The following is a 115,343-nucleotide window of genomic DNA, read 5'->3' as shown; positions in this document are numbered from 1 at the left end:
CCAAGATCCAGTGCTCGCTGAGGTGAAGCTGATCGCTGAACCTTGGGATGTCGGCGAAGGCGGCTACCATGTGGGTAACTTTCCGCTGCTATGGTCCGAGTGGAACGGCAAGTACCGCGACACCGTGCGCGATTTTTGGCGCGGCGAAGAAAGTGGCTTAGCTGAATTTGCCTATCGGTTAACGGGCAGTTCTGACCTTTATCAGATCAATGGTCGGCGTCCCCACGCTAGCATCAACTTCGTGACCGCCCACGATGGTTTTACCCTCAATGATTTGGTTAGCTACAACGAAAAGCACAACAGGGCTAATGGCGAAGATAACCGAGACGGCGATAGCCATAGTCGCTCTTGGAACTGCGGCGCGGAAGGGGAAACAGATGATCCAGCGATAATTGAGCTGCGGAAACAGCAGAGGCGAAATTTTTTAGCCACGCTACTTCTGTCTCAAGGAGTGCCCATGCTCGTCAGCGGTGATGAGATGGGTCGCACTCAGGGGGGCAACAACAATGCCTACTGTCAAGACAACGAGATCTCTTGGATTGACTGGAATCTGCCAGAAGAAAACGAGGCGCTTTTAGACTTCACGCGCCAGTTGATTGATCTGCGCCGCCGCCACCCAATTTTTCGCCGTCGCAAGTGGTTTCAGGGGCGGGCCATTCACGGGTCTGAGGTCCGCGATATTGTCTGGTTTGATGTAGACGGCAGCGAAATGACAGAGGAGCAGTGGCAGGACGGATTTATTAAAGCGATCGCAATTCTCTTAAACGGCGAAGAGATTGCCACCATGGGCGAGCGCGGCGAACGGATCATTGACGACAGTTTTCTGATGTTTTTCAACGCCCACCACGAAACGTTAGAGTTCAATCTGCATCCTGACCTGCAGGCGTGGGAATGGTCTATTTTGATCAACACCACGAAGCCCCGATTTGTCCAGCGAGGGAAGCGCTATCTTGAAGATCAGCCGCTTGCGGTGGCAGCTCGCTCAGTCATGGTGCTGAAACGACTCGGCAAGCTCTCAGCAGAAGAAGAAGACTAATACTAGGCACTCACTATCAATCATCACGTCAGTCAGAACTGCTCAAGTGATAAGAGAATAAAGAATAGATTGATCGATGCAGACGTTTTATCATGGTGGTCAAAGTTTTTGAGGGAAGCAAACGATGGCATCGACTTCTGCCCTCTTCACTTGAGGGCAAAGGGCGATCAACCCCAATTCTTTGTCTGAGGGAAAAACTTGGTTTACCTGAGCTGTTAGGCTCAGGTTAGGGAAGAGTGTCTATCATCTATTTCCCAAAGCTGTCGCGTAGCACGGAGCGTAATGCAGAATAGTTTCTTTGAGCAGTCTTTAGATAAAGCCAATATCAACAGGCGTATTCGTGAGCTGGAGCAGGCAAAGATTGGCCTCTATAGTATTGGCCTTTATCCAGGATCACTGGTGTACAACGCAGTCATGCAGGCTGGCGGTTCATCTTTGCTGCTAGCACCTCGTCCAGGGCGAGAACTGATGGGTGCATTTTCTAAAGAAGCCATCCAAGGCATGGACCGAGATTATGTGGTGAGCATGCATAATCTTGCACACACAAAAAAGAACGACGAGTGGGTTGCCAATACGCTAGAAGATTTGATTTTAGAGTGTGACCTCGTCATTTTGAGCGCCAACAGTAATTACATTGAGCAAGATCTAGAGGAAGCCTGTCGGTTGAGAAAGAAGCTGGGTCGCAAGACGGTTGTCTTAGCCTGCCTTGCCGGATCCTTCAGTCACGATGCGGTGCTGAACGATGCCTATGTACTGTGCGAAAAACAGCCTAATTTAGCCTTCTTCACAGGTTTTCATCGCCATGGCGCTCTACGTGCTCCCGTAGATAGCTTCACAGCTAATTTTTGTCACCCTAATGCTCTAACGGCCTTACTGGGGGCGCGAATGCTCGATAAGCTCTCCCCTAATATCCAGGTTTCACCCGGTGTTCACAATATTGAGGCCCAGTATATTAAAGCGGCAAAAAACATGGCCTCAATCTTCGCTGGGTTTGGCTATGAATACCATCGGGAGAACCCTGGCATTCTGCCAACTTTACTTACGCTACTGCTAGATCAGTGCCTGGATCAAGCAGCCACCGTTTCTATGTCTCGCCGAGATCGAAATGCACTCTACAACAACCAGCCCATTGAACTAACAGAGTTAGGCTATGGTGTACCTCGCATTGAGGCCACACTCAACTCGGGAGGCAACATGGAAAAGGTGCGCGACCATACATTCTCCCAGCTCACGGCAATGGTGGCAGATGTGCGGGGCAGCATGATGCTGCCGGTGACGGGACAACCCACACGAAATTTCCAGGCAGGTCAAGTGCTGGCTAAATTTATGCGATCGCAGCAGCGGTGTCCCTTCAATGTCGAAGAATTTGAGCGGTGGTGTGAGAACTCCGGTCTCAATACAGGCGGGCTAGAGGGCCTCAAGGCCTTGAGATACTGGTCTCAAATCACAACCAAATACAAGATCCAGGTCCACGACTCATCAATGATCAATCTGTTATACACCGCCCTCTTTGGCAACGACCAAGAAAAGCAGTTTGCCTATGAAGTAATGACGGCCAGTCGTGAACTTTCTAGCTATTGCCAAGAGTCTGTTCGCCCTACCCACAGCCGCAAATATGCAGGAGCACTGAATAATCTTGATCAACCAGAAGCACTGAGTTTACTCACCAATGCGGTCATTGCGGATAATGCTAGAAGGGCCATCCATGACGTATACGTGATTGAAGATAGTGACGTACAGGCTGATGATCCAGCCCATGTACAAGCGATGAGCAGCATTGAGAGTGGGTGGTAAACACAGCCCCACCAATAAAGACAGGGTAACTTAAGAACTCAGCAAGACCCGCTTCATTTCTGGAAACTGTTCAAGCACTATTCCTGTTCCTAGTGCAACGCAGTCTAGAGGGTCTGGGGCAACCTGAGCCACAAGCCCCACCTCTCGACTTAAATAAAGGTCGATTCCCTTGAGTAAAGCCCCGCCCCCCGTCAATATCATGCCGCGCTCTAGGATATCAGCGGCAAGCTCTGGCGGGGTTTTCTCTAAGACCTGCTTGATGCTGGTGGCGATAGTGGCAATAGAAGCAGATACATATTCTCGTACTTCTCCACCCCGTAAATTAAACCACCGGGGTAAACCTGAGCGCAGATCAAGCCCTCTAATTTCCATCTCTTGCTGATCTGAGACGGAGTTAGGATAGACCGCAGCAAGCTGATGTTTAATGGATCTTGCCATCAATTTGCCAATCAAAAGACTGTGATCTTGCTTCACCCTTTGCATGATGGTGCGATCAAGTAGATCACCCCCAATCGGAATAGACCGACTAACGGCAACTCCTAAATAGCTTAGAACTGCAATCTCTGTGGTGCCACCACCAATATCAATGACCAGGTTACCGACAGGGGTGGTAATCGGCAAACCAGCACCAATGGCCGCTGCCATTGGCTCTTCGATCAGGTAGGCCTCTCGTGCGCCAATTTGACCGGCAATATCAAACAAGGCACGCCGTTCAACACTGCTGGCCCCCATCGGCATACTAATGACAACGCGGGGGGGCAAGAGAGATCGCCCGTTGAGTGCCTCTCTGACCACATGCTCTAGCAGAAGTTGTGCCACTTTAGGCTGGGTAATTACCCCGTCCTGCAGAGGATGAACAACTTCAATTTCTGCAGGCGTTCGACCGATCATGGCTTCGGCTTGACTGCCAACCCCGAGAAGCTCTTGAGTGTTCGGATCTCGTGTTAGCACTGACGGCTCTCTCAGCACAATTCCTCGATTCGAAAGATAGACGAGGGTATTCGCTGTGCCTAGATCAATACCAATGTCTGAGGAAAAACGGTTGAACAAACCCAAGTTAAGTGCTCCTACGGACGAGAAAGATCAGGATAGGCGTTCGCAACCGGCTGTTTGAAAAGGCCGTAGTATGGAGAGAACTGAGAATCCTATCGATCTTGGGCAGCATTATCTGAGAGCAACAGACAGATAGGCTATAGAGGCTTCAGAGGTGCGACTTTAACCTCCAGCAAAGGATTATAGTTCAATATTGGGCACGAGCGTGAATAGAGCAACGCTGAGCCATCCTTACAGACCTGCACGATTATTTTTTTTCGTAGTTTAAAAATCGCTGCCGCTGCCGTAAGAAAGCAAAATTTCTTTGCTCTGCAGGTCTCTCATGCTGCCATAGGAGCATGCAATAATAAGCATATGACCTGAGCAATTGCAGTGATAAATACCTGTATCGCAGACAATGCCTAAAAGACATCTTGATTGAGAGCAAGTCTGGCAGTAGTTTTGACTTGCTCTCAATCAACATCGATGAGTGTGTGATTGTCTTCATGCAATGCTTAAATTGTCTTTTTCAAGGGGGAAATCATGACGCAGTATGACGAACAGAACCATGACACATCGAACAATCAGGAGCAGCAAAGCCTTGCGCAGATGAATCATGATCAAAATGAAAATGTCATGACTGTACAAGGTATAAGTGATGCACCGCCAGATCTGCATAATTTAGAGAAGATTAGAGAGATCTTGTTTGGTAGCCAGGTTCGTACTCATGATCAACGATTTGCTCGCCTAGAGGAGCGTCTAGAGCAAGAATGTAATACTTTACGCAGCGATGTTAATCGGCGTCTTGACGCTCTAGAAAGCTACATTCAACAGGAAGTGGGTTCTTTGAGTGAGCAAATCAAAGAGACAAAGCAAATTCAGGCTAATAACGCCGAAAGACTTGAGCAAGCACAGCTCTCAGCAACGAAAGCACTGGAGCAAAAGCTCAGTCAGCTTGATGAGAGAACAACTGAGAGTGAGCGCAGCCTGCGGAAGCAATTGTTGGAGCAAAGCAATCAGCTAAGTGCTGACAGCATTCAAAAGTACAATGAGCTGCTCACAATTGTAGAAAGAGAAGTTGCAATTCTGCATACAGTGGATAAAACGGATCGAGCAAACCTAGCATCGTTCTTTGGTGAAATGTCGGTACGCCTCCAGGCTGACTAACCGCCCACTCACACGGAACGCTTGAGACTTCTTCATGCACGATCTGTCATCCGAGAACAATCCATCCTCCCAGCACAATCAAGATAAGCCGGATAAGCATCTTGATGAGTCTGGAGAGAGTCTTGATGAGTTGCGATCGCTTCTCTTAGGACCAGAACTGCAGGCTCGGATCATGAATCTCAAGCTGCGTCCAGAAGATATCAGCCGCGCCTTGCCAGAGGCAATCATTCTGAGTGCTGAAGACCAGGGGAAATTAACCACTGCCGCCGTTCCCACCGTTGAAGATGCCATTCGAAATTCCGTCAATCAAGATCATAATATTCTGTCCGAAGCGCTATTCCCCGTCATTGGTCCAGCAACGCGTAAAGCTGTTTCCGCCGCTCTGCAGAACTTAACGCAATCTCTAAATGAAGGACTAGAGCATAGTCTGTCTCTCCAAAGCTTTCAATGGCGTATCGAAGCCGCACGAACCGGTAAATCTTTCGCCGAGATTGTGCTGCTGCGCACCCTCCTCTATCAAGTGGAGCAGGTCCTGCTTATTCATAAAGATACCGGCCTTCTGCTGCAGCAGCTTGTCGCTGACACAGTGATTGCCCAGGATGCAGACCTCGTCTCAGCTATGTTGACCGCTATTCAAGACTTTATTAAAGACTCCTTTCGTGTTGAGGGGGGAGATTCTCTCGAGACCCTCCAATTCGGCGAACTCACCGTCTGGATTGAGGAAGGTCCCCAAGCGCTGATGGCCTGCGTCATTCGGGGAACAGCCCCCCAAGACATTCGGGGATTATTTCAGGATGTCCTAGAAAAGATTCATCTTGTTTGCAGCCAAGACCTCAAGCAATTTCAGGGAGACGACACCGCCTTTGCCCAAAGCCAGCCCTATCTACAAGAGTGTCTACAGGCTCAATTTAAACCCAAGCGACGCTCTCTTTCCCCGCTAGCTTGGCTCTTCCTTGGCCTAATTCTGCTGGGCATAGGCTGGCAGCTCTTTGGCGTCTATCAACGCCGCAAAGTGATGGGTAACTATGTAGCAACTCTGCAGCAGCGACCGGGGCTGGTTATCGTAGACAGCAAGCTGAAAAACCGCAAGATTTTGATTTCAGGCATGCGCGACCCTCTAGCCGTCGATCCGCTCTCCCTCGCAGAACCCAACAAGATAAACCCGCAAAAAGTCAAAACAACCTGGGAGCCATACCTTTCTTTTCATCCAGAGCTAGTAAAAGCCAGAGCCGAGCAGCGCCTCCAGCCTCCTGCGACAGTATCCCTCTCCGTTGATGGGCAGAATACGCTGATAGCAGCAGGCACCGCAAAGCAAGACTGGATCGCGCAGCTACAGAAACAAGCTCTACAGATTCCTGGCGTCATGCAGATCAGCACAGAACAGCTCAAGCCTGCTGAACGGCAAACTCTTAATCGCCTACAAAAGCAAATTGAAGGACGCAATATTTTGTTCGACGAAGGGCGATCGCAACCCCTGCCTACCAGCGAATCTGTATTTCAACAGCTTGCCCAGGATGTGGAAGCCGCGACACAGCTCGCAACCGCCCTCAACCTCAAGCTTATCCTCTCCATCGAAGGGCGAGCTGATAGGGTAGGAACAGAGCGTGAGAACTTCTTAATCAGTCAGGCACGAGCCAATGCAATTCGAGAGCGTCTCATGCGTCGTCAAATCAGCCCATCGATTTTGAAGATAAAGCCCCTTGGAGCTGCTCAAGGTCCTCAAACACAAGAGCAGGGTCTGTCAGAACGCCGAGTTTCGTTTAAGGTAACTTTGGAATAACTTTGATTCATATATGCTGCAAAAGAAGATTTGCATGATTGGTGCCTTCGCGACAGGGAAAACAAGCTTGGTCTCACGGTTTGTTAGAGGTATTTACTCTGACAAATATCAAACAACCGTGGGCGTCAAGATTGACAAGAAAACCATGCAAATTGGAGAGCAAACGGTCAATTTGATCCTGTGGGATATTCATGGGGAAGATGAATTTCAAGAGATCAGGATGTCTTATCTCAGAGGTTCATCAGGCTATATCCTTGTTGTTGATGGGACACGTAGTGAAACCTTAGATAAAGCGATCTCTCTTCAAGCTGAAATAAAGAAAGAGATTGGTGATGTACCGATTATGATGATGTTGAATAAGTCTGATTTGACCAGCGAATGGGAACTCGATGAGCAAACCATTGAACAGCTTTCTAAAGACAGTCAGTGGACTGTGATCAAAAGCAGCGCGAAAGCAGGGCTTGGGGTTGAAGAATGCTTTCACAGTTTAGCCACCCAAATGGTTAACCGTTAGTATAGTGACCCTTCCCTCACCACTCGCTCAACATATCTGTGACTACATTGCAGAACAATATTTGCCTGCCTACCTCAGAGTTGATGCAAACGGCACCATCTTAGAACTTGGTGGGCAGCTTGAACATTACGAGTTACAGACGTTACAGCGAGGAGATACTGCCCACAATAGCCTTGACGTCTTAACCGGCCTCATTCCTTTAGAAAATGACCCTATTTTTTTACCCCTGGTAAAGGATCAGCAGGGACGCTCAATGGACATTCATATTGTTCCTGCAACTGACAGCGACTGGATCTTACTTCTGGACGGCAGTGAGGCAGAAGAGCAGCAGCTAGAACTGCAGCAGCAGGGAAATTATCTGGCCCTTAAGACTCAACAACAGAAACGGCATCTTTCGTCTCTTTTTCAGAGCCGCCCCTCTTCGCTCAACGCCGATGATTCTCATTTCTCTGCTCTCGTCGATGTTGCGATTCTCAACATCACAATCACCCCATTAATGGATGCTGAGGCAGCAGCCCCCATGACCGTCATTCAGGCCATTGAGACATATTTTGCGGCAGTAACGACAACCGTTGTTGATCGTTCGGGGGTTGTTACTGCCCAGATGGGACGTACGATTTTAGCAATCTTTGGTTTAGTACCCGTGCCGCTATCTCCTGCCCAACAGGCTGTTGAAGCAGGTCGAGAGATTTTGAGCGCAGGATCTGAACCAATCCCCTCCCCAACAAACAAACCACTATCTAAGTTAGACATAAGTTTTGAGGCCGGGGCCATGGTGACATCGGGGAAATCAGCTTTAGGTCTGTTGCGCGCCAGTCCTTACCAAAGTATGGGATTGATCAGTCCTCAAATGCCTGAAATTATTGGCTTGACAGGCCATATTCGCCCCAGAGAACTGATGATCGACGCCCAAACCTTTAGCCACTTGACCCGCGATCAAGATACCTTTACCCAATCAGAGCTATCTTTCAAGGATTCTAGTTCAATGACAATATACTTCTGTCGTCCTTAGGTATGAGTCATCCCATTACTTCGGAACTACTAGCAGCCCTTGGCATCGCAACCTATGAGAAGGTGACAGATCGGAACTTCAAGAGTGTAGGTCAAATGCCAGCTTGGCTTGCGGATGTCAAGCCAGAATTATTAAATGGCCAGCCTAGCACTTGTCTATCTGAAGTTTTTCCATTTCTAGAGTATTTCTTAACCGACGTTGAGACTCAATGGCCTCATGCAGCTCAGCAGATTGCAAAATCAGGGCTGTGGTCAGAGCAAACTCAAGCAGGTGAGACACTATATCTGGAAGCGTCAATCTTAGCGGTGGGTACGAAGCAACTGCTCTTAATTGCAGCCCAAGAAGCTAGCGCTAACGAAAAGGGAGCTCTTATTCAGAAAGCGAGGGAGAATTCGCTCAGTTATTCATCAGACCGGAGGCAGAACAGCCAAGAGCTTGTTAACAGCACTTTTTACGATGCCTTAACAGGGTTACCCAATCAAACATATCTTTCTCTACAGCTCACGCAAGCTTTTGAGATCTGTCGGCAGGATAAAGCTGGCCAGTCAGCAATTCTCATGATTTCCATTGATCAGTTTAATCTGCTGGCGAGCAGTTTAGGGCACGTCGCTAGCGAGCAGCTACTTGTCCAGTTTGCTTGGCGCATCAAAGAATATTTGATTCCAGAGACTGTACTGGCGCGCTGTGACAGCAATGAGTTCGCTCTTTTGTTCCCCTATGTGGTCAGCTTTGAGCAGGTCACTCATCTGTCTAATCGGATTTTAACAGTACTGAAATCTCCGTTTACTTTCAACAATCAAGAGGTTGTTATCTCAGCCAACATGGGTTTGGCGCGTAGCCGTGAGGAGTATAAGCAGGCTCAAGATCTTTGGCGTGATGCTCACACAGCAATGGAGCAAGCAAAAACTTTGGGTGGTGCACAACTGGTCATATTTGAACCATTCATGCACCACCAAGCCGTGAGGCAGTTTCAACTTGAGAATGATCTGTACCAGGCCGTAGGCGATCAGGACCTCCAGATCCATTACCAGCCAATTCTGACCATTAAAGGTGAAGTAATCGAAGGTTTTGAGGCTTTCGTCCGTTGGTTCCATCCACAGCGCGGCTCCATTGCCCCTTTAAAATTTCTACCGGTCGCAGAGTCCATTGGGCTTATGAGTGCCATTGACCTCTGGCTGATGCGTGAAGCCTGTTTTCGCATTCAGCAGTGGTGTAAGGTGACGCACGCTTTTCTAACGGTGAGCGTCAACGTATCAGCGGTCCAGTTCAAACAGCCGCATTTAGCACAGCAAATTTCTCAAGTTCTCAAAGAAACGAATATCAAGCCCCAACACCTGCAGTTGGAGTTCCATGAGCAGGTCTTGCTCAAGCATCTCACTCGTTCTCGCCTTGTTCTAGAACAGCTGAGAGCGCTAGGGGTTCAGCTATGCGTCGATGACTTTAGCGGTAGCTATGCAGCGATGAATGCGTTACAGCAGCTACCACTCAATACGTTGAAGTTGGCGCCATCCTGTCTTACTTCTTTGATGCACAGTCAGCCACAATATCAGACTGCTGTAGGTCTGATTATCCAACTAGCCCATGAGCTAAAGATCAAGGTCAGTGCAAAGGGTGTAGAAAACAATCAGCAACTGCAGGCGTTGGCAAAGGTGGGCTGTAATGACGCCCAAGGCTATTTCCTTGCTGGTCCTTTAAACGGCACTCGGGCCGCTCAATTGCTCAGTCAACAGCAACAATTCACTAACAACACAACATAATGACCAAAGCGGTGAAATGGAGTGAGCTGGTATGAGTGCACTTTATTCAAAGACACTATTGTTGCTTCTTGGCGAGCCTCTACGTGCTGAGTTCTCGTTATCACATCGAGTCTGTGAGTACCCCGAACGAGATGACCGGTCACGCCTGCAGAAGACTGAACGGAGAAATCTAGCCTGAGATAACCGTTGAGAAATTTTGAGCACAGCCTCAGATTTTGGCACCCTACGAGACCACACAATTTTTCAGATTTTGCCCTCAACCAGACCATCGAGGCTGCACCAACCACGTCAACATTAAATAGACCAAGGAAATCACCAAACTAGCTGGCACCACAGCCACAGCAAACCAAGGCACCAGCGTAGCTGTCGCAAAAACATCCCCCATATTGACGCCAAAGACCCAGCAATCATTCACGCCTTGTTGGCCAATCTGACACTCACCTAACTCAGCCAGACGCGCCACATAAAAGTAGCCGAGGAGACTGGGTGCCACTGGAAGAAACCAGATGCTCAATATTCCCAAAAATGGACGGGCGCATCCTCGCAAGCGATGGTGAATAACACTCAAGCTCACGATGACAACGACCAGCCACAACACTGGGAAAAAACCAAACAGCGGGAAATCCCAAGTGATATTTAGCAGTCCTTCAATGGCCCAGCCAATGTCTAGCCCCGCAACAGAACAGTGAGCCTCTCCCGTCACCTCACATCCCGTCGCCATCCCCACCCAAGTGAGTAAGAATGCCATCAGCGGTGGCCAAATAAACAGAAGCAGAAACAGTAGAACAGGGCCAGCGCGTTTGCCCATCCTACGAAGAGCGAGACTCGGCCACCAGCGGCTTTGTCTCTGTACAGGTAATTTCGGGCTGAAGCGACTGCTCAACCCTCGGCTGTCCGACAGAATAGGTCACAGCGTAGCTGCGGGCCAACAGCCACAGCCACAGCGTGGGTACTCGATTCTCAACCCAGGGCTGCACTCGCCGTACGAACTGCGGAAACCAGGTACGCAAGAGAGTATTCAATAGGCTAGCAACAGTAAAGCTCCAGTAGCTGCCCATCCAGCGCAGAAAGTCACGGGCACCCACAACTGACCAAATCCAGAACAGCAGGATCGGGTTCATCCAGGCAGCTTTGAGGGCCATTTTATTGAGCGGTAGCCAACCAAACCGATCTTTGATAAAGGCCTCGGCCTGAGGTTGTGATTCCTGGGCCAGTATTTCAAAAAACGTGTTGAGCATTGAGTTAATTCGTGCGGGTGGCAGATGTCTACCAGTCGGCACCATCATGCCTCGCGAGAATAACCAGGTGACGGCGATGTTGCTCTGATAGGCGCGAATCTGCTCTAGGTGTTTGGCCTGCCAGAGATCGTGACGGAGAGCAGTGTTCAGTAGGTCCGTCAGGCGCGGCAAATTACGAACTAGGGATCCAAATCCGGTAAAGATCAAGGGGGACTGTAGAGAGGCAGAGTCGCCGATGGCGACGAGGCGGTCGAAGGCAATGTTGCGATCGCGACTATCGCCACTAAAATGACCGGGAATATATCCAAAAGTTGGCTTAATCCAGGTGAGGTCGTCCAGATCACAGCGACGATACTCCGGCAAAATTGTGAAAAAATCCTCAAACATCTCCAGCAGTGACCCTGGATTATCAGGATGTACCTGATGATAGTGGAATAAATAAATCGTCAGCTCATCATTCGCGGCCGGGAAGAGTTCCCAGATGAGCTGACGCCCACGCGAAATATCGCCATGACTGTTCAGAACATCGCCATATTCAGAGTCCCAGACTTCTTGATTGAGTCCCTTGAGAACAGCCCCCACCGTCGGACACACGCTATCAAAAGAGCGACCACCATTAAGCTGCCACGCAATTGGGGAAGCCGTACCCATCGCATCCACGAGGAATCGCCCCGTCACCTGCTTCTCTTGGCCAGTCTGCAGTTCAGTTACTGTACAGGTCACACCCTTGGGCGTCACATCAGCCCGCGTGAACTCGGTTTGATCCCAAATCTCACCGCCCGCTTTGCGGAGCTTTTCACCACACAGGCGGAGTAACTTCTCAGAATCGAGGGCAATATTGAGTACCGTTGGCGTTGTCAACACCGAAGACTTCAAGTGATCAGGATTATTGCCATCAAAAAACTTATGGAACCCGTCACGATACTCACGGGCAATCAAGCTTTCAAACTCAGCCTGCGTAAACAACCCTAAATCTAAAAGACTCTGAAACTCATTGCGAGAAATATTCCACTCTCGATTCATACGACCAAAGGGCAATCGCTCAATCAGCAAAACACGGTACCCTAAACGCGCCATCACGGCAGCATGAACAACGCCTAAAGCGCCGCCCAAATAAATCAGATCATAGGCAGGTGCATCAGGAAATTCCGCAGCCGTTCGATGCGAGAACACAATCTGGCGAGGCGTCTGGGGCTGGCGCACTCCCTCTTTCCAGCGCTGCTCCCACCAATAGGCGCGGGTGAGGTCATACTCCCCATTCGGCATCCGCTGAAAATACTTGACGGTTTCAGGGTAATCCGTTGCCAACGCCTCAAAGATAGAAGTCTGCTCTCTATCAAAGGTTGGCAGTTCTGGATATCGATACGGGAAGTCTGCCCGCAGCTCTTTTTCAAGCTGCTTAAGCAGTCGCATCTCCTGCTTCACAGGCTGCTGACTCCAGCGAAAAACCTTGAGATAAGTGGTGCGCTGCAGGGACCAAGCCACAATAGCTAACTCTCCAGAGCCATCAAGGTCTCGAATCCGACAGCCTGCAGAAGTTGAAATTTTCAGTCCGGCTGGCTCAAAAGACTGCTGCAGCCAAGTCTTCACGGCAGCAGTATCTGGGGTCGGAATTTCGAGATAGGAGAGTTCTTTCATACCCAAGATGGGAAAGGAGTAGAGGACTAGTCGCGAGCTTAACAGTCGTTAAGAATGGCATCTGTTGTTAAGCTGATAACTATTTAAACAAATGTTACAAACAATTGTGGCAAAAATTGGGACAGTTGTGTCCGCTACAATCAAAAAATTGTTGATGGACTGCCTTCGCCAATGGAAGCCTTAGATCTTAAACGCGAGATCGCGACACTCTCTGATCGCCTGGGTAAAACCCAGGACTATCTTTGACCTACCTGCCCTGAATGCTCAAATTGCTGATCTAGAACAGCTTGCAGCCCAGCCTGATTTTTGGGATGACCAAGATAGCGCTCAGAAAACACTCCAGAATCTCAATGATCTCAAGGCTAGTATTGACCAGCTCCAGCAGTGGCAGGACACTTTAGAAGATTCCAGAGCTGTTTTAGAGCTCCTGGAACTGGAAACGGATCAGGCACTCCTTGACGAGGCCGAGTCTGATCTGACAACACTCGGCCAACAGCTCGACCAGTGGGAGCTACAGCGTCTGTTAGCCGGTCCTTACGATCAGAATGGGGCTATTCTCACCCTCAATGCTGGCGCAGGTGGGACGGATGCCCAAGACTGGGCTGAGATGCTGCTACGCATGTATACTCGCTGGGCTGAGCGCCAAGGCTACAAGGTGCAGCTCGCAGAGATCTCTGAGGGAGACGAGGCCGGCCTCAAATCTGCCACGCTAGAGATTAGCGGTCGCTACGCCTACGGCTATCTAAAATCGGAGAAGGGAACCCATCGATTAGTCCGCATTTCGCCCTTTAACGCCAACGGCAAACGCCAGACAAGCTTTGCTGGGGTCGAGATTATGCCCCAGATTGATGAAAAGGTACAGGTAGATCTCCCCGATAAAGATCTAGAGATTACCACTTCGCTTTCTGGCGGCAAGGGAGGACAAAACGTCAACAAGGTGGAGACGGCGGTGAGGATTGTTCATCTACCAACAGGCTTGGCGGTGCGGTGTACGCAGGAGCGATCGCAACTCCAGAACAAAGAGAAAGCCCTCGCGTTGCTCAAAGCCAAACTATTGATCATTGCCCAAGAACAAAAGGCCCAAGAGATCGCCGACATTCGCGGAGACATGGTGGAAGCGGCTTGGGGCAGCCAAATTCGCAACTATGTCTTTCATCCTTACCAAATGGTCAAAGATTTGCGCACGAATGAAGAAACGACCGCCGTTGAGAACGTCATGGATGGTGCTCTAGACCCCTTTATCGAAGCCTACCTCCGGCAGGAGACCCAGATGACCGCAGAGTAATAATTGCCTTGCAGTCGTCATTTTTTGACGTCAGGGTTTCACCTTAAAGCGAGGTGGCAATCTCAGCCAGCAGGGTGAATTTTGAGATTTCACTGCTTTCATGAGGTTTGTTGTACCCAGTTCAACGCAAGACTTCTCAGAGCCTGATTACGGTCTCAACTTTTGATGAGGACTACCGTTCTTCAAAAGTTAAATATACGCTCAAGGGCATAAGTTGACGTTTAATATCTACAGCGTATAAAGCGTCCTCTATTTTCTTTGGTATTTAAATTTTCCCCTAACTAAGCCTCTAGGGCACAATCTCAACGACAGTGCCGACTTGTACAACGTTGTATATTTCATCAATATCCTTATTCTTCAGCGAAGGACAGCCCCAGGTCCAGTTCTGCCGAGCATCAATCCAGGCATCGTTGCCTTCTGGTACACCGTGAATACCAACCTCACCGCCAATCGTAGCGGACAAATCTAACTTGCCTGATCGCTTGGCCGCTAGATGCTTACGCCATGAGGTTTTGTTGGGATAGTCGAGCCACAGAAACTTCGACCAACTCTCGTGGGGATACAGATCGCGGATCCGAAAGATACCCTCAGGGGTTTTGCGATCGCCCTCTCTCAGCTTGTCCCCCGTCGGCGCTGACCCCAACACAATCGGATAGGACTTGATGGGCTGGCGATCGTCGTAGATAGTCAGTCGATATTTGGCCTTTTCAATCAGCACCGAAATATTCTGTTTATTGGGAGTATCTGTCCCGAGCAAACTTGTAAGAGCTGCATCGCCGTTCAAAAGTCCTTTCTCTGCCGGTAGCTTATGCATTGCCTCTGCAGACAGACAGCCATCGAAACACAATACACTGGGGAGAGCCGAAACGGGCGTCACGTAGCCCAAGCGACTCAATACCCCATACAATCCGGCTGCTCCCGATAGGATCAGTACCCCCACCACAATCTTCCGCTGTGCCATCTGCAACCTCCACTACCACCATTGTCGCCATTGCTACCGCTATCGTTCCCCAGCAGGGCAGTATTGGGGTCGTGCGGTTGTCGGGGCCGGAGGCAGTTGCGATCGCAACCCACCTCTTCCACGCCCCTGGTCACCAAAAATGGGAGAGCCACCACATCCTCTACGGGCACATCCAAGACTCTGAGGGGCAAATCATCGATGAAGCCCTTCTGCTATTGATGCTGGCACCTCGCTCCTACACCCGCGAAGATGTGGTTGAGTTCCACTGTCACGGCGGCATCATTGCTGTGCAGCAAGTTTTGCAGGCCTGCATTCAAGCCGGAGCAAAGTTAGCACAACCAGGAGAATTTACTCTCCGAGCCTTCTTGAATGGCCGTCTTGATCTGACCCAAGCGGAAAGCATTGCTGATCTCGTTGGCGCACAGTCACCACAAGCGGCCCAGACCGCTTTAGCCGGACTACAGGGAAAATTAGCGCAGCCGATTCGTCAGTTGCGGCAGTCCTGCTTAGATGTGCTGGCTGAAATCGAGGCCCGCATTGATTTTGAAGATGATTTGCCACCCCTTGATGAGGCACAGGTACAGGCAGAACTGAGGCAGATTGCCACCGAACTGAAGCGCATTTTAGGCACTGCCGACCAGGGAGAGCTACTGCGGTCAGGGTTAAAAGTGGCGATTGTCGGTCGTCCCAACGTGGGTAAATCGAGTTTGCTCAATGCCTGGAGTCGGAGCGATCGCGCTATTGTCACTGAGCTGCCGGGGACCACGCGAGATGTGGTGGAGTCGCAATTGGTGGTCGGGGGCATTCCGGTGCAGGTTTTGGATACTGCTGGAATTCGGGAGACTTTGGACCCAGTGGAGCAGATTGGGGTGTTGCGATCGCAAACTGCAGCCCAAAGCGCCGACCTAATTTTACTCACGATGGATGCTGAATCCGGCTGGACCGAGGCCGATCAGCAGCTCTACGAAACCGTCCAAGATCGCCCGCTCGTGTTGGTGATCAATAAAGTCGATCTTGCCGATGCCGATCAGGTTCACTATCCGGCAGCTATTACCCAAGTTGTAACCACAGTGGCCGCCCAGCAACAAGGGATTGAAGATTTAGAGCAGGCTATTCTCGCTATTACTCAAGCCGGTTTGCAGGCGGCGGATCTAGATGTTGCCATCAATCAGCGGCAGGCGGCAGCGCTGACTGAGGCGAAGGGATCTTTGGAGTTTGTGTTGGTTGCGATCGCAGATCAGCTCCCCCTCGACTTCTGGACGATTGATCTACGTGGAGCTATTCATGCTTTGGGCGAAATCACAGGGGAGGAAGCCACCGAATCAGTTTTGGAGCGTATTTTTAGCCGCTTCTGTATTGGAAAGTAAGAGAAAAAGTCTGAATCACTAACCTGTTATTTAGAGGATTATGGAGACGTAGAATATCTTGGCGGTGATTGCTCCAATCCTGCTCTTACCGATGCATGACTTATTGATTTTCATCTCAAGAGAGCTAATTTTTAGACTGCTTGCTTTCAGAATACTGAGTTAACAAGCATTGATGGGTTGGGTGGTGAAACGCCTGATAACGCCCGACAGGAGAATATAGACCGGAGGTTTGCCTGATAGGGCCCTTGGATAACTCATGAGTTTTCTGCTGAGATACCTGTCTAGACTTGCTCACGAGCAATCGATTTTTCATTTGCATCTCGGCAAATTTCTGGAAAACAGATCTTTGTGTACAACTGCTATGCTTGTGACGGCTTGGCTTTAGAGGTACAGAAGCTATCAGTCAAGTTCGTGATAGGAGGCGATTTGCCTCCTAAACATAGTTAGCCATAAAACTAAGGAATTCTATTGCTTAAATTACAAGAACGAAGCTGGAATTGGGCAATAGCTCATGCTTTAGAATTTGGAGATACAGACGTATTTCCAGCACCTTTTGAATATCAAGCAATTTCTTATGATTGGGATAATGTACTCGACAAGCTCAAAGATATAAATGTATTAGAATGGTGTACACGTCCAGCACGTACTCTATTATCTCCAAAAGCGAAATATGGATTTCGTGTAATTACACAGCTTGATCCATTAGATTTTTTGGTTTATTCTGCACTAATTTATGAAATTGCAGATGACTTGGAAGATCGACGCATATCATCCCAGGACGAAAGAGTGTTTTCCTATCGGGTGGCGACAACGAGAGAAGGTCAGCTTTTTGAGCCAGATATTGGATATAGACAATTTCTGGAAAAGTGTCGCTCAAAACTCTTATCTAATGGAGATACTGGTGTCGTTGCGACCACTGACATATCAGATTTCTACTCTCGTATTTACCATCATCGACTCGAAAATGGATTACGTGCTGCGACCACAAAATCAAATCATGTTAAAGGGCTAATGAGCCTAATGTCCGGTTGGAATGGAACGGAAACTTTCGGTATTCCAGTTGGTAGTGCCCCATCAAGAATATTGGCAGAGACAGCTCTTTCCGACGTTGACGAAGCGCTCTTAGCCAATGGCGTTGATTTTATTCGATTCAACGATGACTATCGAATATTTGCCTCTAGTGAGACGTTGGCGTATCAACAAATAGCATTTTTAGCTGAAACATTATTTCGAAATCATGGCCTTTCTCTCCAGCCCAACAAAACAGCTATACTTCCTGCACTGGATTTTCGCCAACAATTCTTAGCTACTCCGTTAGATAGAGAGATGGATTCGCTTCATGAGCGTTTTCAAAACTTGATAGAAGAATTGGGACTAGAAAATCCTTATGAAGAGATTGAATATGATGATCTAACATTAGAACAGAAAGAAATTGTTGATGCCCTCAATCTTGTAGAACTTTTTCAAGAAGAGGCTGATTCTGAAGTGCCCGATTTACCTGTAATCAAATTTTGTCTTAGACGTTTAGGGCAGCTAGGAGATGACGGTATAATTGAAGACATTTTTGACAATTTAGAATCTTTAATCCCCGCTTTTGTCGATATAATTTCATACTTTACTAACTTGAGATTTCTAAATGTTGATGAAAGATCAATGCTGGGTTCAAGAATATTGGATTTACTTGAAGATTCAATAGTAAGTGAGCTAGCTTACCATCGTATGTGGATCATGCAGGTTTTCACGAGTTCTCGTGAGTGGGATAATGAAGATCAGTTTGTCAATATCTACAATCGAGAACGTGATCAGGCATGTAAGCGCAAACTGATCCTAGCAATCGGTCGATCTCAGCAAAGACATTGGTTTCAATCGCAGTGGCGGACTCTTTTTGAACACCCCCACTGGCAACGTAGAGCGGTCCTCGCAGCTGCAAGCTGTATGCCCTCGGATGCAAGAAAGCATTGGTATAGATCGATTGAGCCGCAATTAGATGTGCTTGAGTTGGCTGTTTCTCGTTGGGCCAAAAACAACCCTTTTTCTCAATAAAAATTGCTTATTATCCTAAATTCAGATTTTATTTTATTATCTAACCAAACAATGCAGCGGGACGTTCGAATCCCCCTGCTAGTTGAGCACTTTAGATTAGTGCTCACGCCCCTGATGGTTGGCCGTTATTTACGAACCTAAACTGAAGTCGTCCTCTCGTTGGGCCCTAATACCAATTACCCAGGGAAATGACCTAAATGAAAGCTCAGAATCCTTATGGGCTGGTCGATCTTAAAAATGAAACAGTTCATATCTGTAGAGAATTGGTATAACAAGCCAGTGCAGAGAAGGCTCGAAACATTCTACTGTCTATGCTGTTAAAAATTAATACTCGCACCCCAGACTAGCCACTGTCAGGTCTTGCGAGAGCTGCACTTGCTACTATGGTCATAGTTATACAGTGGCCGTAGCCATGATTTTTGATATTGAAATTGAGCAAGAAGAAGATGGGCGCTGGATTGCAGAGATCCCAGAACTATCTGGGGTAATGCTTTATGGTCAAACTCCAGAGGAAGCTAGAGCTAAAGTCCAAGCCTTGGCCTTGCGTGTGCTTGCCGAACGCATTGAGAGTGGTGAGACTCAGCCTGAATTGGTAAGCGTTACGTTTAATGCTGCATGAGCCAGTGGGGAAGCACTAAATCCAAACGAGTTTTGGCAGCACTGCTCAAAATTGGCTGGACCGTTAAACGCCAATCTGGTTCTCACCGTATTCTTGCCCGTGACGACTGGCCGGATTTTGTCTTTGCCTTCCATGACAGAGAAGAAATTGGCCCTCGTGTGCTGTCACGTATTTCTAAAAAAACTGGACTTGAGCCTAGTGATATATAAGTTGATAGGTACAAAGCATCATCTAACTCGCAAGTGCACCTGATGTTCAAGTCATACACTTATCGCTTGCATTTTTCAATCTAAACACCGGCGAATGAATTTACTACACACAATAGATAATTCCGCAGCCAAGTGAATGCGTTGCTTAGCCTCATTGCTACACTCACAATACTACTCACTTCAATTTTCCAGTCATGCTGCCCATCTCCAAACACGTATCCATCCCTAGCTCTGAAATTGAGCTACAGGCCATTCGGTCTCAAGGTGCAGGTGGGCAAAACGTAAATAAGGTAGCAACAGCGATTCATCTACGCTTTGACATCCAAGCCTCGTCACTCCCCCACTTTTATAAAGAGAGCTTGCTGAAGCTGAACGATCAGCGGATTTCTAAAGATGGGATTATCGTTATCAAATCGCAGCAGCATCGTAGTCAAGAGCAGAATCGAGAAGCAGCCCTAAATCGTCTCCAGACCTTGGTCAAGAGCGTCGCCATCCCCCGCAAAAAACGCAGACCGACAAAGCCTACAAAAGGATCTCAAAAAAGACGAATGGAGAGCAAAACTAAACGTGGGCGGCTAAAAGCGCTAAGAGGGAAAGTTGACTACTGACGGCTCCAAAGACCGAGCGCGGCAATAGCAGACACAGAACGCCCCCATCAAATAAGCACTGGCTCCAGGGTCAGGACCAGCGACTCCTGAGCCATAACGCTATTGGGAAAAGCTTGCTGGACCTTTTGACTGATGTCATCCAAAAAGTTATCATCATGCGTCGGATCATGATGAAACAGGATGAGCTGTTTAGCGTTGACAGCCTTTGCGATCTTGACCGCCTCTTGCCAGGTTGAATGTCCCCAGCCGATTTTATCGTTGCCAGGTTCGTGATACTCCTCATCCGTATAGGTGCAGTCGTAGATCAGAATATCTGCTTGATCTGCCAACTTTAGAACATTGGGATCGATCTGTCCTGAGTGATGCTCTGTATCAGTCAAGTAGCTGACCGTCAGCCCCTGCCAGTCAATCCGATACCCAACAGATTCCCCCGGATGGTTGAGCGATGCATTACTAATGGTGACTTCATCAATCTCTCGTGACTCTCCCACCGCTAGATTATGAAACTTAAGGTTCCCGGCCATCACCTGCAGCGGCACCGGAAAATTAGGGTGCAGCATTTGGGCGGTCAAGCGCTTCTCAATGGTCTGATGGTTGGGGCCTAAAGTCCCATAAATATGAAAACAGTTGCCCTTAATAAAAGCCGGGCTAAAAAACGGAAAGCCTTGAATATGATCCCAGTGGGTATGGGTAAAAAACAGATGGGCTTCAATAGGCATTTGCTCAAGTAGGCTTTCTCCCAAAACCCGTAGCCCTGTACCGCCATCAAAAATAAACCGAGAGCCACCGACCTGGATTTCGACACAGGGAGTGTTGCCGCCATAGCGGACAGTATGAGGCCCTGGGCATGGGATGCTCCCGCGTACCCCCCAAAACCGAACTGTCATTTGCTGGTGCATACTTTGGGCTAAGCGAACACTGGAATTGATAGCAACTTTCCTAATGCCATCATACAGAATGGTTGCGGGGATCGTGTTGTTTGACTATTTGGAAGATGCGATAGTCGAAGACCGATATCAGCTCATCGCAAGCACAAGAACAGCCACCCATCATTAACAGATATTAATCGGTCTGCACCAACCGAAAAGATTAACGCCCATAAATAGCCCCTGTCCGACCTCTCCCCGCTCAAAAGATGACGCGTCGCTTGTCCTTTAATTACGTTGTTATTCGCTGGAAAATATTCTGCACTAAACTAGCCTTAACGGATTGAGATAGAACAGATGCCACGAGTCCTTGACTACACAAAGATCAACTGGGAAGAAGAATTTTCTTTTGATGCGCCCTTAAATGATATTGAAGGGGTGATCACAGGCGATGGTCCCTTAGATGCTGGCGATGAAGTTGTCTTGTGTCTGCGCTGTCGAGTAGATGAAGTCGAACGCTATGCTGACGACCCAGATCGTTGGCGAGCCAGTTTAGCTTTATTGAAGCCAGTTTCTATCGATACGTTGTCAGAAACACCCCAACTGCAGTTGCTAAAGCAGCTAACGTCAAGGCTATCGGCACCCCTAAGACAATCAGAACTCTATAGTCTCTTTGAGCGCTTCGTGACGGCGGATACCGTGACTCAGATTGCGAATCGGGCGCGATTTGACGCCTTATTAGAGCAAGAGTGGCTCAGAGGTCAGCGAGACAAAAATTCCCTCTCAGTGATCTTATTTCAGGTTCATGGACTGATGCTTAATGAAGTTGGCGAAGGAGATGAAGAGACGGATACCTGCCTGCGCCAAATTGCGGCCATTATTAAGTCCAAGGCGAGACGTTCTGCCGACCTCGTAGCTCGCTATCAAGACAACACCTTTGCACTCTTGCTTCCCAATACACCCCAGGCTGCAGCAGCCCAGCTTGCAGGCACCATTCAGAAAAAGGTGCTGGAAAATTTAGCGAAGAGTGATGCAATATCCCATCGCAACCTAACGCTGAACGCAGGGATTGCTGGAACAACGCCCACCTCAGAGTCTTCTTGGACGACGTTGACTGAAGCGGCTGAACAATCACTCCAGTCACAAAGATAGTCGGTGCAGAGCACCACAACACTACAGCCCATTCCTTAACACCTAGCTGATGAAAACTTACGATCGCTTTATACCTATTGCTCTGGGCCAGTTCACAAAGGTGGCTGTGATGGCTGCGGTGCTGCTAACCACAGCCGCCTGTACGGAGAAGCTCGCCCAAACCGATGCAGAGCAGTCTCAAACTGAAGCGCAAGGGCAAAGTACGGGTGAATTACAAACCGGTAAGGTGTTCCTCTGGTCTATTGAGTCTCCTCAAAATACGCTGTATTTACTTGGGTCCGTTCACCTGCTGCAGGAGAAAGACTATCCGCTACCTGCGGCCCTGGAAACGGCCTATCAAGACGCAGAAAGGTTGGTTTTTGAGGTCGATCTCAACGAGGCCCAGTCACCGGAAGTCCAGCAGCTGATGCTTAAGAAAGCGACTCTGAGCAATGGTGAAACGCTGCAGACAGTGCTGAGTCCTGAAACCTATCAACTTGCTGAGCAAAAGGCTGCAGAGGCGGGTTTGCCCATTCAGGCAATGGCGCAGTTTGAACCCTGGTTTTTCTCGCTTTCTCTACTCGCGACAAAGCTGAATCAGCTTGGGTTCCAGGCCCAATATGGCGTTGACCGTCACTACTATGATCGGGCAGTAAAGGATGGGAAAGAGATTTCAGCACTGGAGACAATTGCAGATCAGATTAGCGTATTTGATGCTCTCAACCCATCCAACCAGGATGACTATGTGCAGCAGACGCTTTTGGAACTCGATACGCTGGGTAATTCCATTACCGATATAGTGCAGGCCTGGAAGGTGGGTGATTTAGCCACAATCGAAGATCTGCTCTTCGAGAGTTTTGAGCAATACCCCGAGATGCGAACAAAGCTTTTTGATGATCGCAATCAGAACTGGCTGCAAACACTGGTGCCGCTGCTCGAGAAAGAAGAGGATTATCTTGTTGTCGTCGGGGCAGGACATTTGGTGGGAGACAACAACGTTCTCCAGCTCTTAGAGGATAAAGGGTATAGTGCAGATCAGTTGTGACGGTTAACGGATGGCATCTCCCCCAACGCGACGGCGCGCGAGCTGGCCGATTGAGCAATTGCCGGGTCTTGATAAACCAGATCTGACAGCTCTCAAGCAGCACGGTATTTCCAGTACGGGTGATTTGCTGGCTGCAGCTCGCTCAACACCTAAACAACAGCTTGCGGCAACGCTCCAGGTTCACCCCCAACGGTTAGCGAAGTGGGTTGTTCTGGCTGAACTCGCTCAGGTTCCAGGTGTTGGGATGCAGTATTGTGGCTTGCTGCTGCATGCGGGCGTTAGCTCCTGTGCGCAGCTCGCACAGATGCCAGCCTCTAGGCTCCATAAAAATTTGCTGCGCTTGCAGGTGGCTCTTCTACAGAAAAGAGAGCTATGTCCGACGGTGGGAGAGGTAACACAGTGGATCCAGCAGGCCCGATTAATCCAGCGGTGATGCCATCAACGTTTGTTCCCGGCGTTGAATCGCCTCAAGACCGTTCAGAATCAGCTCTGTGGTTTGCTTTTATGGGACGCGAGCTACTGCTGCAAACGCAGGGTGAGTCCGTTGTTTTGCCCACTGGTTCAGCATTACCAGAGTTAACGCCGGTTCGCACTCAGTTTTTAGGAGAACTGGACGGACGGCCCTGCTACTCTGCTGAACTAGCGCTTGAAGGTAAGCTACCTGAGGGGATGAAGGTGGAGGGGCTACGGCGACTTTATGGGGTGTTGAGCGATGAAGCGTTTGCGATCGCAGGCAGAGCCTACCAAATCATAGAATGGGACCGCACCCATCAGTACTGCGGCCACTGCGCAACGCCAACAACTCAACAACCCCACGAACGCACTAAACGCTGCCCCAAGTGCAGTCTAGTCTTCTATCCTCGGCTGTCTCCGGCGGTGATTATGCTGATTGCTCGGGGTCCGGCCTTACTGTTAGCCCGTGCCCATCGATTCCCTGCCGGTCGTTACAGCATTCTGGCGGGCTTTGTTGAACCCGGTGAGTCGCTGGAGGAAACGGTGATTCGAGAAGTACGAGAAGAAGTCGGCATTGAGATCAAGGATATTCGCTACTTTGGGTCGCAGCCTTGGCCGTTCCCGAACTCTCTCATGATTGGATTTACGGCCACCTACGTCAGCGGTGAAATTACGCCGGAACCCGCCGAGATCGCGGACGCGGCTTGGTTCACAAAGCGCAATCTACCGGATATCCCGTCTAAGGCCAGTATTGCGCGGCGAATGATCGACTGGTTTGTCTCTCTTGATCTGTGATTTTGAGGGCGGTGAAGGTCAGGTGAAAGGGTGCTGCAGGGCACACTAACAATAAATTCCTGATCACAAGATGTTTTTAACGCTGTATAAAGTATTGCAAGCAGGCTGCTGCGGTACAGTCGCGTATCTGATTCTATCGGGCTGCACGGCCAAACCGCCCTATGAAGATGTGCCCTACACCCCCAGCGGCAAGGTCAATTTTGACTCCCTCAACTCCGGCAATCAACCGGTGACCACCGCCTCTCCCAGCCCTGCTCTTACGAAACAGCAGTCTGCACCTCAATCTAATGCACCCGGCTCTACAGCCATCGGAACGGCGGCTGACGGCTCTGATGCGGCCCCTTCACCTCCACCTCAGGCGGATGCAGCCAGTGAACCTAAAAGTAAGTGTACAGGCGAGCAGGAGAGCCTTTTGACACTCAATACAGAGTCCTATGAAGTGACCGTTTGCGATGATAACGGTAGCTATCGGTATCACGGCACCTATCTGCCTTCTGGCTCTGAGGCCGAGCTACCCGCTTTACTGTCGGATAGCGGCTACTACATTAAAGAAAATGGCTATGAGTATTGGGTCACGCCAAAATCAATCGCAATTTATCAGGGTAAAGAGCTTCTCCAAGAAGAGTTTGCACGGTAAGGGGCACGCAAGGTTAGATGTAGCATCTATGTATATAGGGGCGTATACATAGATGGGTCGGAAGCGTGAGAAAGATTGCGATCGCTGCTGCAAATCCGCGAACACCCTTTATCGTGTGCAGTTCGATGAGTCAGGGCAGTGGCAGTTTGTTTGCGATCTCTGCTGGTCAATTGTGCGGCAGAACAACCCGCACTACGTCTATGGCGGCACCTGGAAAGCTCACAAAAAATGAGAGATTATATACAAAGTTCAATATAGAACCCATTTGAGATCTTAAGCAGAGTCTGCAAGCCTCTTAATCATTAGCCTGACGAAGCAAAGGTTGATTTTGGTTGTCGCATTCGACAAGGTTCACTCAAAGTTCTTCGTGAGACTTTTGCATCTGTCCATCCAAGCATTGGAGCGCTCAATCACCCACCGAGCGATAGCCAGAACAAAGCCATATTTCCCTTGCGCGACCTTCTCCTGTTTAGACGGTTTTGTTGAAAGCTCAAACTTGATTTTCGTCATGATCTGGGGATAAATTTTATCTAACGCCGCTGTCAAATGGTCAATGTGATAGCCATGATCTAGCAAAATAGTGATCTTCGGGATGTTAACGGGTTTTGACTTGAAATAGTCGATATTGAGTGCCAGCATCTCAATCAATCCTGCATCATCCGAGATATTCGCCGCAGTGCAGTGCGTAAAGAAAGGAAAGCAAAGGGTATCAACGGCTAGATGTCTTTTAATGCCATTGGTGGCTTTGTAAAAACAAAAGCCTTTCGAGGTCACACTGGCATTACAGGTATTTTTCACCGCTTGGGAATCAATGATGATTAACCTCGTCCATTTGGGCTTTTTTTAACCTGTTGGCGAACGTGTCGATGTAAAACATTCATCAGCGTCTCCAACACCCCTGCGGCTCGCCACTGCTTGTAGTGCCAGTAGACCGCTGAGTATGGGGGAAGGTCTTTGGGGAGGTCAGCCCAGTTACAACCATTTTTGAGTTGATAGAGTATCCCATCAAAGAGCTCTCGCTTTGTCCAGTGGGAAGAGCGCGTCTGTTTCTTGGCAGGTAAGAGCTGGAGTAACAGCGGTTCAACGATTTCCCATTCTTTGTCGGTGAGGCTGCTCGAATACGTCATGGTGTATTGGTTGGACAGTTTTGAGTACCTTGAACCAAATACAAAAAGATATCAAATGGGTTCTATAAGTGTTGCTTTAAGACTTGGCTATCGCTTGCTCTGGAGGATGCAGTTTTCAGCATCAATTTCTGGCAACTAGGGTTGCTATCACTGGGTGCTTAGTTTCAGTATTGAAGAAAGGCTGTTAAAGAATCTTGACAAAAACAAAAGACCACAACTTTGCATATTAGGATACTCAATGCTTCAAGTCTTTCTAACGAGAATTCAATGTTTTTTATTTCTCTGTCAAATGCAAAATATCCCCTATTTTATCCTGCATCAAAGCAATAGATAATGATTGAATTCTGCAGATTCCGCTGAACTCTTACTATATATCCATTTCTGCTAATGCCGTATTTGCTTCTCCTGGAGTAAAGTTTGTATAAGTTTACGTTTTATTTGCGTAAAGGAATCTTTACTCTCTGACAGTTAGACAGCAGAGCTGTAGATAGTTAATAAAATTCCCGAAGAATGTATTGTAAAGGAATAAAGAGGCAGACTTTTTATAGACTCTTGTTTCTTGCTGAATTTTTGTTGGTGCTGAGAGGTTAAGACATGAAAATTATTAGATTGTATTCTATTGTTTTAGTACTGGCTTTCTTCTCTTTTGTCTTCTTATTTAAAGCTGAGCATAGTTTCTCTCACAGTGGTGATACTAACGAATATGGATGCCATTATGATTCATATGGAATTGAGCATTGCCATTGATTTTAAGGTTTTATAAATGCATTCTAATGAATGCATTTATAGGATTAAGTTTTCGTTTTGCATATGGTCTAAGTTAGAGTATTTGTTATGAATTTACTTAAAGAAAAAGTCTCTAACCCCAAGAAAAAAAGAACTTTATTTACTAAAAAATTTCTTCGGAATTTTAACCATTTTGCTTCTGGTTTTGCGGCTATCTCAACAGCTGCAGTTGCGATCTTAGGACTTTACAATGCATTTATATCGCATGAAATATCAGAGAGAATGGATATTATTGAAAGTAGGTTTAGAACTACAGAGGTTGTGACAGATTTAATTGAATCTCTTCGTAATGATAGTACAGAGAGAGATATTGCGCTTTTAGCGCTTGATAATAGTTTGGCCGCGTTTGGACTTGGTGGAGAGATCCCAGACAATAATTATTATAGCCATTTTCAGAATCTTTTGTTGAACTATGATATTACAGGAAGAATAATAAATAGAACAGGAAGAGCGATCAGGAAGACAAGTAAAAATGAGATAAATAACTTCCTAAATAGTGATAACTTTGATAAAAATGATAATGTTCTATATCGTTATAATTTTGAGCAAAGATTGATCGAAATTCACTCATTTATTGAAGATGCTGACTTGGTGGTTGAAGTTCATGAAAGAACTGCAAAATACCTTGACAAGCTACTTAATCATCTTCGAAATAACAATAAAGATGAACTGGATTCAGTTTTAGCATATTTAGGTGAATCCGAAGATTTTAAATTTTCTGATGAAAGCTACGAATTAATACATAATAACTTCTTGTACTTGTTGTTGATAAGTTTACTTAATCCGGATAGTAAAAGCCAGGGTGATGATCAAGATTCTGACTTAAAGAATGAACTAGCTAGGCAAACAATTGTCGCTACTTTCAAGAAGAAAGTGTTTTTGATTTTTTATCATGATGATGAGCTTGCGTCTTCAAGTACATTTAAATATTTAAGCGAAAAATTAAATGATAAATTTTACAAGCATTTGCATCGCTACTTTACTAAAGGGGAAGGCGCGGATTTGAGCTTCAAGAATGATTTATTGATTCCGAAAGTGGGTTTCAAAGGCTCTAATGGTAGTTCTTGCGAGAATCTAATTCGTCTTTATACAAATAGTAAAGATAAAGAATATGCAAAGAAAGTCATTGATGAATTGGAAGACTCAATGGGAAATTATATAGAGGAGGTAGAGCAAAAGACTAATATAGAAAATGATATCTCAACAGAATTTAGAGTTGATGAGAATATAAGTGTTGAAAGTGGAGAGGAAGGAGGGCATGAATATTTTCAGGTAGAAGTGTGGCTGACAAATACTGATAAAAATGATTGTCAAGCTGTCTAAAAATAGATTTTAGTTGTTGCTATACGCACCTGCCCTCGTAACACGATAAGTAAGTAGTTCTAGAATAAAGCTACAAAGCTTAGTTCGTACTATTTGTTTTTCTGTCAACTCGATTTAAGTTGGATGACGTAGCGGATCGATGATTGGCCAGACGCAAGAATAGAAAGTCATTGTGGGCGGATCTATGGCACAAGAGCTTGTCTCTTAGGGTGGGAAAATAATTTTGCTCAGACCAGGCTTAAAGCTTTCATTGGCAAGGGTTTCACAGAATTCTCTTGCCTGCGGAATGTAGGCAAAAACAAAGACTAAGCTTAGTTTCGTTAATGTGCCTGGAATGCTCCTCGATCCTTGCACTCCTCAGCTAATTACTGATTTGCTGCCGCGCTTAGTTTAAGCTGGCTTAGCAGAAAATAAGTGGTGCATGTAAAACTCTTCAGCATTTGTACAGCATTGCATTTGCAAAAGTATACTATGTGCAAAGGTTATAGAACCTATTTGGCATCTAATGCTGTAGTTACAAGCTCTATAGCTGCGTTGTTTGCATGATGTAGATGGTAGGATACATGCATTTTTTTATTTCGTAGTCCTTTATGATTGCAGGGCTATCTAAAACGGGACGCCTGAAGCCCTTGAACGTTAAGAAAAGATCTCAAATGGGTTCTATACAGCCTTCGCTAGTTTTATCCCTCAGCTTCTAGCATTACTCGCTGGGCATCAGGAAAAGCAAGCAACGTTCGAGGTGGTGGGAAAAGGCCCATGTAGCCTCCGGCGCGTCTCGTCGCCTCCCAGTCAGTTGTGTAGGCATCCAGAATGAAACTGTATTTCGTGAAATCAAAATCAATACTGGCTAAGTCTCGAAAGAATTGTGCTTGCGCTTCCGTAATTTCGAAACCACCAACTATTGGTTCATCTAACGGCAAGTTCCACAGCTTCTGCAAATCCCGTAGTTCAACTTGAGGTAGGTTAAACTCCCCCACTAATTCGTCAGTCTCATTTGAGAAATATTCGATGCAGCGAGCTAGCCAGTCAGGTTCGGTCAACGTATAAGTACCTATCGATTAAAGTTTTAGAGCAAATTTGATAAGCTTTTGGTGCCTATTGCAATAGCAGCCTATTACCTTGCTGGCCAAGTGAGAATAAAGGCTGATTAGGATACTGTCGTCTAGCTGTCAGTTGGTTTACAGTTCACCTAAAGACAGGGTTGCGTCCCCCAAGTGATCTGGGTTGGATCTTCAGCGCAATCGAACTTCTGTATGGTGCCATCTGTCATTTTCCCGAAAGTTTCGGACCAGTCGGATTTATTAAATCCAAAAACGACGGATCCTGCTGTATTGCATTGCGCGAACAGAGCCGTCGAAAGACTTTTCATCAAGACCGGAGAATTCATGAGATTTTCTCCTCCTTCCTTTTCGAGAGTGAAGTAGACAGAGTGAGTTGCGTATACAGGCCGACCGGGTTCAGAATCTGAATATTTGTCCGTACCCGCTTCTACAAGATTGAGAGTTGAGACCTCTAGAAGCCTTTTCTCAGTCGCTTCTATCTGCAGCACACACTGCTGACTCACGGCTTGATGGATCTCTGCTGCTCTCGCAGAAATATTGAAAGGAAGCAACATCGAAACTAATAGCAATGATGTGAGGTGATTTTTATGCATTTTTTTCGATGGAACCTTTTTGCCTGTTAGGAAATAGCCTATCACTCTGCTTCTCCGATGAGGGTAAAGGCCGCCCAATCTAGGGGGTTAGGATACTTCTGTTTTGTGGTTAACATCGCCTGTCGCAGAGCTTGGGCTTTATCAGCACCCCGCTGCAGCTCTTGATAGAACGTCGTCATTAGCAGTGCAGTAGATTCGTCGGGCACCTTCCATAGCGACACCACTACACTGGGCACGCCTGATGAGAGGAAAGAGCGAGATAGGCCAATCACCCCGTCCCCGGTGATTCTGCCTCCTCCAGTGTCGCAGGCACTCAGCACCACCAAGTCTGCAGTTAGCTCCATTTCACCAATGTCGCTGGCCGTTAAGAAACCATCCGTAGCTTCCCCTGTGTTGTCAGGAGCTAGTGCGATCGCACCCGGTATCTCTAAATTTTGTACATCGTTTGAACCTTGTATATTGTCCAGCAAACCGTGGGTGGCGAAGTGAATCAGGCGGGCCTTCGGCATCTGCTGAGCGATCTTAGTCTTTGTGGCTTGGGAGCCTGTGATCGCTTGAGTGTTGAGCATTTTTGCAATTGCGATCGCTTCTTTCTCTGCTCCAGGTAAAGGCAAAAGCGGCGCTGACTGACCGGCTAAACGAGGCATCGTCGGATTGCCCACAATTAGTGCCTCTCCCCCAGCGGTGAGCCGCTGCTGTTGCTGACGCGTCAGCGTCAGGACCTGAATTGAGGGAGCCGTAACCACAGTATGCTGTTGTAATAGAGCCTGCCCTTGGCGATCTTGAAACGCTGCGAAAGGAGCCAGAAATAGTTCTCCCTCGGGGATGAAAATAACACGCTCCTCGGGATCTGTCGGCAGATACTGCGCAACAGGCGCAATCAAAAGCCGGTGCAGCTCTTGCAGTGATTTTTGTGACTGATCAGACTGTCCTTTAGAGGTTGGTACCACCGCGATCTGTCCGCGTCCGCGAGCGCCAATTGCTGTGCGACTATTGCGGATCAACTTCTCTAAAGACCCACTGAGGCGATCCACCCGTACGAGATGGATAGCACCCGTGGGCTGAACCACCCAGATAAAAATCTGTCCGTCCACAATCGAATATTCGACGAGCGTTGCCTGCTGATCTTGGGCAACCTGCTGAATTTGTTTGATCGTTAGAGGCTCGACGGGTTGCTGACGCTTGGCAACCTTCGCTGAACGCGACGCCAGGAGTTCGACAAACGCTCTGGCTCGGCCTCGTTCTGAAATCTCTAAGGCAGCTTTCGGCTGATCTCGGGCAATTAGCGTTTGCTGCAAAGCATCAAACGTACTGACGATCGAATCCCGCTGCGTGACCCGATCCTGATCGCTGAGTCCGGGCTGTAGGCTGTCCCACAGATCAGCAGCTTCCCGGAGCATTGGCTCTGCTTGAGCATACCGCTTTTGTTGGTAATGAATGTCTCCGATCAGACTCAGCGTTCGAGCGGTATCAGACCGATTGTCCAGTGACCGAGACAGCGCTAGCTTCTGCTGAAAGCTTTCTATTGCTTGCGGATATCGTTTCTGGCCGAGATGCAGAAGGCCGATGCTAGTTAGCGTTAAACTCTCTTGGGGGCGATCGCCTGCCCTCCGATACAGCCCTAAAGCCTGCTGATAGGTCTGTAGAGCCTGACTCGGCTGCCCTTGCTCCGCATATTCTGCTCCCAGCGTTGACAACGCGAGTGCCTTTAAATCGTTGTTGCCAGTGGGTTGAACCATTCTCAGAAGATTTTGGCCGGTGCTGCTACCGGAGGATTGCTGCCCCACCTCTGATGGATTGTGCCCGAGTTGTTCTGCGGTCTGCGTTAGGGCCTGTTGATATAGCTGAAGCGCTTGCCTGTATAAATCTAGAGATTTGTCATTCTGGCCTAGGCGAGCATAGACGTTCCCGAGGCTAGAGTAAATGGCTGTGCTGGCCAGAGGGTCCTGCAGAGGCTGCGAGAGCTTTAAAGCCTGATTGAGATAAGTGAGCGCTTGCGGGTACTGATCAATCTGATTATGGGCGTCCCCTAGCTGCTGCAGAAGGTTGACCATCTGCTTTCGATCAGAAAACGAGAGACTATTCGACTTGAGAACCACTGTATAGGGACTCAGTCTGCCCTCAAGGGTTTTAATTGCTTGTGAGTACTGACCCAGTTTCGCTTGTGCGGCACCGAGCCTAGCAAGAACCTGAGACATCTTGACCTGAAGCGGATAGCGATCTCGTTGGGGAGACGACTGCCCCAATTTGCGATAGTTGACCAGGACCTGTTCGTAAGTCTTGATGGCTTCGGGGTATCGTCCCAGTCGTTTTAGGGTCTGCCCGACTGTGGACAAACTGTTGTTGGTGTAGATCGGTTCACCTGTGGTTTGAAAAATCGCTTGGGCCTGTTGCTCGTATTGAAGCTGCTGAACAAACTGACCTCGAATCTGGTGATAAATGCCGAGAGTCGAAAGGGCATCGGCTTCTCGAACCCGATAGTTGAGGTCTCGAAAAAGTGCGATCGCTTGCTCAAACTGCTCTAAGCCCTGCTGTCCTTCCAGAAGAGCGTTGAGACCCATGTGATAAATTGTCTGGGCCTCCAGCGTACGGTTCCCGCTGCGTTGGCTGTCAGCTAACACTTGAGCAAGCGTCTGCTGGGCCATTTTCAGAGAGGGGACCGCCTGGGTTCGCTGGCCTTGAAGCACGTACGTGCCGCCAATGGCACCCTTCAGACGACCCACTTCAAATTGATTGCCCATCCGTCGATGTAGGGCGAGGGATTGCTTAAAAAACCGATTGGCCTGGGGATACTGCTCTAGATTGCGATGAACGCGACCGAGATCGTTGAGAGTCTCGGCTAATCCCTGACGGATTCGTTGAGTGGGCCGTTTTTCTCGCTGCAGAATTGTGAGCGCCTGCTGCAAGATCTCTAAAGCTTTTTGATTGTGTTCAAGGTCGAGATAGGCATCCCCGACCTCAGTGAGCGCCTCTGCTTTACCCAACGGATCTGAGAGGGTTTCGTAGATCGCCAATGCCTGCAGTGCTGTCTCTAACGCCTGCGATTCTTGTAAAAGGCCACTGTGAATTTTTGCAGTCTTAATCAGCGTTTGGGCTTTCTCGGCTTGATTGCGCAGTTGAAGAGAAGCCTGTTCGTAGGCGGTTAATGCTTTGAAAAGCTGGCCCTTCTGCAAGTGGAGATCGCCCTCTTCTAACAACAAATCAACAGATTGGATCTCCTGAGCCTGCGCGGCCGGAAGAACGAAAGTAACATCTGGGCACAGCAACAAACCGGATGCAACAAACATTGAGACAGCCGTTTGAGAGACTTTATCCATAATGCAGATCGCTTGCGTTCCTCATCCGTGAATGATCTCGCCTCTCTCCCAGTATATTTTTTTAGAGCTGCCGCAGGGGACTGCTTTGAGCAGAGATCAATCCTCTCTGCCCCATGTTGAATCTAAATATTGTTGGAAACTGTCGTAATCGCAACAGTGGTCCATGGGAGTCGAGAGTAGGCTTAAGTCAATTGAAACGTACGCTGCATGTTGATTTCGTCGCATGTGATAGGTACTGATTTGCAGCCCTGATATTAGAATTCTATGCAACTTCAAGAAAAAATACCGGTCAATATTTATCGCCCCAAAGAGCCTCTGAGCAGCAAGTGTATTGCAAACGAGGAGCTAGTGCAGGCGGGTGGAGAAGGTACAGTCCGTCACCTGACGTTTGATCTGTCAGGCAGTGATTTCCATTATCTAGAGGGCCAAAGCTTAGGCATTATCCCTGAAGGTACTGATGAAAAAGGTCGTCCCCATAAGCTAAGACTCTACTCCATTGCCTCGACGCGACATGGCGATCTGGGCAATGATCAAACCGTCTCGCTCTGTGTTCGTCAACTGGAATACAAGCATCCTGAAACTAATGAGCAGGTTTACGGCACTTGTTCGAGCTACTTGCGATCGCTCCAACCTGGCGATGAAGTTAAGATCACGGGTCCGGTCGGCAAAGAGATGCTGCTGCCTGACGATCCCGAAGCCAATATCATTATGATTGCCACTGGCACTGGGATTGCGCCTTTCCGGGCTTACCTATGGCGGCTCTTTAAGGAACAACATCCTGACTATCAATTTAAGGGCACGGCATGGCTGTTCTTCGGTGTGCCGTATACCGCCAATATTTTATACAAGGAACAGCTTGAAGAGCTGCAAGAAACCTTCCCGGAGCAGTTTAAACTGACCTACGCCCTCAGCCGAGAACAGCAGAACCCTGACGGCGGCAAGATGTATATTCAGCATCGAATTGCGGAACAGGCCGATACGCTCTGGGACCTCATCCAACGAGAGAACACCCACACCTATATTTGTGGCCTTAAGGGTATGGAAGGTGGCATTGACGATGGCATGTCTGTGGCAGCTCAAAAGCATAACGTGGACTGGATCGAGTACCGAAAAGCCTTGAAAAAGTCAGGGCGCTGGCATGTAGAGACCTATTAATGGGGTCGGTTTCGGCCCTCCTGAATCCGACGCTGCTGCTGCGAGATCTGCAGCGCATTAATCGACTTGTGCAGCAGATCTCAGGCTGCCTGGAACCGGAACCCATTGCCGCTCAGATTACCAAAGCGCTTGTTGAGAACTTTAACTGTATTTTTGCTCGCATCTGGCTCGTGGAATCAGACCGAAGCAGCTTACGACTTGTTGCTTCTGCGGGCTTATACACGCACCTTGATGGCTCCTTTGCGAAGGTACCGATGGGGGCATACAAGGTTGGGAAGATCGCCCAAAACTGTGTGCCCTTTCTCAGTAATCATTTGGCGGACGAGGCTTGGGTTAAAGATCGAGACTGGGCGATCGCAAATAAAATTCAAGGCTTTGCGGGTTATCCACTCATGACGGAGCGAGGCGCTATTGGCGTTCTGGCAACCTTTAGTCAAGAGACGCTAGCGCCCGAGTTTCTAGAAGTGCTGCAGGTGTTGTGTATGACAACGACCATTGCTATTGATGCCGCGTTGCAAAGCCAGCAGATCCAGCAAGAGGTGCAGCGCCAACCGCCTCGGCCTCCATTATCGGATCAACTCGCTGCCATTTTGACCTCTACACGACTGGTGCTTGTCGGCACAGAGCAATCCCTGTCGGCTTCTATCGTTCATCTTTACCTTCAGACGGCGGAACGCCTAGCGCAACTGCACTGCGAATATTGTCGGTTGACCTATGAAGAGCAAGCGATTTCGCTAGAGGCAATCATTGAACTGCCCACCGACCCAGCGCCGTCAATTAAGAAGATGGAAAGGGTTGATTTTGGTGAACTCCAGTTCCTCGCTGATCGCTTAGGCGGAGTCCTAGACGCTCAAACAGGTGTGCAGGAACGGATGCTGCAGTTCTCCCTCAGGTTGCCCTATGCCGGTAGTCAGAAAGGAGAAGGGGATCAGGACAGCCCCATGCCGTCGGAACGTGAACAAGAAATTATGGTGTTGTTGGCCCAGGGCTATCGCGATCGCAACATTGCCCAACACCTCCACATCAGCGAAAGCACAGTCAAGTTTCACGTCAACAACAGCTTGGTTAAGCTTGATGCTAAAAATCGCTATCAGGGTGTTTATCAGGCGACGTTGAAGGGCTGGATTTAAGGAAGCTGATCGGGGTCTATATTTTGCGATCGCAAATAATCTTCTAACTGCTTTCTCTTCTCTCGTTCTTGGTCTGCTCGCAGCCGTTCTTGGTCAGCCCGTTGCCGTTCTTGATCAGCCCGCTGCTGTTCCTGATCTGCTCGCAGCCGTTCTTGGTCAGCCCGCTGTTGCTCAGCATCCTCAGGCAGAGGAACTAATGCTCCATCTTTGGTAAACCAACGGAGCTGTTGTTCATAAATACCCAGTGCTAGCCCCAATTGCTCACTCTGCAGTTTGCCATCAGCGGGTTCAATCTCAATATAGGTGCCCCCCATCAGACGAAACCCTGCGAACTCCATTGTTTGGGGATGAAACCAGTAGTATTCTGGGACGCGCCACACATCTTGATACAGCTCTTTCTTTTTACCGCGATCAACAGTTGCAGTGGAGTCAGACAGGAGTTCAATCACGACGTTGGGGTACTTGCCGCCTTCTTCCCAGATCGCCCAACTGCGGCGGTCTTTTTTCTCTGCGCCCAATACGACAAAAACATCGGGACCACGAAAGTCCCGTGACTTGAGCTGCTGTTCGTTGTAGTAGACCGTGAGATTACCAGAAATATAGAAGTCAGGACGGTCGCGCCACCAATATTTCAACAGTCGGAGCAACAGGTCAATCTGGTCACGGTGAAAGTCAGTTTCCAAAGGCGGCTCATCGCTATATAAGTTTTTGGGGAGCTGCTGAAGGGAATCAGTAACGTCCTCGCATACAGCTTGAGATGGATTGGCATCAAGGCGAACCACTGCAGGACTCTCCGGCAAAACTCCTCTTAGTCTAGCGTAGGAGGTTCAACAGACTTCTGGCATGAATCATTGTCCTGGATGTTCACTCCAGCTGATCCGTTGTGACGATGCGCGATTGCCGAAGGCAGGCCCTGAGGCATCGCAACTTCTCTCCACCAAGCTAGGCAGAATAGGCTGCGATGGCCTCAATCGTATCAGTTGCTACAAAGACCAATCCCCCAGCCATGAATACTAAGCTTCAGCAGCAGTCGTTACGACTCAATTCATTTGGCTCTACCGAAGAGGAATGGAGGGGTAACCGATGAACCTATTTGAAAGGCGCTCTACAGCACCACCTGTAGAGCATATTCAACAGATCAAACGGTGGGTCAACGACCTGCTAAGTCTCGGTGACGATGTGCCGATCTCTATTAGTCAACTACGCTGTCATGAACCGGACTGCCCTCCAGCGGAAACCGTCATTTCCGTGATGACCCAACCCACCCAGACTTATAAAATCCATCAGTCAGCAGCAGAGGTCGATTATGACGCTGTTGCTGCAGCTCTCCCATCGTCTGCACAGTAAGCGGCCCTTTTGTTCGTTCCTTTTCAACCTCTCAGGATTTAGTTTTCTATGGTTAGTTCAGCCGTTCCCGTTACCGTACTGACGGGCTATCTAGGTGCCGGAAAGACGACGCTTCTCAATCGAATTCTGACCCACGAGCATGGCAAGAAAGTAGCTGTGATCGTCAATGAGTTTGGTGAAGTGGGCATTGATAATCAGCTTGTGATCGATGCTGATGAAGAAATCTTTGAAATGAATAATGGCTGTATCTGCTGCACGGTACGAGGAGACCTAATTCGGATTATCGGCAACCTCATGCGCCGCCGCGATCAGTTTGACCACCTCGTGATTGAGACCACTGGACTCGCCGATCCAGCTCCCGTCATCCAGACGTTCTTTGTGGATGAAGAGATTCAAGCCCAGCTTGATTTAGATGCAGTCGTCACGGTGGTAGATGCTCAGCATGTTGAAGCGCACTGGGATAGCGAAGAGGTGCAGGAGCAAATCGCCTTCGCGGATGTAATTTTACTCAATAAGACCGATCTGGTTGAACCAGATAAGCTGAAGGAACTCGAACAAAAAATGCGGGCCATGAATGCACTGGTCAAAATTCACCATACGCAGCACTGCGAGATTGGCATGGATTCAGTTTTAGGAGTGAAGGCCTTTGACCTGAAGCGGGCGCTAGAGATTGACCCAGAGTTTTTGGGCGAGGATGCTCATGAGCATGATGATTCTGTGTATTCTCGCTCCATTGTAGAAGCGGGGGCGGTAAATCTAGATAAGCTCAATACTTGGATGACGAATCTGTTAGAAACCCACGGTCCCAATATCTTTCGGATGAAGGGGATTCTCAACGTGGAGAACGAGGAGCAGCGGTTTGTATTTCAAGGCGTCCACATGATCTTTGATGGTGCTCCCGATCGCAATTGGAAACCAACAGAAACACGCAAGAATGAGATGGTGTTTATTGGCCGAGACTTGGATGAAATGAACCTCCAGGATTCGTTTAAAGCTTGTTTGGTGTGAGTGCATTGATCACGTTTAGAAAGCAAGCCCAAGACCAGTTATCTGATTATGTGCGAGGGGTTATCTGGTCGAGCAACGGCAAATATCTAGCAGCCATCTCAGCGGCAGGGGAAGCCGTGCTGTGGAAAGAGGCCGAAAGTCCGCAGAGAGTTAGGCTGGATTTGCTGACGGCAGGTGACTTTTCCTGTGACTGCCTTGGGTTCTCGGCGAACAGCCAGTTTCTTGCAGTGGGGGGACAGGCGGGCAAGGTATGGGTGTGGGATGTTTTGCAGGATGTTCCGAAGCTTGTACTTGAGCAGGTTTATCCGTCGGTTTGGATTGATCACTTAGCTTGGCATCCGGTGGAGGAGAGGGTTGCGATCGCAACCCATCGCCAGGTCCAAATCTGGGATCTGCAGCACCAAAAGCAAACGGCTACGCTGGAGTTTGAGTCCTCGTCGGTATTGGATTTAGCTTGGCATCCGGCTGGGGAATATTTGGCTGTGAGCGGTCACGGTGGCGTCAAGATTTGGGATCTACAGACACCAGAGATGCCGCTGCTGTTGTTTGAGGTACCGGGGGCGAGTCTAACCTGTCGATGGTCAGCGGATGGTCAGTATTTAGCGTCGGGCAATCTGGATCGCACGCTTTCGGTGTTGGCGTGGGAGAAGCCACCACCTTGGTTGATGCAGGGGTTTCCGGGCAAAGTGAGTCACATTACTTGGGCTGACGGTGCGGCTCTGTTAGCTGCGGCCTGTGTGGATGGGATTACCGTTTGGCGGCGTGAGGGCGGCAACTGGAATAGTCATGTGCTAACGGAGCATCAGGGTTTTGTGAATGCGATCGCATTTCAGCCACAGACTCAGCTTTTAGCGTCTGGGGGAGAGGATCAGCGGGTTTTACTTTGGAAGGGGGCTAAGAAGGTGAATCAAACGCTTAAGGGGTTGAGTGCCGGAGTGGCCTGTCTTGCGTGGCATCCTTTGGGGCATTATTTAGTGGGTGGCGGAATGGATGGACAGTTGATGATTTGGTGTATGGACACACCATCAAAAGGTTTTGGATAATGGCAAAACTGATCGGTGTGATGCCACCTTGAAAAATTAAAACGTGGGTTGATGATCTTCTTGACGAAAAGGGAGAGTGTTAGTGAATCGTCAAATGAACCTATCTGAGCTGACAACCCAGCAAATTACTGATTTACTTTGGATGTTGAAAGGGACTCCTCAAGCTCAAATATTATATGAGGAATTCTCAGGTCGCCCTTCCAAGCCCTGTATTGCACCCGATGATCCTGATTGGGATACAGAGATTACAGCGAGTTTGAAGGCTGAATTCGACAGCCCGCATTATCTGCAAGATATCAGGGAATCTAACGAGAGCGAAAGCCAACAGAGAAAGGTATAACGATGACAATAGCTGGTGCGAGCAAGGGCTAAAAATAAAAAGAAGTAGTAGAAGTGTTCGCCGAGTACCCGTATGTATTGTGTTGTTAGGCTTGTTGACGCTGGGCAACTTGTATCAAAAGACGTAACGCTTCATTGACCGATGCCTCCGTTGGGAAAGCCTGAGCCACATCTGGCTCTAATACAACTATATTTGTCTCAGACTGGCAGCGGTCAGCATACTTGCCTCTTACACCTCCTGACATCTGAGCAAAGTTGTACTCGGGACGTAAATCATTCTCTAGCTCATTCTCAGTCGTCTTCTTCATAGAATCTTTGCTCATTACGGGTTGCCCTCCGGGCACTAATGATACGTATACGATTCGCCCGCTCTGTGTGAGCTATCACCAGTAACTGACCGTAGCGGGATAAGCCGATCATAACGTAGCGACTTTCTCCAGTGGAGTGGTCTTGGTCAGGGTAAGTCATCGACAGTGTGTCTTGGAAGACAGTTGAGGCTTCCCGAAATGAAACACCATGCTTCTGAAAATTAATTATCGCTTTTTGAGGATCCCACTCAAACTGCATCTTCTAGCGCTGCTCTCAGCTCAATCAAGATACACGAAAATTGGATAAGTCTAACGGATCAACCATCAGGGGCATGAGCATAAAGTTAAAGCGTCCAGTATGTTGGGTAAAGAGAAAACTCTGCGCGATTATCAATCAAGTCTCTGTAAAATACGAAAGTTGCTTATGCTTTTCCAGAATTGAGATGCGGTTTTGGAGCGAGATCGGTTTTCCCGGATATGTCAGTTTTCAGTGGGAGCATATATCATTCACTTCAGACGGTAATGTTCCCGATAACTTTAATCGATCGCCAGATTGGATCATTGAAATTCTGTCCCTTGAACAGCGACCCAATCAAGTGTTAGACAATATTCTTTATTGCCTGGAGAATAGTAGTCGCGTTGGTTGGTTTATCGATTCAGATGATCTCAATATTTTGTTTTTACACCTACATTCCGCAGGTTAGTGAATTCTTGTAAGCCTTTCCCAGTAAAGGCTTTGAGCCTTAGCCCGAAATTCAAGAATACCTCCCTCAGAGCGTTGAGAGACAGGTGGCCGATTAACCTGTATTGCTTTTCCGAATCTGGCTTCTAGAGAGTCTGTGATCTGTTTTTTCAGGTGATGCAACCTGGATTGATAGAACAGAGCCGATTTTTGACAGGCCCTGTAACCCTTCTCTAATATTGCTTCTAGAAAAGTGTACTACCTGCGGAATGTAGGTTTACAGCCTCAGCAACAGCCAGCATTATGTCGTGGTGATCGAGTTATTCCCGTTCTTCCGAGTCTAGAACTGACTCTTACGGCTAGCTCAATCTTTAGTTGGTTGAAAATGGGCTAACGATGGCGATGAGCGGCAGGGGACAGGCGGAAGACTGATGACTCACTCGAAAACCTACGCTGTCCCCTGTCCGCTCGATTGCGGGGTTAAGCCAAGTCCGGCAGTCACCGTTCAGGACCTGGTCCCAATCTTTCTATTTGCCGATCCAAAACGTACACCAGTTCCGGATCTCTAGGGTCAAGGTTGTGAATGATACCGCTTGGCGCGAAACCATAACGCTCAAGTAGCCGCTGCATCGGCACATTTGACTGGTTGGTGGACGTGAACACCTTTGGGGTCTTGCAGCGATCGGCCAGGGCTTCGACGAGAGCGCTGCCCACACCGAGACGACGTTCAGGAGAAGCCACGTAGATCATGGAAATAAACCCGTTGTCGAAAAATGTGTATTCCAGAACGCCGTATGCGATGACTTGTCCGTTGCGTTCCGCAACCAGGCAGAGTTCCGAACCGAGTATGCGATCAACAAAGTTAATCCGTTGTGAATCGGATTGAGCGATCTGATCGAAAGCGATAATGGTATCGCGGTCGTCTGTCGTTGCGTCGCGGAGCTGTATTGCCATCGAAAGCTGCCTAACGGCCACCCCATCGGGAGCGCGAGAGTTAATTTAAAACGTTGAACAGTAAGGTGTTTCGAGCGTCCCGCTGCATTGGCTGGTTGGACCCGCAGGAGAACACCGGAAAAAATTTATACCATAGTAATTGCATAAAAAAGGTTACATCACCCTCAGCAATTATTTTGAATGAAGACAATTAAACTATATTTTCTCTACTAGCTTTTGGCGTTTTTCTTCGTATTCCCCCTCAGTCAATAGACCTAACTCATACACCTCGTGAAGTTTCTGTAATAGATTAAGAGATTGCACAGACTGCTTAGTCTCTTTTTTCTTTGATGAAAGTTCTTTTTTCTGCGATTTTAAACACTTTAAATCAGCTTTGAGTTGACTAATTTGAGACTTAATATCTTTTGCTATCGCTTGTGCAATCCGTTTGCCTTCTTTAATCTGTGCTCTCTTGCTTGCGACATCTCGGGCAATTCCAGCGTTGATTGATGCAGCAGTTCTCCTGCTTGCAGCTCTATATTTAGAACCTAGTATCGCACCTCCAAGACCTCGACCCATCGATTGAGTTTCAGCTCTTGCTTCTGTTGCCGATTGCGAAAGAGCAGCATTTGCTTCAACCCACTCTTGTACTTCCTCCTTAGCTTTTTCAAGCCTTAACGTTAAGTGAGATATCTGAGATTCAGTGGCAGAAATATTCTGCTCAATGGCACTTACCGATTGCTCTTTAGTTAAATCAAGCATGACTAGGATCAAGATCTATCATTTTTAGTAGGATTCCCTCAACAAAGACAAAACGAGCATGCCGGAACTCGAAGTCTAACTATGCTTAGGAGGCAAACTTCCTCCTAACACAAATTTGCCAAGGAGCCTGCTTCTCTCCACAAGCCAGCCAGCTCTACACTAGCACCTCTCCCTACGGATCGGCAGTACGGAAATTTGCCGACACGGAAACTCAACCTATATCTCCTGAAAGCTATGCTTGAAAAGCATTAAAGACGCTTTTCTTTTGCCTTTCCCTAGAGTGTTATCAGGCAAATTAAGACGTCCAAGGGAACATCAAGCGAGCTCACGAATTGCCCTCAAAGTCCTTTCAATTTCTTCCGAAGTGTTATAAATCCCAAGCGACACCCGAGCATAGGATGTCGCATAGGGAGTTGTACTAGCAATAATATTCTGCTCTCTCAAACCATCGACAACCTGTTGTGGAGACGACCCATCTACATCAAAACAAACAATAGCCGCTGAAACATCCTGATCAACTGGCGTATAGAGCGTCACATGCTCCATTTTCGCCAACCCCTTTTTCATCTGTTCGCTGAACCGATGCAGCCGCTTCCTAACGCGCTTCTGTCCAATCTGCTCATGAAACGCAAACGCCTGAACCATCGCCCACTGGTGCTCAAACGGCTTGAACCCACCCGGCGTCATCCATCCACCCCAACCCGCACCTCTACTAAACGTCGGAATCGTCGGCGTCACCGCCTTCTGAGATCTCGGATTGCCCCAAATGAAGCCCGACCCTCGGGGCGCAAACATCCACTTGTGGGTTCCCGCCACAAAAAAGTCGCAATCGATCTCACTCAAATCGCATTCCTCCACCCCCAGACCATGCACACCATCCACAAAAAACAAAACGCGATCCTCCTCGTCTCGATTGGCATTGACCGCCTTCAACCGTTCACTGATTTGTGCAATCGGAACCTTAAGGCCCGTATTAGAATGCACCCAGGTTGCCGTCACCAGTCGGGTGTTGGGCCGAATCGCCCCCACCAACGTCTCCACCATTTCATCCTCAGAGACGTTTTGGATATCTTGATAGAGCGGAATCTCTCGTACTGCGGCCCCAGTGCGATCAGCTTTATAGCGCAGCGAGGCATGGGTCGAGTAGTAATCAAACTCAGTCGTCAGCATTTCCTGATCAGGACGAATCGCCAGCCCGTTAATGACCAGTCCAGTCCCCATCGTCGTGCTGTCAGTTAACGCAATTTCATCCGGTTGAACACCAAGATAGTTGGCCGCACTCTGCCGCACCTCAGCCTCTAGATTTCGCCTGTGGTCGGAAAGGTAGTGGGTTGGATTATTGTCCAGACCCGTGCGATGGGATTCAATCGCAGCTTGAACATTGGCCGGGTTAGAGGCGATCAGTAATCCAGCCAAATGAATGTAGTCTGGATCAAGGTTAAAGAAATCGCGGACCTGGTCCCAATCCTTCAAATTTTCTAGCGCTACCTCTTTCTCTGCCTGTGAAGGCTGAGCGAGTGTCTGATTAGCTGTAATGGTAGAGGCGGCGGATCCTAACCCTGCAGCAATGAGGAAATTTCGCCGATTCCAGATCATGGTCGGTATCCTTAAGGGCTAGCGTTAACCTGAGCTGATGTGTTTGAGTTTCAGCCAGCCAAATATTTCCTCTGCTGTAAGCTGCAACGTCACGCCACCGAGCACCGGAATCTGCTGAGTACCCCGATAAATTTCTAACTCCTGACCAGGTGTTAATACCAACACAGAATAATCATCGGGATCAATCAACCAACCAAGCTGACCACCATGACGGAGGCAATACAGCAGATTATCGATCACCCGATTCGCATTTTGATCCGGTGAAAGCACCTCTATGGCCCAATCTGGAGCCTGAGTAAAGTTATCTTCCGGTTCACCCAAATCATTGAGGTCAAATTGGTCTAAAGATACTACGACAATATCCGGGACAACGGAGCGATCTCCAAATGTGCAACGTAGCTCAGGCAGAGCCAGATAGTTCTCTCCTGCGCTATCTAACTTAGTCAGCAGTCGCTTTTGCAGCAGCGAATGTCGAACCTTGGGCATCGGTTTCTGAATTGCCTCCCCTGCAACATATTCCCATGTCGGAGACTGTTCCAGGTCTGGAAGCCCAAGAAAGTCATCTAGCGTCAGGTGTTGAGGAGCGACAAAGGTCATTACGGTGCACGCAATCTGTCTCTATAGCAAGAGAGGTATTTGTTAGGACATCTTCTCGGCTGAAACCCGTATGGGTTAGAGGCCCACTGTCTTAACCAGCCGCTCGACTGCTATACGCACAGCATAGTCTAGATCAATGTTGGTGGCTGGAGTAAGTCGTCTGTGCAATACAGATTTTCAACGTACAGCAATGGCTGGCAAGCGAATGATAAAGCTTGTTCCCACTCCTAAGGTGCTTTCAAAGGCAACAGTGCCGTTCAATAGCACAACAAATTGCTTTACGATACTCAACCCTAGTCCTGTGCCAGGAATGTTGCTGACGTTTTTACCGCGATGGAAGGGTTCAAAGAGAAGAGACTGATCCGCGTCGGGAATGCCGAGTCCGTGATCGGTGATGTGAAACGTGATTGCCTGTGGCTCTTGAACCAGCTTCAGTTCAATCTGTCCCCCCTGCGGCGAGTAGCGAATCGCATTGTGCAAAATATTGACTAAGACCGATCGCAACAGTTGTTCATCGACCCCCATCTCTAAATGGGTGCGATCGCAAACCCATACCAACTCATGCTTAGGTGCAGTCAACTGCAGCTCTTTGAGCAACGCCTGACAAAACTGAACAATATCAAGGGTGGCGGGTCTAATCGCTAACTGGTCCGCTTCAATTTTCCCAATCACCAAGATGTCGTCAATCATCGCCGTCATCCGATCTGTATTGGCGACAATCGCCTGCAGATACTCTCGCTTCTGATCTTCAGAGAGCTGCTGCTCATAGCGCTCCATTGATGAAACAGAGAGGGCAATGTTATTAAGCGGGTTGCGGAACTCGTGACAGACCATCGAGACAAAACGCGATCGCAACTCACTCAACTCCTGAAGCTGCTGATTAGCCTGTATCAACTCCGCTGTCCGCTCCTGCACCTTCAGCTCTAGCGCCTCATTGGTTTGCTGCAGAATTGCCTCAGCCCACTTGCGTTTCGAGATATCCCGAAACGTGACAACAGCTCCCACAAGCTGCCCTTGTTCATCACGCATGGGCGTACTCAGATATTCCACTGGGAAAGCCGTTCCATCCTGACGCCAAAACACTTCATCAGTGACGCGGTGAACTGCGCCATCCTTGAATGCGGCATAGATCGGGCAAGTCTCACGAGGATAGTGGCGTCCGTCAGCATGGGAGTGATGCAACACCTGGTGCATGGACTTGCCAATCAAATCGCTCACGGCTGTACCAATCATCTCAGCAGCAGCGGGATTGACGAAGGTAGCATTTCCGTCGAGATCTAGGCCATAGATACCCTCACCCACAGAATTGAGAATCAGCTCATTCTGTCGCCGCAGCGTTTCTAGCACTTTTGCCGTGGGTTGACCCGTCGTCAAACTGTTATCCATTACACCAAAGCGCCCCTCATAAAACGGTTAACTGACGGTTATAGCCTTCGGAAAAATCGCAAAGCTCGCACAGTCCGGCCATCAGTTCTATCAAAGCTTGAGCAATGTCCCAAACAGTTCTCATTATTGAGGATGAAGCCCAAACCCGCAGCGTGTTTCTGAGCAGTTTATCCTTTGAGGGCTTTGGTGCTGTGGGGGCAAGCTGTGGGTCCGAAGGGGTTGAGTTGGCGCAAACACACCATCCCGATTTAGTGGTGTGCGACATTATGATGCCAGATATGGATGGCTATCAGGTGCTTTCAACGCTGCGTCAGGGGTCTGATACGGCGAGCATTCCTTTTATTTTTTTGACGGCGAAGGCGACAATGCCCGATCTGCGGGTGGGAATGAATTTGGGAGCCGATGATTATTTGACGAAGCCCTGTACGGTGGGGGTGTTTATTGATGCGATCGCAACCCGCCTTCAGCGCCACTCCGATCTACATCCGCCATCAGACGAGACTGAACCACCAACCAGCATTTTCCCAGACTGTCCGCAACTCAGCTCTGTGTTCCAATTCATAGAAGCACATTACCAACAGCCCATTCAGCTCCGAGATATCGCGGATGTGGTGGGCTACTCTCCGGCCTATCTCACGAGCCTCGTCAATAGTCAGACGGGCCGCTCCGTTAAGCAATGGATTATTGAACGCCGCATGACCCAAGCCCGCGAACTGCTGTCCAAGACAAAAGAACCGATCAAAAAGGTGGCGGCAGATACAGGCTATACCGATGCAGGCTACTTCAATCGTCAATTTCGTCAGATCCATGGCGTCTCTCCTCAGGCTTGGCGGCAAGAGATCGATAGCTGTCAGCATGAATGACCAAAGTGAGTAGAGCCTGCTGCCTGAACCGAACCCTGAATGAGTGTTGATCCAGATTTAGACGGCAATACCTTTATGAGTATTCCCAGACAGATCAAAAGAAAATCCTATGCCTGCCATAGATCGTCCAATGTCCTGGGAGTAGAGTAGCTGGTAGCCTTTATTCAGAAGCAGAGTAGAAAAATTGCTTCTCTCTACAAAATCGTTAGCAAGTAGCAAAAGCAGTGAGTAGTTTTCTTCAGAATTTTAGCTTTACCTGAAAGAATGTTTTAGCTTTCAAGAGAATTAGACCTTCTGAAAGAAAGCTGTCTTTTAAATACTATTTGAATAGATATTTGGGCTGAAGTACATCAACATGACTGCAGTTCAATATTTCCTTGTATGGTTAGCTTTAAGTTACCTGAAGCGAGGGGCTGTAACTGTCTGTCACGAAGCATAACGCAGGCTTAGCACTTTTATGCAAGACCCTTAGCAATCTATGCACGCTGAGTTACAAAAAGAAATTCTTCCAAAGGAAAATATTTGGGGCTTTCTAGTTTTTGCCCGTATATCTTTCTGCTCTCTTCTGATTTTTGATATGCGTCAGGCCCGTATCAAATAATACAAAACGATCCTGAATCTTAAGGTCTAATTAATTCAAATATAGGAATATCCGTAACAGTTATGGCGGTAGCTTCATTTAACGGTCCCTCGCAGCAGTGGGATAACCTAACTTCCCAGCGCGGTAATCTCAGTGAACTGGAATTGCTCTGTGCAATCTGCGGCGGTTCTCACATGAGTCGAGATCATTGGCAGTACATGGAGACGCTGCCCAGTGATCCGGTCGATATGGTGGACGACCTGATCAAGATGGGGCTATACAAACCCGATAGTTTTGACCTTGCTGACACGCTCAGTCAAACGGAGTTGAGAAAGCAGCTTTTTCTAAAAACGGTTTCTAAGGGCGACCCAAAGCGAGAGCGCCTTGTTAATGATCTGATTAAGCTTGCCGGTGGCTTAGATCAGGCTTTTGCGGCTGCGTTTGGACCGCAAGCGGGTCGGTTCTTCAGCGATGCTCAACGCATTAGTAGCGTGACTCGGCGAGAGTTTCTCAGGAATGTTGCTGTGGGGGCAGCTTTGGTCTCACTGGCTAGCTGTACTCCTGGCGGTTCCGATGCGCCCACGGCCCCAGGTGATTCGGCAGACGTTCCAGAGAATCTAGAGAAGACAGATTTGAAGATTGGGTTTATCCCGATTACCTGCGCGACACCGATTATTATGTCGGAGCCGCTGGGATTCTATAAGAAGTATGGCCTCAATGCCGAAGTGGTGAAGATGCCCAGTTGGGGTGCGGTCAGAGACTCTGCGATCGCAGGTGAACTTGACGCTTACCACATGCTCGCCCCCATGCCGATTGCCATGACCTTGGGCTTAGGATCGGCCTCCTTTGGGGTAAAGCTTGCCAGTATTGAGAACATCAACGGTCAGGCAATCACTGTCGCCAACCGCCACAAGGGTAAAGTCAACGGCCCTGCTGACTTCAAGGGGTTTGTGATGGGGGTTCCGTTCCCCTATTCGATGCACAATCTGCTGCTGAGATACTACCTAGCGACGGGTGGTCTTGATCCCGACGTAGACGTCAAAATTCGTCCAGTACCGCCGCCGGATAGCATTGCCCAGATAGTGTCGGGAGATATTGATGCCTATCTGATGCCTGATCCATTTAATCAACGGGCAGTCTTCGAGGAAGTGGGTTTCATTCACAAGCTAACGAAGGATTTGTGGCCCAATCACCCTTGCTGCGCCTTTGCTGCCAGTGATCAGTGGATTGATGCGAACCCCAACACCTTCCGAGCCTTAAATAAGTCGATCATCGAAGCTGCCGGATATGCGAGCGATCCCGCAAACCGCCCCGAGATTGCCAAAGCGATCTCGGAGCGGGCTTTCCTCAACCAGCCAACTGAAGTGGTCGAGGCGGTGCTGACGGGCAATTTTGATGACGGCAACGGCAATAGGCTGGAAGTTCCGGACCGGATTGGGTTTGATCCCTATCCCTGGCAGAGTTTCGCCAACTGGATCTCATCGCAGCTTGTCCGCTGGGATCTGCAGGGAGACGGCAAGGCGAAGACAGCGATAGAAGGTAAATATGACGAGGTGGGTCAAGATATTTTCCTGACGGACCTTGCCCGCGAACTCGCGACCGAGCTAGGTCAATCGCCGCCGGAGGAAATCTATAAGACAGAAAAACTGGCCTTTGATGATTTTGATCCAGCCGACCCAAGCCAGTACATCCAGGATCAGATCGATAAGTATGGTGTATAGAAAATACGGCGTATAAGCAAGCACCACATTGTACATAGTTGCCGAGGTTCTCTATGGCCGCAAGCTCAAGTCTTTCTAGCTCATCTTCTTCTAAATCTTCTTTTCAGCTCAATGAGAATATAAAGGCGGCGCTCGTCTTTCTGTTATCGCTGGGACTGTTCCTGCTGTTCTGGGAGGTGGGAGCAAATGCCAAATGGTTTGCAAAGGGGATGCCCACTGCCTCTAAAACGATTGAGGAACTGTGGTGGTGGACGACCAATCCCTTCTTCGATAACGGTCCCAACGACTTGGGAATTGGCTGGAATTTGCTGATTAGCTTAAGGCGAGTTGCGATCGGTTATATCGCCGCCTCGTTGGTTGCGGTTCCTCTAGGCATTCTGATTGGCATGTCTAAAGTTGCCTTCAAAGCCTTCAATCCCTACGTTCAGCTCTTGAAGCCCATCTCTCCTCTGGCTTGGCTGCCCCTCGGTCTCTATATCTTCCGTGATTCAGAGAAGACGGGGGTGTTCATCATTATGATTAGCAGCATCTGGCCCACACTTGTTAATACCGCTTTTGGGGTTGCTAACGTCAGCGATGACTATCTCAACGTTTCTAAAACCTTAGGGGCATCCCGACTCCGCACAATTTTCAAGGTGATTATTCCAGCCGCACTGCCCAATATTATCTCTGGGCTACGCATCAGTATGGGGATTGCTTGGCTGGTGATTGTGGCGGCAGAAATGCTGCTGGGCACCGGCCTGGGCTACTTCATCTGGAATGAGTGGAATAACCTGTACATCCCTAACATTTTGGTCGCTATTTTCATCATCGGCATGGTGGGGCTGATTCTGGACCAAATCTTTGCCTATCTTGAAAAACTAGTCTCCTTTGGCCGGTCATGATCATGCACACTATTTCTGATCCCCAAGCGCCTGCGATGGAAGCCCCTACAGGCATTCAGTTGAGCCTCAGTCAGGTCTCCAAGGTCTTTCCCGGCAAACGGGGGATGTTCAATCGGCAGAGTTCGCCCGACTTTGTGGCGATTGATGAGGTGAGTCTCGATATTGAGCACAATACCTTTGTCACGATCATTGGCCCCTCAGGCTGCGGAAAATCGACGCTGCTCAACATCATCGGCGGGCTGAGTGAGGCGACGACCGGCACGGTGACAATGGATAACCAGCCCGTTACAGGGCCAGGGCCAGATCGGGGAATGGTCTTCCAGAACTATGCTCTGATGCCCTGGATGACGGTGGCTGGCAATATTGGGTTTGCGGTTGAAACAGTCTATCCGAAGCTGTCAAAGGCCCGCATTAAGCAAATTGTGAGCGAGAATATTGAACTCGTCGATCTGATAGGAGCCGAACGTAAATATCCCCATGAGCTGTCGGGTGGAATGCGGCAGCGGGTCGGGATTGCGCGGGCGCTAGCGATCAACCCTAAGGTGTTGCTGATGGATGAACCCTTTGGAGCACTGGATGCCCTGACGCGGGGCTACCTGCAGGAAGAGATTGAGCGCATTTGGGAGCAGCACCGCAAGACGGTGATCATGATTACCCACAGTATTGATGAGGCACTGTTGCTCTCGGACAAGATCGTGATGATGACCCGTGGCCCTGCCGCTAAGATTGCCCAGATTTTGGATGTGCCGTTCCCGAGACCGCGCGATCGCAACTCGGTCGAACATCATCCTGCCTACGATGGCCTGAGAACCGAAATGGAGGCCCACCTCTATCGAGAGACTCGCTATGTCGAGCAGTCTCGCATTCAGGCTAAAGACCGTTCCTCAAATACTGATACGTCAAAGGACGATTTACTATGACGACTGCCGAAATTACTGAAAAGCTCTTAGCGGCGAAGAAAGCAAAGGGTATTTCTTTTGAAGACCTAGAGAAGGTCGTCGGCTGCGATGAAACCTGGATTGCTTCAGTGATCTATCGTCAGGCCAGTGCCTCTGAAGAAGAAGCGGGCAAGATTGTGGAAACGTTGGGTTTACCACCTGAGATGGCAGAACCGCTGACGGTTCCCCCGATGAAGGGTGGGCTTGATCCTTTAATTCCCACCGATCCGTTAGTGTATCGGTTCTACGAAATTATGCAGGTCTATGGCGTTCCTGTAAAAGCCGTGATCCACGAGAAGTTTGGCGACGGAATTATGAGCGCGATTGATTTTTCGATTGAGGTTGATAAGGTGTCTGATCCAAAGGGAGATCGCGTCCAAGTCACCATGTGCGGCAAGTTTTTGCCCTATAAAAAGTGGTAGATCGCTGTTTGAGAATCTATGTATAGGTTCGCTGTATAAAATACATGGCGGCTCTGCATTCCCCCCCGGCCCCCCAATTCTGGGGGGAGGGTCGCAACATCTTAGAGCAAATTATTCGTGGATTCTCTCGTTCATCTAAACCGCTTGTGTAGGATTCAGTTCTGCATTGGTTCTCTGAATTAACGCTCTACGCTGCAAGCTGGGAAAGTCGTTCGGTGCCTTCAGGAGAGCGGGCGGTGAGTCTGCAAACGTTCTAAGCAAAGGTCCCAAATGCAGCATTCTACTTGAGCCGCAAAATGTATATATTCTCTCCCCCCAGAATTGAGGGGGCGGGGGGCCAAGATTTCAAAACGACAATCTATTCAATACTCCCAAGTCAATATCCCGATTACGCTAGGAAATGCTGATGCTGAATTTGCCATTCATCGTTTTCAATCAGACGAGGTCTAGATTTTCCCCATGGGTTCGTCCCCTAGGTGCGATCGCACTTGCTGGACTAGGACTGTTGACGCTGGCTCCTGCGGCCTTAGCCCACCATCCCCTCGGTGGACAGCTGCCGTCTAATTTCTTCGAGGGCTTTATGTCGGGTGTTGCTCACCCAGTGATTGGTTTGGACCACTTTGTGTTTGTGATCGCAGCCGGTCTATTAGCGGCCCTGAGTCGCCAAGGGATTATGATTCCCGTTGCTTTTGTGATTGCAGGTCTAGCGGGGACAGGGATTCATTTGCAAAGTCTGGACTTACCCGCTCCTGAGTTCTTTATTTCAGCATCAGTCCTGCTGTTTGGCGTGCTGTTGGCCCTGAGAAAGAGCCCAAACTGGAAGCTAGTGGCTGGGTTAGGTGCGATCGCAGGTATCTTCCACGGCTATGCCTACGGGGAAGCGATTGTGGGCGCTGACATGATGCCAATGGTGGCTTATCTGACGGGATTTACCGTGATTCAACTGGTGATCTCACTGGGCATGAGTGCCGTCGGTCGGGCAATTCTTAAACGTCATCAAATGCCCGAACTGCCGCTGCGGTTTGCCGGTTTTGCCATTTGTGGTGTCGGGGCGACGTTCCTCTCGTCTGCCCTTTTGGGATAGCGGTACCGATATCGGAGAACACCCATCAAGAGAGGAACCCCCTATGCAACAGTCAGAAGCCTTAACGATCAGCATTGGTGTCCTTGGCGGCGTTGATGTCTTTCTTACAGCCACCGTGATCCCTGTGCCCGTGTGGGTCACGTTTACGGCCTGGGCCTCATTCTTCATTGTGGGCGGCGGTGTCCAGGGGTTTATTAAATCGATTGCCTGCAATATCACCGGCATTATCATTGCGGCCCTGTCTCTCTTGGCGATTGACCTGATCGGAGAAAGTCCCCTGATTGCCGCCATTTGTGTGGGCATCGGTAGCGCAGCGATGGTGCAGGCTTCCAAGCTACCTTTTACCCACGGCATTACACCTGCAATTGTGTGGGGCTTTTCCCAGACGGTGGGGACTGTCGCCGTGACCGGGTTGGCTGTGACGGCAGCCCCCCCGAATAACCCCGTGATAATTGCGATCGCAGCGATGATTCTTGGCGCTATTTTTGGCTACCTATCAGAGGCGTGGGGCAAAGCGATGACCACCTCTCGCCAACCCACGTAGCCCTAAAGACATCCCAACAGCCGATGGACCGACACCTTAGAGAAAGTGAGAGATTTAACCGATGGTCATGATTCAAAAGATTCCGGTCACCATTCTCACCGGCTATCTAGGCGCAGGCAAAACCACGCTGCTCAATCGGATTCTGACCGAAGAGCACGATAAGAAGATTGCCGTGATTGTCAATGAGTTTGGCGAGGTGGGGATTGATCATCAACTGGTCCTCAATGCTGACGAAGAAATTTTAGAGATGAACAACGGCTGCATTTGCTGCACCGTTCGCGGCGATCTAATTCGCCTGATTAGTGACCTGATGACGAGATGCGATCGCTTTGATCACTTCGTGATTGAAACAACGGGACTGGCCGATCCCGCTCCCGTGATTCAGTCCTTCTTTGTGGATGAAGTGATGCTGCGGAAAACACAGCTAGATGCCGTGGTCACGGTCGTCGACGCTAAGCATATTGGCAAACATTGGGATAGCAGTGAAGCCCAGGAGCAGATCGCGTTTGCCGATGTGATTTTGCTCAATAAGACGGATCTGGTTTCCGCTGAGGCACTGGGAGAATTAGAGTCGAAGGTTAGGGGGATGAATGCGATCGCAACCCTTCAGCGCACCCAAAACTGCGATATTCCTTTAGATAGCATTCTGGGCGTGCAAGCCTTTGATCTCAAGAACGCCCTTAGTATTGACCCAGAGTTTCTAGACGAAGAGGCCCACGAACACGATGAATCGGTCTATTCCGTTGCGATCACAGAGATCGGGACCGTAGACAGCGACAAACTCAACCGCTGGCTTAATCAGCTTATCCAGGCCAAGGGGCAAGACATTTTCCGAATGAAAGGCATTCTCGACATCGATAATGCCGAGCGGCGATTTGTCTTTCAGGGCGTCCACATGACCTTAGATGGCAGGCCCGGTCAGCCCTGGAGATCGGGAGAAACTCGTAAAAACGAGCTGGTTTTTATTGGCAGGAATTTAGATGAAGCAGAACTCCGGGCAAGTTTTCAAGACTGCTTTGCTCAGACTTATGCCCACGTCTGAGCATTGAAGAGACACACAACTGATTCTTTTTCCTACCGTGTACATGCAGCTATTGATGGAATTTGTGCAACCCTGCATTGGCCCCCCCGGCCCCCCAATTCTGGGGGGAGAGCAGCGCACGTTTAGGGTCATCCATAAAATCCTGTCTCTAAGCTCTTTGCTCACAATCAGTAGAAACTTCATCTCCTCAAACGCAATGAAGGCTGAGAGATCACGACAGATACAAACACCCCCGAAGTCCACAAAGGCTAGCCCTGTAAAACGCAGATCCAAATTCAATATTCATTCCCCCCAGGGTTGGGGGGCTAGGGGGGCCAGTGCAAAACATCTCGCCATTTCCACATGAATCCATACACTCTTTGACTGAGAACAAGGCAGAACCATGAAACTACAGCACAATCTCGGCGGACTAGAAGGGCTAGACCCGATCACCCCCGAACTAGAGGTCTTCGTTGAACCCTGGGAGAAGCGCATCTTTGGCATTCACACCGCCATGATGGCCCTCAGTAACCATCTAAACTCCTCACGCCCCGACTACAAAATTGATCAAGTCCCGACCCAGTTCAAGAGTTTTTGGACCTGGGGCCATCTGCGTATGGGAGCTGAGGGAATACATCCCTTTGAATATTTTCGGCTGCGCTACTACGAAAAGTGGCTGGGCGGCATTTCTGGCTTTTTTGTGGAAGAGGGCTACATCACTCAAGAAGAACTCGATGCCCGCACGGCTGAAATTCTAGCAGACAGTGCTAAAGCAGAAGCCCCTTTACCCAGCGGCGGCGATGCCGCGATTGATACCCAAGTTGAGAAGTACCTGCGCGAAGGCGATTCACCGATGCGATCGCAACCCGCTCCCCCAAAATTCAGCGTCGGCGACAAAGTGCGGATCAAAAACGTTGCTCCCGGTGAACACAGTCGCCTGCCAGGGAATCTCAAAGGTCACACTGCCGAAGTGGTCAAAGTTTACGAAGGTGCCTTTACCTACTTTTTCCCAACCGCAGACGGGATTGGTACTCCCATGCCGGTCTATAGTCTGGTCTTCCATGCCGAAGACTTGTGGGACGAGTCCGTGACTGAACCCAATGTCGTTTACTACAACGACATCTTTGAAGCCTACGTCGAAGCCGCTTAAAGGAGAATCACATGCCCAGCAACTATCCAGAATTCAAGCATGGGGCTGACCGTGAAACTGTTAGCGCCGCCAAAGTGAAAGCCCTCGAATCTCTGCTGATTGAAAAAGGCATCATTACCGGCGAAACCGTCAATAATATTCTCGGCTACTTTGAAACCGAGATGGGACCATTCAACGGAGCCAAAATCGTCGCTAAAGCCTGGGTCGATCCAGAGTTCAAAGAACTCTTGCTCCAGGACTGCAATGCCGCCTGTGAAAGAATGGACTTCCCCGAGGGGATGTCAGGTGCGGAAGGCGAACACATGCGGATTGTCGAAAATACCCCCGAAGTCCACAACGTGATTGTCTGCACCCTCTGCTCCTGCTATCCCTGGCCAACGCTGGGACTGCCGCCCTACTGGTTTAAAGATCCGACGTTTCGAGCGCGGGTGGTGCGAGAACCCCGCGTGGTCTTATCTGAATTTGGCGTCCAGCTTGATGATTCAGTTCAGGTCAAGGTCTGGGACAGCAGCGCTCAGATTCGTTGGTGGGTTCTCCCCATGCGTCCAGCCGGGACCGAAGGCATGAGTGAAGAGCAGTTGACAGGCTTGCTAACGCCAGAGGCGATGATGGGTGTTGCCACAGTGAAGGCGGCTTAGGATGTTTACTAAGTTTGAGCATTTTGCGGCCACCAGTTTGATGGGGTCTCCCGAAGAGGCTCCACCCAGACAGGACGGGCATCTACATTTTGATCGCGATTGGGAGAAGATGGCGTTTGGAGTTGCGATCGCACTGTCTAAGCAAGGCCATTACGAATGGGAAGAATTCCGCCAGACCCTCATTGAAACCATCGGCGAATGGGAAGCTACCCACGATCTCGACGACCCCGAATGGGACTACTATCAATGCTGGGTCACAGCCCTAGAAAAGGTCGCCGTCAAGTCTGGCGTGCTCGAAGCTGGTGAACTCGAAGCACAGATGGCCCAGCTTTTGAACTGCAAAGATAGCTCCCCAGCCCCATGATGCAGTAGTCCTTTTTTCTCTTGACCCACGTTGTACCTGATTGCTTAAAAATGGAAACCAAGCCTCCTTTACCACCCTTCACTCTAGAAACGGCAAAAGTGAAGGTTCGCGCTGCCGAAAATGCCTGGAATAATCGTGATCCTGAAAAAGTCTCGATGGCTTACAGCAAAGATAGTTTCTGGCGCAATCGAGCCGAGATTTTCCAGGGACGAGAGGCGATTCGGGCCTTCTTGCAGCGCAAGTGGGAAAAGGAATTAGACTATCGCCTCGTAAAGGAACTATGGGCCTTTGGCGATAGCCGGATTGCGGTGCGTTTTCAGTATGAATGGCACGATGATGCGGGACAGTGGTATCGCGCCTACGGCAACGAAAACTGGGAGTTTGATGAAGCCGGTCTAATGCGGCGGCGGGAAGCGAGTATTAACGACCGCCCCATTAAGACAGAAGAGCGACGGTTTCACTGGCCGCTCGGTCCACGACCAGAGGATCATCCAGGGCTAATTGACTCTCCTGAATAGTCAAGTAGGTCGCGTTGTAAGTAAGCCAACACTATTCGCCATAGTGGGTCCACATCCGTAAAACTTTGACGACCTGCTCATTCTCTAAAACTTGGTAGACCAGTCGATGCTGAATATTAATCCGTCGAGAATAGACTGGCTCTGATGTTCCCTTAAGTTTTTCAAATGGAGGAGGAGATTGATAAGGATTCTCAGTCAGAATGTTGAGCAGTTTTTCAGCTTTCCCTTTCAAGTTCGCTGATGCAAGCTTTGAAGAGTCCTTCTGGGCCTGCCTTGCATATTTAAGCTTCCAACTCATGAAGTACTACCAAGGCAAATCATCGGAACATTCTTCAACGGGTTCCTGCAGTCCCGCTTCAATAGAATCCCAAACGCCTGGGATTGACTTTAGGTAGAGGGTTTCTTGCAAGGCTCTCCAATCTTCTTCACTGACCAAAATGGCATTCCCTCGCTTACCAGTAATCGTAATGGGTTCATGGGATTCATTCACTTGATCCACCAAGCCAAAAAGGGTTTGGCGAGCTTCCGTAATCGATACAATCGGAGAGTCTGACATACTGGCTTTCTTCAGCACCTTGAATGCGTACGGAATTTCGTACACTATTCTAGCTCAGATCAACAGGATGCTTTTATCCCCAATGTAGGGTGTGGAAAGTTGGACAGCGAGTAGGATGGAGCATAGATACTGAGCTTTCATGCTGGTAAAGCAATGGCACATCTCAAGCGGACCCGCGAAGACATCCTTCAATCTGTCATTAGTACCGTTCACCGTCAGGGATTGGTGGCAACAAGCTTAAGCGAACTATTCGAAGTGAGTGGAGCTTCAGCAGGCAGCTTTTACAACTACTTTCGGTCTAAGAATCATCTCGGCCATGCGCTGATTGATTTTGAATGGGAACTGCTCTCATCTGAAGTTTTAGAGCCTGCCTTAGCAAGTTCTCCAAACCCCATCGAGCAATTATTAGACATGCTCCATCGGCTGGAAATGAAGCAAATCCAGCAGCCCAACTGCGGCGGATGCCTACTCGGGAACTTAGTCGTAGATCTTGTAGAGCAAGATCCCGCTTTCCGAGAGCATCTGACCCGAATTTTTGAGCAGTGGGAACAGACGATCGCCCAAGCGCTCACCCAGGCTCAAGATCAGCTACAGCTTGATATAAACCCTCAACATCTAGCCGAACAAATCCTCTCTGCCACAGAAGGTGCAATGTTAATGGGACGACTCCATCAAGATGCAGACCGCATTCACCGTAACTTCGCTGGCGTTCGGCAACTGTTGAAGCAGGCGCTCTATAACTGACTTTGTACCGGTTTATACCTACACCAGGTTGCTATTGTGTTCAAATAGAATGAGTGTTCTATTTGATATGACTCATGTCTGAAGCCACGGCCATTGCATCGATTGATAAACAAGATTTAGATAATCTGATTGCCAAGAATAGCGAGGACCTAGAGGAGCAGAAGACGCTGACGGTGAGGACGGTTTGCGATCGCAAGATGCGCAGCCTCAACCATGCCCGAGACCTCGAACCGTTTGTGATTGACGAACCCCCCGGATTGCTGGGTGACAACACTGCCCACAACCCTTCTGAAATTGTTTTAGGCGCGTTTGGCTCCTGTCTTGTCGTCGGTATTCAAGCCAACGCCGCCGCCAAAGGAATTTCGCTCACAAAGCTGGAAGTCGAGTTGGTCGGCAAAATCAACATCAGCAGCACTTGGGGTACGGGAGAATTAGAAAAACCCCAGGTTGGCTTCAGTTCAGTGGAAGTCAAAGTAGATATCGATGGCGACGCTAGCCGCGAAGAATTAGATGCGCTAGTTCAGCATGCGAACGAATGGTCTCCAGTGTCTAATACGCTGAGCCGCCCGATGCCCATCTCTGTTGCTATGGCCTAAACAGAGATCTTCCTAGCTCCTCTTGATCAGTGGGGAAACGAGAATAAAGTTTTCCTTGAGAAAGGGAGAATCTAAGTCCTCAGCTTCCTCTCTGATCTTTGAATATGTCCCGCTGGGGTTATTGCTTCAACTTTGATTGTCATTGATTGTTTGTTTAAGACAGGAGTGCTCTGGTGCTGCAAGATATCGCTGTTAATCCTGACTCATCGGTGGATTCCAAGCCGGTTGAGTCTAGCACTTCTACATATCCCGCAGATCTCTTAGCGCCAGTAGATGCAATGGCCGTTAGCGAAGCTCCTCTTTCGGAGGCAGGCCGGTCGGAGACCATCGCAACTATCCAAAGCGTAGTAGAGCGTGACCTAAACCCAAAGGTCCAGGCTATTGACCTAGAGGGCGAATATCCCGACCAGATTATGCATAAGCTCGGTGCTTCTGGTGCTTTTCAACAAGCGGTTGCACCTGAATTCGGTGGCGAAGGCATTAGCCTCAAGGGTGCAATTCAATCTATTGAAGAAGTCTCAAAGGCTTGCCTATCTACAGGATTCATCGCTTGGTGTCAGGTCGCCTGCACTTGGTACCTGCAAAACACGCACAACCAAGCCCTAAAAGCAGAGCTACTGCCCAAGGTCGCCAGCGGCGAAGTTCTATCTGGGACGGGCCTCTCCAATCCAATGAAGTTTTTCGCGGGCATCGAAAAGATCGCGATCAAGGCAACCAAAGTCGAGGGCGGATACATCCTCAACGGCCAGCTTCCCTGGGTCTCTAATTTAGGGCCAGGGCATTATTTCGGAGTCGTCGCTCAACACGCCACGGATGACAGTTCTCTAATGGCAATTGTCTCCGATGAGATGGAAGGCGTTTCGCTGCGGAGATGTGGGCAGTTCATCGCCTTGGAAGGGACAGGAACGTTTGCCTGCGTCTTTCGTGATGCCTTTGTGCCTGAAAACTATCTGTTAGCAGACCCTTGCGAAAATTACATTGAGCAGATCCGTCCAGGCTTTATTTTGACTCAGGTAGGGATGGGCCTGGGCCTAGTAGCGGGCTGCATCCAGCTCATGCAGCGATATCAACGGCGGCTAGGTCATGTCAACTGCTTTCTAGATGATCAGCCCAGCGATCTAGAGGCGGAATTAACGGCAGCGCGGCAGCACGCCTATGGGTTAGGCGAAGAGCTAGATCAGCTAGATGGTCCAATCTCAAAATCATTAATGCGGGACGTAGTGCAAGCCAGACTGACGGCGGGTGAGATGTCGGTGAAGGCAGCCAATGCAGCAATGCTCCATGCGGGTGCGCGAGCCTATGTACATGGCAGTCCTGAAGAGCGTCGGTTGCGAGAAGCTTACTTTGTTGCGATCGTGACGCCTGCAATTAAACAGTTGAAGAAAATGCTTTATGCCTTAACTAAAGAAGGTTGAGCGCTATCTTTTTTAAAGAGTAGGAGAAATCGTTTCCTGACGAGAACGCTACCTTCGAGCCGTGCCCCCGTTCGCGGCATTCTCGCCTGTCTGCAGCATGAGCATCCGCTTACCTCTCAAGAATAATCAGGCGGTAGAAATAGTGCACCTTTGCAGAGCTTTGCCGTGCAATTTAGCATAGCCTGTTAACTTGCCGAGCGATGCATATACCCTGAGTTATTATGTGTACTGAGATTGTTTGCTACTGCCTTTGGCAGCAATAATAACGTTTGGTCATTGAGCCACTCAGCGCGACCATCAATGCTAAAGATTCCACCCCGAACAAAATCTGTTATCCGTTGCACAAACATAGGCTCCAGCCGATGCAGCTTGAGTATTACAGTTTTGCATTGCTTCAACGCTTGTATTGCTTGAATCGCCTCAATCCAGCCTTGGACTTCAACAATCACGATATGCGAATTGTAAGTGGTAGGTTTAGTCTCCCTCAGAATAGGAGTGTGAGAACGAGTAGAGTTTGTATTCACCTGAAGCGGCGTAGAACCCTGATGAGCGAAGGCCGAAGTACTGATGTTGAGCAAATGCTTTTGCTGCAGTGAAAGGTCACACTGTAGACGTACGTTAACAGGAATTTCAACTCCCTTTCGAACCGGTTGATAACTCAGTGGACTGGGAACGATGATCGGGTCCAAAGAAGCTGGAACATACTTTCTATCCAACCAAGCCACTGGTCCTTTGTGCAAACATGAAAAGATTTTGTCCAACGGGACAGAGTGCTGCTGCCCTGAGTAGTAATAGCAGATGAAATACGGAACGTTACGCCCGAATTCGTCCATCGCATCGTTATAGAACCAGCCAAACAAACAATCAGCCAATGTTGTCTGATATAAGTAAACGGCCCGATGTTCGGGAGGAGGAGGCTCTAATGAGTCCCAATGCCGGTCAACGATATGACAGTGAAAAAATTGTTGAATTTGTGTGGGAACTTGTTCACTCGCAAGAAGTTTAAATCCCTCTTGCTCAAAGCTGGTGTAAATCAGTTGTCCCAATAAGGGCAAGCCGGTCTCTTCCATAGGTCCTGACCCAAGCGAGAAATCCCAAACTACCAAGAGTGTAAAAGCTTTTTAAAGAAAAAACTATCTGCCAGAAAACTTTTTTGATATTTTCAGCCCCAGAACCTTCGGTGCAAGATGGGCAGACACAGCAGGCCACCATCTTTAGAATACTTGGGAGCATGACTGAAAACTAACTTTACAGGTCCATTGTAAATAGGTCTTTTGGCAACGCTGCATGACAGCCTCGCTTGGTATCGACAACCTGCGTAATCCCAAAATCTACCGCCACTGACATGAGTGAATAAGCTTCATCAGCACTAATCCCGCGCTTATTGACCAAAAAATCCAGCATTTCTTCTGCTGACTGCCGCATGGCGTGATTCAAATCCTCATCGAAACCGTGGGTAATCCAATAAGCATCTGTTTCTAGAATTGGATTGGAAATGGGGAAGTCATGAATCACAAAAATCTGCAAATAAGCATTCATAGAAGCCTCAATAGCGGTTCCAGAAAGCTCTGCATCGCCTTGGGCCATGTGAGGATCGCCAACGAAAAAGTTGGCTCCTTCATTGCAAATGGGATAGTACATAGTGGCACCTGCACCTAAACGCCAGTTATCAATATTTCCTCCGAAAGCCCCGGGTGGAACACTACTCACTCGACCCCTTGCAGCCGGTGCAACACCCATGACGCCAAAGTGAGGGCGCATGGGGACAGCAACCTTGGCCTGGAACGGTTGACGAGCGGAATCAGGGGGGTAAATCAGCCCGGGCTTGTTGCACAGCGCATCGCCCTGCAGATCAAAACCAAATTCTGGATACGCTAATCCTGCATTGAGATCAAGCTTATAAATGGTAATTCGCTCTTTTTTAAAGGCATCGTAGAGATAGCCCCAACGAGCCGCAAGATTACTGCCATAGGGAAGGCGAGGCTCTGTCTTCAAAACCCGGACCATTAAGGTATCGCCTGACTGCGCTCCGTTGACTTTGATCGGACCTGTCATCAGGTGACCACCCGGCCCCCGATCGGTAATTTGACTGTAAACTGCTGCGATTCCCTCATCCATCATCACATCGGGCGCATCTCCAGCCCGATGGGTCAGGGCTTCTACATAGACAATATCTCCTGAATCGATGGTTAGAACAGAGGGCAAGTCGCGGTCGAAGAACCCCCAGAAGCAACTTTGAGGGGTTGCCTTCAGAATATGGAAATGTCCTGCGTCTCGAATAGAATCAGCCGCCATCAGGATCTCTGACTTAACGGCTTCGGGATCACGTAAAAGACCGAAGGAATGATGACGGAGAGACCCTGCCGGTCCATCAGATGCTAGGTGTGCACATCTTGACTGGTGCGATAAATACCGAGGATGTAAGTTTGAGCACGGGCCTTTCTCAGCAGCGGAAGATTCCGTATTTTTGGGGCTGTGCTGATTCATGTCGATTGAGTCTCGTGAAGGGCAACAAAACCTGTTTGATCTCATCGGGAGCGTCTGCTGAAGCTGATTGACACAAACCCTCCTACACAATCATGGTGAATAGTAGAGTGCATGTCCTTTGTCCACACGGAGCTTCATGAGTCAACAACCGACATTTTCCATCCCATTGGCTCCCCCTGACTATCCGTTCACGGGTCGCAATCCCTATTCCATTCAGTTCGTCATTTTTTATGACCATATCTTGTCTGCGAAGTCATTGAGCGAGTCACTGCAGAAGACTCTCACTCATTTCTATCCTGTAAGCGGTCAATTGGTCTTTAAGCACAATAGAGCCTATATTCAACCCTGTTCAGAGCCTACCAAGCTAGAAGTTGTGGAGCATTCTAGCGATGAGAGAATTGCGATCGCAACTTTGCCCTCTGAATTGGCGGCATACTCTTTAGAAGTTAAGGCCGAAGCCGATAAACCTCTGGCTCGATTTTGCCTGCACCAGTATCACAACGGATCCGCACTGGTAGTCAATATGGCTCACTGCCTGGTAGACGGCTATAGCTTCTTTTACTTTTTATCATCCTGGGCAAAAGCATGTCGAGGAGAAACCTATCGAATTCCTAATCATGAGCGCGATAGGCTGCTTTCAGTATCCAACAACAAGGACGCAGGGCTTGATGATCGTGATTTCGATACCGCGTTTAGTCAGAACACAGGGTTATTCATCAAAGGAGAACGCCAGTTTCCTGACATAGATGCAATTGCGTGGGAATCTTTTCCTATTTCTCACTCGTCACTCACTGCTTTGAAAGAGAGCTGTCTGCCTGGAAAATTCTCCGATAACGCAGTTCTGTGTGCCTATCTATGGAAACAATATAGTCAGCGGTGGCACCCTGAGGCTGATCCTGCGACAGTACTGACGCTCAACTGTGCCGTTGATTTCCGCAGAATCTATCGCAAGGTTATTCCGCTGAACTATTTCGGCAATGCTATTAGAGGTGCGACCTGTCAGTTGACGCTGGCAGAGATGTATAGTCTATCCCTAGCAGAAATTGCTCAGCGATTGAACGCAATGATTTTAGGACAAAGGACAACTGATATTGAGCAAGCACTAGCCTCCCTGGAAGCCTATCGCGAAACCTATGGAATGGAGAAAATGTCGCATCTACACGTCTCTGATCCAACCGCAGGACTGCTGGTGACCAATCTGTCGCGGATTCCGTTAGGAGAGCTAGATTTTGGAAAGGGCCAACCAATTTCACTGGTCCCTCTGGTTCCTGCAGCACGGGTCGCGTTGCTACTCCCGAATGATGGTGGTGTGACTGTAACAGTTGCCCATCAGTAGTATCGTTGCTTGGGCGTTAGGTCTCATATCGTCACTGGCAGGCAGTTCTCCCCATACGTTGTATGTTTGTGCGATCGCATCCCCCTACCTTCAGCTTCCACGATTTTCGCAGCTCTATCGCGACTGTCACCCAAGAGAATTAGGCTTTGGAGTTTGAGCAGAGTGTGAGAAAACGTTTTCTGGCTGTCTCGCATTTACCGTGTCATGATCTGAGTGGAGCCTTGAGGATGTGAGATGGCAATTCAGGCAAGTTCTGCGGATCTAAATCAGTTGATTTGGGAGCGCTTGCAGATTTCTGAGTCGGTGCTGGCAGGATTTTGCGATCGCTGGATGATTTCAGAACTATCTCTGTTCGGTTCAGTGCTGCGGAACGATTTCCGGGCCGATAGTGACGTGGATATTTTAGTGTGCTTCGCCTCTGGAGACTCCTGGAGCCTTTTAGATTGGGTCCGTATGAAGGATGAGCTAGAGAGACTCTTTGGGCGTCAGGTAGATGTAGCCGAGAAGGAACAGCTTACAAATCCCTACCGTCGAGCTGAAATCATGCGGACTCATAAGGTGATTTATGCCTCTCGATGACCGTGATGCCGCCTCTATTTGGGATATGGTGCAAGCAATACAGCGCATTCAAGCATTTACAACTGGAGTCTCCTCTGAAGCGTATCTCGATAGTGAACTGATTCAGAGTGCTGTAGAGCGACAGCTAGAAATATTAGGTGAGGCCGCTCGCCGTCTATCATCTGAATCTCAGCAAGCTCATCCTGGGGTGGATTGGGCTGGAATAATTGGGTTACGCAATGTAATTGCTCATCGCTATGACCAAATTCGGGCTGAGCGGATTTGGTCGGTGTTGGCTGCGGATCTGCCCGAGATCTTGGAAAAATTAGAGATTTTGTTGCCACCGAGTGAAGAGCCAGATAATGCATCAGAATGATTTTTGTTGGCAACGGAAATGATGTTTCAACAAGAACGTAGTCGAGATTGGAATATCGGTTTAGCTGAGGATTTGAAGGATCCTGAATTCGCTCGTGAGTTTCTGCTGGCGGCGATGGAGGAGAACCTTCCTCTCCCAGTCACTATGAGCAAAGTTAAGCAAGCTCATCAGGAGTTTGCGTAGCGGTTGAGTACTGATCCCTGAGCTATGCAAGGCTGTACCATGCACCGCGTCCACTACCATGCAGTACAAGTAGGCCGCGCTTCTGTAGGTTCTGAAAGTGTTGCTTTAGAGTATTTCGGTTTGCTCCCGTTAAGGTCACAGCATCGCCAATTGTGATGCGGCCATGATTGCGGGCATGGTCCAGAATTTGTACTGATAGCTTGGGGAGCTTTGCCAGCAGTAATTTCTCCCGTTCGACTTTTGTGCGGAGCCGCAGCATTTGGTGCTGCAGAGCCTTTAGGAAAAATAACAGCCAAGGTGTCCAGTCAGGGATATTGGTGCGGATTGTCCCTTGCGTTTGGCGTAGCGCAAGAGAATAACCTTCTTTGTTTTGTTCAATGACGCTTTCAAGAGAGCTGTATGGGACATAGGTATAGCCTGCCTGAAGCAGTAGCAGAGTGGTTAAGACCCGGCTCAGGCGACCGTTACCATCTTGAAAGGGATGAATTTCTAAAAATACGACTGCAAAAATGCCGATGGTAAGCAGAGGATGAAGTGTCTTTTCTTGGGTCGTTTCGTTGAACCAGGCCACGAGTTCAGCCATGAGACGGGGCGTGTCAAATGGGGTGGCGGTCTCGAATACAATGCCGACTGGGTTTCCGTCTGCGTCAAAGGCGGCGACGCTATTCGATGAGGTCTTGTAATTGCCTCGATGCCAATCGTCTTTATTGCTGTGGCGCAGGAGGTCACGATGAAGCTGTTTGATGTGATTCTCTGTGATCGCAATGGCTGACCCTGACGTGAAGACTGTTTCCATGACCTCGGCATAGCCTGCGACTTCCTGCTGATCGCGGGTTGACTTCTAGGCTGAATAGAAGCTGCTCAACGTCTCTGTCTGAGAGCTTGCTGCCTTCGATACGAGTTGAGGAGCCAATGCTTTCGATGGTGGCAACTCGCCGGAGGGCTGATAGTCGTTCTGGTGCAAGGGAACCTAGGGCACGCCAAGCTCCTTTGAATTCATCGATCTCGGCGATCAGGAGGAGTATTTCCTGGGTGATTTGCAATGAGGCGGTGGGGAACATACCCATTTATACACCCATTTACACCCAATTAGGCACTTGTCCTTTAGACTCCAACGGTTTTGATACTCGAGATAGAAATTGTAAGAATCGGCTGGACTTGTATCTCTAATCATTTCAGATCTTCAATATTTACAGACGTTCAAGTAATAGAAAAGCTAATTCCAGTCTAAGAGTGGGAATACTTATTAGATATTTATGTGAGTTATTCCTTATTTATTATAACTAGATGGAAGAGCTAAAAAAGACAGCGCAAAGACAAGGAACAACTGTTATCTACTTAGGAAAAACATATCAAACCATTAAGGATTTGTGTCGGGAAGTCAGTGCTACAGCATCAAATTCACAGGTCGGAAGCAGGATTTTTGGATATTGCAGAAAATATCATAAAGTTGCGACTGAGATACCACATGAACGCTTACATGATGCTCTCTTCATGAGTGTGAGTGATTACCGATTAAAGTACGGAACTAGACGTTCATACATACAATTCAAAGGCAGGAAGTGGCAGCGTCAAGAACTGTACAATGCCTGTAGAGACGAAAATAGTGGCAGCTATAAGCGTTTCCAACAACGGCTGAGGAAGCTTGAAAAAAGATTTAGTATTCCTTTAAAGGATATTCAGATAATCGATGCATTGAATCTTGATATTCAAGAATACAGAGAAAAATACCCGGCAGGGAACTCGAAGCCATTTACTTACACAGGGCAGCAGTTCTCTGAACATACAGGCTCGACATTCCCGTCTTTGAAGCTATTTTTAAAATTAGTTGGTCTGGAAGAAGAATATGGAACTTTCAAGAACCGGAGTAAAGGTGATAGCTATATAAGCCAAAAGATTGACATATGGCCGGAATATTTTGCCCCTCCCTCCTCAAAAGGTCTAATTTATAAAATAAACTGTACAAAAACAGGATTGTCTTATGTTGGTCGGACATATTTCTCTGCCCAAAAGAGATGGAATGGTCATCAACAAAGTGCTAAGGAGGGAAGTAATACAATTTTTCACAAGGCAATTCGGAAATATGGTAGTGAATCATTTCGTCTAGAGGTCTTAGAGAACAATATTCATGAAACACTATTGGGTTCTAGAGAATCATACTGGATTAAGAATTCGGATACTTTGACACCGAAGGGATATAACTCGGTGGCAGGTGCTGAGACAGCTCGACGCAGGGGAAAAATCATTTATATAGGGGAACGAAAATTTATTGGTATTGCAGGATTAGCCGAAGAACTCTATGAAGAGTCTGGAGTCGCTCAACATGTAATTATCAAACGCTATGGAAAAGGGATCCGCAGTTATAAGGAGTTGACTGAACCCGCAAGAACTCATTCCGATCACCAGATGGCAGGAACAGGTATTTGGCGACGTTGGAAATCAATGTGAAATAGGTACACAAGTCCTGGAGAAATCTGTGATGAGTGGAAAGATTATGATCAATGGTTTGAAGATATCGGCCAATACGAAAAGTCAGCACACCATATCATTCGAATTGATGACAGGTTGCCATGGCAAGTAGATAACGTTGAATGGGTAAGCGTCCAATCAAAGGTTGAGCGTGTTCACGGAAAAGTTCAAACCGCATTTGGTAAAGAATATCCGTCTATAAAGGCACTTGCAGAAGCCTTTGGGCTAGGTACAAGCACTCTCAAATACCGTATTAATAATCAAGGTATGACACCAGAAGAGGCCGTAACCAAGCCGAAAGGACCAAGTAGCGGAAAATCTTTTGAGTATCAAGGAATTAGATACAAAAGCAGACATGCTGCGGCAGTCGCCTTAGCCCCAAAATATAATCTGACCTATCATCAAGCCAAAGATCGCTTGACAAGAAAAGTACCTCTAGATAAGAAAAGTTCTCTAAAACCTTGTCGGATTAATGGTATCGACTTTCCTAGCCATGCAGCAGCAGCCACACACTTTGGGGTAAAAAAAGGCACTTTCTCAAAGCGTAAGTTCTTAGGTTGGACTCTGGAACAAGCTCTTGGCCTAGAGCCGCCACCGTGCTTAGGGAATGTTAAATCACAATAAAAAGCTTGCTCTCTCAAGAATTGCCCTATGAGGTACATCGGGTGAATCGTATCCGTGAGTACAAAATCTGATTAGAATGAGCGTTCTAATTGAGAGAAGAAAATCTATCTCTTAGCAGGGCCAAACCGTCATGCTCCAAGTCTCATCGATCTCATCCAAGTCCTCTTGGGAGCAGCTCTCAGTGCAGCGAGGAGAGTTGGCAGAGCTAGACATTCAGTGCCAATTCTGTGGTGGCTTCCATCCCTCGCAAGATCATTGGAAGTACATGGCCGATATGCCCCAGCAGCCGTCTGAATTGATCGATGACCTGATCAAGATGCGCTACTACAGGCCCGAGGCCCTTGAAGTCGCAAACACCATTACCCAAGCCGAAATGCGAACGGCACTGTTCGTGAAAATGGCCTCCCAAGGCAGCCCCAAACGAGAGCGGCTTGTCAACGAACTCATTCAACTCGCAGGTGGACTCGATGAAGCTTTTGCAGCCGCCTTTGGTCCCAAATCTGGAGAGTTTTTCACCGATGCCCAACGCTCTGGCGGGTTCACGCGGCGCAAGTTCTTACGCAATATCGCCGTCGGTGCCGCCCTCGTCTCCCTCGCCAACTGCAGCAATCAGCCCGATTCCGCCGAGACAGAAGCAGACAAACCCATCACGGGCGCACTCGAAAAAACAGACCTGAGCATTGCCTTCTTGCCGATCACCTGTGCCAGCCCGATCATTATGTCCAAGCCCTTGGGCTTCTATGAAAAATATGGCCTCAACGTGACCTTGAGAAAATATGCCGGATGGTCCGTGGTCCGCGATGCCGTGATCGCGGGGGAACTGGATGCATCCCACATGTTGGCCCCCATGCCGATCGCCATGTCTCTGGGGCTGGGTTCCACTGCCTTTGCCACTAAGCTCGCCAGCATCGAAAACAACAACGGTCAGGGGATAGCCGTTGCCAAAAAGTATCTGGGCAAAATCAACGGTCCTTCTGACTTCAAGGGGATGACCATTGGCATTCCCTACGACTACTCCAATCACAATCTGATTTTGCGCTACTACCTCGCCACCGGAGGCGTCAATCCAGATAAGGATGTCAAGCTGATCGTGCTGCCGCCGCCAGATGCGATCGCAAAAATGAAATCAGATCAAATCGACGCCTTCATCCTGCCGGATAACTTTACCCAGCGGGTCGTCAAGGATGACATCGGTTTTATACACATATTGACCAAAGACCTGTGGGCAGGTCATCCCTGCTGCGCCTTCACGGCCTCCCAAGCCTGGATTGATGAGCATCCCAACTCGTTTAGAGCTTTGAATAAAGCCATTATTGATGGAGCCACCTACGCCAATAAAGCCGAAAACCGGAAAGAGGTTGCAAATGCGATCGCACCCCGCGAATACCTGAATCAGCCCGTCGATGTTTTAGAGGCTGTGATGACCGGCAAGTTTGAAGACGGCCAGGGCAACACCTTAGATATCCCCGATCGAATCAACTTTGACCCTTATCCTTGGAAAAGCTTCGCCACTTGGATCTCAACCCAGCTAGTCCGCTGGAACTACATGCCCCCAGAGCAAGCCAAATATGACGAAATTGGCGAAGAAGTTTTTCTCACTGATTTAGCCCGTGAACTGGCAGAAGAGCTAGGGGCAGAAGCACCGACTGAAGCAACCCGCATCGAGAAGCTGAAGTTTGATACCTTAGACCCCAGCAATGCAACCGCCTATATTGAAGATCAGAGAGAGAAGTACGGGATCTAAGCACAGCGGCCTATGTCAACGCCCATCGCTATTAATGACCGTTGGTTTACAACAGAGCGCATCAGTGATGATCTCTATCTGATTACAGAACCACACTACTTCTGGTGGAATCGCGCCAATCTCTGGCTCATTAAAGGGCAAACTCAAGATCTATTGATTGATACAGGGCTAGGCGTCGCCAGTCTGCGTCATTATCTAACCACTCTTATAGATAAACCACTGCTGGCAATAGCGTCTCACATCCATTTTGACCACGCAGGCGGCATGGTGGAATTTAACCGGCGGGCAATTCATCAAGCAGAAGCCAGCGCCCTATGCCATGGTGATAATTATGAAGCGCTCTGCACTCCGAGGCAGGGCTGGGTTTTACCCGAACACTTTGAACAAGCCCCCTATCCAGGATTTACCGTCTCGCAGTACACCCTGCGGGCAGCAGAGCCAACCCAGATTTTGAATGAAGGCGATGTTCTAGATTTGGGCAACCGTGCCTTTGAGGTGATGCACCTACCTGGTCACTCCCACGGCTGTATTGCTCTGTACGATCCACGGTCCAGAGAGATCTTTTCAGGGGATGTCATTTATGACGGCGAACTGCTAGATGGACTGCACTGCAGCGATATTTCGACCTACATTGCCAGCTATGAGCGATTGCAAAAGCTGTCAGTTGAGACCGTCTATCCAGGACACTATCGCACCTTCGGCAAAGCCAAATATGATCAGATTATTGGAGAATATTTAGACGCTAAACGGAAACCGGGCTGCCCTGCAGAGCAAGCCCGCGAATCGTTGTCATAGACCTAATCCGCCGCGACACCGCTCCAATCCAATACTCTTTGAATGTAAGACTCTAAAGAGGGTGTAGACTGCTCTTGATCTGCATTACGGCGCAATGGTAAAGGCGCCCATTCGAAAAAGTTTTTATATTGGGGGATCTCTTGTTCTGCAAGGACTTTGAGGTGGCTCAGACCGATTTCGTAGTCCTTCCCGATCATGTCATCCATAAAAAACTGAAAATAGGTACTGATGGGTTGTTTAAGGAGCGGGACACCCTCTCTCATATCAGTATCAAGCGCCCAAGAGACCCGAGAGCCTTCTTCCTCAGCTTCTAACAGAAACGTCGCATCGGCGCCCCCCTGATCACCAAAGTCTAGGTGGGATTTCACATAGGTAGGGGGTGCAAAGATCGTTAGCTCCTGAGTGCCATTACCCACTCTCGGATCATCGCTGTGCCACTTCAATCGTTGCCCCTTCCCTGAGCCGGTAACCGTCATCTCCATATCAGGATCCATCTCAGCCCAAGGGGACCACTTCGGCCACTCCGCTAAATCACCCACAAGGGGAAAAACATCTACCGGAGTTGAATCAATGTAAATACTGCGCTCGACATGTACAGTGCTGGGCAGAGTAAACCCACCAATGAGGAACAGGATGGCTAGGCTCAATAACAAGCCGAGGGACTTCTTGAGCAAAGCTGTGCGTGAAGCTCCCGCTTGTGGCTCCGTCTCCACAGGATCAGGCAGTTGCAGCGTAGCCTCCTCGACATCAAGCTGCTGAACGAGCTGCGCTGCTTTCTCTGCATCTAGCTGCTGAATCTTTTGCTGCAGTGTAGTTGTCTCTGCATTGAGCTGCTGAATCTGCTGCTGTAATACAGCTTTCTCTGCATTGAGCTGCTGAATCTGCTGCTGCAGGGCAGGTTTCTCGGTATCAAACTGCTGAGTCTGCTGCTGGAGCCTCGTGTTGTCATACTCGAGCTGTTCGAGTTCGCCTGTCAGCTCTTTGATATATTCCTGATCCTGGACTGCCATATCCTGCATCCCAGCAACGAGGTATCTTAGCTCCTCTTTTGCCTGTTCCAAGTCATCGACATAATGTTCCAGATAAGCCGCTCGATCGAGCTGCCTTGCCTCAGCCAGTTCTCCCAGACGCTGCCAGTACTGATCCGTTAGACGAAGCTGCCGAGCGCGTGTCGGTTTACGGTCGCTTCGACTAAATAGCTTTAGGTGTTGCATGGGTCACCTCACTATCCTGCGGATCTGCAGGCAATATACTCCAAAATAGTCCTTCTAGTTGCGATGGTGTAGGGTTAGGACTAATGAAATCGCTTGTCCTTATTGCACCACGTCCAACGGGTTGGGGCACCCTCATGATTAGGAAGACTCCTTACAAAATACAATGAATCGCTGGTTGACTCGGCTCCACAAACAAAAGATTTCAACCCCCGAAGATTTTGATGCACTCGTGCAGAAGATAGAGGTTGTTGCTCGCCGCAATCCAGTTTATTATCGCAGCCGCTTAAAGCTTCTCGCTTGCCTTGGTTACGGTTATATCCTGACCGTTTTTTCCCTACTCTTCGCTGCTTTATGGGGACTGAGACAACTCTTAATCGAGAGCCAGAGCTATGAATTTGTCGGTCAGATTAAGTGGGTCGCCCTCCTGATTTTTGCGGGTTTGGTGAATCTGTTTGTGGTCAAGGCGAAGCCTCCTCCGGGAATTACCCTAACCCGAAAGCTGGCACCTGCCTTGTTTGCAGTGATTGATGAGCTAACATCAGCGCTCAAAGCCCCGCGTATCAACAAAATCATTCTTGATGATGATCTCAATGCTGCCGTTATGCAGCGCCCTTGGCTTGGCCTGATCGGGTGGCATACCAACTATCTGTTGATTGGCTTACCGCTGATGCAGGCATTGTCGCCAGAGCAGTGCAAAGCTGTGATTGCCCACGAGCTGGCTCATTTGCGGGGGGGAGATGGTCGGGTCTCTGCCTGGATCTATCGGATTCGCCACACTTGGTATGAGTTGGCAGAACGCTTTGGAAAAAATAGCAGTGGTGGCTTCTTATTTCATCAATTTTTTAGCTGGTACGGCCCTTACTTCAAAGCCTATTCCTTTGTTCATGCGCGATCGCAAGAATATGAAGCCGATCGACTGGCTGCTAACCTTACGGGCGTTCAACACAAAGCGGAGGCTCTGATCTGGCTCTATGTTAATGGTCTGTTTGTGACTAAAGAATTTTGGCCTGACTTTCAAAGACGAACGTTGACACTGATCGACCCACCCGACAATTTTGTTTCCCAGCTCCTTGCAAAATTACGGAGGGGAATGACATTAGAGCAAAGTCATGACTGGCTGGCTCTGAGTCTGGCGCGTCAAACCACCAATGCATCCACTCACCCCTGTCTTACGGAGCGGATTGAAGCGCTGGGTTACACCGTTGAAACGCCGCTCTATCCCCCCACAGAAAGAGCGACAGCTCTACTGGGAGATCGGACAAACGACTTTGCAAAGCAACTTGATCAGCTCTGGCAGACAGAAGAAACTAAGAACTGGCAGGACAAGTACGACTGTCATCAACGCCAGCTTGACTGTCTCAATCGCTTAAGCAACAAATCTGAACACCTGCTCACGATTGAAGAAAAGATAAAGCAGGCTTCATTGATCTGGACTTTACAGGATCCACAGGCTGCACTGCCGCTGTTTCAAGCGATTTTGGAACAGGAACCAGAAGATACGGTTGTGCGCTACTGGGTTGGATTTCTATTATCTGAACAGGGCAATGAAGCAGGCATACCCCACTTAGAGTTTGTGGCTGATCGCGACCCATCTCTGTTGATTTCTGCCTGTCAGCAACTGTATCCCTTCTATCTGAAACAAGATCGGGGGCCTGAGGCTGAAGATTGTAAGCAGCGGTGGCAAGCGCATGAGAACGTCTGGCGACCCGCGCGGACAGAGCGGGCTGAATTTGATGCTAAAACGCAGTTTGTGCCCCACGACCTACCCATATCAGAAGTCCGACAGCTAGTCGAGAGTCTGTCGGACTTTCGAGAAGTGAAGTCAGTGTATATCGTTCGCAAAGTAGTTGAACGCTTTCCTGAGCATCCATACTACGTTTTTGCGATCGCAAGACGTTCTTATCAGGGCATGGGTAAAGAGTACCGAACCGATCACAAGCTGAGCATGCTGATCCAGTCTGAGATCGCGTTTTCACGCAGCTACACGCTGCGTTTTCTCGATCAGGGAGAGCCATGGAAACGCCTGAAACAAGTCTCAGGTGCATTGGTCTACCATCACTAACGCGCCTTCGAGAGTGTTCCTGATGCCACCGTTCAACGCCCCTATGACGGCCAAGCCAAGCCCTATCGCTCGCAGTTGAGCCTCTCTGAAGTGTTCACAAGAGTCTTGATTTAAGTCCCTATTGATCGCCCAGCGCTCTAAGGCAGCGCCTCTACTGCCTTAGAGCGCTGGACAAGATGTGGTTTCACTTTTGGGAATGGCCAACGTTTGGTCTTGATCCGGTCTTAAGATTTACGCAATTCAACCGCAATCTTAGATAAAGGGTGACCCATGAAAATTTGTAATATCTTATACATGACTTTGTTCGGAGTATCAGTATTGAGTCCCCTTTTTGGGATGACATTGAGGGTTCAGGCAGAACCTAGACCTCGTTCAAATGAGGCTGATAGTAGCAAGCAGAGAAGCGTTGGAAAGCTTGATGTTGATGATTTTTGTGCCAAAAGCACGAATAAGCCGAAGCCCGGCTTTCAGTTTGATGGCAAAAGGGCAGCAACAGCAATCATGCAGTTAGCACCAGGAAAATATGAATATCCCAATGCCGGTGCCTTACTTTTATTCTCAAGCAAACACTACTTGATTAAGCTGCCGACCGATAGCAAAGGGATCTACGGTACAGATGGCGATGACATTCTTTTTGGCGGTGGAATCGTTGGAGGCTGTAGTTCTGAACAGCTCTCAGAAGCAATCTCAAACAATAAAATGAGTGTGAATGACCTCAAGTTAGTCAACCCCTATAACTAACAGCGAACAGGGGTACCCCATAGCCTTGATCACTTTCTATCCAGAGTGTTGGAAGAACTGACCATCTGTACTCATGTATTGGCCAGCAACAGGATCAATCGTTAATACTGACGCTTGCCAAAGGACTAGCAGAATTTCAAGAGGTACGGGGAACCCGACAAAGGTCCATCCGACTCTAAAACAGCCGTGCTTAATACCAACTACCACAGAAAATGAACTAGATCATTTTTGAGAATGACCATTTCACAAAAATTCTGGGATTAAATATAGGTCATTTCCCTAGGTAATTGGTATCAGTATTGGAAACCCGCAACCAGTTGACCGATAAAACTACCGGAACAGGCATAGTGCGAATCGTCTGCTAGAAGCCGCGCGGGCTCGTCAACGAAGACGCTTGCCTAGCGGCTAGCTGCTCTACTCGAGCCTCCGGGCTGAAGTAAGACTCGTTTGGGAGACAGTCGCGAAGTTGGTCAAAATCGACCACTTCTACAGAGGGGTTCTTAGGAAACTTATAATCCTCTGGGAGCCCTTGCCATCGAAGAAACGCAAACGCGGTCGACGCGCCTGCTGGGTCTAACCAGTTGGCAATGCCAGGGTCTTCGGTACTGATTACAAATCTGTAGTTACCATCGCAGCTCTGTCGTGCTTGCGACCTCGTAAGACTCGTCTGGCGGTGACAATAGTCCAGGCCATTGAACCATAGGTCACCAATTTGGATTGACTGGTACCTTGCCTTCGAGTCGGGCACGGTGATGATGATTGCTTTGCCTCGCTGGATGGGAAAGTGGCCCGCCGAGTTCCGTTGTCCCGGTAAACCAGCGTCAGTCCCTCTTGGTGGACTCAGTCTGTTGACGGCAAGGTTGGCTCTAAGGCCGTCGACGAATTTGACCCAGCCTCTGACTGAGCCGACAAGGTACTCGGATGCTCGCGTGTATTGGTCGTTCACGAGTTCGGGGTTGGGCAACGGCTTGGGTTTGCCTCGTGTGTCGCTGCGTTCGATGTACCAGGTGCCGCTCATCTCCTTCTCCCAGTCCATAAAGCTCTCTCGAATCAAGATGTTTGTTGCTTGAAGCCCATCTTTGGTGTTGCTAAGCCAGTTGTCACCTGTTTTCGTGTCACTGATCACGATCTCGAAGTTCCCATCGTCATCGACGATCAGATCTTCGAGGGAAAGCTGACTCAACGTTATTGGGCTCGTCAGGTTTTCATTGAAGCCAGGGCGTCCGGTGCCTACCTGGATTTGAAAGTCAGCACTGGTTCCTCGCTTACCGCGGATGACGTAGGTGCCTGGCGTTGAGATGGTCGCGATATGATATCGGTTGTCGGGATTGAACAGACCGTACTGGTTGTGTTGGTTCAGACTACGAAACTCAGGGTGGAGAGGGTCGTGGACGATGAACCCCTGGTCGAGGGCGGCTGAAATTTGATGCTTAAGCTGTCGCTCGGCGGCCGCCTTTTCGTATAGCGGGGTCGGGCTATAGAGGAGCCATGGTGCACTAAACATGATGTCACGCGCCTCTTCGATCGCACGGGCCAGCAGCATTGCACCTTGCAAGGGTTGTTCATCGTTTCGTAAGTTAGTCACCAGATCGAAGTTGCCATCTCCATTAACATCCCCGATGGCGATGTTCTCTGGGGCATTTCCCACATCGAAGTTAGCTACATCTTGAAATGTCACCATGATAAATTCCTTCTCTAGAATCAATTTGTGGATAATTCAAACCCCATCGGCATTGCTTCTGGGGTTAATTTGCCGTTCGGGTCCAAGACTTGGCACCGGATGAAAAATCCAGGCTCGTCAATATCAACTGCCCTCGACTAATTTGATTAGACTCTGCAGATGGCTACCTTCAGGGCTGAGAAGGGCTAACTTGTGGCTAAGTTAAAGATGCAATTTTGGGCAAGGTTCAGTTCTGGGCATTTTGAGGATGATATTCGCAGCCCAAATCGGCCCCTCTCTCTCCATGATTTCTTGCAACAAAACCTCTTGGATACACTCGTTATCCAGGTCATCTAATAAATGAATGGGTATAAGTCAAAACTTAAAAAGCCCGTCGCCATCGCCTGCTCCCTTGTCGGAGGAGGCATCGTAGTCGCTAGCATCTCGATTGTTGCGGTTCTCAGCACTCAAAAACCGAGCTGTGCCTGTGGCGATCCAGCCAGCAGCGCAGTAGGGACGGCGATTTATGAGCGGATTCTGCGATGCTGTGTCAGCGGTGACCTTCAATGAAGAGCAGCAGACCTATGCCAAGATTGTCTGCATCCCAAAGGACGCTAGCGATCGCACTCCCCCGAACCCCACGTTCAACGGCCAATTCTTCACCTGCCCCCAGGGCATGGATGCAAGACAGTAAATCAATAGCAACGTAGGGGACAAGTACGCTACGGTCCTAAGAGCCGATCGCAACTTCGTTGATTTTGCGTTGCGATCGCAACGCCAGTAACGGCTGCTTAGATGCAACATAGTCAGCAATGTGTACAGCATCTCGGGCGATACCCGAAAAACGACCTGACCCCCAGGTATAGAGCCACGGCAAGCCTAAAAAGTACAGTCCATTGATAGGCGTCACCCCCCGCTCATGCCCCGGATAGCCCTTGCCGTCGAAAACCGGGATGTCTACCCAGCGAAAATCACTGTGATAGCCCGTACACCAAATCACGGTACCAATATTCGCCTGCACATAGTCGAGATCTAGACACGCCTCTTCCGGTTGCCAAGCGGGTTCATAGTCAGGCTCTAGAGGCGCTGAAATCTTTTCTTTGGCAATAAAATCGTCAATGGTGCACTTAATACTTTCCGCAACGCCATCAGCCTGATCAAGATTGTGCTTGAGGTCATCTTGAAACGTCAGCAGTCCCTCCTGAATCTGCTTTAGCTTGCCGTGGAGCTGCATCCCTTCTAGGGCAAACTGCCGCAGATCAATCTCTCGACCACCGCCACGCCCCGTCACGTAGTGATTGGTTTTAGAGCGCACCGTTTCCCCTTGCGGATGTTCATCAATGGGCAGATCGTAATACCCCATTTGATCAAGCCAATCCACCACATCTCTGCCACGATAGGTTCGCGGAGAGCGCGGCGCACCGCCCACGCACAAATGAACCTGCTTGCCCGCGAGGTGCAAATCTTCTGCAATTTGACAGCCGGACTGTCCGGTCCCCACCACCAACACCGCCCGATCCGGTAACGATTGCGGGTTCTTGTATTCAGAAGAATGGATCTGTAGCACCTCTTCAGGCAGGCGCTCACTGATGCGCGGGATTTTAGGCTGATGGTAGCCGCCCGTGGCGATCACCACCTGATCAGCGGTGAAGTCTCCCATTGAGGTAATTACGGCATACCGATCGTCATGCTGGCTGACCTTCGAGACTGCTACCCCTTCCTGGACCGGCGCATTAAACGAACGGGCGTACTCTTCGACGTACTGCACGATTTCATCTTTTTGCATGAAGCCGTGCGTATCGTCGCCCGGATAGGGAAAGCCAGGAAGCGTACACTGCCAGTTGGGTGTCACCAAACAAAAGGAATCCCACCGCTTCGAGCGCCAGGAATGGGCAATGCGGTGTTTTTCAAAGATGATGTGATCGATGCCCCGTTCTCGGAGACAGTAGCTCATGGAGAGTCCGGCTTGACCCCCGCCAATAATAATGACCGGATAATGCGATCGCATCTGTCGCCACCTTTGCTAAACAACGCCTTCTATTCAGAACCATAGAATCCAAAAATTTGCTGCTTTGTATTCGATCAGACAAAAAGGTCAGGTCTGGCGTTTAAGACAGCCACGACCCACCCTAGGCTCTTTAGCCAAGCTGCATTGCAAATTCCTCTGTCGATTTCGATAGTTGCCGCCTCAGAGCAAAATCTATCGAACGATAGATCGGGTTTTCTATCGCTATCTAGTATCGAGACTGATGGGATATTTCGTAATATCTGAGTGCAGTATGCAGGGTCATTTATTACGGCCTTGGGTGCTGCAGATCGATATCGGGGTAGCCGTGAATGTCTAAAACTGCAACTGTTTCTGACCAGCGCTTGGGTGCGGTACTACAGCAGGCGGGTCTCGTTTCGGCAAGGCAGGTTGAGATTGCGCTGAAAGAACAGCAGCACTTCAAGCTCCGAATCGGGGAACTATTGGCTCTCCGTGGCTGGCTTAGGCAGGAATCCGCCGACTTTTTCGCAGAGGAATGGCCTCGCATCCAGCAGCAGCCTCCGCAGCAGCCCATCGGACAGTATCTGAAGCAAGCGGGCCTGTTGGACGAAGCTCAAATTAGATCAGCCCTAGACGCACAAAGGCAAACGCAGCTAAAGTTTGGCACCTTGATCGTTGCCAATGGATGGGTTCAACACCGAACGCTCCAGTTCTTCTTGAAGTACTTAAAGCAAAATCGCTCCAGCCCTACGCCAGAAACGATGCGCGGGACAACGCAAGTCTCAGAAGCACTCAAGGCACAGATCTTAGAGAATGAAGCCGACAATCCCTTCTCACTGCTGCTGCTGTATCAGCGGATTATGCAACAGGGCTCTGTCAAGGTAGATCGTAGCCCCGAGCAGGCCGAACTTCTTCGCCTTGGTTTGGTGGTCGCAGAGCAAAACAGACTGAAGGTAACAGAAGGACTTGCTCCGTCGCTTGCAGATCAGGAGTGGATCGCTCAATCTCTAGAACAACTCCACCCCTACGATGCCATTCGACTTAAGCTCTTTAATTTGAGAGAACATGCCGAGCATCCCTACCAGCTACTGGCTGCCGTTTTAGACTGGACCGGGAATCAGCCCGAGCTAACGCAAAAGCTATGCCAGAAGATTCAAGCGTCGGATCTGTTCATTCAGTCTGGAGAGGAGGCGGCCCAAGTGGCGGCGCTGGTGCAGACTCACGTTGTTAATGACTGGGAGTCCAGCATTGCCGCTCAGCATCTGAAAGGGATTTGCGATCGCATCCGAACCTATTCTCTCAAGCACCTACAGCTATACGAGCGGATCGTAAAGCGGCATGAAATTCCGGCAACAGGCAGTGCAGAAGAACAAGAGCTGCTATTTCTGGGCCTGATTGCGAAAAAAGAAGAGACGCTCACCGTTGCTAATCGAATCTACCGGCTGATCTTTAGTCACCACTGGGTAACCGAAGAAATCTCACGCCGAACAACGATGGACGATCAGGTCTTACCGGCTAATCCAGAGCCACGAACCCAAAGAAGTCAGACGACTCAAGCGAGTCAGGTGCCCTCGGCGGAGGAAGTTGTCTCCTATCTTCTGGACGTAGAGTTAGACCCGCTGCCCCTGACCATTGACGTTCCCGCAGAAGTAATGCCTGAGCGGGCCCCTCAGCCTGTTGCGGCAGAAGCGGTCGCGTCATCACCCACAGTGGCAAAGACGCGTTCAGTTGCACCTTGGCTGGTGCTGTGCGCGATCGGCGGTACCGCAGTCGCAATTGGGACGCAACTCTGGCGTCCGACCCTTCAACCCAGCCCGGTCGCGTCTTCATCTTCTGAATCACCGGAAACGTTAGCTTCTCCTAATGCACCTCAATCCCAGAGAGAGAGGGTTGATCCAGCGCCAGCTATCGAGGAGCCTCCAACCCCAACGACTCCTGAGCCTTCCGCGAACGAGGGTACAGCGGATCGGGCCGAACGATTCGATCAAGAGGTCCAAGCTACCGCAACAGAGGCTCCTAAAGCATCTCCAGTCTCCGTCGTCAGCACGTCTGATCCAAGCGTTGAAGTTCCTATCTTTGTCACCGGTAGCACTCAGAGGGAGCTGCTAGAAACCCTCGGCCCACCTACCAAGAACTGGAGAGGATACTATCCCAACAGCAAAGCGCTGATTTATAAGGGAATTGTCCCTGACCGCGTTGATCTGGGTTATTTAGTCAGCAAAAAAACGGGAGAACTCCGTCAAACGGAGATCGCCTTTGCCCAGTCTATTGAGTTAGAGACGATTCAAAGAACGCTGCGTCGACTTCTAGGAGGGGAACTCCCGGACTCAGTGCAGAACCAACTGAAGGAGGTTTATCGGCGACAGGCTGACCAATACTTTTTCCTATTGGGAACCCAAGAAGGCGAAATTCATCGGGATAAAAATGGCTGGATCTATATCGGAATTTGGGATGCAGATTTTCACTAAGCGTTCACAGACCTCGAAGCGACGCACTGCATGGCGAGGCTTCCTAGGCTGGGGCAACGCGGCTGTTCTAATAATGCTTCTTTGTAGCTGCCAGGATCAGGGATCGTCTACCGCAGCCAGTGCGGAGGAAGATCAGGAAATCATGCAGACGTCCGATCCCTATATCAATCGTCTGCTGCCAAATGCGAAACGGCTCCGTAAAGAGTACGACGTTCCCCTAGAGCTGACACTTGCGATCGCAATTCACGAAACCGGGCACGGGGATTTTGTCCTCGGACAAGACAACCATTTCGGTCTCAAATGCAGAAGTAACGACTGTGTTTCGGCACGCTCTAGCCAATGGGAGAACTGTGCGGACCCTGCTCCCTGCTTTGATATGTTCGCCAAGACGATTACGGACCTCTCCGGTGGTGACTTCACAGATCTTGAGAAAATCCGTCAAGCCGGTTACGCCACCAGTCCCAAATGGACCCGGAAAGTCAAGAAAATTCGACGATCGGTGCGCCGCAAGCTCAAAAAAGCCCAACGGACCTCGTAATTGCGAGATAGGGTTGCTGCAGCTTTTCTATCAGCAAAACCCTATGCTTGACAGATAGATCCGAGGTAGGGTTTATTTAACCACTTTAATTTTTCTCGAAAGAATATTAGATGTCTGAGTGAGTCACCAACTATTTCTCATGCTGTTCAGTGAGTCTACAAATGCCCACCTCTACTGCCTTTAACCAACCCTTAGGGACTGTGCTGCAGTGGGCCGGACTGATTTCAGCACGGCAGCTCAAGGTTGCTTTAGCAGAACAACGTCGCTCTGATCTCCGAATTGGCGAAATCCTAGCGGCTCACGGATGGATTCAACAGAAGTCGGCTGATTTTTTCGCAGCAGAGTGGCCCCAGCTACAGCATCAGACGGTACAGCACCTTGGACAGTATTTAGAGCAAGCCGCCCTCCTCGACACCTCTCAAATCAAGGCGATTCTAGACTCGCAGCAGCAGACTCAACGCAAGTTTGGCACCCTGGCTATTGCAAATGGATGGGTACGGCGGCGCACCGTCAATTTCTTTTTAAAGCACCTAGGCTCAGCAGGTCTGAACTCGCAAGCGATGATACCAGAGTCAGAGATGCTGAAAGAGCAACTACTGGAGAATGAATCCGTCAATCCGTTCTCGTTATTGCTGCTGTATCAGCGGATTTTGCGGCAGGAATCCGTCAGGGCAAACGATCGGCCTGAACAGGCAGAGTTGCTGGAGATGGGCTTGGCTACTGTAGAGCAGAACCATCTCAAACTGTCCGCTGGACCTGATCCTGCCTTGCTCGATCAGCAGTGGGTCACGGATCAGCTCCAGCAGCTACGGCCCTATCACCGAATCCGACTGCAGCTCTTCAAGCTAGCGGAACATTCTGATTATCCCTATCGAACGCTCGCGGCCATGCTTGCCTGGACTGGGGATCAGATTGACTTGACCCACAAGCTGGGCTGGCTGATTCGAGAAACGAATGTGTTTATTGCCGCTGGCGAAGAAGAAGCGCAGGTTGCAGCGTTAGTGCAGACTCATGTGATTCACCACTGGGAATCAGGCATAGCGGCTGAACACCTGCAGGGACTTTGCGATCGCATCTCTTCCCCCCCGCGACTCAAGCTATATCAGCGGATCTTAGAACAGCGGGGCATCTTAGCCGAAGCGAGTCCAGAAGAGCAGGAACTACTGACGCTGGGCTTGATTATAGAGAGCAACGGCATTCTTAGGGTTGCCAACCGAATTTATCAGCAGGTCTTCAGCCCTGAATGGGTCACCCAGACGCTGACGGCAACCCCTCAAGCCACCGATCACGATCTGCCTGCGAACAAAGTCGATTCGCGGCAGCCGAAAGCAGCGCTGGAAAGAGTGTTTTCTCCTCCCATCGCTCCCATCTCAGATCAGGAATTATCAGCCACAAAAGTGGTTGCGAGCCTATCGGCAGCAGACCAGCAAGCTCGACCGTTTCGAACGGTAAACGCCTATTCTCAAGACAGCCACAAAAATGGGAAAACGGCAGTTTTTGAAACCAGACTCTCCTCTCCATCAACGTCTGCAAAGCCACGACGAACCCTTACTGGGTTGGCCCTTGCAGCAGCTGGGCTCTTATCTGTGCTTGGCGGTCAGATCTGGAAACAGCAGACTCAGCGCGATGCAATAACATCTCCCTCACTGCAGCAAGACTCAAGCAACTTGTCTGCCTTACCGCAGCGCCAGGTCGGTTTAGCCCAAAGTCAGGACAGTCGCCCTTTCTCCCAGGAAGACCGCCCATCTTCAGCAGCCACAGACAGCCGTTCTTCAGCCACAGATCCGTCCGAGACTGACCCATCCTCCAGCAGCCCGACCGTCGTGAGTGCCTCCAACCCCACCATCAAGGTTCCGATTTTGACGCTCGGGAGCACTTTAGATCAGGTTGTTGATACTCTGGGTCCGCCCACCTGGAATCGTCGAGGGTATTACAGTAACAGCCGAGCGTTGCTCTACGAAGGCGTTGTGCCCAACCAACTAGATCTCGGTTATTTGGTCAGCAAGAACACGGGCAAGCTCCGCCAGACTGAAACGACCTTTTCTCATTCTGTCCCCATAGAGACGATACAAAGAACGCTAGGCCAGCTTTTGCAAGGCCCTGTTCCCGCATCCGTTCAAGAGCGCCTACAGCAAATTTATGAGCGGAAGGCTGACCAGCACACTTTTACAGTAAGGGGCCTCGAAGGCAATATTCACTGGCAACCCGAGAAAGGGGGGTGGATTTATATTGGAGTGTGGGACGCAGATTTTCACTAACGCCCCCTTCGCCAAGACATCACGTGCTGGTTAAGACATCATCCACCTGAAAATCGGGAGAGGCCAGCGCCAGCAAAGTCGCAGGGAGTCCAGAAGTGAGCGCTTGCAGACCTGCGTAGTAGCTAGAGAAATCATCGTGGGGGGTTGCCATCCCGAGAAAAACGAGGTCAGCGCCCTTGGAAGACTGGTGCAAAACCTGTTTGAAGGGTCGTCCGTCTAGGGTTAGAACCTGTGAGGTTGCGTCTAGCCGCAGCGATCGCATCAGTCCTTTAAGATTATTGCGAGCATCCTGCGCCGCCGCTTCATCCGGCACAGCAAGCTTGAGCGTAATGCGGACGTTATTCCAGTCAATGCTGGAGCTCAGCAGATAGGCCAGTAGCAGCAGCAGGCCAACATTCGCATTCATTCCGCCCCACCACACATCAATGCGGCGATAGACGCCAAAGCTTTCCTCTTGACTATTGCGCAAAATTAGAATGTTGCGTTTAGCCTGGTGAAGATGGGCGATTAGATTGCAGTAGCGATCGCGATTTTTAGGCTCTTCACTGTCTCCCATCAGAATTGTGTTGGGCACCAGCGGACCTAATCCATAGATTTCCACCAGTCGCTGCGCGCCTTCAAAGGGATCAGGGGCCGTCAAGGTGCGCACCAACGCCTGCACGCCACGCTCTGCCAAGTAGTCGGTGAGGGTCTCCTCTAGTTCTTCCTGCTGGGCCACGTCCCGTGAACCACTCGGGAGCACACTCGACACGGTAATTAATCCTCGATTTTGGGTGAAGTTATTCGCAAGTTCAATCAGAGGCCATCGTCGTGTGGGCGATCCGGACAGAACCAGGATATGGGGCCGCCAGTTTTTAGCATCTTGCTGGTGCCCCACCTGAAAGAGTCCAATGCGGACCAGCATCATCCAAACTCCGCTGCGAACATCGCCCCAGGTGGTTTTAAGGCCCCGGCGCTGTAGCCATAGGTAAATAACAGCGACGATCACGGCTGCGGCAATGGTCGCCTGGGGATTAATTAAAAACATCACCCCAATGCACCCAGCAGCACCCAGCAGCGAGAGCGACCAGTGGACCCTAAACAACGGCCGAAAGGAGGGACTCTGCAAAAAGCTCTCCACCCCCGCCGAGACGTTGAGGACCAAATAGGTGGTCAAGAAAAACATGGTCAAGATTGGCGCAATCAAGTTGAGGTCACCAATGCTGACGGCAGCCACAACGACGCCTAGCGTGACGGCGGTGCCGATCCGGGGTTCGTCGTCAGGACCGCTCCCCTTACCCAAAAAAGACATCCAGCGGGGCAGGACTCCATCCCTTGCCAGGGCCTGCAGTACCCGAGGTGCGCCTAGAATACTGCCGATGGCGCTGGAGAGTGTGGCCCCCCAAATGCCCATCAAAATAGCCGGTCCCCAGAGGGCCATCTGCTGCATCACCAGCGGGTTTTCAATCAGCGTACTGGCATCGGCTCGGGTGGCGAGGATAAACGGCAGGCCCATATAGATGACGTAGCCGGTCCCCACGGCGGCCAGGGTACCGGTGGGGATTGATTTGATGGGGTCACGTAGATCGCCAGACATATTAACCCCAGCCATGATGCCGGTAACGGCAGGAAAGAAAACGGCAAAGACTTGCCAAAAGGCTTCTCCGTCAGCAGCCCCCCACATCTCAATATCGGTCGGCTCTAGGGGTTTACCAAAAATTAAGGAGACCAGGGACAGTGCGATCGCAACCATAATCACGTACTGGGCCTTGATCGCAAACTGGGCCGAGGTAATAGCGAGTACGGCAACGGCAATCGTGGTAATCAGAGCCACGTAAAGCTGATTGAACTGACTAAAGTTGCGGACCACGCTTTCGGCAAAGCCAATGGTGTATAGAGCCACTGAAAAAGCTTGGGCAAAATAGAGCGGAATCCCGACAGCTCCGCCGGTTTCAATCCCCAAAGAGCGGCTAATCATGTAGTAGGCTCCGCCCACGCGCACCTCTCGATCAGTTGCGATCGCACAGGCAGAAAGCGCCGTCAGTAGCGTAATAGCCGTCGCCAGCGTGACAATAATCAGCGTACCCAGCAGGCCCACATTGCCCACCACCCAGCCAAACCGCAAATACATAATCACGCCCAGGATGGTTAAGGTTGATGGCGTATAGACGCCACCAAACGTTCCTAAGCCTGACGCTTGAGCAGGGACCGTCGCTTCTTGCGGTTGAGACCGGCGCTTGAAGGGAAACTTCATAATGCTCGCGATAAAGGTATGAACTCATCCTAGTGATTGTTTGGAACCTCTGGACCTCATTCGCTGGTTTCTTTGTCAGGAGCGCTTCGAATGAGCATCTGCCCATCCACTGAAGTTTTCGGGAGACCCCAAAATACTTAGAGCGATCTGAGCGAGCGCGCTGCAGATCTCACCAAATTCAGACAAGATTGAATATATAGTCTGCCGTAACTTTTAGCATTGCTATGGTGAGCCTTGGCTTGGGCGACAGAAGCCGCCACCACAATCTGAACCCGAGGAGTGTAACTGCGTGAAATATTTGTTGACCACGCTTATGATCATGACCCTAGTGCCGCTAAAAAGCTCAGCAACGACGAGAGATCCGATTATTGGGGAATCAAAGGCCTGTTATACACAGCTTGACACCTCAAAGCGGCGACTTTTAGGGATCAAATCTCTACGAATTTTTGAGTTGGGTGCCAGTAAATATACTTCTGCAGCAACAGAAAGACCCAAGCAATATACCCACGCCTACGAATTCGTGCTGAAAGGCAATGGAGGGAAAAATTTGCTGGCCTCTCCAGTGTTGATGAACAACATCGCGACGGAGATATTAACGCGCTGTCCGTCCATTGGCTCTGTTGCCTTTAAGATGAGTCAGACCGATCAGTCTGCAAGCTTCGGCAAAAAGCAAGAGGGGTCCATCTCTAGATTCATCTGTGTATCCAATCCTGGAGAGCTAAAATGGGGAACTCAGCTTTGCCCCTAGTTATTAGATAGGAATAATTTAGGATGAACGGGTGGCCTATTAGTGACGATTGATTGGGAGCTGGCCCCCTGAGCATCGATAATGGTATCCGCCCCGAGCAAAGGACAACATGCTGAGATCCACCCACCGGAGAATTCCACTCGCGCTCTTGCTTCTACGCCTGAGCGTCTTTCTCGTCATGCTGATGTGGACCCTAGACAAATTCATCAACCCCACTCACGCAGCAGCCGTTTTCGAGACTTTTTACTTTATTAGTGGTCTCGGTAATATTCCGGTTTATATTATCGGCGTGCTGCAACTTGTCATCATTGTTGGATTTGTTCTTGGCTTTAGAAAACGGATTACCTATCCCATTGTTTTATTCCTCCATGCGGTTTCGACGCTATCAGCCTACAAGAAGTACTTAGCTCCCTACGAAGACACCAACCTACTCTTCTTTGCCGCTTGGCCCATGCTTGCCGCCTGTTTTGCCCTCTACTATCTCCATGATTGGGATACGCTGTGGGTACTCGACAAAGAGAAAGCAAGACTGTTCTAGCGCTCGGACTGCAGCCCTCGTTGCCAAACCCAGCGAAGACTTGACGGTCTGGGCAAGGCTTATCTCTATGAGCCTAGACCAGTCACGAGTGCGATCTCAGGAGCTCTCTCACTCCAGGGGATATAAGTTTCTGCAGTCTCTTCGTTAATGATTCGCCCATAGGTGGGACACACGACGATATCTTCTGGATCAACATCCTTCAGAAAAATATCCGTAAAAATCTCGCCCGCTGCAATGCCCATTTCAGTGAGTCCATAGTCATATGTCGCGAGCGAATCCCCCCGCCGCACCGCTTCGACCGCCGCTGGACTGCCATTGCGCGAAATGACCGGGAGTTTGCCCAACAGCCCTCGTTCTTTGAGGACTGGCAACACATCCAGTAGCGTCTCGTCATTGAAAACAATTAAGGCCTCAAGATCGGCGTAAGTATCAAGAACATGGCGAGCGGTACCCGCACCAGCACCCGCAACGTCAGATACATTTCGACAAGCGAGATCGTGGGGATTGTTCAAAAGCTCGAATTTGCAGCGCTGGGCCCCTTCGATGAGTCCTTCAACCAATTCCTGATCATCCAAGATCGGAGGACCACCAATAATAGCGACACGAGCATTTTCGTGAACGCTCCGGGCGAGAAACTGGGTGAGAAACAATCCATGATAGAAATTTGGAACAGCGACAGTTGCAGTCACCGGAAAGGCGGGTTTGTGCAGTGCAATCACCGGAATATTCTTCCCAATCGCTCGCCAAACTGCGGGCGCTGGCTCCTGTTCGTCGAGAGTGAAGAGGCAAATACCATCAACCTTAGCCTCCGTCGCAGCAATGATTGCCTGACTTTGTTCAACCGCATAGTGTGGATTGCGTAGATCTGCCGGGAGAATACGCAGTACGGTGTCAGTCCCTTCCAACCCATGAGCAATTCCGTGGGCGACCGTATCCATGCCCGGATGCAAGCCGGGTGGTAGTGGCATGACGTATACAACCGTCCGTTTGCTCACGCTAAAGCCTCCAGAAATACGGCGGGAACGTTTCCGGTGGCCCGGATGCGGTCGGCGAGATAGCACTGAATTTGGTAGACCGGCTTTTCTAGGTAGCTCATCCGCCCATGCTGGAAGGCGATGGAGTTAAACCCTCGCTGAACCGCAGTGCAAACCTCAATATCTTCGCAATGAAAGTCCTTCAGAGCCTGCGTCTCTTCAGCCAGATGCTGCTCGAAATCGGGGTGGGCCTGGGCCTCCTTCGTGACCAAAATTGTGGTGACGAGATGAATTTTCTCGGCGCTGATCGGCAGCATACGATACCAGAGTGCGCAGTTCGGCCCTGTGAGCATCAGGTAGTCTGGATAACCCACGTGCACAGTCCACTCGTACCTGTACGCCTCTGGCAGGTTTGGAATCGGAGGGAAGGTGCCGTAGTGTTCTCCCTTGGCCTCAGCTTCCTTGATTGAGTCGATGAGGCTTTGCCGATAGGGCAGATGTGCCCTTGTGTAGTGGGGATGATACTCATCGGTCCAGCAGCCAGTAGCGGGCATCATAGTCTGCAGCGTTTTGACATGAATTCCCATGTGATGGTAAGGCTCCATCCAGTTCTCGATCATGTTCTTCCAGTTCACGTCGAGGTCCCATTCCAGCTCGGCGACAATGTCCATGCTCGCCATGTTCCAGGGGGAAATCTGGGTGTGCAAGTCGGCAAGCTGAGTGGCAACGGGTTCAGCCTCAGAGTTGAAGGTCATGAAGATAAAGCCTTCCCAGATTTCGCTGCGAAACTCAATCAGGCTGTGATCTTTGAGGCTGAAATCACAGGTCTTCTGCATCGCGGGTGCGCCCTTGAGCTGTCCGCTCAGGTCAAAGGTCCAGCTATGGTAGGGGCACATGAAGCCTCGGACCTTACCTCGCTCGTCGTAGCCAAACCCCTGCGGCATAATGTCCATAGCTCGATGGGGGCAGACGCGAGACAGGACACGAACTACGTTATCTTTAGCCCGCACGACCATCACTGGCTCACCGAGCACATCAAGGCTGAGATAATTTCCCAGTTTTGGGATCTGGGAAACATGGGCGATGCAGAGCCATTCCTGTTTAAAGATCGTTTCGAGTTCGTACTCAAAGTATTCTGCCGAGGTGTAGGCGCTAGCGGGCAGCGTAAAGGCGTTTTCTAAGCCGGTTGACGCAGATTCAAGAATGGCGGCGTTGATGGCTTCGATGCTGTGCAGCTTAGGTTGAATACGACTGACCATAATTGTCTCGTTCCTTGTTGGCGATTGCAGCAGTGCAGGTCACGTTGTGAACCGTGGATCGGGAGGCGGTAAGTCATAGCTCTCCCAACCGGCGGTGATGCCACCATCGACGGGCAGAATTGCGCCGGTAATATAGGCGGCTTCATCTGAGGCGAGAAAATGGAAAGCAGCAGCGATTTCTTCAGACTTTGCCAGCCGCCCTAAGGGGGTTCGGCGGGAGACGAACGGAATCTCGGGGTTATCGGGGATATTGGTCACGGCTGGGGTGAGGACGGTGCCAGGTGCGATCGCATTTACCGTAATACCTTTCACCGCCAATTCAATAGCGGCACATTTCGTAATCTGCACCACCGCAGCCTTCGAGACGGCGTAGGCAGAACCCAGTGGTATACCAATTAGGCCAACAAAGGATGAGGTATTGATAATCCGACCACCGGTTTCGGGCATAAAGTTAGGCGCGTGTTTGACACCAAAAGCGACGCCATTGACGTTGACCTCAAAGGTGAGACGAAGTGTTTGCTCAGTGAGTTCAGAGAACGGAATCCCCAGAGGCTGTACGCCTGCATTATTGATCAAGATGTCGATGCGACCAGAGGCCGCTGCCACAGTCTCTAGCAGTCGCACAATGTCTGCTTCTTGAGAAACATCGCCCACCAGCGCCTTAGCGCCATCAACAGCGGCATCGACCCGATCGATGGAGTAAACAGTCGCGCCTGCTGCCAGGAATCGCTGTACCACCGCTTCTCCGATGCCAGAAGCCCCGCCTGTGACCACAGCAATTTTATCGGTTAGCAAAAACATGGGCGATATACATCGTCATGGCTTTATGAACACATCAGTCATACCTGGCTGAGAGTTCTTTACATTGCATCCTCATCCTTGATATCAGAGGATATTTTTTACTGACAATTAATTACTTGCCTCGAGGTTATCGGACTCATTGGGTACATTCTGTAGTCCTAATGTCTTTTTTGAGCTTTCCCGATCAGGGGCCAGCACTATTTCCCAGGTGAACTGCGCACAAAATCAAGGCGAGCCAGCCCCAAATACGTGCTGTCCTTCACTTCACCTTCTGGGAATCCTCTGACCTCAAACAGGTAGGTGCCGACACTGGGGTTACGCACAGGGCGCACGGCCAACGTGAACTGTCGTCCTGGCTGGACGGGCGGATCAAAAGCAATCGTCACGGTACGGCTGGGTGGATCGTTCACGATCAAACCTAAGGGCAGCTTTGGCCCACGTCGCTTGGAGCCTTCATAGGCGGCAATACCCTTTGCCTTGAACCGTGGGTACTGGACGCCCTGCTTCAGGATCAGATCAACCTGCTGCAGCGGTGCTGCGGCTGTGGCCGGTAAATCAATAACTAGGGAATAGGTTGCTCCTAAGTTCCTGGCAATGCGATCGCTAGTAGTGGCCTTAAGGAGTCTTGGGGGCTGCACAAAGGCAACCCTAGACGGCTTCTTGGCAGGCAAAACCGGAGCCTGAATCACCTGCGTAAGCGGTGTCGTTTCAGTGAGCGACGCTGTGGGCAATGGCGTGGGTCTCGTCGGTACGGGGGATGGGCTAGCGACAGGGGCAGTCGAAGAGGAACCTGCTGCAGGGGCTAACCGGGTCTGCTGCGCCAACCGGACAAAAGTGTTGATGGGAATGCCTAAATTAAATCCTGCTTTAATAACGCTGGAGTCGCCATCGTAGCCCGGTAGTACCACTTGACGTCCTTCAGCCAGTCCATGAATGCCAATGACTTGACCGCTACTGTTAAAAACGGGACCGCCACTCATGCCCGCACGGGTGACGTTGGTGTATACCAGCCCATAGCCACCCGCAATGGGCCGCCGAGAAATGCCTGAAACTTCACCGCTGGTGAGCTGATAGATATGGGGAATCGCTCGCCCTGCTGCAGGCCATCCGGCAATAAAGATGCGATCGCCCTCCGTTACGTCGTCTGAATTCCCTAATTTCGCCACCGAATAGGCTTTGCCGCTCGTGAATGGGACAATAGCCAGATCAACATCCGGTATTTTTTGAATGGCTCCATAGTCAAGGGGATAGGTTTGACCATCTGGTGTCACGATCGCATATTCATCCTCTGTAGCTACCACATGCTGAGCCGTTAGCACATAGTAGGTACTCCCTTCTTGCCCCACGACCACACCAGAACCAGGATTTTGCCCCTCCAACAAAATAGTAGAGGCTTTAGCAATTTGATTGACCTCCGAGCCTTCTAGCGGACCCCGTTCTTCTCGTGCGACTAACTCAGTAGGCTGGGTGATCAAGACGGCTCCCCCTAGTAAGAATGCCGACAGCAGAGAATAAGGACGCATGACGTTTTCATAGGGACTATATCCGCCAATATAAAGTCCCCGTGGCGCTTTTAAGGACTTTAGTTGTGAACTGTAACGCGGCAGCGGAACTGATACTGGCTCAAAGCTTTCTTGTATCCTGAGCGTAGACAGAACAATAAGGTGACCCCGGTGGTGATATCAGCCCCTCGCATTTCCGTGAAACCTATTTCAACAGCAGCTGAATTCGAGCAGTTTTTAGATGTGCCTGCTCGCGTCTACGCCGATGATCCCAACTGGGTTCCCCCAATTCGTGCCGATGTTGCAAAGCAGTTTCAGCCCAGCAATCCTTTTTTTGAGTACGGCAGACTGCAGCAGTTTGTCGCTTACCAAGATCAGCAGCCCGTTGGTCGGATCGTCGCAGCCGTCAATGATCGATTGATTGAGCGGGAAGGCAAAAATATTGGTTTGTTTGGATTCTTTGAATGTGTCGAGAATCTCGCAACAGAAGATCCGGCTGTTGCACCCCACCTCTTTGAAGCTGCTAGCCAATGGCTGAAAGAGCAAGGTATGAGCACTATTCGTGGTCCCATCGATCTCTCCACCCATAACAACTGCCTATGGCTAGTGGACGGGTTCGACTCCCCGCCGTACATGATGATGCCCTACAACCCTCCGTACTATTCGCAATGCATTGAAAAAGCAGGCTTTCACAAGGCCAAAGATGCCTATGCCTACAGCTTCGAGCTGTCTCCATCCCTATTGCAAAAATTTGAGAAAGCCTATCAAATTGCCCTCAAATCTGGCATCACCTTTCGCCCCGTTGCCACCAAGGGCGAAGCCTTTGAACAAGACTGTCGTGATCTCTATCGTCTGTTCACCCAAGCCTTCAGCAACAACTGGAGTTCGACCCCCCGCACTGAAGACGAGTTTCTAGAAGAAGCACAGGACTTGAAGATGATTGTAGATCCAGACATCTTTCCCATTGCCGAGTATGAAGGCGAAATGGTGGGTTTTTTCATGGGATTACCCAACTACAACCAAGTCTTCAAGCACCTCAACGGCAAACTCAACTGGCTCGGGATCTTAAAGTTTCTTTGGTACCGCCGCACAATCAACGAGGCTCGGATGATCGCGCTTTGTGCCCTCCCAGAACATCAGCGCAAAATGGTCGCTCCGGCCCTAGTCTATCTGGTTCATCAAAATGGGACGGGGCCATCGAAACGCTATGAGCGCGCAGAGCTATCCTGGATCTATGAAGACAACATGCCCTCTCGCAAAATAACTGAAGCCTCGGGCGGTAAGATTTACAAGACCTATCGCATCTACGAAAAAGCGCTATGAAAGCACTCGTCACCGGAGCGAATGGCTTCACGGGTTCTCATCTCTGTCAATACCTGCTGCAGCGAGGCGATCAGGTCATCGCCTACGTCCGTCAAACCAGCGACTTATCTCGTCTAAAAGAACTGGATGTCGAATTTGCCTACGGCGAGATCACGGATCAAGCATCCCTAGAAAGTGCGATGCAGGGTGTCAACACCGTCTTCCACACCGCTGCCTATGTCGAGTTAGGTCTCGTAGATGCCGCCCTGATGGAGCGCGTCAATGTTGGAGGGACTAAAGCTGTTCTGTCCGCAGCCCAAGCAGCAGGCGTCTCCAGAATGGTCTACTGCAGCACCATTGGCGTCTATGGCGATACCCAAGGCAAACTCATTGACGAAACCTTTGCCCGTCAGCAAGCTGGATTCTCTTCTGCTTACGATCGCACCAAGTATTTGGCACAGCAAGCCGTTGATGCTGCGGCCCAATCGGGCTTTCATGTCGTTAGCGTCATGCCCTCCGGTATTTTTGGCCCCGGCGACCCTCATTTCGGTAAAGTTGTTCAGCTTTTCTTGAAGGGCGGCCTCAAGGTGTGGGCGGGAGCCGACCGCGTCACCGGCATTGTGCATGTAGACGACCTAGTGGACGCGATGCTTTTGGCCGTCGAACGCAGCCAACCGGGGGAACATTACATCATCTCCACCGGAGAATTAACTACCCAAGAAATGTTTCAAGTCTTCAGCAACGAGACGGGTATTGCTGTTCCGACTGAAATTCCTGAGCCGATTGTTCGCGTAGCAGGGGGCATTCTAGACCCCATTGGACGGCTCCTGGGCTGGCAGCCACCTTTAAGTCGAGAGCGCGTTCACTATCTCTACGATCGCTGTGTCCGGGTCAGCGCAGATAAGGCTCGGAAACAGCTAGATTGGAATCCTCGATCAATTCAGGAGACGTTGCGAGACCTTGTACAGCAATGATGTTTACAGAGGTTTGCTGATTGTTACCTACCTTAAACAAGCATAAACTTTGGTGAAAGCAATTTTCTGTTTTGAACCTTAATGCTAGGTTAATAGCAGGTACAAAACGCATGAAATCAACCCAAAAAAAGACAGGGTTTGTACCTCCTAGCTCTGTCATTTCGATCTTTCTAAAGTGTCTCTGTGATTGCTTTAGGTGGAATTGAGTCCAAGGAGGGGCTTGCAATTCCAAAACTCTGTTCGACAAAGGTAAATAAGTGTCGAGCCATCGTTAGTTTGATCGATATTTGTTCACTCTAGTTTTAGTTTTTGCTAACTCTATCTGCTTTCAGTTCTGAGTAAAATTACTTCGAAAATTATTTGTCATTATTAGGGTCTAGCGTCGTCGCTGGGCCCTTTTGCTATGTCTGGGGTAATGCGCACCTTGCTCAAATATGGCGCGTCAGTGCTTATCGGGTTACTTTCCGTTGACAGGTTTGCGATGGTAAGAGACCAGTCAAGAATCATCGCCAATCCTTAATCAGAACAAGGCATGACCAATAAATAACGTGAGTTCGATGCTAAACAATGACGACAGGGAGCGCATCGAGATCCCTGCGTCAAAACTGTTTATCTATGCCACAAAATTACTCATGTTGAAAGGGCACTCTAAGTCAATATGGCTAGGATCAACCTAACCGATGCGACTCATTGTCATTGGCGCAGCTCTTTGCAATTCCCTCTTTCCCACTAGTTCTCTGGCACAGAATGGGAAAGATTGGCATCAGACGAATCCGATCTATCCCGCTCAGCAACAGTCTTCTGGGGCAGTGCCCTCACAAACTTTGCCAACGTCCGAAAAGGCGCAGGCAGAAACTGAGTTCGCCAGAGATTTGATGGAGAATTGCCTCAAGGAATCCTCTCAAAAGTACTGCGATTGTGCGGTGCAGGAACTTCTGACAAATCAGTCTCTAACGCCTGTTTATGAAGACTTAGATCTACCCGCTGAAGAATCACCAATTCCACCCAGCGTGGCCGCGCCAATCAATGCCTGTTTGACCTCGAAGTAAGACACGCAATTTTTTGACGGGTGAGTATCAGCTGCGATCTAGGGAGGGTCTAGAGTGAAAATTCTGTTTGAAACTCTTTGCGCGTCATCGGCTGTGAGACGACTAAACCTTCCCCACCCAAAACAGTGAGCGGTTCACCATCCACTGAGATCCATACGGATTCTTTGGGGTTGAGGCTGCTGACGGTATAGATGAGTTGACCGAGACGTCCCTGCATGGCTGCACTGCCGCCACCCACCGTAAATTCTTTGCTGATATCGATGTGAACCCCATCATCTTTGACGGTTAGGGTATTGAGCTTGGTCCCTTCGGGGATGCCGCTGGCAACATCAGCATTGGCAGGTCCCTGAAGCAGTCGCTCTAAAGCCGCTTGCAACTGTTCCTCTGGGGCATCTGTCGGCTGTTTCGGCGTGATTTTTGAGGGGGTGAGAGCCAGCCTCTCGTCGGCGGATTGGAGCCAATAGACCGAAAGCTGCGCGGTCTCGGCAGGATCTTCTTCCGGTGTTACAGGTGGCGCAGGAGTTGGAGTTACGGGTAAATCAGTACCGGGAGCCGGAGATGTGGGATTTGAGGCTGGCGCATCAGGGGCTGGGTTATCTGAAACCTGTGGAGTACAGGCAAGCAGGCCCACGGTGAGCATCGCCGCCATGAGCTTTTGCAGATCATGTGAACGCTGTCGTTTTGCCATTGCTTCCCGAATTCCCTTGCGATACCGTAGCAGTCCTATTTCAGCACAATTCTGTGACGATGCCGCCACGGAGGATGTTCCGAATTCGTCTCTAGCTTAGCAAACGGGAACTGGCTTCAGGTGCTAGCTTCAAGCCACTGCTGGAGGGTGGGTACGACCTGGTCAAGATCGAGTTCCTGAGAGTCGTGGGTAGCCCGCTGTACGACTTCTACTTTGCCTTGTTTGAGGGCGCGGCCCGTCACAATTCGATAGGGAATGCCGATCAGGTCAGCGTCTTTGAATTTGACGCCAGCCCGCTCTTTGCGATCGTCTAGGATCGTTTCAATGCCGGCCTGATTTAGCTGCTGATAGAGTTTTTCTGCGGCTTCAACCTGTGCTTCGTCGTTGAGGTTAGGGATGACGACAATCGCGTGATAGGGTGCGATCGCAACTGGCCAAATAATCCCATCTTTATCGTAGGACTGCTCTACCGCTGACTGGGCAAGGCGCGAGACTCCGACGCCGTAGCAGCCCATCACCAGCGGCATTTCTTCCCCTTGTTCGTTGGTATAGGTAGCTCCCATTGCCTGTGAGTACTTGGTACCGAGTTGAAAAATATGTCCGATTTCAATCCCTCGGGCCGTCTGTAGTATCTGCTTCGAGTCGTGAAGGGATTGGTCCCCCGCAGTCGCTTTACGCAGATCCACAACATTCTTCGGAAGCGTCAACTGCTCACCCCAGTTAGCCCCAACGACGTGGAAACCACTCTCATTAGCTCCAGTCACGAAGTCTTTGAGATCCACTGCTGTTGGATCAACCAGCCGTAGGAACTTCGGCGCAATCGTCTTCGCTGACTGAATGCAGTCGTCGGCTAGGTCTGGTCCCAGATATCCCAGCGGCAGCGTCTTGGATGCCCACTTAGCCTGCGCTGCTGCATCGGGAACTTCAAGCGAGAGAACGGTCTTGCTTTCGTAGTTCTCAGCCTGCTGCGTCAGCTCATTTTGCAGCTTCACTTCATTAACATCTTGGTCACCGCGCAGACTCACAAGGACCAGGACCGTCGTGCCGCTGTCGTAGGTCACTTGGTAGAGGACGTTCTTAACAATCTGAGTGGCGGAACAGTCGAGATGCTGGCGAAGCTTTTCAATCGTGTCGGTCTTCGGCGTTTCTCGTTTTTCGTAGGTCTTGAAGCCGGATGGCTGAGCCTCTGGAGGCTGTGAGACCGCTTTTTCGACATTGGCTGCATAGCTGCCGTCATCGGTGTATAAAATTTCGTCTTCCCCGGCTTCAGCAAGCACCATGAACTCTTGAGAGCCAGAGCCGCCAATCGCGCCGGAGTCAGCTTCCACTGCTCGAAACCGGAGACCGCAGCGCTGCAGCATATTGCGGTAGGCCCCATCCATTGCTTGATAGGTTTCCTTCAGGCTGTCGGCATCGACATGGAAGGAATAGCCATCTTTCATGATGAATTCTCGCCCCCGCATGAGACCAAAGCGAGGCCGAATCTCGTCCCGGAACTTGGTCTGAAGCTGATAAAGGTGTAGGGGTAGCTGCCGGTAAGAACGAATCATGTCGCGGGCCACCGCCGTGATCACTTCTTCGTGGGTTGGCCCTAGACCCACCTCTCGCCCCTGACGGTCCTGGAGCGAGAACATGATCCCTTCAGCTTCGGTGTAGGTGTCCCAGCGTCCCGACTCTTGCCACAGCTCGGCGGGCTGAATTTGAGGCAGCAGACATTCCTGCGCTCCGGTGGCGTCCATTTCTTCGCGGACGATGCGAGAGACCTTTTGCAACACTCGCCACATCAAAGGGAGATAGGCATAGATGCCGCTGCCAATCCGACGAATATACCCGGCTCGCAGGAGCAGCTTATGGCTGGGAATTTCTGCTTCTGCGGGGTCTTCCCGTAGCGTGACAAAGAGCGATTGAGAAAGCCGCATTGTTGCTCGTCCAACTGAGTTACCGATTTAATAGTCTAAACGATTAGAGCCGTTCGACTTTTGAATCTTGGGTTGTTGGGCGAATTCTTGCGGTGCCTCTCTAAAGTTCGGGTGAGGATGGGGCTGTGACGGCTCCCGCCGGTGTCGGTGTGCCAGTGCGGCCTTGGGTGAAGAACCAAATTGAACCCGCAGAGAGGGTTGCGATCGCACCTATTCCCACCATCCACAGGCGCAACGAAAAGACTCGAGGCTGCAGGCTTTTGGGGCGCGGCATGCGCACTGTGGCCTTCGTAAACTTAGGTTCCTGAGGGTTTTGACTAGGGTATGCAGACCGGGGCTGAGCCTCCAGGGTCGTCACGGGTGGGCTACCTCCCATAAATTCGGGGCTGACCATCGTAGCCTTAGAATCAACCACATCGGACTTAAGGCTTTGATAGGACAGTGACTCTAGATAGTGTAGAAACTCCACCTGCTCCATCGCTACGGTCATATAGGTTGCTTTGATCTCATTTCCAAAGCGAATAATATCGCTCTTGCTGAGTTCATGCATAGACCGTCGATCGCCATTGATATATACACCATTGGCACTGGGCTTACCCTCAGAGTTCCCATCCAGGATGCGATAGCGATAGCCCTTCTGAGGCACGGGCAATCTGACCAGTAAAGCATGCTGACGTGAAATGGATTCGCCATCTAAAACAATGGCATTTGACGTATCGCGTCCCACTGAATAGGCAACATCTTCGAGTTGAACCACCCGACGGCCATTGCCATCCTGGATGATCAGCATATGATGTTCGGTGGGTTCAGGCCGTGAGGTAGGCATAGCAGTAGCAGAGAGTGAAAAGACTGAGGCGTTGCAAAAAGGTTCAAGCGGATAGACCTATGATTCCCTAACCGATGCATGAAAGAACAGCCTGCCGGTAAGATCGCATTCGCTACGGGGTTGGAACCCAGTCAGCAAGGGACCTGGTTGCTGTAAAGTTACAAATATGTACGATGAAGACGACCTCAGTCTGCTAGATGTAGACGACACCCCAGAAAGTCCCCTTGATCAGATGGCGGCTGTTGATGACCCCAGTGTTGTCGCAGCCCAGCCAGATGTCGAGGATATGCTGCAGCTAATGCGTGCCCCAGAAGCGCCACAGCGGATGCTGGCCACCCGGGCATTTTGCGAGATTCAGGAGCCGCGAGCGGTCCCGCATCTGATTGAGCTGTTGACCGATAGCTGTCCGCTGGTGCGGGTAAGTGCGGCCTATGCCCTCGGCCATAATCCCAGCGTCACTGCTGTTGAGCCTTTGATTCAACAGCTAGAGCTAGATTGGAACGGCTATGTGCGTAAGGGTGTTGTGTGGGCACTAGGGAACTGTCGCGATCGCAAGTCTCTTTCCCCCTTAATCGAGGCTCTAAAAACTGAGATCTCTGCTGTGCGTCTGTGGGCCGCGAGCTCTTTAGGACAGATGGCTGAGGTTGACGAGGAATCTGCACGGGCAGCGATAGCGCCCTTGGTTGAGTCATTGGCCCATGATTCAATGCCTGCTGTACGCAGCAACAGCGCTTGGTCTCTGGGACAGCTCTGTCAGGCGATTGAGAAGAGAGAATTCTATACACAGGCCGTTGATGCACTGATCAAGGCTCTGCAAGATGGAGAATTAGGGGTACAGGAAGATGCCAAAAATTCCCTGCTGAAGCTAGGCGACACGCGAGGGCTACAGGTCATCGAAGAGTTAGAAATGGAAGGTTTGTTGTAGGTCAAGAGCTGGAAATATCTCACGAGGACAGTCTGCGAGGATGTCTCCATGTATGACAATACCTGCAAGTTTCTCGCTGAGTCATTTTCCAGCGACTTCGCCGCTTGGCTACTGGGCCAACCCATTACCCTCACAACCCTCAGCCCCACCGAACTAGCCGTTGAACCCATCCGCGCCGATGCCCTGATTTTGCTCGAATCCGATGAGATCGTTCTTCACATCGAGTTTCAGACAGAGCCAGATCCATCTATGCCCTTTAGAATGCTCGATTATCGAACCCGAGCCTTTCGTCGCTTCCCCGATAAACAGATGAAGCAGGTTGTCATTTACCTAATGCACTCAACATCTGAACTTGTTCAGCAAACGATTTTCGAAATCCCAGGCACCCGTCACGAATTTGAAGTGATTCGCCTCTAGGAGCAACCCACTGAGATTTTTCTAGCATCACCAGGTCTTTTGCCGCTAGCGGTTTTGACCAAAAACCCAGACAAAACTCAAGCCCTGAAGCAGGTGGCCTTGCGAGCCGGCGCAATCAACGACCCACAGACGCAAAATAATGTCTTGGCCTCTGCGGCAATACTGGCAGGGCTATCATTAGAGAGCAACTTTATTTATCGGGTTCTGAGGCAAGAGACCATGAAGCAGTCGGTAATCTACCAAGATATTGAAGGTGTAGGCCGCGAAAAAGGCCGTCAAGAAGAAGGACAATCGCTTGTTCTGCGTCAGCTCGCACATCGCTTTGGTAAGTTACCCTCTGTAGTGCATCAGAGAATCAAGTCACTCTCACTACAGCAAACCGAAGACCTCAGCATCGCACTGCTAGACATCACCGATTTGAGTGCGCTAGAGACATGGCTGCAAGAACGTCTGTAGGCATCAAATATACAGAGTTCTAGACGATCTCTACAGGGGTCTTTTCACAGGCAGACCTACCCGCCTCGGGAACTTCTGTGATGTCTCCTGCTGCTTCTGTAGATAGAGATAGTGCCTCTCGCCGCCGCTTACCGGAAGCTTAAAGCGTCTGGTCTCAACAATCTCACCGCCCAACTGCTCCAGTGCCGCCCGTAACGCCCCCGCCTCATCCTCAGACCACTGACCGCGATAGAGAACCGCAATGCCCCGCAGCTTCAACAACGGCAGCGCATACTCGGCACACACCGAAGCTGGACCCACCGCTCGAATCAAAGCCAGATCGTACTGCTGACGATGGGCCGGGTCTTGACCGAGAGACTCAGCGCGATCGCAAATCACCTTCACGTTCGCCAACCCCAACGCCTGCGCCACCGTCTCTAGAAACGCCATCTTTTTGCGCGTCGCATCCAGCAGAGACACCTGCCATGCCGAGCAAGCAATCGCAACCGGCAACCCAGGGAACCCGCCCCCCGAACCGATATCAATCACCCGGCAATCATCAGGCAAAACGACAGGAAGACTCGATTCTTCAACAAGCCAGGGCCGCACCCCCGCCAAAGAATCCCACAGATGCTTTTCCCAAAAATCTGGAGCCTCTGTGATCCGCGTTAGATTGAGCTGCTGGTTCCCCTGCAGAATCTGAGCGTAAAGGTTTTGAAACTGCTCTAGCTGCTGCGGACTCGGTTGCCAGTCCAGTATTTTAAGCCAGTCCTGCTGAGGCAGCTTGGGACATCGTGACGAGATTTCCATGATCAAGGGTCCAACTGCGGTCTGCGAGGGCGATCAGCTCTTCCGGGTCGTGGGTGACAATCAGCAAACTCCAGTGTTGCTTGAGCTTAGCTAGCAAATTCACCAACTGACGCCGCATCGACCAGTCTAAACCCGCCGTTGGCTCATCCATTAACAAAATAGAAGGCTGCCGAATGAGCTGCACCGCTAGCGCCAGCCGTCGCTGTTGACCGCCGCTGAGTGCCTGAGGTGAATTGTACAGCGACAGATCGGATAACCCTACCTCTTGAAGCGCATTGTGGACCTGTTCTGACCCGAGTTCAGGGTGGCCGAGGCGCAGTTCTTCGAGAATCGTGCCGCCACAGAAGTGTCGCTCTGGAAACTGAAACACAAGCCCTGCAAGCTGTTGAAGCTGATTGGCTTTTAGCTCTTGATCGCGCCAATAGACCTGCCCCGATGTAGGGGAAGCCAACCCCGCCAAAATTTCGAGCAGCGTACTTTTGCCGGAACCACTGGGACCAATGACCAGTCCTAACTCCTGGGGGGCAAGCTTTAAATGAACCTGTTGCAAGATCGGACTCGCGGCGGCTGTCGGATGATAGGCCAAGTCTTTCAAGTAGAGCATGCCTCTAGCGTAGTCCAAGTCTGGCTGACCTGTTTTACTGTGTTTGATGATTAGGAGTAAAGATATGAACACCCGGCGATACACCCGATGGCTGGCGCATAGTTTAAGCGCAACTCTCCTGCTGGCTGCACCAGCTATCGGTCTTGTGGAGTCGGCCTTCGCCGCCGATCCCTTTCGCTCTGGGCAAGCGGCCAGGACTTTAGACACAGGCACCGCAGAAGCTTTTGAAATGCTCTTTAAAACTGGAGACTATCCGAAAGCGCGGCTGATGCTACAGCAGGCCCGCAACACCACCACTCAGCCCGATCCGCTCACCTATGCGATGTTGGCCACCTTTGCCTACCTCGACGAAGATTGGAGTACGTTCAAAACCTATGGCACGCGCACGCGACAGGTAGCCACTGAACTCAACACCAGCGGCACCGATCCGCTGCGGGGCAACCTCTATCAGGCGGTGGGTTACTTTCTAGAGGCGGCCTACGTGGTTTCAGATGCAGGTGACGGTTTGCCGGGGGGGCTGCCAGCAGCACTGGATAATGTCCAGAAAGTATTTAGTCATTTAGAGAAGGCCACGGATATCAATCCGGAAGATCCAGAACTCAATTTGATCACGGGATATATTGAACTGTTGCTCGCTAATGAAGTGGCGCTCGTGAGTCCGAAGCAGGCGATTAACAAACTCCAAAATTATGCGGCCCCCGGCTATCTGTCTTTGCGGGGGGTTGCCTTGGCCTATCGCGATCACGGTTCCCAAGAGCAGGCATTGGAGGCCGTCAATCGGGCGCTTGAACAGGCTCCCACGAACCCAGAGCTGTTTTATCTTAAGGCGCAAATCCTGCGAAAGCAGGGTAAGCTAGCAGCCAGTCGCCAGTTTTTTGACGGCGCTCTGGCCCAAAAGGATCGGTTGCCTGCGGGTTTGGTGAAGCAAATTACTAAGGAACGTAGCAAACTGTAGCTGCTCTATGAACGTATCTTTCCGGGAATTCAACGCCTTTGATCTATGGATTTGGGTAGAGTTTGAGACGGCTCCGTCAGAGCAGGAAAAGCAATATCTAGAAGAGGTGTTTAATTCCTGGTTTTTTCTTGGGAAGCTAGGAGGCTTTGACGCGGAGAATCTCCAGGTGCAGGACGCGGGGGTTGATCTCAGCTATATGCCCTATAGCGAGACCACCTCTGATACACCCCTGATGGCACTGATGCACAACATGGGGGAGTTTGAGTATGAGGGCTACTGGTGTCGGATTTGGATTGATCTGGGAACCAGTGATGCGATCGCACTTGATGTTCTGATCAATACCCTAAAAAGATTCAGCCAAGACTTCGTTCAGATTCAGGAGCTGATCATCGGAGGAGAGAATCCTGAGTGGCCCGTTGAAGACCGCGCCAACCCCCTCAAAATGGTTGATGATGGTGACGACTGATAACCTTTACCTGGGACGCACATAGCTTAAAAATGAGTAGAGTTTTCTTGGCTCCTCGATGACTCAGCACCCCCATGACCAGCTGTCCAAACAACTGCTAGAAGAATTACTCGCCCCCTTCGGAACCGTTCAGCGGAGTTTAGAAATCCCCGGTGAAGCAAAGTGGGTTGATTTATGGTTTGTTCCTCATCTCAAGACTAAACCTATCGCGCCCTCAACCCCTGATGTCCTCAGCAAGATTGCTCAAACACCGTGCTTACTAGAACCCTACCGCAATCCACCTAGCCGCTTTGAGGTTCGTAGTTGCTTGCTGAAGCTACTGTGGGTCCAAGAAGAATTGAGGCGCAAGGCTGGAAGACAGGAACAGTCAATCGTAGAAGAAACACTACCGTTCCTCTGGATTCTGGCAACCTCTATTTCTAAGCCTGTACTACAGGAATTTGGTGCAAGAGGTAATGCTGACTGGGGCGACGGCATATACTTCACGGTCCCAGGGCTGAAGACAGCTTTCGTCTCAATTAATGAACTGCCCCGAACCCGTGAGACGCTGATCTTGAGAGTATTAGGAAGCGGAACAGTTCAGGCGGAAGCTGTAGCCGACGTATTTGCTCTCTCAGCAGATCAGCCCGAACGATCTCTGATGCTGAGAATCCTGAGCAGTTGGAAGCTTACGATAGAATTAAGTGGAATAGAGATTGAAGAGCAGGAGGCCGTCATGGCGCTTTCACAAGCATTCCTGGAGTGGGAGCAAACCACACAGCAACAGGGACTTGAGCAGGGACTTGAGCAGGGACTTGAGCGTGAACGATCGCTGGTGATCCGTCAACTGATCCGCAAAGTAGGAGCACTGTCTGCAGCTGAGGAAGCTGCGATCTCCTCTCTCTCTTTCGAGCAAACTGAGCTGTTAGGTGAAGCGCTGCTTGATTTCGAGCAGATTGAGAATTTAAGGATTTGGCTAAAGCAGTTGAAATAAAGGGTGCACTCTCATTCAGCGCTGAGGCTACGATATCAAAGCGGGATGACGACGGCAATTGAAGATCTTTACTCTGCAGCTTGTGCAGAAGAGAGCTGAAACACCGTAATTTCGGGCCGACTGCCGAAACGAGCACGAGGGGAAACCATTCCAATCCCTCGATTGGTGTACTGAATTAAATCTTCAATCTGATACTGTCCCACTGGGTAGCGCTTACCGTAGGGAGGCAGAACTGGGGGACCGACAAAGGGAATCGTCACCTGTCCTCCGTGGGCATGGCCTGACAGCTCTAGATCAAACCGATGGGTTTTAACCGCCGTATCGGCAAAATCTGGCTCGTGGGCTAACAGAATAGCTGCACCTTCGTCAGGCAACTGCGCCATTACGAGATCGAGATCGGCAGCCCCTGCCCACACATCATCAACACCCGCAATATGGAGCTGGGCTGATTTTCGATATACATCGTATACACCATTGCTGATATCAATCACCCGGCTGTTTTTTAGAATCTGACGTACGGCCGTGGGGTCTGACCAGTGATCGTGATTGCCCATGACGGAAACGGTGGGCGCTTCTAGCTTCTGCAAAGCTGCTTCTATTCTGGAGGCGTAGCGCTGCGGCTCGTCCGTGACGATATCTCCTGTGATCGCAATTAGGTCAGGCTGTTGGCGGTTCGTCACTCGAATCACACGTTCTAAATAGCGCTGGGGCATCTCATCAACGATATGCAGGTCGCTGAGCTGAACTATTCGGTAGCCATCAAACTCTGAGGCAAGATGGGGCAGGGTAAGCGGTACGGTTTTGACCTGTAGCCAATAGGGTTCGATCTTAAAGCCGTAGATAGGGAGTGCGATCGCAAACAACAGCAGTAAGCTCAAGACAGGAACGAATTTTCGCCAAAGTTTTCGTCTTTTTTTGCGTTTGTGCCTGTTATGCAGCTTCATCTCTCTTCCTCAAATCTTGGCCTTCAATACAGATTACGCTAGCTACCCTCTCAAACTCTCTCAAGCGCTTGATAAGGCTGTGGAGGCAGCTCAGTACAAATCGGATCCTGGGGGCTGACTGTACCATCCACCAACACGATCGCCATAATGCCAGCCTTGCGAATCAGCTTGCCCTGAGCATCGTGGTCTAAAACAGCAGCCATTAAACCCGGCTGGAACTGATCCAGTTGCGAACAGGGGTTGCGTAAACCCGTTACTTCAATGACGGCTGTCTCTCCAATATGGAGCCGTGTCCCCCTCGGTAAATCAAGAAGCTTGATACCTTGCGTCGTAATATTTTCTCCCATTTGGCCTGGGGCAATATTGAAACCAGAAGCCCGCAGTTCAGCGTGTAGTTCAGTATGAATGAGATGAACTTGACGCAGATTGGGTTGACTAGGGTCAGACGCCACTCGTGATCGATGTTTTACAGTTTGCCCCATATGGGCATCTCCTTGAACTCCAAGGCCCGCGAGCAGTTGAACACTCTTCTGATTAGACTTATGGAACGTATGGGCTTGATTCCGACTCACGGCAATAACCTTAGCCCCTAAACATTCTGCGCCGCCAATCTCCATCACAGCTGTCTCCTAATGTGGTTGTGGCCATGTTGAGTCTAGCAACTGAATCGAAAGCGTCGTGATGGCACAAAGTCTCCCTAGACATCCATCGGTGATCACCTTCAACCCACTGTGTCGGAACAATCAGTTCTGAAGGATCTGTAGGGGGCTAATCAGACTCACCTCTATTGCTTCCTATGGGTAGGGTGTTTCAGAAAATAGAGAGGAATGGGAAAAATCTCTGAGAGATCGGAGACTAGAAACAGGTCTAAAAAGGGGCCGCTGGGAATCTATACTTTTCCAGAGGGAGTCTGATACTTCTGGGCTTCTATAAGCAGGTTGCTAGAGGAATTTCTATGTACATCGTTCAAATCGCGTCTGAATGTGCCCCCGTCATTAAGGCCGGTGGTTTGGGCGACGTTGTATATGGGCTGAGCCGAGAACTCGAAATTCAGGGCCACTGTGTCGAACTGATTTTGCCCAAGTACGACTGCATGCGCTATGACCATATTTGGGGACTTCATGAAGCCTACGCCGACCTCAAAGTGCCCTGGTACGGCAGCGTCATTTACTGTACGGTTCACTGCGGCTGGGTTCACGGGCGGCTGTGCTTTTTTATTGAGCCACACTCCAGCGAAAACTACTTCCATCGGGGGGTGTACTACGGAGCACCTGATGACCCTATGCGGTTTGCCTTCTTTAGCAAGGCGGCGCTGGAATTTTTGCAGCAGAGCAACAAATGCCCTGACGTACTTCACTGTCATGATTGGCAAACCGGGTTAATTCCCGTCATGCTCTACGAAATGTATCAGTATCATGGGCTTGAATTTCAGAGAGTTTGCTACACCATTCACAACTTCAAGCACCAGGGACAAACCGGCTATAACGTTTTAGAAGCCATCGGCCTCAATCGCCCCGACTACTACTTCCACCCAGACCGATTGCAGGATCCGTTCAATCCCTTTGCGCTTAATCTCATGAAGGGCGGGATTGTCTACTCTAACTACGTGACGACGGTTTCACCTCACCACGCTTGGGAAGCCAGACACACAGAGATCGGCTGCGGCCTCGGTCATACGCTCCATATGCACCAGCACAAGTTCTCCGGTGTGCTGAACGGAATTGACTATGGCTTTTGGGACCCTGAAGGCGATTGCTACATTCCTTTCCCTTATTCCCATGACGACTTCAAGAGTAAGGCTCGCAACAAGAAAGCACTTCGCAAGCAACTGGGCCTCCAGGACGAAGAGGATAAGCCGATCATTGCCTTTATTGGTCGTCTCGATCAGCAAAAAGGGGTGCATCTGGTGCACCACGCCATTTATTATTCGCTCCACCATAGGGCGCAGTTTGTCCTGCTGGGGTCTGCGACGGAAGCGGCCATTAACGCCCAGTTTTGGCATGAAAAGAACTTTCTCAGCGGCAACCCCGATTGCCATTTAGAAATCAGCTTCAACGAGGAGCTGGCTCATCTCATCTATGCGGCTGCCGATATGGTGCTGGTGCCCAGCAACTATGAACCCTGTGGACTCACCCAAATCATCGGATTGAAGTACGGTACGGTGCCGGTTGTCCGGGGCGTGGGTGGGTTAGTGAACACCGTATTTGATCGCGATTATGACGCCGACAAAAAGCCCGAAGAGCGCAATGGCTATGTGTTCTACCAAAGTGACCTCCCAGCGATGGAAAGTGCGATCGCAAGGGGCGTGGGTCTGTGGTACGACTACCCCAAAGAATTTCGCAAGCTAGCGATGCAGGGCATGGAGTATGACTATTCTTGGCGCAACCCGGCCACAGAGTATGTCGAAATCTATGAAGGCATCCGTCACCAGTCGGAGCCAGCAGAGCCAGCGGAAGCTCTAAAACCTCTACAACAGCAAACTTATGGCTTGCCCGTATCTGACGCTTCATCGCTAGAGAATCGATAGAACAGATAGGCATCAGCGAAGGGGTGTTTATCTAAAACGTGGTGAATGACGCCTTTGCTCATGAGGGCTTGGCCGAGGCGAATGGCTTCTTCTTTGGTCGCTTTTTGGGTTTCCATGAGCCAGTCAACGGCTTCTGAGCCGACAAAGCACTGCGGATATAGGTTGAGACGATAGCGGCGATCGGCAATCGTTAACCCCGCTCGCATTTGCGTGGCTAAAGTCTCTAGGTCCAGATTAAACTTGGGTATACTCTGGAGGGGCTGCAGGTTATGCGCCTCTATTGTGGGCTGACGGCTGATCTCTGAGTCCTGTGGGTGACCGGGGTAGTAAAGGTGGGGCTGCTCTGGCTGCTGCTTCTGAATCATGAGCGCTAGAAGCTGATCGAGCGGTTGCGATCGCACATGCAAATCCCGCTGGGGAAACGGAATCTCAAGATTATACTGCTGCAGACTGGCTTCAATACGGTAATACAGGTCGCTTTTGATTCGGTATTGCTGACGCGGTTCGCAGAGCCACACCAAAATATCGAAATCGAGCGAACTCTCCCCAAACCCTTGAAAGTTGATCTGAGGCTGCGGATAGGCCAGCACATCAGGGTGATCCTTAACAGCTTCTAATAAAGCAATCTGAACCGTCGCAATATTGGAGCCGTAGGCCACTCCCACCGGCAAATGAATCCGAGCCACCGGATTGCCGTGACTCCAGTTAACGACTTCTTTCTCAGTGAAGTGAGCGTTAGGGACAATGATAGTGACCTGATCTAAGGTGCGAATTTCAGTGCTGCGGGGGCTGATGCGCTCCACGGTGCCCACGAGATCGCCCACATGGATAAAATCGCCCACTTCGATGGGGCGCTCTAGCAGAATAATGATGCCGCTGAAAAAGTTGTTGACGATGTTCTGAAGGCCGAAGCCAATACCAACACCAAGGGCGCTCCCTAGAATGAGTAGCGAGCTAACATCGACCCCCGCAAGCTGCAGGATGACGAGGAGGCCCAAAAGAGTGAGGGCATATTGGGTGAGAATTGCGATCGCATCTTGCACGCCCCGCTCAACCCCAGTCATTTTCAAGATTCGGGTTTTGAGCAGCAGCGTAAACCCACGCACAACGACCCACAGACCCACAGCTGAAGCCAAGAAAAGCATTAGATCAATCAGACCGTAGGCTGCGCCGCTTCTCAGCTCAAAGAGAGGCTGGCTAAAGGTTTTGGCAACGGCATATCGAGCTAAACGCAACCGAGGGAAGCGTTCACAAATGTAGTAGGCTCCTCCTAGCCACAGACTCAACTGCAGTGCCGTAAGTCCCAGCAAAATGAAATTTTTCTTCTTTCCCACTCGTAGCCGTCGCCGCTGCCACTGCACCCCAAAATGCAGCACTACAACCGCGAGCAAGATACCAACTGATTCAAAAAGAGCCTGATAACGATAGGCCGATGTTCGCTCAAGCTGCGCGGTTTTTAAGGCTCGATTGAGCTGGCGCTGCCAGACTTTAGCCTGTTCTGTCGCCGCCATCCCAAAGCGACGATCCCGTTCAGTCACGGTCAGCAAATGCTGATCGGCTAAGCGAAGCGTGACGAAGTTGGGTTTCAATTGCACCTCCACCTGCGGAAGTTCAGGTGCCTCGACGGCTCCGGCCAGTTGCTTATTGGGCTGCGCGACTCGATCGGCGGCACTATAATCATCAAGCCGACTGACCTGAAAGAGTTCCCGCCCATCTAGCATAATTGCAGCCTGATCGGAACGGTTCCCCACGAGGCTCTGAGAGGTTGCCGGGAGCGCCAGCAAAAAACTAAGGCAAAAACCGAGAACTGCTAAGCGCCAATTGAGCATGGTTAGGAACTGAGTTGGAGGGTTGCGATCGCGATGGTTGATCGCCTCACAGATAGAAAATCACGACTGAACCGAATTACACCCACACCATGATACCGATCACGGAACTGAAGCAACTGGCATTGCAACATATTGTTGTTGCTCTAAATCGCCAGTGAGTGATCACCTATGGTTCAGCTATTACCGCGCGATCGCTTCATCATTCAGACACCTGAAGCCTTGCAAACTGTCATAGAAAGATTAGAGGTTCACATGGAACCTTCTAAATGTATCAGATCGACTTTTGACCTCAATCACGCCCCATTTGAAGGGACTATTTCAGCCTCTGGCTTCAAGATGAACCGCATTCCCATCGGTCGTCCAAACGCTGTTGAACCCAGAATTGAAGGTCGTTTTGAAACACCCCCTGGGGGCACGGTTGTTCACATTACCCTAAAATTACACCCTGCGGTCTTGATCTTTGTGGGATGCTGGATGTTCCTTTGGTATAGCCTCACCCTATTGATGTGGTCTTCAGGGAGTATGAGCAGTCACTTGGCCCTGGCGTTTTGGGGTTTGCCTCCCTTTATTATTGTGGCCTTCTGGATCGGCTTCTGGATAGCAGTAGAGCGCGCCCGCAATGATCTGCTACGGATAATCTTGAGACGACGCCCCTAATCGCGGCTGGCTCGTCAACGGATGCTCTTTATTCTGCAGACAATTCTCTCCGTTCTCAGCGCCATCTTTGCCGTATGGATAATCGCCCCCCATTTTTCTCCGTTGCTTAGAGACATAGAAATCCCCGAACCCGTTCGGGAACGCTAATCTGCTTCAACGTCATGCCCTTTAGGGATGACAAGGCACCTGTGACCTACTGCTGTTGGTAGCTCTAGCGTTCAAGCTCTAAACGTTAGGCCATCGTTTCAAATTTCATCTACCTAAAGTGACAAAAGAGAGGTATGTTCCTTGTCATGGGGAGCGGATTGAGGCCGGGGCAGGCGCCGGGGAATATTTGCTGCCGGTGGATGTGGGCTATGATGCGGCGGCGAACAATATTGTGGCGAGTACGGCCCTGTTGGGTGGGGAGTTGACCCAGGCCCTGAGATCCATTCCGTCACGACGGTTGGTGGTGGTGTCTGACTGTTGCCATGCGATCGCAGTTTCCCAGCTTCACGATGACGCAAGTCTTAAACACCTAGCTCTTTTAAGTATCCAGCTATCTTGACTCTTACCTCAGTCAATTCTGCCTCTAATTTCTTAATCTCACTTTTAACCTCATCAATATCGACCTCTTCAGGCATTTCAAACGTATCTACATAGCGAGGGATATTGAGATTAAAATCGTTATCTTCAATTTCCTCCAACGTTGCTACAGAGGCATATCTATCAACAGTTTCTCGTGACTTATAGGTCTGAATAATTTTTTCAATATGCTCATCCAATAAGGAATTTTTAGTTTTTCCTACCTGAAAATCACGACTGGCATCGATAAAGATGACATCTTGGTAATTATCATTGGTGCCACCCTTCTCACGAGATCGGTCAAACACCAAAATCGCTACTGGAATAGTAGTACTTGGCAATAAATTTGGTGGTAGACCAATCACCGCATCCAAAAGATTTTCGTCAATCAACTTGCGTCGAATCTTGCCTTCACTCGACGCACGAAACAAAACTCCATGAGGAACCACTACTACTACCCGTCCCTCACAGGGCAGCGCGGACTCAATCATGTGGCTGATAAACGCATAATCCCCTTTCGTTTTAGGCGGCACCCCACGCAGAAAACGATCATAGGGATCATGCCTAGCATTGTCTGCCCCCCAATGGCTTAGAGAAAATGGAGGATTCGCTACCACAACATCAAACCGCATAAGAGCCTTAGGAAGGGGCGCGGATTGAGAAGACTCGGATTGGAAAAACTTTGGATAACTCAGCGTATCGCCCCACTCCATCCTGGCCCTATGCTCGTTATTTAAAAACATATTCATTTGTGCTAAGGTCCAGGCACTAAAGTTTTTCTCTTGACCATAGAGAGAATAATGTGTCCCTTCAACTTCCTTAGCCACCTGAATTAATAACGTTCCTGAACCACAGGCCGGATCGTAAATTAAATCTCCTTCTTTCGGTTGGGCTAGCCTTGCCACTAATTTAGAGACCTGTACTGGAGTAAGAAATTCACCTCCACCAATACCCTTACCTGCCTCAGCAGCAAACCGCTCTAGTAAAGTTACATAGCAGCTACCAACGATGTCGCTACCTACTCGTGAAGGACGTAGGTCTAACTCTGGTCGGCTAAAAACTTCTAACAGTTCTCTTAATTTCTGGTTCTGTGATTGACCTAGATTTGCTTGAGAATCAAAGTCAATATGCTGTAAATGAATACTTGGAGCTAATGTCTCCTCAAGCGTCCTTAGAGCAGCATGGATTAAATTGCCAAGGCACGGCTCATCTCGCTGCTCATAAATATCGTAAAAACTACTTCCCTCAGGCAATACCAACCACTCGTGAGACATCTCGCATCTAATCTGGTCTGGATTATCACCAAGTTCCTTCTGATATTGAGCACAGCGGTCACGCCACACATCGCTGACATACTTCCAAAAAAACATCACTTGGACATAGTTTCGATACTTAGAAGGGTCAAGCTCCCCTCGAAATACATCACAGGCTCTCCAAAGCGCGCGATTAATATCAGATGCAGTAACTTGAAGTAATCCGCCCATAGTTAATCTGACGCCCCTTGCATACATCTCATCAATACAGCATCCATATATGAGTTGCGTTTCTCCTGTAATCGCAGGACTAATGCGTTCTCTCGCCGCCGTAGTTCGGCCAGATCAGCAATTTTCAACTGATCAGCTAGCGATGGAATATCAATTTGGATAGTAGATAAACCTGCCTTGCTTATCATCTTGATATTGGAACCTTCTCGCCTCGCCCAAAGTCGACGTTGACCAAACTGATGATGGTTTAGAAACCAAACCAAATACCCTGAATTCAGCTCTTTCTTATCCTTAACTCGAATCAGCAATAGGGGCGCAGCCGCTATTGCCTTGCCAATTCCTTCAGGTATCAACGCTGCCAACATCGATGAACCCCGAGAGTAAAAAACCACATCCCCTGGCATTAACCAAAGCTGCGGCGCAACATCATCCAGATTGACAGTTATTGCCTCAGATAAATCTAGACCGCCATTTTCCTTAAGATTCCGTAGCTGAACTACCGTGATGCTTCCGTTTTTATCCGGCTCAATCCGAGTCCGAAAAGGATACCCCACCCACATGAAAGCTAGATTTTTTAAGACCGTGGTCTTCACTGCATCCCCTCAGCTACATCTTTTTGCACTCCATCAATCTTGATATGCATGCCATCATCAGGAGCAAGAAAAAACTCAAAAGACCCAGGAAAATCACTACGCACAACCGTATAAAGCAAAAGCCATGCCCCACCGAAAATCAGAGCAATATAGACTATCGGTGACCTCGAAAAGGAAGCAACCACAACTGACTCACGAGGAACTGGCCCAGAACGTTGATTCTGATGATTCATTTCATAACTACCTCCATGATGCCTCCGTAGTAGAGCTCTACTGCAGCTCTACTACTACAATAAATATAGTCTTACTACATTAATCCGTCAATAGTAGAGCTCTACTACGGAGGCATGGTTGTTTCTTTGCTTTCTTGCTAACCGTCTCCAAGCCAGGGATTAATTTTAACAACCATTAGCGTTTGCACTTGCGCCCCAAATTCCGCATCCTGGGGGGCTTTGATACGATATCTAAGCTGAATATAGAAATTGAAATCCCTGGGGCTGCTGAGGCACAGCTCTGTTGCAGAACTTGTGCAGGACGATCAGACGATCAGGCAAGTCCCCCACTGGTTGGGGATTTAGGGGGCCATTAGTGGCCTTCAGGCTGTGGAAGATAGAGGGTAGAGCCGTATTCAATCACAATTTCCGGTGTTATTGCGTTGGTTATCCCACGTAAGATTCATTGAGTTATAGGTAGCATCCTCATCCACATAAAAGAAATGGAGCAGATAGGCATCAGTCAAAGGATTTTCATCTAGAACATAAGTAAGGCTCGTTTGAGTTAGAGAGCTGCGATCGCACTTTGAGCCACTTCTGCAATGGCCTGATCGGTGGCCTTGGGCAAATGATAGTAATTCCCCGCCGCTGCCTGCGCTAGCTCCTTGGCAAAGCCCGTAGAAATGAACTTATTCTCGGTGTCGATCACCAGTAGCTTCAGATTTAAGGCCCGAATCCGACCCGCAATCTCCAGCAGTTCTTCCTTAATATTTGGCTTTTCCTCGCTTTCAATAGTTTCACCCAGCGAAGTCGCCAAGGGAATATTGCCGCGACCATCGGTAATCGCAACAAGCACGACCTGACCAATATCACCTGAAGACAGCGCATTCATGCCGACGCGTACTGCTTGCGTTAGGCCGTGGGCCAAGGGCGACCCCCCCCCGCAGGGCAGCGTATCTAAACGGCGGCGCGCCGCTTCAATTGAGCGCGTCGGCGGCAGCAGGACCTCTGCAGATTCACCCCGAAATGGGATCAGCGAGACCTGATCGCGGTTCTGATAGGCTTCCGTCAGTAGCCGCATGACCGCGCCTTTTGCCGACTGCATTCGGTTGAGCGCCATTGAACCAGAAGCATCGACAATGAACACCACCAAGGCTCCAGCCTTACGAGCCAGACGCTTAATACGGACATCGCTCTGCTCCACAATCACGTTGCGATCAGGATGACGCAGACGCCGAGCCTTTTGATAGGGCGCAGCCGAGCGAAGCGTGGCATCCACAGCAATGCGGCGCACCGGACCTTTGGGCAGCATCGGTTTAATATAGCGGCCGCGATCTTCAGAGAAGATAATGCTGCGGCTCCCTGATTTACCTTGCTTATTGGCCTTCTGAGCGAAGAGCAATACTTCAGGATCTAAGACCACACCGTCAGGGTCAAATACAAACTCCTCGGGAATATTAGGTGGCTCTTCGGGTTCAGGCTGATCGTCCTCGTCTTCCTGATCGTCTTCGTCCTGATCCTCTTCCTGGTCGTCTTGATTGGAAGAATCGTCCTGGGGCGGCGGCGGTGGTGGCGGTGGCTGCTGTTCCTCCGGCGGCGACTGAATCACCGTGGCCCGAGGGATAATCACCAGCTCTACAGCACAGCGCAAATCTTCGGCATTCACTTCTGAACGACCGTTAAGAGCCGCATGGGCTTTGGCAACACGTACCGCGAATAGCTCGGCCCGATGCCCCTGAACGCCCCCTCGCAGAGATTCCTCCACAAGATACATAATCTGAGAAGACTGGATTTGCACATCTTTGAGCCATGCACGGGCCAGAATAATCTGGGTCTTGAGATCTTCAATCTCTTCAGCATACTGATCGATAAAAGCCTGCGGCGCATCAGAATAGGCGTTCACCTGCTCTACGGCCTGTACCCGTTCTTCTAGGCCCAGCACGGCATCGGCCGAGAGTGAGATGGCAATCCGGTCTAGCAAATGCTCGCGCAGCTCTCCTTCTTCAGGGTTGTAGGTGGCAATAAACAGCGGCGAACAGGGATGCTGAAAGCTGAGACCTTCCCGTTCGATTTGGTTGCGGCCTTCAGTGAGAACCGTGAGCAAGAGGTTAGAGATTTGCTCGTCTAAAAGATTAATTTCATCGACGTATAAAACACCGCGATGGGCCTCCGCTAACAGTCCCGGCTGAAATACGGTTTCGCCCCGCTTCACCGACTGGCTGACATCAACAGAGCCAAGCAGCCGATCCTCCGTGACGCCTAGCGGTACCTGCACGTAGGGACTAGGAATGATTTCGGTTTCCGGCTGTCCGTCTTTTTGGGGGAGTGTACCGTCTTTAAGCTCTGCCAGCAGGAAGTCGTCCCAATTACCTTGAGTTTCGGGGTCAGCGTTACAGATCGAGTCTTTGATCACTTCGATGGGCGGTAGCAAAGCGTGGAGCGCCCTTGCCATAACCGATTTAGCAGTGCCGCGTCGACCTGCGATCGCAACCCCTCCCAGTCCCGGATCCACCGCCGCCAACAGCAGCGCCATTTTGATTGCCTGTTGACCGACAACAGCAGCGAGCGGGAAGGTCGTAATTTGGGCAGGAGCAGCAACGGGCATAGGGGAAAGCATGTATTATCCAGACCTTTAGGATATCAACATCTGGGAGGCTGAGCGCCACAAACTCCACATGCTCCCGCAGAGCTATCAAGCTGACCCAGGAGCAGACATTACGTCATTAATGGCTCTGACGCATGCAATCCAGTCGCAGGATCATGAAATTTCCGATAGTACGGAACATTTGCTGCAGCCAACAATTCCCGAACGCCCTGGCTGTCTCCATAGGCGTAGAGACAGTACTGCTTTAAATTTCCGAGTAGCGCTTGCAGCCGCCTCACTTTTTCGGGACCATAGCAATTCTGCCCTTGAATTTGCCCCGTCAAATAACCTGAATTCGCTCGTCAAGCCAGCTAAGAAATGAGTATTGAACGGCTTTGTTGCATGAATCATTCGGTAGTCCTAAACGGGTAAGGATATTCTATCGATAAGGGGATGTATGTTCTCCTATGCTTATGCGAGTGTTGACTCGTCGTCATCCATCGTTTTCCGTGTCTTCTGCTCTACCAGCGTGT

At 49.9% G+C, this 115,343-nt stretch carries 108 protein-coding genes and 5 pseudogenes (1 of these 113 running past the window's edge); 70 read left to right on the top strand and 43 right to left on the bottom strand.

Translation table 11 applies throughout. The annotated features are described in order from the left end of the window. Window positions 1-1,036, top strand: the 3' portion of a protein-coding gene (gene glgX / locus C1752_RS08185; RefSeq protein WP_110985577.1) for a glycogen debranching protein GlgX. Its footprint begins 1,112 nt before the window's first position; only the last 1,036 of its 2,148 coding nucleotides appear in the window; its start codon lies off the left edge, out of view; the stop codon is at window positions 1,034-1,036. A 282-nt stretch (window positions 1,037-1,318) separates the two neighbouring features. Beyond that, entirely contained in the window at window positions 1,319-2,830 is a 1,512-nt protein-coding gene (locus C1752_RS08180) for a DUF8648 domain-containing protein (protein ID WP_110985576.1), read from the top strand. Between the two features lie 30 nt (window positions 2,831-2,860). On the opposite strand, the gene C1752_RS08175 is transcribed toward C1752_RS08180, so the two are convergent. Then, window positions 2,861-3,886 carry a rod shape-determining protein gene (locus C1752_RS08175; RefSeq protein WP_110985575.1) on the bottom strand — a complete coding sequence of 342 codons (1,026 nt, stop codon included), beginning with the start codon at window positions 3,884-3,886 and terminating at the stop codon, window positions 2,861-2,863. Between the two features lie 519 nt (window positions 3,887-4,405). On the opposite strand from C1752_RS08175, the gene C1752_RS08170 reads away from it, so the two are divergent. The 5 genes from C1752_RS08170 to C1752_RS08150 are packed head-to-tail and all read left to right on the top strand — an operon-like array spanning window position 4,406 to window position 10,092. Continuing rightward, entirely contained in the window at window positions 4,406-5,029 is a 624-nt protein-coding gene (locus C1752_RS08170) for a hypothetical protein (protein ID WP_110985574.1), read from the top strand. Window positions 5,030-5,063: 34 nt separating this feature from the next. Continuing rightward, window positions 5,064-6,809, top strand: coding sequence for an OmpA family protein (locus C1752_RS08165; protein ID WP_110985573.1), 1,746 nt, complete (start codon window positions 5,064-5,066; stop codon window positions 6,807-6,809). Window positions 6,810-6,822: 13 nt separating this feature from the next. Next, window positions 6,823-7,323 carry a Rab family GTPase gene (locus tag C1752_RS08160; RefSeq protein WP_110985572.1) on the top strand — a complete coding sequence of 167 codons (501 nt, stop codon included), beginning with the start codon at window positions 6,823-6,825 and terminating at the stop codon, window positions 7,321-7,323. Between the two features lie 4 nt (window positions 7,324-7,327). After that, entirely contained in the window at window positions 7,328-8,335 is a 1,008-nt protein-coding gene (locus C1752_RS08155; RefSeq protein ID WP_146242301.1) for a nucleotidyl cyclase domain-containing protein, read from the top strand. A gap of 2 nt (window positions 8,336-8,337) precedes the next feature. Continuing rightward, window positions 8,338-10,092, top strand: a complete 1,755-nt coding sequence (locus C1752_RS08150) for a putative bifunctional diguanylate cyclase/phosphodiesterase (protein ID WP_110985570.1) — start codon at window positions 8,338-8,340, stop codon at window positions 10,090-10,092. 256 nt (window positions 10,093-10,348) lie between these two features. Here C1752_RS08150 and C1752_RS08145 read toward each other — a convergent pair whose 3' ends face one another. Both C1752_RS08145 and C1752_RS08140 read right to left on the bottom strand, forming a co-directional pair. After that, a complete protein-coding gene (locus tag C1752_RS08145) occupies window positions 10,349-10,840 on the bottom strand; it encodes a hypothetical protein (RefSeq protein ID WP_146242300.1) in 492 nt (163 codons plus the stop codon). Window positions 10,841-10,901: 61 nt separating this feature from the next. Continuing rightward, entirely contained in the window at window positions 10,902-12,968 is a 2,067-nt protein-coding gene (locus C1752_RS08140) for an NAD(P)/FAD-dependent oxidoreductase (protein ID WP_110985568.1), read from the bottom strand. A gap of 171 nt (window positions 12,969-13,139) precedes the next feature. Here C1752_RS08140 and prfB point away from each other — a divergent pair. Further along, window positions 13,140-14,253, top strand: a protein-coding gene (gene prfB, locus C1752_RS08135; protein ID WP_110985567.1) for a peptide chain release factor 2 whose coding sequence is annotated in 2 segments (ribosomal slippage) — window positions 13,140-13,211 and window positions 13,213-14,253 — 1,113 coding nt in all. Because the reading frame shifts where the segments join, the coding sequence is not laid out codon by codon here. Window positions 14,254-14,542: 289 nt separating this feature from the next. Here the strand turns inward: prfB and C1752_RS08130 are convergent. Continuing rightward, entirely contained in the window at window positions 14,543-15,214 is a 672-nt protein-coding gene (locus C1752_RS08130; protein ID WP_110985823.1) for a L,D-transpeptidase family protein, read from the bottom strand. Between C1752_RS08130 and mnmE the strand changes: the two genes are divergently transcribed. The 5 genes from mnmE to arfB all read left to right on the top strand — a co-directional run bounded on the left by mnmE (window position 15,208) and on the right by arfB (window position 20,060). Beyond that, window positions 15,208-16,581, top strand: a complete 1,374-nt coding sequence (gene mnmE, locus C1752_RS08125) for a tRNA uridine-5-carboxymethylaminomethyl(34) synthesis GTPase MnmE (protein ID WP_110985566.1) — start codon at window positions 15,208-15,210, stop codon at window positions 16,579-16,581. The two genes, C1752_RS08130 and mnmE, sit on opposite strands and share 7 nt — an antisense overlap. 468 nt (window positions 16,582-17,049) lie before the next feature. Continuing rightward, complete coding sequence (locus C1752_RS08120; protein ID WP_158535041.1) at window positions 17,050-18,624, top strand: RNA-directed DNA polymerase; 1,575 nt, start codon at window positions 17,050-17,052, stop codon at window positions 18,622-18,624. A 412-nt stretch (window positions 18,625-19,036) separates the two neighbouring features. Further along, the gene (locus C1752_RS08115; protein ID WP_110985564.1) at window positions 19,037-19,243 is read left to right on the top strand and encodes a type II toxin-antitoxin system HicB family antitoxin; all 207 of its coding nucleotides are present in this window, start codon (window positions 19,037-19,039) and stop codon (window positions 19,241-19,243) included. Further along, complete coding sequence (locus C1752_RS08110; RefSeq protein WP_110985563.1) at window positions 19,240-19,452, top strand: type II toxin-antitoxin system HicA family toxin; 213 nt, start codon at window positions 19,240-19,242, stop codon at window positions 19,450-19,452. The genes C1752_RS08115 and C1752_RS08110 overlap by 4 nt, the downstream gene beginning before the upstream one ends. 194 nt (window positions 19,453-19,646) lie before the next feature. Next, window positions 19,647-20,060 (top strand): alternative ribosome rescue aminoacyl-tRNA hydrolase ArfB, encoded by a 414-nt coding sequence (arfB, locus tag C1752_RS08105; protein WP_110985562.1) that lies wholly within the window; start codon window positions 19,647-19,649, stop codon window positions 20,058-20,060. 47 nt (window positions 20,061-20,107) lie between these two features. Here the strand turns inward: arfB and C1752_RS08100 are convergent, their stop codons facing one another. Beyond that, the gene (locus tag C1752_RS08100; protein WP_233501457.1) at window positions 20,108-20,947 is read right to left on the bottom strand and encodes an MBL fold metallo-hydrolase; all 840 of its coding nucleotides are present in this window, start codon (window positions 20,945-20,947) and stop codon (window positions 20,108-20,110) included. 336 nt (window positions 20,948-21,283) lie between these two features. On the opposite strand from C1752_RS08100, the gene C1752_RS08095 reads away from it, so the two are divergent. The 6 genes from C1752_RS08095 (at window position 21,284) to C1752_RS08070 (ending at window position 25,219) form a co-directional block, all read left to right on the top strand. Beyond that, window positions 21,284-22,078: a diguanylate cyclase domain-containing protein gene (locus C1752_RS08095; protein WP_110985560.1), complete on the top strand. Its 795-nt coding sequence runs from the start codon at window positions 21,284-21,286 to the stop codon at window positions 22,076-22,078. A gap of 49 nt (window positions 22,079-22,127) precedes the next feature. Next, window positions 22,128-23,102, top strand: a complete 975-nt coding sequence (locus C1752_RS08090; RefSeq protein ID WP_110985559.1) for a TraB/GumN family protein — start codon at window positions 22,128-22,130, stop codon at window positions 23,100-23,102. 10 nt (window positions 23,103-23,112) lie between these two features. Then, window positions 23,113-23,535 (top strand): DUF4332 domain-containing protein, encoded by a 423-nt coding sequence (locus C1752_RS08085; protein ID WP_110985558.1) that lies wholly within the window; start codon window positions 23,113-23,115, stop codon window positions 23,533-23,535. Next, window positions 23,502-24,350 carry an NAD(+) diphosphatase gene (gene nudC / locus C1752_RS08080; RefSeq protein WP_233501456.1) on the top strand — a complete coding sequence of 283 codons (849 nt, stop codon included), beginning with the start codon at window positions 23,502-23,504 and terminating at the stop codon, window positions 24,348-24,350. Before C1752_RS08085 ends, nudC begins: the two co-directional genes overlap by 34 nt. Before the next feature lie 70 nt (window positions 24,351-24,420). Beyond that, window positions 24,421-24,987 carry a hypothetical protein gene (locus C1752_RS08075; protein WP_110985556.1) on the top strand — a complete coding sequence of 189 codons (567 nt, stop codon included), beginning with the start codon at window positions 24,421-24,423 and terminating at the stop codon, window positions 24,985-24,987. Between the two features lie 52 nt (window positions 24,988-25,039). Next, window positions 25,040-25,219: a DUF8622 domain-containing protein gene (locus C1752_RS08070; protein ID WP_110985555.1), complete on the top strand. Its 180-nt coding sequence runs from the start codon at window positions 25,040-25,042 to the stop codon at window positions 25,217-25,219. 41 nt (window positions 25,220-25,260) lie between these two features. Here C1752_RS08070 and C1752_RS08065 read toward each other — a convergent pair. Both C1752_RS08065 and C1752_RS08060 read right to left on the bottom strand, forming a co-directional pair. Beyond that, window positions 25,261-25,803 (bottom strand): annotated as a pseudogene (locus tag C1752_RS08065) (transposase). 2 nt (window positions 25,804-25,805) lie between these two features. Continuing rightward, window positions 25,806-26,114 (bottom strand): transposase, encoded by a 309-nt coding sequence (locus tag C1752_RS08060; protein ID WP_110985554.1) that lies wholly within the window; start codon window positions 26,112-26,114, stop codon window positions 25,806-25,808. Window positions 26,115-26,948: 834 nt separating this feature from the next. On the opposite strand from C1752_RS08060, the gene C1752_RS08055 reads away from it, so the two are divergent. Next, a complete protein-coding gene (locus tag C1752_RS08055) occupies window positions 26,949-28,223 on the top strand; it encodes a hypothetical protein (protein ID WP_110985553.1) in 1,275 nt (424 codons plus the stop codon). Between the two features lie 680 nt (window positions 28,224-28,903). On the opposite strand, the gene C1752_RS08050 is transcribed toward C1752_RS08055, so the two are convergent. The 3 genes from C1752_RS08050 to C1752_RS08040 all read right to left on the bottom strand — a co-directional run bounded on the left by C1752_RS08050 (window position 28,904) and on the right by C1752_RS08040 (window position 33,194). After that, a complete protein-coding gene (locus tag C1752_RS08050; protein ID WP_110985552.1) occupies window positions 28,904-29,263 on the bottom strand; it encodes a DUF7683 domain-containing protein in 360 nt (119 codons plus the stop codon). A gap of 149 nt (window positions 29,264-29,412) precedes the next feature. Continuing rightward, a complete protein-coding gene (locus tag C1752_RS08045; RefSeq protein WP_158535040.1) occupies window positions 29,413-29,838 on the bottom strand; it encodes a hypothetical protein in 426 nt (141 codons plus the stop codon). A gap of 80 nt (window positions 29,839-29,918) precedes the next feature. Beyond that, window positions 29,919-33,194: a CHAT domain-containing protein gene (locus C1752_RS08040; RefSeq protein WP_110985550.1), complete on the bottom strand. Its 3,276-nt coding sequence runs from the start codon at window positions 33,192-33,194 to the stop codon at window positions 29,919-29,921. 282 nt (window positions 33,195-33,476) lie between these two features. Here C1752_RS08040 and C1752_RS08035 point away from each other — a divergent pair. Together C1752_RS08035 and C1752_RS08030 are read left to right on the top strand one after the other, a co-directional pair. Next, window positions 33,477-34,349: pseudogene (locus C1752_RS08035) on the top strand (FAD-binding oxidoreductase); the annotation flags it as partial. Next, window positions 34,349-35,479 (top strand): LuxR C-terminal-related transcriptional regulator, encoded by a 1,131-nt coding sequence (locus tag C1752_RS08030; protein WP_110985548.1) that lies wholly within the window; start codon window positions 34,349-34,351, stop codon window positions 35,477-35,479. The pseudogene C1752_RS08035 and the gene C1752_RS08030, both read left to right, overlap by 1 nt. Here C1752_RS08030 and C1752_RS08025 read toward each other — a convergent pair. After that, window positions 35,476-36,261, bottom strand: a complete 786-nt coding sequence (locus C1752_RS08025) for a Uma2 family endonuclease (RefSeq protein WP_110985547.1) — start codon at window positions 36,259-36,261, stop codon at window positions 35,476-35,478. The two genes, C1752_RS08030 and C1752_RS08025, sit on opposite strands and share 4 nt — an antisense overlap. A gap of 301 nt (window positions 36,262-36,562) precedes the next feature. On the opposite strand from C1752_RS08025, the gene C1752_RS08020 reads away from it, so the two are divergent. The 4 genes from C1752_RS08020 to C1752_RS08005 all read left to right on the top strand — a co-directional run bounded on the left by C1752_RS08020 (window position 36,563) and on the right by C1752_RS08005 (window position 39,217). Further along, a complete protein-coding gene (locus C1752_RS08020; RefSeq protein ID WP_110985546.1) occupies window positions 36,563-36,826 on the top strand; it encodes a hypothetical protein in 264 nt (87 codons plus the stop codon). A 48-nt stretch (window positions 36,827-36,874) separates the two neighbouring features. After that, window positions 36,875-37,834, top strand: a complete 960-nt coding sequence (locus C1752_RS08015) for a CobW family GTP-binding protein (protein WP_110985545.1) — start codon at window positions 36,875-36,877, stop codon at window positions 37,832-37,834. Further along, on the top strand, window positions 37,831-38,877 hold the full coding sequence (locus C1752_RS08010) for a WD40 repeat domain-containing protein (RefSeq protein WP_199464323.1): 1,047 nt from the start codon (window positions 37,831-37,833) through the stop codon (window positions 38,875-38,877). The genes C1752_RS08015 and C1752_RS08010 overlap by 4 nt, the downstream gene beginning before the upstream one ends. A gap of 82 nt (window positions 38,878-38,959) precedes the next feature. After that, on the top strand, window positions 38,960-39,217 hold the full coding sequence (locus C1752_RS08005) for a hypothetical protein (protein ID WP_146242298.1): 258 nt from the start codon (window positions 38,960-38,962) through the stop codon (window positions 39,215-39,217). Window positions 39,218-39,302: 85 nt separating this feature from the next. Here C1752_RS08005 and C1752_RS08000 read toward each other — a convergent pair whose 3' ends face one another. Continuing rightward, window positions 39,303-39,524: a hypothetical protein gene (locus C1752_RS08000; protein ID WP_199464322.1), complete on the bottom strand. Its 222-nt coding sequence runs from the start codon at window positions 39,522-39,524 to the stop codon at window positions 39,303-39,305. Continuing rightward, window positions 39,508-39,783, bottom strand: coding sequence for a BrnT family toxin (locus tag C1752_RS30230; protein WP_110985541.1), 276 nt, complete (start codon window positions 39,781-39,783; stop codon window positions 39,508-39,510). Before C1752_RS30230 ends, C1752_RS08000 begins: the two co-directional genes overlap by 17 nt. Window positions 39,784-39,898: 115 nt before the next feature. Here C1752_RS30230 and C1752_RS30225 point away from each other — a divergent pair. Next, window positions 39,899-40,201: pseudogene (locus tag C1752_RS30225) on the top strand (Uma2 family endonuclease); the annotation flags it as partial. Between the two features lie 503 nt (window positions 40,202-40,704). Here the strand turns inward: C1752_RS30225 and C1752_RS07985 are convergent. The 5 genes from C1752_RS07985 to C1752_RS07965 all read right to left on the bottom strand — a co-directional run bounded on the left by C1752_RS07985 (window position 40,705) and on the right by C1752_RS07965 (window position 45,480). Next, window positions 40,705-41,160 (bottom strand): GNAT family N-acetyltransferase, encoded by a 456-nt coding sequence (locus C1752_RS07985; RefSeq protein WP_110985540.1) that lies wholly within the window; start codon window positions 41,158-41,160, stop codon window positions 40,705-40,707. A 195-nt stretch (window positions 41,161-41,355) separates the two neighbouring features. Beyond that, complete coding sequence (locus C1752_RS07980; protein WP_146242297.1) at window positions 41,356-41,901, bottom strand: hypothetical protein; 546 nt, start codon at window positions 41,899-41,901, stop codon at window positions 41,356-41,358. Window positions 41,902-42,216: 315 nt separating this feature from the next. Next, window positions 42,217-43,497, bottom strand: coding sequence for an aminotransferase class V-fold PLP-dependent enzyme (locus C1752_RS07975; protein ID WP_110985538.1), 1,281 nt, complete (start codon window positions 43,495-43,497; stop codon window positions 42,217-42,219). Window positions 43,498-43,521: 24 nt separating this feature from the next. Beyond that, the gene (locus C1752_RS07970; RefSeq protein ID WP_110985537.1) at window positions 43,522-44,094 is read right to left on the bottom strand and encodes a Uma2 family endonuclease; all 573 of its coding nucleotides are present in this window, start codon (window positions 44,092-44,094) and stop codon (window positions 43,522-43,524) included. Between the two features lie 177 nt (window positions 44,095-44,271). Then, complete coding sequence (locus tag C1752_RS07965; RefSeq protein ID WP_110985536.1) at window positions 44,272-45,480, bottom strand: PAS domain-containing sensor histidine kinase; 1,209 nt, start codon at window positions 45,478-45,480, stop codon at window positions 44,272-44,274. Window positions 45,481-45,584: 104 nt separating this feature from the next. Between C1752_RS07965 and C1752_RS07960 the strand changes: the two genes are divergently transcribed. The 12 genes from C1752_RS07960 (at window position 45,585) to C1752_RS07905 (ending at window position 56,207) form a co-directional block, all read left to right on the top strand. Further along, complete coding sequence (locus C1752_RS07960) at window positions 45,585-46,343, top strand: response regulator transcription factor (RefSeq protein WP_110985535.1); 759 nt, start codon at window positions 45,585-45,587, stop codon at window positions 46,341-46,343. A gap of 663 nt (window positions 46,344-47,006) precedes the next feature. Further along, window positions 47,007-48,644, top strand: a complete 1,638-nt coding sequence (locus C1752_RS07955; RefSeq protein ID WP_110985534.1) for an ABC transporter substrate-binding protein — start codon at window positions 47,007-47,009, stop codon at window positions 48,642-48,644. 53 nt (window positions 48,645-48,697) lie between these two features. Next, complete coding sequence (gene ntrB, locus C1752_RS07950) at window positions 48,698-49,528, top strand: nitrate ABC transporter permease (RefSeq protein ID WP_110985533.1); 831 nt, start codon at window positions 48,698-48,700, stop codon at window positions 49,526-49,528. 2 nt (window positions 49,529-49,530) lie between these two features. Continuing rightward, complete coding sequence (locus C1752_RS07945) at window positions 49,531-50,448, top strand: ABC transporter ATP-binding protein (RefSeq protein ID WP_110985822.1); 918 nt, start codon at window positions 49,531-49,533, stop codon at window positions 50,446-50,448. Beyond that, window positions 50,445-50,888, top strand: a complete 444-nt coding sequence (gene cynS / locus C1752_RS07940; RefSeq protein ID WP_110985532.1) for a cyanase — start codon at window positions 50,445-50,447, stop codon at window positions 50,886-50,888. The genes C1752_RS07945 and cynS overlap by 4 nt, the downstream gene beginning before the upstream one ends. 406 nt (window positions 50,889-51,294) lie before the next feature. Beyond that, a complete protein-coding gene (locus tag C1752_RS07935; RefSeq protein ID WP_110985821.1) occupies window positions 51,295-51,972 on the top strand; it encodes a HupE/UreJ family protein in 678 nt (225 codons plus the stop codon). Between the two features lie 43 nt (window positions 51,973-52,015). Beyond that, complete coding sequence (locus tag C1752_RS07930; protein WP_110985531.1) at window positions 52,016-52,516, top strand: DUF1097 domain-containing protein; 501 nt, start codon at window positions 52,016-52,018, stop codon at window positions 52,514-52,516. A 61-nt stretch (window positions 52,517-52,577) separates the two neighbouring features. Continuing rightward, window positions 52,578-53,558 carry a CobW family GTP-binding protein gene (locus C1752_RS07925; RefSeq protein WP_110985530.1) on the top strand — a complete coding sequence of 327 codons (981 nt, stop codon included), beginning with the start codon at window positions 52,578-52,580 and terminating at the stop codon, window positions 53,556-53,558. 382 nt (window positions 53,559-53,940) lie between these two features. Next, the gene (gene nthB / locus C1752_RS07920; RefSeq protein WP_110985529.1) at window positions 53,941-54,687 is read left to right on the top strand and encodes a nitrile hydratase subunit beta; all 747 of its coding nucleotides are present in this window, start codon (window positions 53,941-53,943) and stop codon (window positions 54,685-54,687) included. 11 nt (window positions 54,688-54,698) lie between these two features. Beyond that, window positions 54,699-55,325, top strand: coding sequence for a nitrile hydratase subunit alpha (gene nthA, locus C1752_RS07915; RefSeq protein ID WP_110985528.1), 627 nt, complete (start codon window positions 54,699-54,701; stop codon window positions 55,323-55,325). Between the two features lies 1 nt (window position 55,326). Continuing rightward, the gene (locus C1752_RS07910) at window positions 55,327-55,689 is read left to right on the top strand and encodes a nitrile hydratase accessory protein (protein ID WP_110985527.1); all 363 of its coding nucleotides are present in this window, start codon (window positions 55,327-55,329) and stop codon (window positions 55,687-55,689) included. A 50-nt stretch (window positions 55,690-55,739) separates the two neighbouring features. Further along, a complete protein-coding gene (locus C1752_RS07905; protein ID WP_110985526.1) occupies window positions 55,740-56,207 on the top strand; it encodes a nuclear transport factor 2 family protein in 468 nt (155 codons plus the stop codon). 31 nt (window positions 56,208-56,238) lie between these two features. Here C1752_RS07905 and C1752_RS07900 read toward each other — a convergent pair whose 3' ends face one another. Both C1752_RS07900 and C1752_RS07895 read right to left on the bottom strand, forming a co-directional pair. Continuing rightward, entirely contained in the window at window positions 56,239-56,505 is a 267-nt protein-coding gene (locus C1752_RS07900) for a Txe/YoeB family addiction module toxin (protein WP_110985525.1), read from the bottom strand. 6 nt (window positions 56,506-56,511) lie between these two features. Continuing rightward, window positions 56,512-56,763, bottom strand: coding sequence for a type II toxin-antitoxin system Phd/YefM family antitoxin (locus C1752_RS07895; protein WP_110985524.1), 252 nt, complete (start codon window positions 56,761-56,763; stop codon window positions 56,512-56,514). A 153-nt stretch (window positions 56,764-56,916) separates the two neighbouring features. On the opposite strand from C1752_RS07895, the gene C1752_RS07890 reads away from it, so the two are divergent. The 3 genes from C1752_RS07890 (at window position 56,917) to C1752_RS07880 (ending at window position 59,518) form a co-directional block, all read left to right on the top strand. After that, window positions 56,917-57,507, top strand: coding sequence for a TetR/AcrR family transcriptional regulator (locus C1752_RS07890; RefSeq protein WP_110985523.1), 591 nt, complete (start codon window positions 56,917-56,919; stop codon window positions 57,505-57,507). 74 nt (window positions 57,508-57,581) lie between these two features. Beyond that, complete coding sequence (locus C1752_RS07885; RefSeq protein WP_110985522.1) at window positions 57,582-58,103, top strand: OsmC family protein; 522 nt, start codon at window positions 57,582-57,584, stop codon at window positions 58,101-58,103. 173 nt (window positions 58,104-58,276) lie between these two features. Continuing rightward, window positions 58,277-59,518 (top strand): acyl-CoA dehydrogenase family protein, encoded by a 1,242-nt coding sequence (locus C1752_RS07880; RefSeq protein ID WP_233501449.1) that lies wholly within the window; start codon window positions 58,277-58,279, stop codon window positions 59,516-59,518. A 185-nt stretch (window positions 59,519-59,703) separates the two neighbouring features. Here the strand turns inward: C1752_RS07880 and C1752_RS07875 are convergent, their stop codons facing one another. Both C1752_RS07875 and C1752_RS07870 read right to left on the bottom strand, forming a co-directional pair. Beyond that, window positions 59,704-60,588: a cell division protein SepF gene (locus C1752_RS07875; RefSeq protein WP_110985521.1), complete on the bottom strand. Its 885-nt coding sequence runs from the start codon at window positions 60,586-60,588 to the stop codon at window positions 59,704-59,706. Window positions 60,589-60,766: 178 nt separating this feature from the next. After that, the gene (locus tag C1752_RS07870) at window positions 60,767-61,813 is read right to left on the bottom strand and encodes an acetamidase/formamidase family protein (RefSeq protein ID WP_110985520.1); all 1,047 of its coding nucleotides are present in this window, start codon (window positions 61,811-61,813) and stop codon (window positions 60,767-60,769) included. Between the two features lie 328 nt (window positions 61,814-62,141). On the opposite strand from C1752_RS07870, the gene C1752_RS07865 reads away from it, so the two are divergent. The 4 genes from C1752_RS07865 to C1752_RS28360 all read left to right on the top strand — a co-directional run bounded on the left by C1752_RS07865 (window position 62,142) and on the right by C1752_RS28360 (window position 64,458). Then, window positions 62,142-63,341 (top strand): acyltransferase, encoded by a 1,200-nt coding sequence (locus tag C1752_RS07865; protein WP_110985519.1) that lies wholly within the window; start codon window positions 62,142-62,144, stop codon window positions 63,339-63,341. A gap of 234 nt (window positions 63,342-63,575) precedes the next feature. After that, entirely contained in the window at window positions 63,576-63,920 is a 345-nt protein-coding gene (locus C1752_RS07860) for a nucleotidyltransferase family protein (RefSeq protein ID WP_110985518.1), read from the top strand. After that, window positions 63,907-64,275, top strand: a complete 369-nt coding sequence (locus C1752_RS07855; protein ID WP_110985517.1) for a HepT-like ribonuclease domain-containing protein — start codon at window positions 63,907-63,909, stop codon at window positions 64,273-64,275. The genes C1752_RS07860 and C1752_RS07855 overlap by 14 nt, the downstream gene beginning before the upstream one ends. 21 nt (window positions 64,276-64,296) lie before the next feature. Then, complete coding sequence (locus C1752_RS28360) at window positions 64,297-64,458, top strand: hypothetical protein (protein ID WP_158535039.1); 162 nt, start codon at window positions 64,297-64,299, stop codon at window positions 64,456-64,458. 22 nt (window positions 64,459-64,480) lie between these two features. On the opposite strand, the pseudogene C1752_RS07850 reads toward C1752_RS28360, so the two are convergent. Then, a pseudogene (locus tag C1752_RS07850) lies at window positions 64,481-65,519 on the bottom strand (Fic family protein). Between the two features lie 226 nt (window positions 65,520-65,745). On the opposite strand from C1752_RS07850, the gene C1752_RS07845 reads away from it, so the two are divergent. The 4 genes from C1752_RS07845 to C1752_RS07830 all read left to right on the top strand — a co-directional run bounded on the left by C1752_RS07845 (window position 65,746) and on the right by C1752_RS07830 (window position 70,090). Further along, the gene (locus C1752_RS07845) at window positions 65,746-66,906 is read left to right on the top strand and encodes a GIY-YIG nuclease family protein (protein WP_110985516.1); all 1,161 of its coding nucleotides are present in this window, start codon (window positions 65,746-65,748) and stop codon (window positions 66,904-66,906) included. Between the two features lie 117 nt (window positions 66,907-67,023). Then, entirely contained in the window at window positions 67,024-67,551 is a 528-nt protein-coding gene (locus tag C1752_RS07840; protein WP_110985515.1) for a hypothetical protein, read from the top strand. 130 nt (window positions 67,552-67,681) lie between these two features. After that, complete coding sequence (locus C1752_RS07835; protein WP_110985514.1) at window positions 67,682-69,295, top strand: CmpA/NrtA family ABC transporter substrate-binding protein; 1,614 nt, start codon at window positions 67,682-67,684, stop codon at window positions 69,293-69,295. Between the two features lie 12 nt (window positions 69,296-69,307). Next, window positions 69,308-70,090 (top strand): MBL fold metallo-hydrolase, encoded by a 783-nt coding sequence (locus C1752_RS07830; RefSeq protein WP_110985513.1) that lies wholly within the window; start codon window positions 69,308-69,310, stop codon window positions 70,088-70,090. Window positions 70,091-70,092: 2 nt separating this feature from the next. Here C1752_RS07830 and C1752_RS07825 read toward each other — a convergent pair whose 3' ends face one another. Then, window positions 70,093-71,304, bottom strand: a complete 1,212-nt coding sequence (locus tag C1752_RS07825; RefSeq protein ID WP_110985512.1) for an SRPBCC family protein — start codon at window positions 71,302-71,304, stop codon at window positions 70,093-70,095. Window positions 71,305-71,467: 163 nt separating this feature from the next. Between C1752_RS07825 and C1752_RS07820 the strand changes: the two genes are divergently transcribed. Together C1752_RS07820 and C1752_RS07815 are read left to right on the top strand one after the other, a co-directional pair. Further along, entirely contained in the window at window positions 71,468-73,366 is a 1,899-nt protein-coding gene (locus C1752_RS07820; RefSeq protein ID WP_110985511.1) for a M48 family metallopeptidase, read from the top strand. Window positions 73,367-73,636: 270 nt separating this feature from the next. Further along, on the top strand, window positions 73,637-74,107 hold the full coding sequence (locus C1752_RS07815; RefSeq protein ID WP_146242296.1) for a hypothetical protein: 471 nt from the start codon (window positions 73,637-73,639) through the stop codon (window positions 74,105-74,107). A 361-nt stretch (window positions 74,108-74,468) separates the two neighbouring features. Here C1752_RS07815 and C1752_RS07810 read toward each other — a convergent pair whose 3' ends face one another. Beyond that, window positions 74,469-75,788, bottom strand: a complete 1,320-nt coding sequence (locus tag C1752_RS07810; protein ID WP_146242295.1) for a hypothetical protein — start codon at window positions 75,786-75,788, stop codon at window positions 74,469-74,471. Window positions 75,789-76,127: 339 nt separating this feature from the next. Here C1752_RS07810 and C1752_RS29225 point away from each other — a divergent pair, with 339 nt between their 5' ends. After that, window positions 76,128-76,337, top strand: a complete 210-nt coding sequence (locus tag C1752_RS29225) for a hypothetical protein (protein WP_146242294.1) — start codon at window positions 76,128-76,130, stop codon at window positions 76,335-76,337. Next, window positions 76,324-76,461, top strand: a complete 138-nt coding sequence (locus tag C1752_RS28355) for a hypothetical protein (RefSeq protein WP_233501445.1) — start codon at window positions 76,324-76,326, stop codon at window positions 76,459-76,461. Before C1752_RS29225 ends, C1752_RS28355 begins: the two co-directional genes overlap by 14 nt. A 36-nt stretch (window positions 76,462-76,497) precedes the next feature. Here C1752_RS28355 and C1752_RS07805 read toward each other — a convergent pair whose 3' ends face one another. Further along, complete coding sequence (locus tag C1752_RS07805) at window positions 76,498-77,775, bottom strand: MSMEG_0569 family flavin-dependent oxidoreductase (RefSeq protein WP_110985508.1); 1,278 nt, start codon at window positions 77,773-77,775, stop codon at window positions 76,498-76,500. Window positions 77,776-78,104: 329 nt separating this feature from the next. Here C1752_RS07805 and C1752_RS07800 point away from each other — a divergent pair, with 329 nt between their 5' ends. From C1752_RS07800 to C1752_RS07790, 3 genes are all read left to right on the top strand, one after another. Beyond that, the gene (locus C1752_RS07800; RefSeq protein WP_110985507.1) at window positions 78,105-80,222 is read left to right on the top strand and encodes a cyclic di-GMP-binding domain-containing protein, MshE-related; all 2,118 of its coding nucleotides are present in this window, start codon (window positions 78,105-78,107) and stop codon (window positions 80,220-80,222) included. Then, window positions 80,206-80,760 carry a glucosaminidase domain-containing protein gene (locus C1752_RS07795; protein WP_158535037.1) on the top strand — a complete coding sequence of 185 codons (555 nt, stop codon included), beginning with the start codon at window positions 80,206-80,208 and terminating at the stop codon, window positions 80,758-80,760. The genes C1752_RS07800 and C1752_RS07795 overlap by 17 nt, the downstream gene beginning before the upstream one ends. A gap of 161 nt (window positions 80,761-80,921) precedes the next feature. Continuing rightward, on the top strand, window positions 80,922-83,018 hold the full coding sequence (locus tag C1752_RS07790; RefSeq protein ID WP_110985505.1) for a cyclic di-GMP-binding domain-containing protein, MshE-related: 2,097 nt from the start codon (window positions 80,922-80,924) through the stop codon (window positions 83,016-83,018). 19 nt (window positions 83,019-83,037) lie between these two features. On the opposite strand, the gene C1752_RS07785 is transcribed toward C1752_RS07790, so the two are convergent. Further along, a complete protein-coding gene (locus tag C1752_RS07785) occupies window positions 83,038-85,251 on the bottom strand; it encodes an APC family permease (protein WP_110985504.1) in 2,214 nt (737 codons plus the stop codon). A gap of 319 nt (window positions 85,252-85,570) precedes the next feature. Between C1752_RS07785 and C1752_RS07780 the strand changes: the two genes are divergently transcribed. Both C1752_RS07780 and C1752_RS07775 read left to right on the top strand, forming a co-directional pair. Next, on the top strand, window positions 85,571-85,999 hold the full coding sequence (locus C1752_RS07780; protein WP_158535036.1) for a hypothetical protein: 429 nt from the start codon (window positions 85,571-85,573) through the stop codon (window positions 85,997-85,999). A gap of 109 nt (window positions 86,000-86,108) precedes the next feature. After that, window positions 86,109-86,537 carry a hypothetical protein gene (locus tag C1752_RS07775; RefSeq protein WP_110985502.1) on the top strand — a complete coding sequence of 143 codons (429 nt, stop codon included), beginning with the start codon at window positions 86,109-86,111 and terminating at the stop codon, window positions 86,535-86,537. Between the two features lie 65 nt (window positions 86,538-86,602). Here the strand turns inward: C1752_RS07775 and C1752_RS07770 are convergent, their stop codons facing one another. The 4 genes from C1752_RS07770 to C1752_RS07755 all read right to left on the bottom strand — a co-directional run bounded on the left by C1752_RS07770 (window position 86,603) and on the right by C1752_RS07755 (window position 91,094). After that, a complete protein-coding gene (locus tag C1752_RS07770; RefSeq protein WP_146242293.1) occupies window positions 86,603-87,532 on the bottom strand; it encodes a substrate-binding domain-containing protein in 930 nt (309 codons plus the stop codon). Further along, the gene (locus tag C1752_RS07765; RefSeq protein WP_110985500.1) at window positions 87,529-88,770 is read right to left on the bottom strand and encodes an aromatic ring-hydroxylating oxygenase subunit alpha; all 1,242 of its coding nucleotides are present in this window, start codon (window positions 88,768-88,770) and stop codon (window positions 87,529-87,531) included. Before C1752_RS07765 ends, C1752_RS07770 begins: the two co-directional genes overlap by 4 nt. 39 nt (window positions 88,771-88,809) lie before the next feature. Beyond that, the gene (locus C1752_RS07760) at window positions 88,810-89,571 is read right to left on the bottom strand and encodes an SDR family NAD(P)-dependent oxidoreductase (protein ID WP_110985499.1); all 762 of its coding nucleotides are present in this window, start codon (window positions 89,569-89,571) and stop codon (window positions 88,810-88,812) included. A gap of 197 nt (window positions 89,572-89,768) precedes the next feature. After that, window positions 89,769-91,094 (bottom strand): DUF2808 domain-containing protein, encoded by a 1,326-nt coding sequence (locus C1752_RS07755; RefSeq protein WP_110985498.1) that lies wholly within the window; start codon window positions 91,092-91,094, stop codon window positions 89,769-89,771. 177 nt (window positions 91,095-91,271) lie between these two features. Between C1752_RS07755 and C1752_RS07750 the strand changes: the two genes are divergently transcribed. The 3 genes from C1752_RS07750 (at window position 91,272) to C1752_RS07740 (ending at window position 94,398) form a co-directional block, all read left to right on the top strand. Continuing rightward, window positions 91,272-92,396: a GNAT family N-acetyltransferase gene (locus C1752_RS07750; protein ID WP_233501444.1), complete on the top strand. Its 1,125-nt coding sequence runs from the start codon at window positions 91,272-91,274 to the stop codon at window positions 92,394-92,396. After that, complete coding sequence (locus tag C1752_RS07745) at window positions 92,393-93,349, top strand: NAD-dependent epimerase/dehydratase family protein (protein WP_110985497.1); 957 nt, start codon at window positions 92,393-92,395, stop codon at window positions 93,347-93,349. Before C1752_RS07750 ends, C1752_RS07745 begins: the two co-directional genes overlap by 4 nt. 680 nt (window positions 93,350-94,029) lie before the next feature. Then, window positions 94,030-94,398, top strand: coding sequence for a hypothetical protein (locus C1752_RS07740; protein WP_110985496.1), 369 nt, complete (start codon window positions 94,030-94,032; stop codon window positions 94,396-94,398). A gap of 49 nt (window positions 94,399-94,447) precedes the next feature. Here the strand turns inward: C1752_RS07740 and C1752_RS07735 are convergent, their stop codons facing one another. The 3 genes from C1752_RS07735 to C1752_RS07725 all read right to left on the bottom strand — a co-directional run bounded on the left by C1752_RS07735 (window position 94,448) and on the right by C1752_RS07725 (window position 97,831). After that, on the bottom strand, window positions 94,448-95,155 hold the full coding sequence (locus C1752_RS07735) for a GerMN domain-containing protein (RefSeq protein WP_199464321.1): 708 nt from the start codon (window positions 95,153-95,155) through the stop codon (window positions 94,448-94,450). Between the two features lie 47 nt (window positions 95,156-95,202). Beyond that, a complete protein-coding gene (locus C1752_RS07730; RefSeq protein WP_110985494.1) occupies window positions 95,203-97,005 on the bottom strand; it encodes a proline--tRNA ligase in 1,803 nt (600 codons plus the stop codon). A gap of 100 nt (window positions 97,006-97,105) precedes the next feature. After that, window positions 97,106-97,831 carry an FHA domain-containing protein gene (locus C1752_RS07725; protein ID WP_110985493.1) on the bottom strand — a complete coding sequence of 242 codons (726 nt, stop codon included), beginning with the start codon at window positions 97,829-97,831 and terminating at the stop codon, window positions 97,106-97,108. 166 nt (window positions 97,832-97,997) lie between these two features. Here C1752_RS07725 and C1752_RS07720 point away from each other — a divergent pair, with 166 nt between their 5' ends. Both C1752_RS07720 and C1752_RS30220 read left to right on the top strand, forming a co-directional pair. Then, window positions 97,998-98,756, top strand: a complete 759-nt coding sequence (locus tag C1752_RS07720) for a HEAT repeat domain-containing protein (protein ID WP_110985492.1) — start codon at window positions 97,998-98,000, stop codon at window positions 98,754-98,756. 48 nt (window positions 98,757-98,804) lie between these two features. Beyond that, window positions 98,805-99,629, top strand: a pseudogene (locus C1752_RS30220) (Rpn family recombination-promoting nuclease/putative transposase). A 30-nt stretch (window positions 99,630-99,659) separates the two neighbouring features. Here the strand turns inward: C1752_RS30220 and rsmG are convergent. Then, window positions 99,660-100,418, bottom strand: coding sequence for a 16S rRNA (guanine(527)-N(7))-methyltransferase RsmG (gene rsmG, locus C1752_RS07710; RefSeq protein ID WP_110985491.1), 759 nt, complete (start codon window positions 100,416-100,418; stop codon window positions 99,660-99,662). Continuing rightward, entirely contained in the window at window positions 100,369-101,022 is a 654-nt protein-coding gene (locus tag C1752_RS07705) for an ABC transporter ATP-binding protein (protein WP_110985490.1), read from the bottom strand. The genes rsmG and C1752_RS07705 overlap by 50 nt, the downstream gene beginning before the upstream one ends. A gap of 64 nt (window positions 101,023-101,086) precedes the next feature. On the opposite strand from C1752_RS07705, the gene C1752_RS07700 reads away from it, so the two are divergent. The 3 genes from C1752_RS07700 to C1752_RS07690 are packed head-to-tail and all read left to right on the top strand — an operon-like array spanning window position 101,087 to window position 103,416. Next, window positions 101,087-101,977, top strand: coding sequence for a Sll0314/Alr1548 family TPR repeat-containing protein (locus tag C1752_RS07700; RefSeq protein WP_110985489.1), 891 nt, complete (start codon window positions 101,087-101,089; stop codon window positions 101,975-101,977). 7 nt (window positions 101,978-101,984) lie between these two features. After that, a complete protein-coding gene (locus C1752_RS07695; RefSeq protein ID WP_110985488.1) occupies window positions 101,985-102,443 on the top strand; it encodes a DUF3531 family protein in 459 nt (152 codons plus the stop codon). Window positions 102,444-102,501: 58 nt separating this feature from the next. Next, window positions 102,502-103,416 (top strand): DUF4351 domain-containing protein, encoded by a 915-nt coding sequence (locus tag C1752_RS07690; RefSeq protein ID WP_110985487.1) that lies wholly within the window; start codon window positions 102,502-102,504, stop codon window positions 103,414-103,416. 68 nt (window positions 103,417-103,484) lie between these two features. On the opposite strand, the gene C1752_RS07685 is transcribed toward C1752_RS07690, so the two are convergent. Further along, entirely contained in the window at window positions 103,485-104,360 is an 876-nt protein-coding gene (locus C1752_RS07685) for a metallophosphoesterase (protein WP_110985486.1), read from the bottom strand. Between the two features lie 50 nt (window positions 104,361-104,410). Next, window positions 104,411-104,977 carry an MOSC domain-containing protein gene (locus C1752_RS07680; protein ID WP_110985485.1) on the bottom strand — a complete coding sequence of 189 codons (567 nt, stop codon included), beginning with the start codon at window positions 104,975-104,977 and terminating at the stop codon, window positions 104,411-104,413. Window positions 104,978-105,315: 338 nt separating this feature from the next. Here C1752_RS07680 and glgA point away from each other — a divergent pair, with 338 nt between their 5' ends. After that, window positions 105,316-106,887, top strand: coding sequence for a glycogen synthase GlgA (glgA, locus tag C1752_RS07675; RefSeq protein WP_110985484.1), 1,572 nt, complete (start codon window positions 105,316-105,318; stop codon window positions 106,885-106,887). Here glgA and C1752_RS07670 read toward each other — a convergent pair. Next, window positions 106,842-108,716, bottom strand: a complete 1,875-nt coding sequence (locus C1752_RS07670) for a mechanosensitive ion channel domain-containing protein (protein ID WP_110985483.1) — start codon at window positions 108,714-108,716, stop codon at window positions 106,842-106,844. The genes glgA and C1752_RS07670 overlap by 46 nt on opposite strands. Before the next feature lie 168 nt (window positions 108,717-108,884). On the opposite strand from C1752_RS07670, the gene C1752_RS07665 reads away from it, so the two are divergent. Next, a complete protein-coding gene (locus tag C1752_RS07665; RefSeq protein ID WP_110985482.1) occupies window positions 108,885-109,373 on the top strand; it encodes a hypothetical protein in 489 nt (162 codons plus the stop codon). A gap of 265 nt (window positions 109,374-109,638) precedes the next feature. Continuing rightward, window positions 109,639-109,920, top strand: a complete 282-nt coding sequence (locus C1752_RS28030) for a hypothetical protein (RefSeq protein WP_146242292.1) — start codon at window positions 109,639-109,641, stop codon at window positions 109,918-109,920. On the opposite strand, the gene C1752_RS07660 is transcribed toward C1752_RS28030, so the two are convergent. The 4 genes from C1752_RS07660 to bchD form a co-directional block, all read right to left on the bottom strand. Further along, window positions 109,883-111,421, bottom strand: coding sequence for a type I restriction-modification system subunit M (locus C1752_RS07660; RefSeq protein ID WP_110985481.1), 1,539 nt, complete (start codon window positions 111,419-111,421; stop codon window positions 109,883-109,885). The two genes, C1752_RS28030 and C1752_RS07660, sit on opposite strands and share 38 nt — an antisense overlap. A 2-nt stretch (window positions 111,422-111,423) precedes the next feature. Continuing rightward, entirely contained in the window at window positions 111,424-112,014 is a 591-nt protein-coding gene (locus C1752_RS07655) for a restriction endonuclease subunit S (protein ID WP_110985480.1), read from the bottom strand. Then, window positions 112,011-112,247 (bottom strand): hypothetical protein, encoded by a 237-nt coding sequence (locus C1752_RS07650; RefSeq protein ID WP_110985479.1) that lies wholly within the window; start codon window positions 112,245-112,247, stop codon window positions 112,011-112,013. Before C1752_RS07650 ends, C1752_RS07655 begins: the two co-directional genes overlap by 4 nt. A gap of 544 nt (window positions 112,248-112,791) precedes the next feature. Beyond that, window positions 112,792-114,831, bottom strand: coding sequence for a magnesium chelatase ATPase subunit D (gene bchD, locus C1752_RS07645; RefSeq protein ID WP_110985478.1), 2,040 nt, complete (start codon window positions 114,829-114,831; stop codon window positions 112,792-112,794). Window positions 114,832-115,343: the final 512 nt, after the last annotated feature.

Origin of the sequence: Acaryochloris thomasi RCC1774, from assembly GCF_003231495.1 — a bacterium.
In the GTDB taxonomy this organism is placed as follows: domain Bacteria; phylum Cyanobacteriota; class Cyanobacteriia; order Thermosynechococcales; family Thermosynechococcaceae; genus RCC1774.
The sequence above is the reverse complement of the archived record's forward strand: the minus strand, read 5'-3'. Positions and strand labels throughout refer to the sequence as shown.

Coding starts and splice junctions, on each gene's coding strand:
- C1752_RS08180 (WP_110985576.1), top strand. CDS start 1,319: ATGCAGAATAGTTTCTTTGAGCAGTCTTTAGATAAAGCCAATATCAAC.
- C1752_RS08170 (WP_110985574.1), top strand. CDS start 4,406: ATGACGCAGTATGACGAACAGAACCATGACACATCGAACAATCAGGAG.
- C1752_RS08165 (WP_110985573.1), top strand. CDS start 5,064: ATGCACGATCTGTCATCCGAGAACAATCCATCCTCCCAGCACAATCAA.
- C1752_RS08160 (WP_110985572.1), top strand. CDS start 6,823: ATGCTGCAAAAGAAGATTTGCATGATTGGTGCCTTCGCGACAGGGAAA.
- C1752_RS08150 (WP_110985570.1), top strand. CDS start 8,338: ATGAGTCATCCCATTACTTCGGAACTACTAGCAGCCCTTGGCATCGCA.
- C1752_RS08145 (WP_146242300.1), bottom strand. CDS start 10,840: ATGGCATTCTTACTCACTTGGGTGGGGATGGCGACGGGATGTGAGGTG.
- C1752_RS08140 (WP_110985568.1), bottom strand. CDS start 12,968: ATGAAAGAACTCTCCTATCTCGAAATTCCGACCCCAGATACTGCTGCC.
- C1752_RS08130 (WP_110985823.1), bottom strand. CDS start 15,214: ATGGCACAGCGGAAGATTGTGGTGGGGGTACTGATCCTATCGGGAGCA.
- C1752_RS08115 (WP_110985564.1), top strand. CDS start 19,037: ATGATTTTTGATATTGAAATTGAGCAAGAAGAAGATGGGCGCTGGATT.
- C1752_RS08110 (WP_110985563.1), top strand. CDS start 19,240: ATGAGCCAGTGGGGAAGCACTAAATCCAAACGAGTTTTGGCAGCACTG.
- arfB (WP_110985562.1), top strand. CDS start 19,647: ATGCTGCCCATCTCCAAACACGTATCCATCCCTAGCTCTGAAATTGAG.
- C1752_RS08100 (WP_233501457.1), bottom strand. CDS start 20,947: ATGACAGTTCGGTTTTGGGGGGTACGCGGGAGCATCCCATGCCCAGGG.
- C1752_RS08095 (WP_110985560.1), top strand. CDS start 21,284: ATGCCACGAGTCCTTGACTACACAAAGATCAACTGGGAAGAAGAATTT.
- C1752_RS08090 (WP_110985559.1), top strand. CDS start 22,128: ATGAAAACTTACGATCGCTTTATACCTATTGCTCTGGGCCAGTTCACA.
- C1752_RS08085 (WP_110985558.1), top strand. CDS start 23,113: ATGGCATCTCCCCCAACGCGACGGCGCGCGAGCTGGCCGATTGAGCAA.
- C1752_RS08075 (WP_110985556.1), top strand. CDS start 24,421: ATGTTTTTAACGCTGTATAAAGTATTGCAAGCAGGCTGCTGCGGTACA.
- C1752_RS08070 (WP_110985555.1), top strand. CDS start 25,040: ATGGGTCGGAAGCGTGAGAAAGATTGCGATCGCTGCTGCAAATCCGCG.
- C1752_RS08060 (WP_110985554.1), bottom strand. CDS start 26,114: ATGACGTATTCGAGCAGCCTCACCGACAAAGAATGGGAAATCGTTGAA.
- C1752_RS08055 (WP_110985553.1), top strand. CDS start 26,949: ATGAATTTACTTAAAGAAAAAGTCTCTAACCCCAAGAAAAAAAGAACT.
- C1752_RS08045 (WP_158535040.1), bottom strand. CDS start 29,838: ATGTTGCTTCCTTTCAATATTTCTGCGAGAGCAGCAGAGATCCATCAA.
- C1752_RS08040 (WP_110985550.1), bottom strand. CDS start 33,194: ATGGATAAAGTCTCTCAAACGGCTGTCTCAATGTTTGTTGCATCCGGT.
- C1752_RS08030 (WP_110985548.1), top strand. CDS start 34,349: ATGGGGTCGGTTTCGGCCCTCCTGAATCCGACGCTGCTGCTGCGAGAT.
- C1752_RS08020 (WP_110985546.1), top strand. CDS start 36,563: ATGAACCTATTTGAAAGGCGCTCTACAGCACCACCTGTAGAGCATATT.
- C1752_RS08015 (WP_110985545.1), top strand. CDS start 36,875: ATGGTTAGTTCAGCCGTTCCCGTTACCGTACTGACGGGCTATCTAGGT.
- C1752_RS08000 (WP_199464322.1), bottom strand. CDS start 39,524: ATGAAGAAGACGACTGAGAATGAGCTAGAGAATGATTTACGTCCCGAG.
- C1752_RS30230 (WP_110985541.1), bottom strand. CDS start 39,783: ATGCAGTTTGAGTGGGATCCTCAAAAAGCGATAATTAATTTTCAGAAG.
- C1752_RS07985 (WP_110985540.1), bottom strand. CDS start 41,160: ATGGCAATACAGCTCCGCGACGCAACGACAGACGACCGCGATACCATT.
- C1752_RS07980 (WP_146242297.1), bottom strand. CDS start 41,901: ATGCTTGATTTAACTAAAGAGCAATCGGTAAGTGCCATTGAGCAGAAT.
- C1752_RS07975 (WP_110985538.1), bottom strand. CDS start 43,497: ATGATCTGGAATCGGCGAAATTTCCTCATTGCTGCAGGGTTAGGATCC.
- C1752_RS07970 (WP_110985537.1), bottom strand. CDS start 44,094: ATGACCTTTGTCGCTCCTCAACACCTGACGCTAGATGACTTTCTTGGG.
- C1752_RS07965 (WP_110985536.1), bottom strand. CDS start 45,480: ATGGATAACAGTTTGACGACGGGTCAACCCACGGCAAAAGTGCTAGAA.
- C1752_RS07960 (WP_110985535.1), top strand. CDS start 45,585: ATGTCCCAAACAGTTCTCATTATTGAGGATGAAGCCCAAACCCGCAGC.
- C1752_RS07955 (WP_110985534.1), top strand. CDS start 47,007: ATGGCGGTAGCTTCATTTAACGGTCCCTCGCAGCAGTGGGATAACCTA.
- ntrB (WP_110985533.1), top strand. CDS start 48,698: ATGGCCGCAAGCTCAAGTCTTTCTAGCTCATCTTCTTCTAAATCTTCT.
- C1752_RS07945 (WP_110985822.1), top strand. CDS start 49,531: ATGCACACTATTTCTGATCCCCAAGCGCCTGCGATGGAAGCCCCTACA.
- cynS (WP_110985532.1), top strand. CDS start 50,445: ATGACGACTGCCGAAATTACTGAAAAGCTCTTAGCGGCGAAGAAAGCA.
- C1752_RS07935 (WP_110985821.1), top strand. CDS start 51,295: ATGCTGAATTTGCCATTCATCGTTTTCAATCAGACGAGGTCTAGATTT.
- C1752_RS07930 (WP_110985531.1), top strand. CDS start 52,016: ATGCAACAGTCAGAAGCCTTAACGATCAGCATTGGTGTCCTTGGCGGC.
- C1752_RS07925 (WP_110985530.1), top strand. CDS start 52,578: ATGGTCATGATTCAAAAGATTCCGGTCACCATTCTCACCGGCTATCTA.
- nthB (WP_110985529.1), top strand. CDS start 53,941: ATGAAACTACAGCACAATCTCGGCGGACTAGAAGGGCTAGACCCGATC.
- nthA (WP_110985528.1), top strand. CDS start 54,699: ATGCCCAGCAACTATCCAGAATTCAAGCATGGGGCTGACCGTGAAACT.
- C1752_RS07910 (WP_110985527.1), top strand. CDS start 55,327: ATGTTTACTAAGTTTGAGCATTTTGCGGCCACCAGTTTGATGGGGTCT.
- C1752_RS07905 (WP_110985526.1), top strand. CDS start 55,740: ATGGAAACCAAGCCTCCTTTACCACCCTTCACTCTAGAAACGGCAAAA.
- C1752_RS07900 (WP_110985525.1), bottom strand. CDS start 56,505: ATGAGTTGGAAGCTTAAATATGCAAGGCAGGCCCAGAAGGACTCTTCA.
- C1752_RS07895 (WP_110985524.1), bottom strand. CDS start 56,763: ATGTCAGACTCTCCGATTGTATCGATTACGGAAGCTCGCCAAACCCTT.
- C1752_RS07890 (WP_110985523.1), top strand. CDS start 56,917: ATGGCACATCTCAAGCGGACCCGCGAAGACATCCTTCAATCTGTCATT.
- C1752_RS07885 (WP_110985522.1), top strand. CDS start 57,582: ATGTCTGAAGCCACGGCCATTGCATCGATTGATAAACAAGATTTAGAT.
- C1752_RS07875 (WP_110985521.1), bottom strand. CDS start 60,588: ATGGAAGAGACCGGCTTGCCCTTATTGGGACAACTGATTTACACCAGC.
- C1752_RS07870 (WP_110985520.1), bottom strand. CDS start 61,813: ATGGCGGCTGATTCTATTCGAGACGCAGGACATTTCCATATTCTGAAG.
- C1752_RS07865 (WP_110985519.1), top strand. CDS start 62,142: ATGAGTCAACAACCGACATTTTCCATCCCATTGGCTCCCCCTGACTAT.
- C1752_RS07860 (WP_110985518.1), top strand. CDS start 63,576: ATGGCAATTCAGGCAAGTTCTGCGGATCTAAATCAGTTGATTTGGGAG.
- C1752_RS07855 (WP_110985517.1), top strand. CDS start 63,907: ATGCCTCTCGATGACCGTGATGCCGCCTCTATTTGGGATATGGTGCAA.
- C1752_RS28360 (WP_158535039.1), top strand. CDS start 64,297: ATGTTTCAACAAGAACGTAGTCGAGATTGGAATATCGGTTTAGCTGAG.
- C1752_RS07845 (WP_110985516.1), top strand. CDS start 65,746: ATGGAAGAGCTAAAAAAGACAGCGCAAAGACAAGGAACAACTGTTATC.
- C1752_RS07835 (WP_110985514.1), top strand. CDS start 67,682: ATGCTCCAAGTCTCATCGATCTCATCCAAGTCCTCTTGGGAGCAGCTC.
- C1752_RS07830 (WP_110985513.1), top strand. CDS start 69,308: ATGTCAACGCCCATCGCTATTAATGACCGTTGGTTTACAACAGAGCGC.
- C1752_RS07825 (WP_110985512.1), bottom strand. CDS start 71,304: ATGCAACACCTAAAGCTATTTAGTCGAAGCGACCGTAAACCGACACGC.
- C1752_RS07820 (WP_110985511.1), top strand. CDS start 71,468: ATGAATCGCTGGTTGACTCGGCTCCACAAACAAAAGATTTCAACCCCC.
- C1752_RS07815 (WP_146242296.1), top strand. CDS start 73,637: ATGAAAATTTGTAATATCTTATACATGACTTTGTTCGGAGTATCAGTA.
- C1752_RS07810 (WP_146242295.1), bottom strand. CDS start 75,788: ATGGTGACATTTCAAGATGTAGCTAACTTCGATGTGGGAAATGCCCCA.
- C1752_RS29225 (WP_146242294.1), top strand. CDS start 76,128: ATGAATGGGTATAAGTCAAAACTTAAAAAGCCCGTCGCCATCGCCTGC.
- C1752_RS07805 (WP_110985508.1), bottom strand. CDS start 77,775: ATGCGATCGCATTATCCGGTCATTATTATTGGCGGGGGTCAAGCCGGA.
- C1752_RS07800 (WP_110985507.1), top strand. CDS start 78,105: ATGTCTAAAACTGCAACTGTTTCTGACCAGCGCTTGGGTGCGGTACTA.
- C1752_RS07795 (WP_158535037.1), top strand. CDS start 80,206: ATGCAGATTTTCACTAAGCGTTCACAGACCTCGAAGCGACGCACTGCA.
- C1752_RS07790 (WP_110985505.1), top strand. CDS start 80,922: ATGCCCACCTCTACTGCCTTTAACCAACCCTTAGGGACTGTGCTGCAG.
- C1752_RS07785 (WP_110985504.1), bottom strand. CDS start 85,251: ATGAAGTTTCCCTTCAAGCGCCGGTCTCAACCGCAAGAAGCGACGGTC.
- C1752_RS07780 (WP_158535036.1), top strand. CDS start 85,571: ATGACCCTAGTGCCGCTAAAAAGCTCAGCAACGACGAGAGATCCGATT.
- C1752_RS07775 (WP_110985502.1), top strand. CDS start 86,109: ATGCTGAGATCCACCCACCGGAGAATTCCACTCGCGCTCTTGCTTCTA.
- C1752_RS07765 (WP_110985500.1), bottom strand. CDS start 88,770: ATGGTCAGTCGTATTCAACCTAAGCTGCACAGCATCGAAGCCATCAAC.
- C1752_RS07760 (WP_110985499.1), bottom strand. CDS start 89,571: ATGTTTTTGCTAACCGATAAAATTGCTGTGGTCACAGGCGGGGCTTCT.
- C1752_RS07755 (WP_110985498.1), bottom strand. CDS start 91,094: ATGCGTCCTTATTCTCTGCTGTCGGCATTCTTACTAGGGGGAGCCGTC.
- C1752_RS07745 (WP_110985497.1), top strand. CDS start 92,393: ATGAAAGCACTCGTCACCGGAGCGAATGGCTTCACGGGTTCTCATCTC.
- C1752_RS07740 (WP_110985496.1), top strand. CDS start 94,030: ATGCGACTCATTGTCATTGGCGCAGCTCTTTGCAATTCCCTCTTTCCC.
- C1752_RS07730 (WP_110985494.1), bottom strand. CDS start 97,005: ATGCGGCTTTCTCAATCGCTCTTTGTCACGCTACGGGAAGACCCCGCA.
- C1752_RS07725 (WP_110985493.1), bottom strand. CDS start 97,831: ATGCCTACCTCACGGCCTGAACCCACCGAACATCATATGCTGATCATC.
- C1752_RS07720 (WP_110985492.1), top strand. CDS start 97,998: ATGTACGATGAAGACGACCTCAGTCTGCTAGATGTAGACGACACCCCA.
- rsmG (WP_110985491.1), bottom strand. CDS start 100,418: ATGGAAATCTCGTCACGATGTCCCAAGCTGCCTCAGCAGGACTGGCTT.
- C1752_RS07705 (WP_110985490.1), bottom strand. CDS start 101,022: ATGCTCTACTTGAAAGACTTGGCCTATCATCCGACAGCCGCCGCGAGT.
- C1752_RS07700 (WP_110985489.1), top strand. CDS start 101,087: ATGAACACCCGGCGATACACCCGATGGCTGGCGCATAGTTTAAGCGCA.
- C1752_RS07695 (WP_110985488.1), top strand. CDS start 101,985: ATGAACGTATCTTTCCGGGAATTCAACGCCTTTGATCTATGGATTTGG.
- C1752_RS07690 (WP_110985487.1), top strand. CDS start 102,502: ATGACTCAGCACCCCCATGACCAGCTGTCCAAACAACTGCTAGAAGAA.
- C1752_RS07685 (WP_110985486.1), bottom strand. CDS start 104,360: ATGAAGCTGCATAACAGGCACAAACGCAAAAAAAGACGAAAACTTTGG.
- C1752_RS07680 (WP_110985485.1), bottom strand. CDS start 104,977: ATGGAGATTGGCGGCGCAGAATGTTTAGGGGCTAAGGTTATTGCCGTG.
- glgA (WP_110985484.1), top strand. CDS start 105,316: ATGTACATCGTTCAAATCGCGTCTGAATGTGCCCCCGTCATTAAGGCC.
- C1752_RS07670 (WP_110985483.1), bottom strand. CDS start 108,716: ATGCTCAATTGGCGCTTAGCAGTTCTCGGTTTTTGCCTTAGTTTTTTG.
- C1752_RS07665 (WP_110985482.1), top strand. CDS start 108,885: ATGGTTCAGCTATTACCGCGCGATCGCTTCATCATTCAGACACCTGAA.
- C1752_RS07660 (WP_110985481.1), bottom strand. CDS start 111,421: ATGGGCGGATTACTTCAAGTTACTGCATCTGATATTAATCGCGCGCTT.
- C1752_RS07650 (WP_110985479.1), bottom strand. CDS start 112,247: ATGAATCATCAGAATCAACGTTCTGGGCCAGTTCCTCGTGAGTCAGTT.
- bchD (WP_110985478.1), bottom strand. CDS start 114,831: ATGCCCGTTGCTGCTCCTGCCCAAATTACGACCTTCCCGCTCGCTGCT.